Source organism: Arsenicibacter sp. R0_47 (assembly GCF_057652235.1).
Genome location: NZ_JBYFCJ010000004.1, coordinates 171,669 through 265,406, shown reverse-complemented (window position 1 = coordinate 265,406; position 93,738 = coordinate 171,669). Strand labels below are relative to the sequence as shown.

Sequence of the window (93,738 nt, the reverse complement as noted above, 5' to 3'; positions counted from 1 at the left end):
TTGCCTCCATAGCTCAGCTGGTAGAGCAACTGACTTGTAATCAGTAGGTCGTTGGTTCGATCCCGACTGGGGGCTCTCTTCAAAGCACGCAGCATAAGCTACGTGCTTTTTTGTTATTCTTCTCCCCCGCCCAGCGGCTTCAGTTTTCCCAGATCCAGCGATTTGGTTAGTTTAGCTTTAAATACCAGTTTCCGGAACGTTAGTTTATCGACGGTCTCCTCCCGCCTGAACGTCTCATTCATGTCGCCAACCAATGTCATTCTGATCACGCCTTCAATCTCGCGGTTAACGGCATCATAGCGCGTAATCCTTATCCAGTTGTTTCGTCTGGCTTCTCTGTAATAAGCCCGCACTACGCCACTATTTGTTCTAGGCAGCAAATATGCGAAATAGGAATGCTTACGCTTACCGGTGTAGCAAACATCCAGTTTGTGAAACTTATGTTTCCCTTTCTTCAGCGGAATAAAATCAATGAGTAGTGACTGCGTTTTTGAACAGTCCCCCAGGCAGCCCGTTGGCTTTTCGAAACGATTACGGTATACATCGGAACGATACGGTAAATCGGTATAGGCATAGAGCAAAAACTTGTCTTGCGTACAGGGGTCAGCCGGATCGGACCGGATCTGAACCGCCTGCACGTTGCCATACCATCGCTCCTTATTCACTTCAGCAATAATCGGATAGAGTGATGAGGCAGGCAGGCGTGGGCTGGAACAACCCGTTAATACAGCAAACCCTGCCACAACAAACAGCCGGGCAGCACAGAAATCGGGTGTGTTGATCATGAATGTGGGGATTAATCGTTCAGGCCAGAATATAAGCGATTCAGGTCAGAAATTGCCGGGAAACGGCTTTTTTGTTTTTAAATCCCGCAATTGGAATGAATCAATGGTTCCGACACCGGCAAACTGAACCTTAACCCCATAAAGCTCATGAAGCGGTTTAGTATACCGCACCTGATAAACCTGCCGGCCATTGATCGACAAACGGGCAGTTTTATCGGCTACCCGCAATGTCAGCCGCCCGCCATTCCGCAGGTCAGCCCCAAGAAAACTAAGATCATCGTGCTGGCCGCTCTTTTGCAGCTCAGATAACTGCAGGTCAATCCAGTGAACACAGCCGGGGCGCATCACATCAAATGCATGAAACGATGATTCGCCGAAAACGGTAATGCCAACCTCCGAACACCGTACTCCTGCCCGTTCCGGAGATGTTTTCACCGTGGCTGTCAGTCCCCTATCTGATTGGTTTTTATGATAAACGGAGTCTGGAATTATCACACTCATCCGGCGAACCGGTAACGTTTACCCTGGAGGCGGACCCTGTAGGAACCGGTGTCTGGATGCCTTACCGAACACTGACGGTTGCTCCGGGACAAACCAGCCAATTTACCTTTCCGGCTGATTTTCAAGCTCGTTGGATCCGGTTTAAAGCCGGCAAGCCTTGTCAGGCGACAGCCAGGTTAATTTATCAGTAGCGTTGATTTAGTCCGGAACGATCTTCCGGACTAAATTTTTATGGTGCATTTATAGGTATTTCTTCAATCACGCGATGCGTGGATAATTAAGAATAAATTACCTGACCATTCCACGGTAAATTCATTCTTTCGGATGCTTTTGATAATGTATGTTGATGGCTTGTCCTTTTTACAACCGGCACTAACACATAGTTTAACTGTCCTAATTACCTTACACGGATGACCCAGTTTTCGTTAACCCCGTCGCAGATCCGGCAATACCATCAGGATGGGTACCTCATCGTCCCCGGCTTTTTAACCGCTGACGAAACGGCCCGGTTGTATTCAGTCGCTATTGATGATCAAGCAGCCAGCAGACATGCCATTAACGTCAATGACAGTACCGGTAAGCGCAGCAAACTGTCGCTGTGGTACAAGCCCGGCAACGACATTTACGGGCTGCTCACCCGTAGCCGCCGGTTGGTTGAATCGGTTGATGCCTTGCTGGACGGAGAAGCGCCTGTGTGTCATTTTCACTCGAAACTAATGCAGAAGGAACCGCGTGTCGGCGGGGCCTGGGAATGGCATCAGGACTATGGTTACTGGTATAAAAACGAGTTCCTGTTTCCCAACCAGATGATGTCGGTCATGATTGCCATTACCGATGCTAACCGCGAAAACGGTTGTTTGCAGGTAATACCGGGCACACACAACATGGGTCGGGTTGAGCATGGGTTTGCCGGTGAACAGGTGGGTGCCTCGCAACGGTACGTTGATCTGGCGCTGCAAACAACGCCGCTTGTCTATGTGGAGCTGAAGGCCGGCGATGCCTTGTTTTTTCACAGCAACATCCTGCACCGGTCAGAGGCCAATCTGTCGGACCGCCCCCGCTGGTCACTGATCTCCTGCTACAATCGTCAGTCAAACCCGGGCTACAATGAAGTTGCCTCCGCAGGGGCTTGCATTACCCCGATTGAGGTTGTCCCTGACGATGCTTTATTATCCCGCGAAGCAACCGGTCTGACTGAAGCAGAGGCTAATTTTCTGGCCAAAGAAGATGATTTAGCGCTGAAATAGGCGGATCAGCCTATTGACCGGTATTTCTTATACGTTACCAGCCACCTTTACGTACATACCTTATGAAACTCCTTTTTTTCTGTCCCAGATGGGGTCAGGAGCACATCCCGTGGCCTGTTTTTGCCCAACGGGTAGCCGATGCCGGTTATCACGGTGTAGAAGTAGGCATTCCGGCATCGGCCCAGGAACTGGACACGATGCTGAATGCCCTGGAAGCCTGCAACCTGCAGCTGATCGGCCAGCACTGGGAAACAAAAGCACCGGATTTTGACCGCCACTACGCGGAGTATGACCGGCGGATCCGGGCCCTGGCGGCGGTAAAACCCTTGTTTATCAATACCCAGACAGGTAAGGATTACTATACTTTTGAGCAAAATGCCCGGTTGATTTCCCTGGCCGACAGCATTGCCGCTGAGACCGGTATTCCGGTTATTCATGAAACGCACCGCGGCAAATTCAGCTTTGCGGCCCATATAACCCGTACGTACCTCGAGCGGCTGCCATCACTCAGAATCACCCTCGACATATCACACTGGTTTACCACGGCCGAAACTTACCTGGACGATCAGCAGGAAGCGGTTTCGCTGGCCATCAGCCGTACCGATCACATTCACAGCCGGGTTGGCTATATTGAGGGACCCCAGATTGTCGATCCCCGGGCCCCCGAGTGGCAGGAGGTCGTCGGCCATCATCTCGCGTGCTGGGATCAGGTGATAGCACAGCGCGCGGCGGCCGGTCACACGGTTACGACCATTACGCCGGAATTCGGTGCCCCCCCCTACTTGTTTTTGTTGCCCTACACCCGGCAGCCCGTTGTCGATCAGTGGGAAGTCAATCACTACATGATGACGATGTTGCAGGAGCGGTATCAGTAACAAGACCAACCTTACTTAAAAGGCCCTGTCAATCGCGGCAGGGCCTTTTAAGTATTTTCACTTTATGCCTATACGTTTCTGATATACCACGCGCGCGGTGCACCTATATGCAGTAAAAATAAATCTTATGCGTTTTGATTAGCTGACGTCTTGCTGTTGCAGACCGTTTAATAACTTCCCGCCGTTTTTAATAAAAACCGGTCATGTATTTTTACCGGGCACACGCCATTAATTAATGGCATTCTGCTTTTTTATATTGGGTAGTTTTCTATATTTGCCGGTGAGGGGGTTCGCTTTGCTGATGCCATAAATCAGGCCTAAAGCCTTTTTTTCAGCAATAACACACTGGTTGTCAGAGAGTGGTGTAAAATAAAAAAAGAGTCATCAGTTGATGACTCTTTAGTAGCGGGGAGCAGGATCGAACTGCCGACCTTAGGGTTATGAATCCTACGCTCTAACCAGCTGAGCTACCCCGCCTTGTTTCGTAGTGCAAAAGTACACAAAATATTTATTCGCGCAACTTATATCATTGAGTTTCGCATTAAAATTCTTTTACCTTTGCTTACAGGCGTTTGCCGATTCAGGTTCCTTAACCGGTTATTCCGGCTGGTTATTAACAAGATAGGCAGATAGCCCGTGTAGCAAGCTGGTACATAAAAAATTATTCAGGTATGGAAAAATTTAAATTTGTAACCGAATACGAGTTCCGGGCATCCCCGAAAATGCTCTTCCCCTACATCAGTACTGCTTCCGGCTTGTCTCAATGGTTTGCTTCGAAAGTAAATACCCTTTCCGACCATAAATACGATTTTCAGTGGGACAACGAAAGCCATATTGCCCGGCAGGTTTCCCTCCGGCAGAATAAAAGTGTCCGCTTTGAGTTTCTGGACACCAGTGAGTCCGGACATGATAACAACTATGTGGATTTCCGCATCGATCAAAGTGAGCTGACACAATCAACATTCCTGCGCATAACGGACTATTCAACGAATCTCGACGAAGAAGAACTCAATGACCTTTGGGATGGTTTACTGGATAAACTAAAGGAAATTGTCGGCAGTTAACCGACGTGAATAATGCATACTGTCTTTGTTAACGTTTTTTAAGCATGCTGCCCGTTACACTGTACACTATCCATTATACATTTACGCATGAAACGAATTGATAAGCTGATTTTAACCTCGTTCTGGGGGCCGTTTGTCCTGACCCTGTGTGTGGTCATCTTTATTTTCCTCACGCGGCTCCTGATGTTTTACATTGACGACTTTGTTTCTAAAGACATTACGCTGGCCACGTTTGGCCGCCTGTTATTTTTCTTCTCACTATTAACCATTCCAACTGCTCTCCCGCTGGCCACGCTGCTTTCTTCGCTGATGACCTATGGTAATCTGGGTGAGTTTTTTGAGCTGACTGCCATGAAAAGCGCGGGCATATCCCTGACCCGCGCCATGCGCCCCCTCCTGATTGTGGCGGTACTGATCAGCGTCTTCTCGTTCTGGTTTAACAACTATGTTTCGCCCTGGGCTAACCTGAAGGGTTACAGCCTGCTGTATGATATCCGGACGGCCAAAGCTACCCTCAACCTGAAGGAAGGTATTTTTTATAATGACCTGCCGGGCTATAGCATCAAGGTCGATAAGAAAGCAAAAGACGGCGTATCGCTTAAAGGGCTGGTTATCTACAAGCATTCTACATCCGGTATGGAGACCGGCAACCGTGAAGTGATCCTGGCCGATTCGGGCAAAATGTATACCGCACAGGATAACTCCTATCTTGTCTTCGAGCTATACCACGGCAATGATTATCAGGAATATACGGACGGAAGAAGCGTTTCGTATACGGGTACCGGAAATAAACCGACACAGTTTATCCGGAATGGTTTCAACCATTACAAACTGATTATCGGTCTTGAGTCTTTCGGCCTGAAACGTACTGACGAGCAGCAGTTTGAGTATCATGAGTTCATGAAAAACCTCGGTGAGCTTACGTACACAACTGATTCACTGAAAAAGGACCTGAAGAGCACAAGCCAAAGCGTATCAACGACCTCCCGACAGTATTATAATTATCAGTTTAAGCCTAATTCAGCCGTCATGCCTGGTAAAGAACCGCTGAAAGGCGGTAAATGGGTAGATTCACTGCTTGCCAGAAACAGGCCGGTTTCCTATGATCTGGCCCAGGCGGCGCTTACCCAGGCCCAGAGTGTGCTGGGGTATGCTACGTCGAACATCACGTATCTGAATGAAAAGCAAAAGACTGTTTATAAATACGAGCTGGAGAGTCACCATAAATTTACGCAGGCCCTCTCCTGTTTTGTGCTGTTTCTGATCGGAGCACCACTGGGTGCCATCATCAAAAAGGGCGGTTTTGGTTTGCCTGTACTGGTGTCCATTGTGTTTTTCGTACTGCTTTACGTGCTCACGATCAATGGCGATAAGCTGGCTAAAGACGGTGTAGTGTGGGTGCCCTTCGGTGCCTGGCTGCCAAACGCGCTGCTGCTCCCGGTAGGGCTTTACTTTATGCGGCAGGCCCGCCATGACTCGCGCATCTTTGATAAGGATGTCTATATTATCGCATGGGAACGGTTCAGGAAGCGTTTTGCAGCCTGGCGTACAAAAGATAAACCTCAAATAGCCTGACAGCCAGTACCTGTTAGCATAACCCTGTTAATTAATTAGCGGCTATTGTATCATTTTAATCATTTTTTCCTTACCTTTGCGTTTTCTAAATTTTTTCAGTAAACTTAACGCTGTCTGACGATGTATTTAACGAACGACAAAAAGCAGGAAATTTTTGCTAACCAGGGTTTCAAGAAAAGTCCGGAAGATACTGGTTCGGCGGAATCTCAGATCGCGCTGTTTACATACCGGATTGCTCACCTGACAGAACACCTGAAAGTGCACAAGCACGATTACGGTACTCGCCAGGGGCTGCTTAAACTGGTAGGTAAGCGTCGCCATCTGCTCGATTACCTCGCTAAAAAAGACATTACTCGCTACCGGGCTATTATTGCTCAACTGGGCATCCGGAAGTAAGTATACATAATCAGGGAATTTACCGATGGTAGATTCCCTGATTTTTTGCTTTTACATAAGTAAGTCAATACCAATCCGGTAGTACTTCACTTAGTTATTCCATTTAATAATATTTAAGCGGTAAAGCGGCCGGAGAAGTCATTTTAGAGGTTTTAAAGCTGTTGTAGCGCGTTTCTACGTATATGTTTCAAATCACCACCCAGTCTGTCCCGCTTCCCGACGGACGTGAAATTACCATCGAAACCGGCAAATTAGCCCGTCAAGCTGATGGCGCCGTTGTTGTCCGTCTGGGCGATACTATGCTGCTTGCCACCGTAGTATCCAGCAAAGAAGCTAAAGAGGGCGTTGACTTTCTGCCGTTATCGGTTGATTATCAGGAGAAATTTGCGTCGGCCGGCCGGATTCCGGGCAGCTTTCAGCGTCGCGAAGGTAAACTATCTGACCATGAAGTGCTGATCAGCCGTCTGGTAGACCGTGTGCTCCGCCCGATCTTCCCTGAGGACTATCACGCCGACACGCAGGTAATGATTACCCTGATCTCTGCGGATCCACAGGTGTTGCCTGATGCCCTGGCGGCACTGGCAGCCTCAGCGGCACTGGCCGTTTCTGACATTCCGTTCAACGGCCCGATCTCAGAAGTACGGGTTGCCAAAATTGACGGTGAATACAAAATCAACCCGCTGATTTCGGAACTGGAACGCGCTTCACTTGACCTGATTGTCGGCGCTACGGAGCAGGACATCTGTATGGTTGAGGGCGAAATGAATGAGTGCTCTGAAGCTGAGGTACTCGAAGCCCTGAAGGTAGCCCACGAGGTTATTAAATTACAGTGCCAGGCCCAGAAAGAGCTGGAAGCAAAAACAGGCAAAACAGAAAAACGTACCTACAGCCACGAAACGCATGATGAAGAGCTGCGTACGGCCGTTCGTGCTTACTGTTACGATAAAATTTACGACGCAGCCCGTCAGAAGCAGACGGTGAAAAAGATGCGCAGCGATGCGTTTAAAGCGATTCTGAACGAATACCTTGAAACGTTTGCGGACGATGCGGAAGTAAATAAAACACTGGTCAAAACGTATTTCAATGATCTGGTCTGGGAAGCGTCACGCCGCTTAGTGCTCGATGAGCGCTATCGCCTCGATGGCCGTGTGCTGGATCAGATCCGTCCGATTGTCTGCGAACCCGATATCCTTCCGCGTGCGCATGGTTCATCCCTGTTCACCCGTGGTGAAACCCAGTCGTTGACAACCGTTACGCTGGGTACGAAAATGGACGAGCAGATTGTGGATCAGGCTATGTTCCAGGGCTATTCTAAGTTCCTGTTACACTATAACTTCCCTGGTTTCTCAACCGGTGAGGTGAAGCCAAACCGCGGTCCGGGTCGTCGTGAAGTAGGTCACGGTAACCTGGCGCACCGTGCGCTGAAAAAGGTGTTACCTCCTGATGCAGACAACCCATACACAATCCGTATCGTATCTGACATTCTCGAATCAAACGGTTCGTCATCAATGGCGACAGTTTGTGCCGGAACGATGGCTCTGATGGATGCGGGTGTGAAAATTAAAGCACCGGTAGCCGGTATTGCCATGGGTCTGATTACCGACTCGGAAAAATATGCCGTTCTGTCGGACATCCTGGGTGACGAAGACCATTTAGGTGATATGGACTTCAAAGTAACCGGAACGGAGCAAGGCATTACCGCCTGCCAGATGGACATGAAGGTAAACGGTCTGTCGTATGAGGTGCTGGCACAGGCACTGGAACAGGCGCGTGCCGGTCGTCTCCACATTCTGGGCGAAATGAAGAAGGCCATCAGCGAAGTTCGTGACGACCTGAAGCCACATGCACCACGGGCGCACGTGATCAAGATTGAGCAAAGCCAGATTGGTGCCGTTATCGGGCCAGGCGGTAAAGTGGTACAGGAGATTCAGAAGGAATCAGGTACGACGATTGTTATTGAAGAAAAAGACAATGCCGGTTATGTAAGTATCTTCGCGACCAATAAAGAAGGTATGGACAAGGCCATTTCCCGCGTGAAAGGTATTGTGGCTATTCCGGAAATCGGTGAAATCTACGACGGTAAAGTGAAAACGATTATGCCGTTCGGAGCGTTTGTCGAATTCCTGCCGAACAAAGACGGTTTATTGCACATTTCCGAGATTAAGTGGGAACGTCTGGAAGCCATGGAAGGCGTACTGGAAGTTGGAGAAGAAGTACGGGTTAAGTTGATTGACATTGATAAAAAGACAGGTAAATACCGCCTATCACGTAAGGTCCTCTTACCGAAGCCGGCGAACAAAAATCCATAGGGATTTGTTACTTTTTCGTGTAATCAAACGTCTAAATTTAACGTTATCTACCCATAACACCCGAATTCTCGTACCATGAGGCAGCTAAAAATATCAAAGCAGATTACCAACCGTGAGAGCCAGTCGCTTGACAAGTACTTGCAGGAGATTGGTAAGGTAGATCTGCTCACTCCTGACGAGGAGGTGATTCTGGCACAGAAAATCCGTGAGGGAGACCAACTGTCACTTGAGCGGTTAACGAAAGCCAACCTTCGCTTCGTTGTCTCGGTGGCTAAACAATATCAAAACCAGGGTTTATCGCTGGGTGATTTGATCAACGAGGGCAACCTCGGTCTGATCAAGGCTGCACAGCGTTTTGATGAAACCCGTGGTTTTAAATTTATCTCATACGCCGTTTGGTGGATTCGTCAGTCCATTCTTCAGGCACTAGCCGAGCAGTCGCGTATTGTTCGTCTGCCGCTTAACCGTGTCGGTTCACTGAATAAGATCTCAAAGACCTTCTCTGATCTGGAGCAGAAATTTGAGCGAGAGCCTTCACCGGAAGAACTGGCTGCTGTACTGGACATTACCCCAGCGGAAGTGGTTGACACCCTGAAAATCTCAGGTCGTCACGTATCGATGGATGCTCCGTTTGTGCAGGGTGAAGAAAACAGCCTGCTCGACGTACTCGAAAACGACGGTGAAGACAAACCGGACTCCGGTCTGATCAATGACTCGCTGCGGAAAGAAGTACAGCGGGCCCTGTCGACGCTGACGCAGCGCGAAGCCGATGTGATTACGTTATACTTCGGTCTGAACGGTGAGCATGCGATGACACTGGAAGAGATTGGCGAGAAATTTAACCTGACCCGCGAGCGCGTTCGTCAGATTAAGGAGAAAGCTATCCGCCGCCTGCGTCATACGTCCCGCTCAAAAGCGTTGAAAACGTATCTGGGCTAGTTAGTACGCCTGACAAACAGAGAAGCCTCCGGCACGTTGCCGGAGGCTTTTTTTATCACGTATGAAGCTCAACTAGTTTACTTTCTGTGTGAGTTTATCTCAATCTGCTTTAATCGCTCTTCCCACTTTAACCGATCACTCTTAAATTTCCATGATGCCCAGACATCTACTACCATAATTGTCAGGACAAGCAGAACTATTGTATATTTCACAGCCGGCAAAGCAGGAGGATTATTTTTTTCTTTATCAGAAAAATATAAAAAAGTTGCTCCCCCCATTACCACTAAAATGAGCATATTAGGTAGTGACATTTTAAGAATTTCCCAAAGCATTGTGCTATTTATTAGTATGAGTATAGTAGCGCGTTAAAGTAGAGTTAATCAAAACTGTTTAAACGTCTTGTAGACGCTAGAGATATAACTCCCATAACCAAACCAGATACCCACCTCCCAAAAAGGCGCCGGCAATAATTCTGGCAGCTAAAGGCCTGATTGTACAAAGCGTTAACAGGTAAACCATATAATACCAGCCACATATAAAAATTGCTGTTTGCAATACAGATAAAACAATTAACATCACGTTAAGAGGTATAGCCCCCGATTTAGCTAACGGAGACATAAAGGCCATCATTAACATTAAGAGTACTAATAGTTTTAACGCTTTCATATCAATCATCTTTGGCGGCAGACAATCAATAGTATAAATATGAACATTTTATTTTTTCATTCCACACTCAACGCCTCAATAATCGCTGAAATCTCATCTACTACTTTTGTCGGGTTTCCTTCATAGCCTAGGGACCGGTAGCGGATATTACCTTGCTGGTCAATAATAAACTTCATCGGAATTCCCTGCACGCCAAACGCGGAAGACATTCGGTTGCCAGGGTCCAGTGGCACCGTAAAATTATAGGATTTATTCTGCATGAAGGCCTGTGCTTTCCGGGCCATCGTACCCGCATCGGCATTCCCTTCACGGCTATTCACAAACAGAAATTTCACATTTGGGTTCGCTTTCTGCGCAGCCTGTGCCCGGTTCATGGCCGGGAATAAGGCGACACACGGTCCACACCAGGTCGCCCAGAAATCAACGACCACAATTTTCCCTTTCAGGCTGGCCAGCGAAAACACATTGCCCCTCGCATCCCGAACGGAGAACGACGGTGCCGGTATGTTAATCAGCGTATTACGTAATAGCTCACGCTGTTTTTTCTTAAAAGGGGCTTCCAACTCGGTCCAGTAAGTGGCAAAGCCTGCCTCCGATTTATTGGTTTGCATGTAAAAATCACGCAGAGCCGTTTTGATCAGCGGGGTAGCAGTACCGGTCTGCACCGCAGACTCCCCTGCCTGACGGGCTTCATCCAGCCGGGCCGTTTTCAGCGCACAACGCACCAACACTTCATTGGCTACCGGATCGGTCTGAAACGGATTTTGCACATCAATAGCCTCCTTACTCAGTGCATACGCTTCGTCAAACCGCTGCTGATCAGCAACAATAGCGGCATATGTCGTTATGCACTGCCGGTAGAGCATCTGCCGGTTGGCTTCCCAGTCGCCGGTGAAACGGGTCGGTTTAGGTTGCGTCTTTGCCAGTTGGGTGGCCTGCTTTGCCAACCACTCAGCCGGTGGTAATCCATTGGGAAAAGCTTTAACCTGATTCGCCAGATCATCAAGTTCCGCCGGATCAGTGAATAATTTTGGGCGCTGACCTACAAAATCGGCAATCGCCTTGCCATCCCGTGCTTCCCGAAGACCGTCAATCACCACATCGGCCGCCCGCCGGAGCATGGCCGATGCCGGGAAATCCTTCTCAAACGCCAGATACTGTTGTTGTTTTTCGGCAAGCCCCTTCGTTTTCTGCAACGCATCCAGCCGCTGGACCTGTGCCGGAACGCCCTTGGTATCAGCAGCCAGCAACCGATCTTTGCATCGTTTGCTATCAGCAGCTACGCCCAGCTGATCGTACAGCTGGCAGGCTTTGGTAAGTTCATCAATCGATCCGCCGCCTGGCCGTGACGCCAGATACGACTCAATTCCAGTTTTTACCCGTTGGGCAAATCCCGGCTTTTTTTGTTTCAGAATCGCTGTCAACTGGTCCGCCCAGTAGACCGGACGGGTATCCGGATAGCAATCCATCTCCTGCTCATACAGCGCAATCGTATATACCGGATCGGCTTTGGCGCCGGCATCGTACAGGAAACCGGTACGGGTCTGCACTGTAGCCAGTCCACCGACAGCATGCCGTACCGGACTACCACTAACCGGATCATGGACCGGCACCGTAAAGAGCCTGTTCCGATTGTGATCGACAGCGGCCGTATTTTGCTTTCCCTTGAAAGCCAGCACAATACCAGTAGTAAGTACACTGTCCCGACCATGACTTGCCGGTATTTCGCCGACAAACACATCTCCCTGCCGAAGCATCGGAATTGTTTTTGCCCGGCTGGAATACATAAAATTTGGCTGACCATACCGCAAAAACGAAGCCGTAATGTCTGTTTCCTTTTCCAGTAAAGTGCCTTTAGGCGTGTAAGTTATTGAAACGGGTTGGCCGGCAACCGGCTTTTCAGGCGAAAACTGAACCTGCGCCTGTACAGGAACGGTTACCGATCCTGCCAGCAACGCCGCCAGCCACTGGCCGTATGGTTTCACCCGTAATTTATTAAATGGCATCATTGACGTAACTTAAGTCCTCCTGTCTGGTGTTATATATCAAGAATATGACCGACAGTTTATCACGACAAACTACTCAAACTTTTCCGTCTACCCAAGTTAATCCGACTGAACATGTGTTATCATTATGCCCTTGCCGTGCAGGCCGCTCAACTGGAAGAAAAGTATAAGGCAAAAATTAAAGAGCCCGATACGCAGAATGAGTTACCCCGTTATCATATCAACGCCTATCAGTTTACGCCTTGCCCGGTCATCACCCGTCAGCAGCCGGACCTGATCCGTTTTTTCCACTGGGGTTTGATCCCGAAGTGGGTAAAAAGCAAAACAGATGCGGAGTCCATCCGGGCGAAAACTATAAATGCCCGATCAGAAAGTATTTTTGAAAAACCATCCTTCCGCGGTGCTATCCAGTCAGGTAAGCGTTGCCTGATTCCGGCAACCGGTTTCTACGAATGGTATACGCTCGGTAAGCATAAATTTCCGTTTTATATCAGCTCAAAAGAGCAGCCGGTCTTTTCGTTTGCCGGAATCTGGGATGAGTGGGTTGATACTGAAACCGGTGAAGTGATTAACACCTACAGTATGCTGACAACAGCTGCCAATCCATTATTGGCGGCTATTCATAACTCAAAAGAACGGATGCCTTGTATCCTGACACCGGAAGAGGAACAAATCTGGATTCACGAAAACCTCACCGAATCAGACTGTCTTTCGTTGTTAGCAAGGCAGTACCCGGCTCAAAAAATGCATTCACATAGCATCAGCAAACGGATTACTTCGCGTAGCGAACCAACGGATGTTCCGGATATAATGACTCCTGCCAGCTATCCTGAGCTATCGGCAAAAACTGAACTTTTTCAGGAATAAACGAATCAGGCACCCTATTCGCCGGGACATTCCGGCAGTACGTCGATTATAGAGGCTACGGGGCCAACCTTCCTGCCGTAACTGCGTTAATAAGGTATACCATAATCAGACACATATAAAAATTCTGTAAGCAGCAGGCCTATGGTCGTCATGAAGAATACCTTATTTTTTTTACTGCTCAGTTCAGGTACTGTAGCTTTTGCGCAGTTTCCATCCGGTGGACAACCTCAACCCGTGCCCGTTATTCCGGGAACGTCGTCTGACAATGCGCCGAAGGGGAATGCTAAAATTTCCGGAATTGTCATTGATTCAACAACCAACAAACCCGTTGAGTTTGCAAGTATTGCCCTTATTGATCCGGCTACGAATCGTCCTATAGACGGAACGATCTGCGACGAGAAAGGGCAGTTCACAATGAACAAAGTTCCCACGGGAACCTTCCGTGTGTTGGTTTCATTTGTCGGATACAAAAACAAAGCTATTCCATCAGTTACGGTTGATGGCCGGCGTCAGGATATTAATCTGGGGAAAATTCTGGTATCACCGGAAGTACGTACTTTAAATGAGGTAACTGTTACCGGACAGGCCGCTCTGGTCGAAGAAAAAGTTGACCGGTTGGTTTATAACGCCGACAAAGACATTACCAGTAAGGGCGGCGACGCCACAGATGTCATGCGGAAAGTACCGATGCTCTCGGTTGATCTCGACGGCAACGTCAGCCTGCGGGGTAGTTCAAACGTACGGGTGCTGATCAACAACAAACCATCGACCATCGTGGCGAGCAGTGTCGCCGATGCCCTTAAGCAAATTCCAGCCGATATGATTAAAACGGTAGAGGTCATTACCAGTCCGTCGGCAAAATACGACGCTGAGGGCTCTGCCGGGATCATCAATATTGTGACCAAGAAAAACACCTTGCAGGGCTTTACCCTGAACACAGATGCAGGCGTTGGGAATCGCGGAGCTAACCTCGGCTTGAACGGAAACCTGCGTACCGGTAAGATGGGCTTCTCGCTCAGCGGCTATGGTCGCGGGAATTACAACGTTGTCGGCTCTTACCAAAATGATCAGACGGTCCGGAACAGCAGCGGCTCAACGTCGCGGACGGTGCAATCTGCCGACACACGCAGTAATGGGATGTTTGGTCAGTATCAGTTAGGCTGGGACTATGACCTGAATAAAAATACGGCTATCACGGCGAGTGTACGGTACGGACTCCGCAATAACAACTCATTTCAGGATAAATTAACGACTCGCACATTTCTGCCAGGCGGAGCCACAGGAACGTTGGGTATCCGTGATGTTAATGTGCAGGACTACTCAGGTACAGTTGACGTAAACGTAGATTTTACCAAGACATTCAGTAAGCCACAGCAGGAGTTCAGCATCCTCACCCAGTATAGCCGGAATAATCGGACTAACAACTTCATTGCCAACATTTTAAATAATGTGGATATGGAGACAATTACGAGCCGGGAAAAAAATGAGAACCTGAGCTATAATCAGGAGACAACCGTTCAGGCTGATTACCAGACGCCGGTCAAAGAAAACCAAATGCTCGAATTTGGCGGAAAAGGGATCTTTCGTCAGGTAAACAGTGATTTTAAGTACTATTCGGCGACCGGAGCTAACGGTGGATTCAATCCGATTAACAGCGACGTGCGTCCCGCGAACACGCTTAACTACGATCAGAACGTTGCAGCAACGTATCTCTCTTACACTTATTCAACAAAGAACAAATACACCATTAAAGCTGGCGCGCGTTATGAATACACATTCATTAACGCCGACTTCACGTCAAGGACTTCAACAAGTCAGCCGACGGTGAATGTGCCGGATTACGGGAACCTTGTTCCAAGCATTAATATTTCAAAAGCGTTGAAAGGTGGTAAGACGATCAAGCTGGCGTATAACCGCCGGTTGCAGCGTCCGGGTATTCAGTTTCTGAACCCGAACGTGAACGCCTCGAACCCGACTAATATTACTCAGGGGAACCCAAACCTGCGTCCGGAGTTAACCGACAATTTTGAATTCAGTACCAGCACCTACATCAAAAGTGTTTACCTGAATGGTTCCCTGTTTGCGCGGTTTACCGGCAACTCCATTGAAAGTGTCCGGACCACAGACAGTATCAGAACCGGCGATGTTGTTAATCCGGTATTGCAACAGGTTATCCGGACTACCTATTACAACATCGGGCAGCAGGAATCGTACGGCCTTAACCTGTTCGGAAATGCCACAATTTTATCGAAGTGGCAGATCGGCGGTGGCTTTGACGCCTACTACACATTCCTGACCAACAACAGCCCGAATCCATCGTTGAAATCAAGCAATTCCGGTTTTGTCATTTCAGGACGACTTTTCACGAACGTAACACTGAAAAATGGCTGGGGTATTCAGGGCTTTGGGTTCGCGCGTGGCCGGCAGGTTCAACTTCAGGGAACACAGGGTAGTTTTGCCTTCTACAGCCTGGGCGTCAAAAAAGAATTTGCCAACAAGCGGGGCAGCATCGGACTGGCAGGAGAGAACTTTTTCAACCATCCGTTCAAAGTACGCACGGAACTGGCGTCAGCAACATTTACCCAATCCAGCCTGACCAGTTTTTATAATGCCGGCGTTCGCGTCAACTTTAGCTACCGTTTTGGTAAGATGAGTATGGACGGACAAGGTTTCGGAGGCCGCAGAAAGAAATCGGTTAACAACGACGACGTCAAAGGAGATGGCGGCGGTGATAACAATGGCGGCGGTCAGCAACAAGGCCAGGGCAACACAGGTGGCCAGGGCAGCGGCCGGCCACGCAACCGATAATAGCTACGTATAAAAAAGGCCCGGACTGTTAGTCCGGGCCTTTTTTTATGGACCAGAATCTAGGCTACTTTACACGCCACACCATCCAGTGACTCCAGGCCACGGAGCAGGGAGTTGTTCGGGGCAACCTTCACCGTCCGCGAAAGCATACTCACCTCCATCCGCTCGTCGGGATCAGTAACGTTCAGTAACAGGGTGCAGTTTCCGGGATGCGCTGTAATCAAGGCATTGATCTCACTGATCAATTGAGCCGTAACTGCTTCTAGGGACAGCGAGACCCGGACTTCCTTGCACAGTTTGTCGCGGAGTTCAGAGAGCAAGCGTATGTTTGCCGGCTTGAATTCCAGCTGATCGGAGTTCCAGCGGTTCTGGGTTTTTCCCGTAATATGCAGGAACCGGCCCACTTCGATATACTGCCCCATTTTTACGTAGTCTTCACCGAACAGTGTCATTTCAACCGACCCGTTGTAATCTTCCAGCTTAAAAATCAGGAACGGGTTGCCGTTTCGGGCAATCTTGTTGATAACTGACGATACAATCCCGCCGATCTTAATCTCGGGCGTTTTAATTTCATATATCTGATCGGTCGTGCAGTTACAAAAGCCATCCAGCTCCAGTTTGAATTCGTCCAGCGGGTGACCGGTTATATAGAAACCAACGACATCTTTTTCAAATTTCAGTTTTTCAATCTGGTTCCACTCTGTCACGACCGGTGCTTTCGGCCGGGCAATCATCATATCATCCCCTCCCATCATGGCACCGAACAGCGAACTCTGCGCAGCGGCTTTATCGGCATGATAGTTATTGGCGTACTTGATAAGCTTTTCCAGAAAGGTACTGGTGTCGGTCGGCAGCATATCAAAATACTGTGCCCGGTGGTATTCATCCAGCGCGTCGAAGGCTCCGGCATAGGCGAGGGCTTCGAGCGTTTTCTTATTGACCGTCCGCAGGTTGACACGGGTAATGAAATCGAAAATGTCTTTGTACTCTCCGTTCTCCATCCGCTCGGCAATCAGGGCTTCAACGGCGGCATCACCCGCCCCTTTGATACCAGCCAGACCAAACCGGATTTCACCTTTGCCGTTCACCCCGAATACCCGCTCCGATTCATTTACATCAGGGCCCAATACAGGGATGCCCAGATTTTTACATTCTTCAAGGAAGAACGTAATCTTTTCAATGTTCCCCAGACAGGAGGTCAGAACGGCTGCCATGTATTCGGCCTGATAGTATGTTTTCAGGTAAGCCGTCTGATACGCAACAAATGCATAACAGGTTGAGTGTGACTTGTTAAAGGCATACGATGCGAAGGCTTCCCAGTCGGTCCAGACCTTATCGCAGGCTTTCAGGTTCAGGCCGTTCTTTTCACAACCATCCATGAATTTGCCCTTCATCTTATCGATAATGTCCTTCTGCTTTTTCCCCATCGCTTTCCGGAGCACATCGGCATCACCCTTCGTAAAGCCGGCCAGTTTCTGAGAGAGCAGCATTACCTGTTCCTGATACACGTTAATACCGTAGGTCTCAGCCAGGTACTCCTCCATTTCCGGAAGGTCATATTTTACCTCTTCACGGCCATGCTTCCGGTTAATAAATGTCGGGATGTACGCCAGCGGGCCCGGACGGTACAAAGCGTTCATCGCAATCAGGTCCTCAAATCGGTCAGGCTTGAGGTCCTTCATGTACTTCTTCATCCCGTCGGATTCAAACTGGAAGATCGCATTGGTCTCTCCACGCTGGAAAAGCTTATACGGTTCCGGGTCATCGAGCGGAATGTTATCAATCTCGATATCTTTATGGTAGTTCTGCCGGATCAGGCGGAGGCATTCCTTAATAATGGTCAGGTTCCGCAGCCCCAGAAAGTCCATTTTGATTACCCCCGCGTCCTCAATGACTTTCCCTTCGTACTGCGTGATAATCAGGTTAGTATCTTTTGAGGTTGAGACCGGCACAATATTTGACAGGTCATCGGGGGCAATGATAATTCCCGCCGCGTGCAGGCCGGTGTTACGGACGGTTCCCTCAAGTTTACGGGCCTGCCGCAAAACCTGTGAAATCTTTTCGGAGTCCGAAAGCAGTTTGAGTTCCCTTACCGTGCGGTCGTCCCCCTGTTCGAGTTGCCGCATCCGCTTAACATTCTCAACTTCCTCGGGGGCCACAACGTTAGTCAGACCACCGGGACCATCAATCGGATCTTCGAAAATCCGGCGCAGGTTCATGTTATAGGTCGGCTTGTCCGGCACCAGTTTTGCCAGGGCATTGGAATCGGAAAGCGGCAGCTCCATCACCCGCGCCACGTCCTTAATGGCAGATTTGGCCGCCATTGTACCATACGTAACAATCTGGGCAACCTGCTGTTTTCCATACTTCTGCACTACATAATCAATCACCCGCTGACGGCCTTCGTCGTCGAAATCGGTATCAATATCGGGCATTGATTTACGATCCGGATTCAGGAAACGCTCGAACAGCAAATTGTACTTTATCGGGTCGATGTTCGTAATGCCAACGCAGTAGGCCACTGCCGAACCGGCCGCCGAACCACGCCCTGGTCCCACCATTACGCCCAGATCACGGCCGGCCTGGATAAAGTCGGATACAATCAGAAAGTATCCGGCAAAACCCATCGTCTTAATCGTAAACAGCTCGAAATCGAGGCGTTCCTGCACGTGTGATTCAATCTCGCCGTACCGTTTGCGCGCCCCTTCAAAGGTCAGGTGTTTCAGGTACTCCCATTGGTTGAGCACATCATCCTCATGAACCTGAAACTCTTTGGGAATCGGGAAGTTAGGGAGCATAATATCCCGTTTCAGCTTCAGTGTATCCACCTTATCCACGATCTCATTGGTATTGTCAATGGCCTGTGGCATATCGCTGAAGAGGGTACTCATCTCCTGCGTATTCTTAAAGTAGAACTGGTCGCTGAAGAACGCAAAGCGTGTCCCTTTTTTAGGCCCCTCCTCGTCGTTGAATTCCTTCTCAGAGGGGGTACTCATCTTTTCGTTGGTATTGACACAAAGCAGGATATCGTGTGCCACCCAATCATCGCGGTCAACATAGTGGGAGTCGTTCGATGCGATGATCTTCACATTGTACTTTACCGCGAATTTGACGAGGATCTCATTTGCTTTAATCTGGTCCGGAATTTCGTGGCGCTGCAGCTCAACGTAATAGTCTTCACCAAAGCGGTCGAGCCACCATCTGAACTCTTTTTCGGCGGCTTCTTCGCCTTTTTTCAGAATGGTTTTCGGAACAATGGCACCAATGCAACAGGTTGTAGCGATCAGCCCTTCCTTGTATTTATCAATCAGTTCCTTCGTGATACGGGGGTACTTTCCGTAGAGCCCTTCCATGTAACCAAGGGAGCAGAGTTTAACCAGATTTTTATAGCCGGTCGCATTCTTAGCCAGCAGCAGCTGGTGATAGCGAACGTCTTTCTGCTCTTTCGTAAACTGCTTTTTGGTGTGATCCTCAACCACATAGAACTCGCATCCTACAATGGGTTTGATACCTTGTTTGGCTGCTTCCGCCACAAATTCAAAGACGCCGAACATATTACCGTGGTCGGTAATGGCTACCGCCGGCATATTGTCGGCTTTCGCTTTTTTGATCAGCTTCTTAATATCAGCCTGCCCGTCGAGCAAGGAATATTGGGTGTGACAGTGAAGGTGAGAAAACTGCATAATAATCTACGATTGGGCAATAGTAATTAACTATACCAAATTTAACAGGTTCCGGCATCAACCGGAAACGCTTTTTTGGTACGCGGCGCTAAACCGCTGACTCTAATCCGGATAGCCTCCTGAATTTTATGTTTAGTGTCCGGTTGCGTCCGGTTTTGTCTCACCGTGCGGGGTGTGCAGAAAACTTTTCCCTGCTGTTTTTACCTTCAGCAACGAACGGATCATGCGGAACACCAGCTTTGGAAACGTGGTCAGATCCCGTACAGACAGTTGCTTCCACAGGTAGCCGGGAATGGAGATAACCATCGCAAACACTAATACGCCCAGCATCCAGCCTGTCCATGACCAAAGCGGTTTAAAACCGGTCAGAATACCAAGGAGACAACTGGTAAACAGTAACGCCAGTAAAAGTGTGCGGGGAATGATGAGAAATTTTAAAACGGCGTTGGCTGCGTGGTAATTTCCCTTGAACAGTTCACGCATACCGAGGGAGAAGTAGGTTTTCACAAAATGCACCTGTGCAGCAATCCATCGGGTACGCTGGCGTTCAAAGACTTCCAGGTTCTGCACTTTTTCATCGTAGATGTAAGCATCATCCAGATACCCAATATGAATACCTTCAGCCAGCAAACTGATTTCCAGCTCTTTGTCATAGCCACCCATTGTTTTCAGCTGACTCATTCCGCGTTTCATGGCCGCTGGCTCAAATGCCATACCTGACCCGATTAACTGGGCAGATAGCCCTAAAGCCCGTTGCCCCATGCGGTAAATGTGGTTACTCACTTCCTCATTCATCGCATCAAAAATGGCCACGCTGGTGTTGGTATTTTTTGCCACGCGGTGCCCCTGAACGGCCCGCCAGCCACCGTCGAATGCCAGATTGATCCGGTGGAGAAAATCAGGTGCCATGTGGTTGTCGGCGTCCGAAATAACGACGATATCGTACTCATTTTCGCCGAGCGAAGCCAGTGCTGCATTCAGCGATTTCTGCACGGTTGACTGCTCGAAACTTACCTCCAGTACACGAACCGGTTCTTTACTCAGCGCTTGTATTGTCTCTGCCCTGAACGAATCGGCAATCACCAGCAGGTCGAAGCGGTCAGCAGGGTACTGTTGCTTCAGGTTAGCAGCCACTGAGTCCAGAATAACCTTGTCTTCCTTGTAGGCCGGAATCAGCACGACGATTTTCCGGAAAACCGCCGGTTGTTTCTGGACAGGCACATCATCGCTGTCACCGAACCAGCCTGCAACCGCCGACAGACATAAATATAAAACATTGGCCATCAGGTAGATAGCCACAGGAAAGGCGATGATTGAAAAAAAAGTTTCAAATGTCATGTTACAAATCCATGTTTAGGCTCATAAACGTATATAGACCACTAAGTTTAGTCACGCCCCTCCCTGTCAACTATCATAGCACCATTCTTTGATTAGTAGAAAATCAGTATAAAATTACCCTTTTGGCCGAATCCTGTACATTTTATTTCATAAATATTGAATTATGAAGCATTTTATACTCACTTTTTTGTCACTTGTAACTATTATAACAGTAAATGCCCAGACGTCACCACGCATTTATTTTTCTTCAATAACAGCAAGTGAAAATACCGGACAGGATTATACTTCATGGCTGACCGATGACCTGAACACCCTGGTGCCGAATGCATGGGAGAACAACTTCAAATACGTTGATGTTACCCTCAAACTTACAGGCAAATCCTATATCAACCGTATTTCACTGTATGATTATGAGGGAATTTTCACCGATAAGCCGGCACTAATTTATGCGCTGAACGGAAATGAAAAAATATTTCTGGGTAGTTTCGACGGCCCCGGCTACATGAGCTGGGTCAACTGGCAGTTGCCAACCCCTGTTCTGGCCGATGCCATCTGTATCCATAAGTACTCGAATAACATTCCTCAGAAGGTGCAGGTATTCGGTCAGCAGGCCGCTGCATTGACAAACCTGCAGCCTGTTCCCGGCAAAATCGAAGCCGAAAGTTACGTTACCATGCAAGGCGTTCAGACTGAGGCGACTTCCGATGAAGGCGGCGGACTGAATGTAGGCTGGATCAATGACGGCGACTGGATGGATTACAATGTGTCTGTAGCTCAGAGCGGCTTATATACTCTTACGTTCCGGACAGCCAACGGCTACGGAAACGGCATTATTCAGGTCCGTTCCGAAAACGGCACTGTACTGCAAAGCACGTCGGTCCCGCTTTCAGGCGGCTGGCAGGGCTGGACCAGTGTCCGGACGACAATTAAGCTGGCACAAGGCGATCAGACGCTACGTATTCATGCCATCAACGGTGATTTTAACTTTAACTGGTTTTCGTTTACCCCCGCCACCAACATCCCCGGGGTGATTCAGGCAGAAAACCATTCCGGCATGTACGGCATTCAGACAGAAACCACATCCGATGAAGGCGGCGGACTGAATGTAGGCTGGATTAACGACGGCGACTGGCTGGATTATGCCATAAACGTTCCTGCTGCCGGTTCTTATACCGCTTCGTTCCGGGTATCAAACTCGTGGGGGAGTGGTATGATTCAGGTAAAAAATGCCGCTGACAGTGTACTGGCAACCCTTGCTGTACCGCAAACCGGTGGCTGGCAAAGCTGGACAACCCTTACCACTAACGTTACGCTACCTGCCGGTGGTCAGAAATTACGGGTATATGCACAGGTTGGCGACTGGAACTTTAACTGGCTCAGCTTCAGCAGTAACGGCACCGTTACACCACCAACCCCGCCGGCATCGTCAACGGCCGTTAAAATCGCGGTGGACCCAAAACGCTGGTATCAGTTGAACAACGTCAGTAATGGACTGGAGGGGTTATTCGACGGAAATACGCAAACGCAGGTAAATACCGGCTGGGGGAAAGTACTGGCTAATTATGATGCTTACTACCCGCTGAAACCCGGCGAAACCATGCGCATCGAAAAGATAAAGTTCTTTGACGGTGAGGGCTCTATGAAGGATAATCCAATGACATTGTCGGTCATCACCGATCAGTGGCAGCGTATCCCGATTGCGACCTTTACCGGCGAAGAATACAATGGCTGGGTCGGTCCGTATCCTGATCGGCAGTTATCCGGCGAAGCTAAGTTCATGCTGGACGTGCCGATCACGAATGCCCGTTATCTGGTCATCAATGCGTGGTGGGGCTATCCGACGGAAATTGAACTGTATGGCAGTTATACCCCGCCTACGGCAACAACAACCGCCGTTCCTCGAAAATCACCGAAATTTAAGGACATGGTTGGCGTAAATGCATTTGAGTGGGACTTTGAGGACGGACAGAACCCAACCGTTATCAACGAAACAAAAATGCAGGCGGTAAAAACCTTCGCGGGTATCCGCCATTACATGGACTGGGAAAAGCTGGAATCTACCGAGGGAGGCTATACCTATAACCCGACCCACAGCGGTGGCTGGAATTACGATGTGATTTATGAGCGCTGCAAAGCGGATGGTATCGAGGTGCTGGCCTGCCTGAAAACGCTGCCAAACTGGATGCTGAACACCTATCCGTCTTCGGATCGCGATACGGAAAATGTGCCGGTACGCTATGGCAAGGATTTTGCTGATCCCCTCTCCTATCTTGAACAGGCCAAAGTAGCCTTCCAGTATATTGCCCGCTACGGTAGTAATACATCGGTCGATCCATTCCTGCTGCATGTTAACAGTTCACAACGCTGGACCGGTGATGGCATCAATACGGTTAAAATCGGCCTGGGCGTGATTAAATACATCGAATGCGATAACGAGCGTGATAAGTGGTGGAAAGGCCGTAAAGGCTACCAGACTGCCCGCGAATATGCCGCGAACCTATCGGCGTTCTACGATGGCCATAAAAACACAATGGGCGCCGGTGTTGGCGTTAAAAATGCGGATCCCTCAGTTCAGGTGGTTATTGGCGGGATGGCATCGGTATATGCCGGTGACGATTACCTGCGGGGTATGATCGACTGGTGCCGCCAATACCGTGGCTACCGGCCGGACGGCTCCGTTAATGTCTGCTGGGATGTTATCAATTATCACCTTTACCCCGACAATGCCAATTCATCACAGAGCGGGCAGAGCACGCGCGGGGCAGCGCCTGAGAAATCATCTGCGGGCCTTGTTGCCAGCCAGATTCTGCAAACAGCTCACGACCAGTTAAATGACATGCCGGTCTGGATTACCGAAACCGGCTACGACGTTAATCAGGGTAGCCCGCTGAAAGCCATTGCGATTGGCGCTAAATCGGTTCTGCAAACCCAGGCAGACTGGATTCTGCGCACCTCGCTGTTTTACGCACGCAACGGTATCGACAAGGTATTTTTCTATCAACTCTACGACGATAATATCAACAATCCGATTCAGTTTGGCTCATCTGGCCTCGTTAATCCGGATCAGAGCCGTAAACCAGCCGCCGACTTCCTGTTACAGACTAAAAACCTGCTTGGCGACTATCAGTATAAACAAACACTGCATGCCGACCCGATTGTTGACCGGTACGAAAAAAACGGTAAATCAATCTATGCCCTGGTTGTTCCGGATGAAGTTGGCCGTACGGCCAATTATTCGCTGAATCTGGGCAATACTAATATTGCCAAAGCTCTGATATTCACGCCGCAGGCTGGTGCTTCGGCTATGCACATCGACACTGTTGCCGTGAATCAGGGCGTTCTTACACTGACCGTCACCGAAACCCCGGTATTTGTAAAGGCCCTGGAGATTTCCGGCGCCCGTGTAGCCATTACGCCGGAAGCAGTTGAAACGCTGGCAACTACGATAAAGGTCTTTCCTAATCCGACCAGTGATTATGTACAGGTGAGTCTGCCTAATCCGTCATTGCAGCCGGTTAGTATTGTCCTGTTCGATGCACAGGCGGGTACGCTGCACCGGCAGATTGAGGTGTCGCAGGCCGGCAACGCCGTCAACGAGCGTATTGACCTCAGCCGGTTAGCGCCGGGCGCCTATGTGATCGACGTAAAACGTGGTAATGAGCGTGCTTTCCGGAAGGTCATCAAAGTAAACTAGGACACATGATTTGTGTGATTCAATGATTGGCGTGATTTTTTAGCTGACGCATATCCTTCTTTTGGTAGCTTTTATGGTGGCACGACTCGAAGTCGTGCCACCACTTTTCTAGGTTAATCGCCCAATCATTTAATCCTTCAATCATTATAATCATAGTAGGTCGTAGTTGTATTTGAGTTGCCGGTAGACATAGCGGGCAACGGCAATAAAGGGGTTCCGGCTCTGCTGACGCCAGTTATCGCGTGTTACGGTACTTGGCTCGTCAGATGAATTTACCTGATCAAATAACCCCTTGAAGTCCTCATAAAACAAGGCTTTGGGCTTGTGCTGTAGTACGGATACACACATCAGATACTCAGCTTTGTCGGACTTGATACCTTCTGCATACTTGCCAAACCGCTCGTTAAAACTGCTCCGGCGCAGGTGCGGATGATCGCTGTAGAGGTAAATCTTGTGGTAGTCGGTATACCAGAGCTTATAAAGCATTTCCGAAAATCCGGCGCGGTAAGGCTTCAGGTACGGATAGCGCAGATACGCGTAAAAACGAACAAAGTCCCAGACCGGCTCTGCTTCCATCATCGAAACCGCTTCCTTACACTTCTCAATGAAAGCCGGCTTCGGAATAAAATCCTCCTGCACATACAAGGTCAGCGGCGTTTTCACCGCTTCCTGCCCTTTATTCAGATTATTCGCCAGCCCTTTGTTCACCGGCGTAGTCACCAGCCGGAAATTATACACGTTCTGAAGGGTGGCCAGCACCTGCTGATGTTCCGGTTTACTGGCATCGTCTGACACCACAATCTCGCCAAACACAAACCCAAGCATCCGAAACGATTCCAGCAACCGCTCCAGTGAACGGCTTCGGTTGTAGTGGGTAATCAGCAGGGTAACAGAAGGAAAATAATGAGGCATATGGAATTAGTTTGTACGTGCCAGTTCAATCTGATTTTTCATTAACCGCAGAACGAGGTACATCCGCCGTACCGCCAGGAACACGGGCGATTTATTTTGCCGCCAGTCAGCCCGGCCGATCGTACTCGGTTCGTCAGACGAATTCACCTGATCAAAAACCGCCGTAAAGTCATTGAAAAATAACCCCTTAGCGCCTCGCTTCAGAAACGACAGGCACATCTGAAATTCCGTTTTGTCGGATTTAATTCCCTCTGCATACCGGCCGAACTTCGAAAAGAAATTACTCCGCCGTAGGTGCGGGTGGTCGCTGTAAAAATAAAACTTCAGGTGATCGGGTGTCCAGAAACTATACATCATCTCTGAAAAGCCTTTGCCGAATGGCTTTAGTTTCGGATAAGGGAAATAGGCATAAAACCGGATAATGTCCCAGGCCGGGTCCTGATTCATGATCGCCAGGGCGTCCGTAAAATGGGAAACAAAGGCCGGCTTCGGCACAAAATCTTCCTGAACATACAACGTCAGCGGCGTTTCAACAGCATCCTGTCCTTTATTGATGTTGTTGCCCAGGCCACGGTTTTGCGGGGTTGTTATCAGCCGGAACGAATGGGTCTGCGCCAGTTGCCGGATAGCATCAAGGTGTTCGGGCTTACTGCCGTCATCCGAAACCACAATAGCATCAAACCGGCAATTGAGGGCATCAAACGCCTTCAGCAGCCGTTCCAGCGATGAACTACGGTTATAATGGGTGATCAGCAGGGTTACACCCGGAAAGTTGTAGGTCGGGGTAGTCATAGTCAACGTAATAGTAGTACACGTCCTGTGCGCTTAAACCGGCTTTGCGCCGATAAGCCTTCGTATGTTAATAGCCAGGTATAGGCCCCTTCTGCGCAGGGTTCTCCTTTATAGGTACCGTCCCAGCGCATGAGTGGCTCTTGTGAGGAAAATACCACACTGCCCCAGCGGTCATAAATAGTCATCAGAAATGTGCCGGTTTTGCCGCTGTAGACCTCAAGCACGTCATTCAGACCGTCGCCGTTCGGGGTAAAAGCATCCGGCACAAACACCGACGAAAAAAAACAGTCGCTGCACTGGGTCAGGGTCAGATCGTCCATGACAAAATCATTGCCGCATCCTCCTTTTTCTTTGTCAACCAGCCGGATAACCACCGAGCTGCTGTCTGAGGTTGCGCCGGGGATCGTAAACGAAAAACCGAATTGCCGCCATTGCAGGCTGGTGGTCCGGTCGATCACGCCGGTACTGACCGAATCAATCAGACTCCCATCGGGCCGTTGCGCAATGATGGTTATATCCGGGTTATGCGGAATCAGAATATCACAGGTCATCGGCGGCACAATGATGTTCAGGTTAGCAATCCAGAACGAATAGACGTACGTCGTACCGTTACAGAGCCCGTTGACGGTTTGCCGGTAAAACTCGCCCGGATAAGGGGCATTCACGACCAGCATATTACCGTTTCCGGAACGATCTGATGGCGCGCCATGCCAGGTAGCGGTATAACAGGTATCGCTGACTGACCGGGCAATGGTATACTGGCCATCGTTCGGGCATTTAACGGTCACGTATGTAAACGGTATCCGTCCGGCCGGCAACGGTTCAGACGGCCCTGTCCCGAATGTTTCCTGTGTAACGATCAATCCTTTACCTGACGGGCATTGCGCAAACAGCAACCGGCTCATTAACAGGCATATCCAACAAAGGCCGGGCTGCCGCAGGGCCTTCATATCAGGACGGGGTCGTTTTTGACGAAGACAGGTAAAAACCCATCTCCTGCAGACTTTTGCGCACCCGCCGCGTAAATGCCTGTGCCAGACTGCCATCGGCAACCAGCCGCCGGTCACTGGTCCAGACCCGTACAGCCGGTCGGGCAATCCGCAGGATACGTCCTTTCTTTTGTTCTTCCAGGGCCATAGCCATTAAGCCATCTTCACATCGCCCCGAATCAGGCGGTGCTTCCCCTCCGGCAATCAGTTCGGCCACCGAGCCTTCGCGTCCGGAATTCAGCTCAAAGCCGCCCACTGCCAGGGCATCGGCACGGCGGAAGGCAAAATTAAACCCGTATACATTCAGATATGCCCGGTTGCGGTTCCGGATGGCATTCACCAGATGGGCCGCCTTTTCGTAAGCCATCAAAGCCAGACGCGATGAATGACCGCTTGGCAGAAATGAATAAAGCCCGTACGTACAGGCAACATCCGGCTTTTCGAGCGGTCGGATCATGGCCTCCACCCAACCGGCGGGATAAATACAGTCTGCATCCGCGTTAGCCATAAACCGGCCCCTTGCTGCTTCCAGGCCCGCCTGACGGGCATAGGCCACGCCAGGGCGCTTTTCCAGTACAGACCGTACGCCGCAGCGGTCAAGAATCTCCTGTGTCCGGTCAACGGAGTTGTTATTGACAACCAGCAGTTCAACCGAATACGTCGTTTGCTGACTTGCCAGCGACGAGAGCGTATGTAACAGATTAGCCTCTTCGTTGTAAGCCGGCACCACAATCGATACATCGGGCTGGCCGGTCTGCTGTTCCGTTATTTTTTTGCGTATGGCCTCGATCCGGTCCTGCGGCAGATTGGCAGGATTATACGGATACAGGTGCTTCCTGAGCCAGTCGGGTAGTCCTTTAAACGTCATTTCAATATGGTGATAGGTCCACTCTGAAACTTTGTAAATCAGGTAGTAATTCAAAAATACTAAATAAACATACGCCGATGGCGGCAATTTCAGGATACGGATAAAGACAATATTAAACAGGCTCAGAATAAGCGTGTGGGTCATGTAAATCGAGTAGCTGTACATCCCGACTTTCGACAAAATAACCGGCTTTTTCAGCAATGCCGATACAAACCCTTTTTCAAAGGAGAAGATATAAATCGCCGCGACAAATACCAGATCATAGACCAGTCCGGTTTCTTTTAACTGCTCCCCGTTTACAATCATGTAGAGAATAACAGCGAGTATAACCGGTTCCAGTAAATCAAACAAATAGCGGGATAGCTTGTGTATATTCCCGTACGTAATCTGAAAAATAATCAGACTGAAGGCGCCGGAAAAGAAACCGGCAATACCGCGCAGAAAACCATAATCAAAGCTATAATTCAAGCGGTAGGTTCCGGTAAGGCTTATTAAACTAAACGCAGCCAGACCGGCCACTGCGAGAAAGATAAACCCTTTGGCTTTTTGCAGCTTCAGCGTATATATAAGCATCAGAACACCTGCAAATACAATGTAGGCTACCATCTCGGCACTGATCGACCAGCTGGGGATATTCCAGCTTACATCCTGAATGCCGGGCAGCTTAATTGAATTAATTAACAGGAGTGATGAGATAAATGAAGATACATCATTACTCTTCACCGAATTATTAACATGAATGTAGGCCGCTAATGAGTTTTTGGAAAGCTCTACAACCAGAAACGCCAGCAGCATAATCAGGTGCAGCGGATAAATCCGCCAGAGCCGTTTTGACAGAAAGTTTTTTGCTTCGCCCGACGACCGTATTTCACCATAATTATAGGCAATAACAAAGCCGCTCAGCACGAAAAAAAAGTCTACAAACATGTCGCCGTTGTCAACCAGCGGATTGTTCAGCAGCGGTGTATCGGCAAAAGGCGACAGGTGAAACAAGACCACCATCGACGCAAAGATGCCCCTGAAAATGTCGAGAACCTCAAAACGATGCTTCGTTTTCATATTACATCTGTTGTCTGAACGCTTTTATCTCAGCAAGCGACAATTTAAAGCGGAGTGTCAGAGCGCCGAAAATGAGTCCGCCGATGGCAATTTCCACCAATGTGTGTACCGGACCGGCATACCCTACGCCCACTTTATATAGATATATGCCGGCGATCATTAGTAACGCGAACAAGAGCGGTTTTTGAATATTTCGCAGGAATTTGCCGAAAAACGACCCGATCAGTGAATGGGCAATGCCAAAATTGACAACCAGATTAAAGAAGGTTGCCGACACAAACGCCATGGCAATGCCAGTCACGCCCCAGTATTTGCCTAAAAGCAGCAAGAGCGGAATTTTGACGACCAATGTAGCCAGGTTGAGGTAAAAGAGCAGATTCGGTTTCCCCTTCGTAAACGCAAGCGTAAACAGCGGATGCGCCAGACAGCTGAAAAAGCTCTGCAAGACAAAAATCTGAATGAGCGGAATGGTCTCCTCCCACCCATCGCCATACAGGAGCGGCACCACGCTTTCGGCCGTGATAAACAGCCCGGCCAGGAGAGGAATATTGAGGTAACTGATCAGGTCGAGAATTTTGATGTAGGATTGTTTTAATTCATCGGCGTTTTCTTTCATTTTCGCCAGAATCGGATAGGCTACCTGCAGAATAATCGGATTTAGTTTATTGATCGGAAAGACCGCCAGCTGATAGGCAATTGTGTAAAACCCTAACGCTTTTACGCCCAGTAAACCACCGACAATGATGTTATCGGAATTACCCTGAACAAAGCCCAGAAGCCCGTCCCCGACATTAAAAATGCCAAATTTAATGTGCTCTTTTACCAGACCGATATTGAAATAAAACGAAGGAAAAAACAGCTTGATTCCGAACATTATCTGAATGGCAGTCCGGACAACGTGCATCGCCAGCTGCCCGTAGATCAGGGATAATTCTTCAAAACCGCTATACGCCAGTCCGATGGCTACGCCGGTGCCGACAAAAGCTCCCAGAATTTCCATAATGGCAATGGATTTAAACCGGAGTTCTTTCTGGAGAATAAAGAGGTATAACTGCCCGAAATAGATAATCAGAAAATAGAGGGAAGCCAGCCGGATCACCCGGTCCAGTTTAGGCTCTTTATAATACGCAACTACCAGCGGAGCACTGAAATAAACAACTATAAAGATCAGCACGCCCATCAGCAGGCTTACGTAATAAAGCGTTGATAACACCCGTTGGTCGCTTTCCTGTTTGTAAATGATGGAATTGGAAAATCCTAAATTGCTGAAAATGTAGAAAAAGTTGATAATGAGCGTACTGACACTGACTACCCCGAACACCGCAGGGTCTAAGAGCCGCGCCAGAATCGACACCTGGGCAAATTGAAACACAGTGGATATGACCGTAGAAATGGTAATCCATTTCCCGCCGTCAATCGCATTCCGGGTAGTACTCATACGTTATTTATGGGTCAGTATTTCGGCATTAACGCCCTTCATTCAGGTGGTCGGGCTGAATCCGGACCATGCGGGCTTCTTCCACGCTCGGCGCTTCGGTATATTCGCCGTCTACCTTATTCAGGACAAGCAACATGTGATGATTCGCCACCTTCAGGTACAGATCAAGCAGGTTTTTTTCTACCCGCCCCCATACACTGTTGGCATCCGCCACCATCACCGCGACCGTGGTTTGATTTACCAAATAAACCGGAATCGGACTGTTAATAAAAGCCGGAAGCTCCAGAATTATTTTGTCGAAATCTGTCGGATTGAACGGGTAATCGCGGCGAATGAGTTCATCAACCGACATGGTATTCATAAAGCCCGGCAACACGCGGTACGGGAAAAACGTCACATTCTCCTGCTCAAAGCCGTGGTCTTCGTCGCTTTGGCGCGGGAAACAGTACGCAATCCGCTGATCCGATTCGGCATACAGCCGGGCCAGCCCGTGAGCAACCCAGGTCTTGCCCTGTTTCGCCCGCATGCTGATGAGGGTTATGACCGGCGGGTGTATTTTACTGGTCGAGCGCGCAATGTCAACGTTTATCGCATTACACAGCTGTTCATACATACTGAGGGCGATGCGGCTCTTGCGGGCATCCAGGGAGAAACGTTTGATAACCGGAAAAATAGCCGAAACAGGCCGGCCGATCAGCGACTCTGCCTGATCCGGTGAGCTGATGCGGCGGTCGAGCAGGAAGCGCATTACAACCACCAGCAACGCGAGGAATAACCCTACGCCGATACCACCGCCAATAAACACAATCCGGCTTGTTTTTTTCTGCGATGCCGGATAATTCGGCTGGTCCAGAATTTTCAGTTCTCCGTCAATCGAAACATCCTGCCGGTGAATCCGTGCCTCGTTGAGGCTTTGGAGTAACGTCAGGTATTCCTTCTCTGCTACGCTCAGATCGCGGTTCAGTTCGCGGAGATCGGACCCGAGGGGACTGTATTCCTTTGTTTTGGCCTGATACTCGCCAAGGCGTTTTTTATAGACGCCGATCCGGGCGGCCGACTCTTCAAATTCGATAACTTTTGCCAGCCACTCATCAATCAGTTTTTCCTGCGGAATCGACTCCGGCGAGTCACCGGCGGCATAATACCGGCGGGCAATCGTGCGGAGCTCTTCCGAAATCCGGGCCACTGTTTCCTGCAGTTTGGTTTTATCCTGGTTGTTGGCCATCGCCGTCACCAGTTGCAGCTCAGCATCAGAAAGCTCTTGTTGCTTTTTGACCATATCGCTGTTGATGGCCAGCAAATTACCACGCTGGCCCATCCGGCGTATCAGAGCATCCATGGCAGCTTTAGCGGCATTATTCCGCATCAGTTCCAGATTGTACTGATTCTCAAACGTCTCCCGCGAAAAGGCCATATTTTTGGCTTCTTCGTCGAAGTTCAGGACTTCATGCTGCACGTTGAACGACCGCAGCCGGGCTTCGGCTTCATCCAGCCTCCGTTTGGCTTCTTTCGATTTGTCTTCGTAATAGGTAACTACCGGATTGCTGTCCGCACTTTTCAGGGCAGTATAACGGGCGTTCAGAATACCGATGGCGTATTGCAGGGTTTGCTGAGCCACTGCCGCATCGTCGGCTTCATAGCTCATTTCCAGCATATCACTGGAGCTTTTCCGGTTAGCAATCAGCTTTTTGGCAATCTGATTTACCGAATAATATGTCTCCGAACGAAATAGCAGTGCCTTAACAGGGTTCTCTTTTTCGGAGCGTGACAGGCTATCTATCCGGGCATAGATCAGGGCCGGCGAACCGGCCGACAGCATCTCACGGCGTAACGGATCCGGTATCGCCTGTTTTAGTTTATCGAAGCCCGGCACGGCCAGTACGAGTGTATCCGGCTGCGAAACCTGCAGATGTTTTGCCAGCAGGCTAACGGCAATCTGGTGTAGTGTTTCCTTGGAGTTTAAGGCAGTCAGGAGATTATCAAACGCATTACTGACGCCGGAATAGTCGAACGACGCGTTGTTTTTGTTGGCATTCAGTGAGTAGCCGGATGCCAGACCGGTATAGATCGTTGCCTGAGATAAGTACGTTTTCTTTTGATTTTGAGTCAATAAAGCCACTGTCCCTGCCGTAATCAACGGTAACAGCACGAACAAATAAGCATATTGTTTCAGTATCCGCAGAAATAGTTTTGAAATCATATCGTATCATAAACCGGTCAGACCGGTATAGCTGCCTATAAATCCTTGATCTGCCTTCCGGCAAATTTACTTCCGCCTCAACTGCTGCATCGGTGCGCCGACCAACGCTTCCAGCTGATAAAAGCTCTTTAATAACTGGCCTTTTACCTCCTCCGTCGACGATTTAACGATCGAGTAGCGGTTACTCACATTGGCCAGCGTATTGGGATCCAGCTTGCGCTGCTGCATTTCTATTTCAGCAATCCGCAGCGCAGTCAGTGAGTTTTCTTCATCCAGCATCTTCACCAGTAAAATCCGCTGGGCCGTCAGCAAGTCCTGATACAGGTTAATCAGCTCACGGCGGATTTGCTGCTCAATTGCCTCGCGGCGGTAAACGGCTGCCTGCTGGTTCGACTGCGCCATCCGGACTTCATGTTTCCGGCCGAACAACTCAAACAAACTTAGCTGCAAGGTCACCCCCGCACGGTACCCGTTGGCGATCTGCCCGATGGCATCGTTGCCGGTAGGCGTTGTCGACAGGATCGCCTGATTACCGGTTGAGTAATTGACAAAGCCGGACGCATTCGTAAATTTCTGTGATTTAGCCAGTCTCACAGCTTCCCCCTGACTGATGGTCACCTGATGCTCATATTTCACCAGAGGGGAAGCAGCCACAGCCATATCACTCAATTCTTTTAGCGGCAATAATTGGGCCGAAATGTCTTTCCGGAAATCAAAATAGAGCGTATCGTTGATTACGATGCCCACTCCGGCGGGAGGCGCAGCCGCTACCGGTGGAGCCGACTGCCCGGCGACCGGTGATAATCCGGTCATTACAATCCCACATACAAGGGCATATGGCTTAATTTGTCGTTTTATCCTTTGTATATACCTGCGTGTCCCCATAGCGTGTTGCGATCCGGATTTACCTGCGAAAACCCGTTTTCAGCTGCATTAATCACCAGCAAAAGTTGTACGGGAATCGCTCTTTTTTTAAAATTAATGACAATATTTGGCTTTTCAGGTCAATATGATCGCTTTACGATTTGAGTTAACAATGAAACTTATTTCGTTTGTTAATATCGCTCAAATTAAAAAAGTAACACATATTCGCCCAAAGCGGTAACTTTTTTTTCATTCAACCCATCCCACGGGCATGAACTTCGTTATCACCTCCCGGCAACCCTGGGAAGAAAAAAATCTGGGCAGCAACATCCGTGACATGGCCCGCTGTTTAGCCCGGAATCATTCCGTTCTGTTTGTCAACGATCCGATGGACTGGACCACCGTTTATAAAGATCCGGCCGGTCGCGGTAAGGCCCGTCAACAGTTTCTGGACCAGCACCAGGGTCAGCGCCTGTTCGAAGACGAGCCAAACCTGTGGGTACTGAATCCGGCCTCCGTCCTCGCCTCCATCAATTTTCTGCCCGACGGTCCGTTGTTCGACTGGCTGAACCGCCGCAACGGTCAGGCTGTGGCGCATGAAATCGCGGCGTCTATCAAAAAACTTGGCTGGCCATCGTTTGTCCTGATCAATGATAATGACATGATCCAGGGGTTTTACCACAAAGAACTCCTCCGGCCGGCGGCCTCCGTTTATTACCTGCGCGACAATTTTCTGGCGGTCGATTACTGGAAAAAACATGGTCTCCGGCTTGAACCGCTGCTCATGGCGAACGCAGATCTGGTAGCGAGTAATTCGCTCTACCTTGCCAACCAGGCCGCCCGGTATAATCCGAACGCTATTGACATCGGTCAGGGCTGCGATTTAACGCTCTTTGATCCGACCGCTGCACCACCCGTTCCTGCCGATCTGGCGGCATTACCCGGACCGCGTATCGGCTATGCCGGAGCACTGACCGGCCTCCGCCTTGACGTTGACCTGATTGAGGCCGTTGCCCGTCAGCGCCCGGACTGGCAGGTTGTGCTGATTGGCCACACCGACGATTCGATCCGGAAAGACCGGCTCAGTGCCCAGCCCAATATCACGTTTCTCGGTTCTAAACCGGCTCATGAAATTCCGGCTTACCTCGCCCACCTCGACGTCCTGATTAATCCCCAGATCGTCAACGAGGTTACGATCGGTAACTACCCGCGTAAGATCGACGAGTACCTGGCAATGGGAAAACCGGTCGTGGCCGTCAAAACCGAGACGATGGGTATTTTCACCGACCACGTTTACCTTGCCCGCGATGCCGGTGAATTTGTCCGGTACGTTGACGAGGCACTTCAGGGTCACTTCCCGTCATCGGCCGAAGCCGGTATTGCCTTTGCCCGCGAGCACACCTGGGAAAACTCCATGCAAAAACTCATTGATGCTGTCAGCAAACTGACTGTCATTTAATCTGTTATGTCTCTTAAATCATATCTCGACAGCCGCCCTGCGGTAAAAAAACTGGTCCACTGGATGCTGATACCGACAGGGCAGGCACGGCCCCGATTATGGGTTAAATGGTTTGTCAATCCGTTTATGCACCAGCGCCACCGCCGCTCGTCCGTCCGGTCATCGGCCCGCATGGATGTCCTGCCGTTTAATGGGTTTTCGATGGGTGCCAACAGCGCCATCGAAGATTTCTGCGTCGTCAACAACGGGGTCGGTGACGTTTCCATCGGCGACAATTCACTGGTGGGCATCGGTTCAGTAGTGATCGGCCCCGTGGTGATCGGCGCCGATGTGATCATTGCCCAGCATGTAGTCATGTCCGGCCTGAATCACGAATATGAAGACATCCATACCCCCATTCATCGCCAACCCGTTACGACCAGACGCATCACCATCGAACCCGAATGCTGGATCGGTGCCAATGCTGTTATCACGGCCGGGGTCACCGTTGGCCACCACTCCGTCGTGGCAGGCGGTAGTGTGGTCACCAAAGACGTACCGCCCTACTCCGTTGTCGGTGGTAATCCGGCCCGCCTGCTGAAACAGTACGACGCTGCGCAAAAAGCCTGGATCAGGCCGGTCTCTTAGCCGGTGTATCCCAGCGGTTGCAGGTCGTAAAGGCCAGTGAAGTCAGGTACAGCATGGTGCTGGTCGGGAACTGACCTAACACGGGATTCGAATACCCCATGACGGCGATTCCGACGAATTCGGCAATGAACATGCCCATGATCTTGCTCAGCCAGGGATCATTGAGATGCCAGATGCGATAAACCCCGACCCCAACGATAGCCAGCAACATGGCCACGTATAAATACACGCCGACGACACCGGTTTCGATCCATAGTTCAACATACCAGCTATCAGGCGGAATCTGGGCTGCAAAATGCCCGGGCGAAAACCGCGCTCCTGCGTCGGCCGCCGTACCGATACCTGCTCCGAATGGCAGATAGCGCAGGTAGTTAGCGAGTTTAGCCTGATTTTCCAGTCGCACCAGAAACGAGGGGTCTTCCATCGGTTTCAGGGCCGTGCGGATCCGGTACACCTGATAGTTCTGATTACCAATGTCGGTGTATAACAACATCAGTAACACCGGTATTGCTACACTCAGCCCAAGAGCGATCTTCGTAAAATCACGTTTCAGCAATAGATAAAAGCCGTAGCCTGCAATAAAGACAAACAAGGCACTCCGCGTACCGGAAACGGCATATCCCCAGAAATAGACAAAGGCCAAACCCAGATAGCTTAGCCGGACAAGCCACTTATCCTCCTCAAAAAAGAAAATCAGACAGATCAGGGCCAAACCCGCCATTTCAGCCCCGAACTGAGAGGCATCGGTATAGTACGACCAGCTCCGGAGGTGCCCGAAAAGCAGGTGCGTTTTCCCGCCCGCCGAGTTAAGCCATTCCAGTTCCGACTGTGTTAATCCGAGATACTGCTGCTTGAAAGCCCAGATAGCCGCAAAAACCGACCAGATCAGCCACGTACGCAACAGCAACAGGATGTCTGATCGCTTGATGGGCGTTACCAGCACAATGATCGTGACAAAAAACCAGTGCATCGAAAACGCGCGCACATGGAAAAACCAGGCCGGTTTATACGGAGCCTCCGGATTAGCCAGCTCCATTACGTTATACAAAAACCAGGTTCCGACCAGAAAAAACGTCGGATTCTTCAGATTAGCCCAGTTTAACCGGCGGCCGTTGAACAGCAGGCTCAGCAGAATCAGAGCCAGTAAGCCATCCACTACCAGCCCGAACGGTGCACTAACCGGTAGAAAGCGGGCGAGAATATTCACCAGAAAGCTATACTGCAAATACACCAGTAGCCCGAAACGCGGCGACATCAGGATGCCCGTTACGAGCCCGATACCAACCGGAGCAACCACGCACAGGCCAATACCGGCAATGCCTAACGTAGCAATCAGAATGCCACACACGAACGCAGCGGCAGTACCTGCTACACTGTAAAGCCAGTTTTTATTTTCCAGATGGGAACGACTTAACACGCTATTGATTTGCATGGACAATCCGTTGGCCGGGGAGCCCTTTCACGAAACTGCCACCCGCTACTTTTGAATGACAGCCTCGTTTGCCCGGCGAACTTTCTCCCAGGCCCCTGACTGGTTCCCCCGCAAGTATCGGACCAGACCTTTCAGCGCAGACACATTCATGAAGGTAAAATAAAAAGGGACAAAGGCGGCTTTCCAGCGTAGCTGCCGTTTTTCGAGCAAATAGCCCAGCCAGGCGACGGCATAAAAGAAAACCTGCCCCGCCATCAGCACTACCCAGACCAGAAACAACGGGGACAGTTCCGCTTCCGGCTGGACAATAAGCAGGGCATTCAGCAACAGAATAGCGACCAGACAAACCGGTGCTACGGCCCAGCGGGAGACACGGTGCGACACATATTCAAACGTCAGTATGCCATATCTGAACGGATTCAGCAGGTACGCAAGCCGGACAATAGACTGAAAACCACCGGCTGAGATTCGTATTTTACGCTTTTCTTCGTCCAGAATTGAAAACGATGGATGTTCGAGCGCATAGGCATCCGGTTCATACCCGACCCGGTAACCACGGCCGGCAATGCGCAGGGAGATCATGAAGTCATCGAGGATCGTATCCGTTTCAACAGGCTCGTACAGTTCAGTCCGGACAGCAAACAACTCGCCGGCAGCACCGACAATGCTGTACAGTTCGGCATCCCATTTTTTCAGCTGTGATTCATATTTCCAGTAAAGCCCTTCTCCCGCTCCGGCTGCCGATTCACTATCGGCGGTAAGAATCCGTTTTTCGCCCGCTACCGCACCGGTTTTGGGATCGCGGAACTGCTCGACAATCAGCCGTACGGCCTGTTTGTTGAGTTGGGTATTCGCATCGGTGAAGATGGCAATCGGGGTCTTTACCAGCAGCATGGCCTCGTTCATAGCCGCCACTTTGCCCCGCCGCCGGCTCCCCCCCAATACAGCAATCCGGTCACCATGGGTTGCGTGCAGGTATTCCTCCGAACCGTCGGTGGAACCTTCTGTGACAAATAAAATCCGCAGCTTATCGGCCGGATATTCCTGCGCCAGTGAGTTGGCAACCTTTTCCGGCAGACAGGCCATTTCATTGTATGCCGGAACAATAAGGGTAACTTCCGGATCAAACGGACCGGCTATACGATCCGTTGCTTTGTAGGGGCCGCGGATTTTGATGAGCAGCCAGACTACGAGTCCGTACCCGACATAGGTATACAGCACCAGTAGTATGGCAATAACCAGTAGTATTTCTAGCATAAACGTCAGGATTTTCAGTAAGTATGGTATAGACTAGGCAGGCCTGTGCGTCAGGTTCCAGCCGATGGCCCGGCCTACTGCTTTCAGTGATGTCCATTCACCACGGAGCAGGTAACCGAATGCCGCTTTCGGAACGGCTAACAGAAAGTAATATACACAGAATATCCATAACGGTACCCCCGTTACATTGCGGCGCATAAACCAAAGCCGGTTCCGGATGTGATAGTAGACTTTCAGGGCGCTCTGTTTGCCGACACTCATTGACTCGCGGTGATAAATCAGGGCCGATGGTTCGTAGTAGATCACAAAGCCGGCTTTCCGGATCCGCGCCGACCAGTCCAGCTCTTCGTAATACAGAAAAAAGCTGTCGTCCAGTGAACCCGCCGCTTCAAGTACCTTCCGGCTGACCATCATGGCCGCCCCGTGCGCAAAAAACGTTGGGCCACCCTGATTATACTGTCCTTTATCCTCTTCCATAAGCCCAACGGCCCAGGTCCGGCCGGTAAAACGGCTTAACGGATGATAACCGGCATACTGCAGTATCCCGGGCTGATCGTAAAACCGGATTTTAGGACAGGTCACGCCCACTGAGGGATTCTTCAGAAACGGCCCCAGCAGGTTGGTAATCAGGTCCGGTGTTACAATGGTATCGTTGTTCAGCAGAAAAAGATACTCTCCCTTTGCATGGCTGATTCCCAGATTATTACCCCCTGAAAACCCAAGGTTCTCCGGACTCATAATAACCGTCACGTTCGGATAGTTGCCCTGTTCGATCAATGGCCGCGGATCGTCACGGGAACCGTTATCGACCACAATTACTTCAAACGCCGGATAGGTCAGAACGCGGGTAGAGGCCAGCATATCGCAGGTCACCTGCGCCTGATTATAATTGATCGTAATCAGCGAAACGATTGGTGTTGCCATCAGACGTTTTCTTTCTGGAATAAGGCTTTCACCGTCCGGATCATGATAATCAGGTCCGTTTTAAAGGAGTATTTTTTGGCATAGAGCACATCCAGCTGTATCCGTTCCAGATCCGATACGCCTGCCTTACCGCGTTTGGTTACCTGCCAGAGCCCTGTCAGGCCAGCCGGCGCAGCAAACCGCCGGGCATATCCCGCCACGGTGAGTTTTTCGGCTTCGTAAGGCGGTAACGGCCGGTTGCCGACAAACGACATATCGCCCTTGAAAATATTAATCAGCTGCGGCAGTTCGTCAATACTGGAGTTACGGAGAAATTTACCCAACCCCGTAATCCGCGGATCTTCCTTAAATTTCATAAACGTAGCCTTTGCCTTCTGCTTCCGGTGATAGAGTTTTTCACAAACCTGCTCATTATCCAGGAACAGCGGCCGCTGACACGATGTACCGGCCAGCACACACTCGTCACACAAATCCATTTCCGGCTCTTCGATTACCTTGTTGTACATATTCTGGGAAGCCATGCCCGAAATGAGCTTATCCGCTCCGGTTTTCATGGTCCGGAATTTATACATGTCGAAAATTTTGTAGCCCGTACCAACCCGCTTCGATTTGTAGAAAATCGGTCCTTTGGAATCCAGCCGGATCAGGATGGCCACCACAATCAGCAGCGGAGACAGCATAAGCAGCATCACCGAAGAAACCAGAATATCGAACGCCCGCTTTCCGGCCGGCATCCGGATCGGGGCCGGCTTATACTGTGGCTTGTCTGCCTCCTGATACTGCTTTTTCTGGATGAAATACTGAATCCGCCGGCCGAGCGTTTCGCTTTTATAGGCTTTCGGAAACACATCTACAATATACTTCCGGTAAGGTGCTGCTTCCTGCTTAACACCGGTATCGGAGCTCAGCAGAATAACACGGGTATCGTCAAAAAAGTGACTGTCGGCGATGCCGCGCAGGAATGTCAGGTACCCAAGTTCATCATTGAAAATAACCAGATCAACCGGATTTCCTAACTCAACATACAACAAGGCATCGGCTCCGTCGGGCTCAGCCGAGACCTGTACCATGTCGCCGAAACTGGTTTTAAACGCCTGAATACGCGAGGGATCAGCTTCTACCAGAAGAAGCCGGAATGTAACTTTCTTTTCTTCCTGTTGTTCCATGGGGCAATGCTGATTGCAGATGGTCCGGTAACGATCGTTATGACGGTACTTTTGTTGTCGGATAGGGCTTAATCAGCAGCACCGGCAGACGATGGCTTTACCCGGTGTTCAGTCCGGCGTAATACGGCCATGATTTTGGCTTTCACCTCCATTGGGTTAAACGGCTTGATCATGTAGTCATCAGCTCCCTCTTCCAGACAGGCAATCCGGGTCGCACTATCATCAAAAGTTGATAAAATGATAATCGGCGTCTTTCCGAACAATGCGCTGGCACGAATTGTGCGGATGAACTCCTGGCCATTCATAAACGGCATTTTCAGGTCTGTCAGAATGATGTCAACAGGATTTCCCTTCTCCAGCCAGTCCATGGCTTCAAACGCATTAATATGCGAAATCACCTCAAAATCCTGATGTAAACTTTGCCGGAGCACTTTGCGGATAAACGCATCGTCTTCAACAATCATCACATTGTATCTTTTTTCCATAATCCGGATAACTATTTTAATAAATATGTAGCTTTATTCAAGAATTAATGCACATTTTTGCTCCTCTCCTGCCCGTTATTCCCTTAATATCGGCAGACACAAAAAAGTAACCGATACTTAAAAATTTTATCACTTTAAGTTACGATTACAATTTTGAGAAAACAATCATATCCCCATTCTTACCAATTGGTACTGGCAATTTTCACCTTTTTTAATGAAAAAAAAATGGCTGTTCATTTTCGCCAGTCAAATGAAAACAGGCTTCCTGTATCCGGGCTGGACTTGAGTTTAATCTGCCCGCCCTGCTCCTCGACAATCAGTTTCAGAATCGACAGGCCGACTCCCGTACTTGAATCGGTCCCCGATTGATTTACCGACGTCTGAAACAACCGGAAAATAGTCTGCTGATCTTCCATAGGGATACCAGGCCCGTTATCCTGCACATAATAGGTCACAAATTCACCGTTATCCCGGCAGCTTACCTCCACAAAACCATCCTGTTTATCATGGTATTTTACGGCATTGCTCAGCAGGTTCTGAAAGACCTGCTGCAGCTTCATCCGGTTTGCTTTCACAACCGGCAGTGTACCTTTGATCTCGATCCGGATACCGCGCGGCGGGAACAGCAGTTTCGCAATCTGCCCGACCAGTTCCTGGGTATCAACGTCTTCGATAGTCTGCTGGGTGATGCTTTTCCGTGAATAATCCAGTAAGGCGTTAATCATATCTGATAGATAAGTCGACGCTTCTTTCGAATGTTTAATGTACTCGTTCACATCTTCCTGATCCAGACCGAACGCTTCGCGCTGTTCGAGCAGGGTAAGGGCACCGATCATTCCGGTCAGCGGTGATTTCAGATCATGGGCAACGATGTAAACAAATTTTTCGAGCTGTTTATTGATTTTCTCTACTTCGCTGACCGTTTCCTTCAGGCCACGCTGGTATTGATACAGCCGCTCAAAGACATTTACCTTAGCCTTGGTTACATTAATGTCCAGCGGTTTCTGGAGATAGTCAACCGCTCCTTCGTCAAATCCTTTCAGAATATACTGCTCTTCCTTGCTGATGGCAGTAACGAAAATAATGGAAATATCCCTTGTTTTCGGGTTTGTTTTAAGCAGCCTGGCTACCTCAAAGCCATCCATACCGGGCATCTGCACATCCAGCATAATCAACCCGATCCGGTCGTTTTTCAGTGCATGGCGTAATGCCTCATTTCCGGACGTAGCTTTGATAAATTCACGCCCTTCCTGCTCCAGCATGTCTTCCAGAGCCAGTAAATTTTCCTCCCGGTCATCAACCAATAAGATGGTGAACGGTCTTTTTAGTAACGTTGATGTCATAAACGAGTGTTTACCCCATTGAGCTCTTCAGAAACTCAATCAGTTCATCTGGTTGCAATACAATTGCATCATCATTATGCCGGATTGCGGCCTGTGGCATGGATTGATAGGCAGCGGTGTGGGGTGCCTGAATCAGGGCTGTCCCGCCCCTATCCAGTATTCTTCTGATCCCTTTTGAACCGTCTTCGTTGGCGCCGCTCAGTAAAATAGCCACGGCGCCCGGACCAAATACCTGTGCAACGCTGTCGAATGTCACGTCAATAGACGGGCGGCTGAACAGCACGGGTTCCGAATAATCGAGACAGAACGTCAGATCGGTCTCGATCAGCAGGTGGTAGTTCTGGGGGGCCAGATACACGCCCTGTGGTGACAGCGGCATCTTATCATCCGGCTCAATTACCTGCAGGGTACCTAACCCTTCCGAAAGTAATAAAGAAAGTTCGCTATGAACGTTTTTTAATCTGTGAATGACAATAAGTATAGTATACGGGATCGGGGGCGATAAGGATTTAAGCAAACTGATTAAAACCGGTATACTGCCGGCGGATCCGCCGATTGCCAGTATCTCGACCTGTTTCCCTGTCATCAAGCTCATTTTCTGCGGCGATAAATGCGTAACCCTGCGCTTATTTCCTCAAAATTCGGACTAACGTTCGTAAAAAGGAGCGACTCCTTCATTCCGGTCATCAGATACCCCAGCGGGGACAGACTATCATAGAACAATGTAGTAACCCGGTTTTGCAGCACTTTGTCAAAATAAATCATCACATTCCGGCAAATAATCAGCTGAAATTCGTTAAAAACCTGATCACTAACCAGATTGTGCTGGGCAAAAATTATGTCTTTCCGCAATTCAGGTTTAAACTCAGCGCCTTCGTTAAAGAACGAAAAGTAACCGGCAAATTCCCGTTTCCCGCCCGACTGCCGGTAATTATGGGCATATTCCTTCATCGGGTGCACGGGGATGACCCCTTTGCGGGCCTGCTCAAGATTCGCCGGGTTGATATCGGTGGCATAGAGCCGGGCACGGTTCAGCAGGCCGGCCTCGTGCAGCAGAATAGCCATCGAAAATACTTCTTCCCCTGTAGCACAGCCCGCATGCCACACCTTAATAACCGGATAGGATGCCAGTTTAGGCAGCACCTTTTCCCGCAGCTCACGGTACACCATCGGATCGCGGAACATTTCCGTCACGTTCACCGTCAGTGTCTGCAGAAACCAGTAAAAAAAATTCGGGTCGTTGGTCAGGTGGTATCTAAGCTCGTACCCGTTCCGGAATCCGGCATTCAGCATACACCGTGTCACCCGCCGCATCAGCGATGCGCGCGCATAGTGGCTGAAATCATAGCCATATTGCCGCCAGATGAGATCAATGATTTCATCCAGTTCGTCGGTGGTCAGCTGAGCATGGGGTGGTTGCGACATACGTTACCGGGACAGCCAGATCCGCATCAGCGAAAACAGCCTTGAACTATCAACTGGTTTGGTTATATAATCGGATGCACCGGCCTCAATAACCTTTTCACGGTCGCCGGGCATGGCTTTCGCGGTCAGGGCAATAACCGGCAGGCCGGTCATACCTAACTCCTGCCGAATCCGGCGGGTTGCTTCATACCCGTCCATTTCCGGCATCATAATATCCATGAGCACAATGTCAATGTCGGTGTGTTCTTCCAGCATTTCCAGTGCTTCCCGCCCGTTATCAGCCGTTATCACGTCCATGTGCTGCTCATCGAGTAAGGTACTCAGGGCAAATACATTCCGCATGTCATCATCGACGAGCAGTACTTTTTTCCCTTTCAGGGAAGCCGTTGCCGCCGGTTGTTCAGCCGTAGGCAGCTTTTCCGGCTGCTCTTCCCGTACTTTATACAGGAACAGTTCGAGCTCATCCATAAGTCGCTCAGACGACTGGGCAGACTCCCGGATAACGGCATTGGTCACCCGCTTCAGCCGGCGTTCATCGGCCGTTGTCAGGTCTTCGTTAATATAACAGATTACGGGCAGATTTGATGCTTTTACCGGTTCATTTATCTGCTCCAGTTCCGTCATACCGGTCCGGAGCTTACCACGGATGTCCACCAGGAGGCAATCATAATGATTTTCTGCCAGACGATGCAGCATCTCCTCCGGTGTGGCCGCGTACTCACAGATCAGGTCACCATAGCGCTGCCGGATAAAGGCAGAGAGTGAGCCGGGTACCGTTTCCTGTCCGGAAAGCACCATTACTTTTTTAGGTTGCCCGCCCAGCTGTGTATCCAGCAACGCAAATACATTGTCGAGATCCTGTTTCGTTACCGGTTTCTGGAGATAAGCCTGTAGTCCGTTATCCGAGAGCCTGACCTCATCGGCGCCGGAAATCACATGCACCGGTATCGACTTCAGGCGTGCATCGTTCTTCAGCCAGCTCAGGATGCTCCAGCCATCAACCACGGGCAGCTTCATGTCCAGAATGATGGCCGACGGTTTATAGTGACGGGCCAGTTCCATGCCTTCATCGCCCTGCAGCGCAATGACGGTCTTATACTGCTTTGCCCTTGCCACATCGCGTACAATCCGGGCAAACACAGGATCATCCTCAATAATCAGTACGATCCGGTCGCCCTCCCGGATATCCTCCCGGTCGTCTTCCGCCATACCGGTACCACCTGTCGCTACCTCACCGGGCAAGTCTGTTTTCGGCAGCCCGGCCATCGCCGGTACAGCGACCAGCTCAGGCTCCTGATCGGTTTCGACTGCCATACCGCCGGATTGCGGGAGGTAAATGGTAAAAATGCTCCCTTTTCCTGCCTCACTCTGGAGCCTGATTTCTCCGCCCAACCGCCGGACCAGCTCCTTAACAATCGACAGTCCAAGCCCTGTTCCGCCAAACTTACGGTTGGTCGATCCGTCTGCCTGCTGGAAGGCCTCAAAGATAAGCTGCTGTTTATCAAGCGGAATGCCAATGCCGGTATCGGCAACCGAAATACGCAGCACATGGCTGGCTAATGACAAGGATTCATTGGTGAAACCGCTGAACTGATTGCTTACGTCGAATGTCAGGCTCACCGTGCCCCCTTTCGGCGTAAATTTCAGCGCATTCGACAACAGGTTCTGAATAACCTGTTCCAGCCGCTGTTTATCCGTATGCAGCGTTTCGGGCACTGACTTTCTGATATCCGTCACCAGCGAAACGCCTTTTTCTTCGGCCACAACCTTGAACAGCTGGTTCAGGTCGCGGAGAATACTGTCGGTTGCCACATCCTCAAACTGGAAGTCAATTTTACCGGCCTCGATTTTTGACAGGTCCAGAATATCATTGATCAGTTTGAGTAAATCAGACCCTGACTTCTGAATGACATGGGCATATTCGACCTGTTTATCGGTCAGGTTTTTATTCTTGTTTTCGGAAAGAAGGCCGGCCAGAATTAACACGCTGTTGAGCGGCGTGCGGAGTTCGTGCGACATATTGGCCAGAAACTCGGACTTATATTTACTGGTGATTTCCAGCTCTTTTGCTTTCAGAGCCAGCGCCTGCCGGGTAACCTCCATGGCCGCATTCCGTTCTTCAAGCTCCGTATTGATCTGGCGCAGTTCTTCTTCCTGCACCCGTAATTCCTCTTCGGACGCCTGCAGGCTTTCGGTTTGCCGGGTCAGTTCTTCGTTGGTCTGCCGGAGTTCGTCCTGCTGATTTTCCAGAATGCCTTTCTGCTGCTGCACCTGTTCAAGCAGGCTCATGATTTTAGCCCGTGACTGTACCGCGTTGATAGCCACAGCAATATCTTTAGCAATACCCTTCAGCAGTGTCATCGCCTGTGAAGATAATCCATCGAATGTTCCGAACTCGATGACGCCTTTGAGCTCCTTACCGTTCCAGAGCGGGATACATACGACCTGCTTCGGTACGTGCTGTCCGCTTGCCGACTGAATGTGCCAGAACGTTGCCGGTATCTGGTCCGTGATCTGAATCTCCCTGCTTTTGGCGGCCTGTCCGATCAGCCCCTCGCCGGGTTTGAACACTTTCGGAGCTGAATCCGGCAACGCCACCGATGCAATCAGTTCCAGCTGCTGGTTATGGTCATCAAAGCAATAAAAAGCCGCTACCGGTACTTTCAGATACTGAACCAGTACATTCAGCGCCTCCTTGCTGACCGATCCTACTTCGTTCAGGTTCTGTAGCGCATCATTCAGCGTGGCAACCCCGGTCAGGTACCAGTTCCGTTCGCGGGTCTGCTCGTTAAAGGTTTCAAGTTCAGCAAACGAATGCTGTAATTTATCCTCAACATCTTTTTGCTTTTTGAATTCAAGGAAGTAGAAGTATGTAATGATTGCAGCCACTAAAAACAGAAGTGCCGTTCCCAGCACACTGTTGAAGGTCATGGAATCAACCCAGGATGCCGTTTCTTTTTCATGATCATCCAGTTCCTGCTGTTCTACCCGGATCAGCTGCGACAGCCCAAGCCGGACCTCATCCATCTGTTTTTTTTCCTGGACAGTGAGTTGCAGGGCGTTACCGGCATCGTTGTCCTGGCTGTGTTCGGACAGTTCGCTCCAGAACTGTATCAGATGTCCGGTCTGTAACCGGACCCGTTCAAACCGGTCAAGCTGCCGGGGATCGTCTTTCGTAAGATCACCGGTTTTTTTAAGGGCAATTTCAACCTGCGGTAAGGCCTGCGTAAATGGTATCAGAAAGCGTTTCTGACTGGTGAGCCGGAACGCGCGCTGTCCGGTTTCCATATCCACCAGTAATTTTTCCACGGTGAGCAACTGGTTGATGGTCTGGTGTTTTTCCCGGACCCATGCTGCTTCATCAATCTGGCGGCTAATGGTTCTGAAAAACATGGTTCCCAGCATAACACCCACGCCAATAATCAGCGCTGACCCCAGATGAAGCCAGTTAGACGATGAAAGTCTCATAAACGTTTATCAATAAGAGCAGGAAATATACGAACTTTATATGGCTCAACGCCTGTTTATTTGCCGGCAATCCGCCGAAGTGACGCAGCCTTATGTTTAAAATATATAGTTCATCAGCCGGTTCCGGAAAAACGTACACCCTGACGCGGGAGTACCTGAAATTAGCCCTGAAACCGGAAAACAGTGAACGCTATTTCAGCCAGATTCTGGCCATTACCTTTACCAATGCCGCCGCCAACGAGATGAAAAACCGGATTCTGGAACGGCTCGAAGACATGGCAGAAGGAAAGGAATTACCCCTGATTGATGACCTGACCACGGAACTGTTCGGGGTTGAGACAGGTTCTGATGCCTTCGACGTGGCCAAAAAAAGGCTTCGGACGCGGGCGCACAATGTCTACCGCACCATCCTGCACGACTATTCCAATTTCTCGGTAACGACCATCGACAGCTTTACCCAGCGCATTGTCACGGCCTTTACCGACGAACTGGGTCTGCCCTATTCATTTGAGGTGGAAATGGATACCGACGAGGTGCTGGCCCTGGCGGTCGATAACCTGATCGAAAAGGCGGGGGCCGATGAAATGCATGAGGTCACCGATATACTGACGCAGTATTACCGCGAAACCGCCGCTGAAGGGGAAAACTGGAACCAGCTGCCTGTGCTGTTGCAGGAGTTTGGCCGCAACCTGACCTCCGATCAGCTCTATGAGGCAATTCTGGCCATTCAGGAACTGACGCCGGCCGCCATAAAGGCCATGCGCCGGAAAATGCTGGATTTCCGGCAGAAAATGGAAGACGATATTGTTGTACACGGCCGCCGCGCCTGGACGATCATTTGCGACCAGCATCTGTCGGAAGCTGATTTTTCGCAGGGCAGCAAGGGGATCGGCGGCTATTTCAGGGCGATTGCCGAAGGAGACGCGTACAAATCCGTGAACTCCTATCACACCAAGGCCATCCAGGAAGGTGCATGGTATACTAAAAAAGCCCCGAAGCATGTGCAGGCGATGATTGATGGCATGGCTGACCAGTTGTGTGACTGCTTTGCGGCTATCGAAACCATCCGCGAGGAACGTATGAGCCTGGCGATGCTCTACGACGGCATTATGCCGCACCTCTACAAAATTGCCTTACTGAAACAACTCCGTACGGAATTTGACGAACTGCTCCGCAAAGACGGACGGGTGCATATTTCGGAGTTTAACAAAAAGATTCTCAACATTGTCGCGACCGAGCCGGTACCGTTTCTTTACGAACGACTGGGAGCGAAATACAACCATATCCTGATCGACGAGTTTCAGGACACCTCTAAACTTCAGTTTGCGAACCTGCTTCCGCTCATCGATAATGCGCTGGGCTTCGGGCATTTCAATCTGGCGGTAGGCGACGGGAAACAGGCTATCTATCGCTTCCGGGGCGGGGATATGGATCAGATCGTGGCGCTGCACCGCAACGACCTGGATACCCTGAAACAGGCCCATTCACCAACCTCGTTCACTGCCGAACGCATTGATAGTCTGCACGGTAATCTGCACAGCGAGATTCTGGGGACCAACTGGCGGAGTGCCAAACCCATTGTTACCTTCAACAATCAGCTCTTTGAGTATGTCGCACGCCGTTTTGAAGGGGATCACCTCAAAATTGCCGATGTCTTCGACCGGGAACAGTTGTTTCACCAGCTGCATTCGCCAAAGGCGCGGGAAGAGGGCCATGTTCAGATTGATTTCGTCAGTAAGGAAGACGGTGATGAGTCGGCCGACCTGACCAGTGTGATGCTGGCCAAAACGCTCGAACACCTCAATCAGGCGCTGGCAGATGGGTATCAGTACGGCGATATCGCGATCCTGTGCCGCAAAAAAGACCAGGCAAAAGCACTGGCCAACGAGCTGAACGCCCTGAAGATTCCGCTGGTTTCGGCCGATTCACTGTCCCTTCAGTATGCCGACAGTGTCCGGCTGATTGTCACGCTGATGCAGGTGCTGATCCGTCCCGACCTGAAACTGCTCCGGTACGAACTGCTGTATCTGTACTGCCGGGTGGTGCGGGCCATTCAACCCGACGATACCCAAACGGCAGAACTGCGCACGCTCGCCGAATCTCACGACGACACGCTGGTTTACAACTACTTCCGCGAATATGGTCACTCGCTGAATCCGCATGCGCTCCGGCAGCTGAATGCCTATGAACTGGCCGAAAAGCTGATTTACCTGTTTGGCCTGTACGACCGCGAATCGGAAGCGCCGTTCCTGTTCCGGTTTCTGGATGAAGTGCTGACCTTTGGCCATAAACAAAGCGGGCATCTCGCTGACTTTCTCCTCTACTGGGAGTCGGTGCAGCACAAGGTTTCAGTGGGTGAAGGGGCGCAGACGAATGCCGTTAGCATCCAGACCATTCATAAGTCTAAAGGGCTGGAATATCCGGTGGTCATCATTCCGTTTGCTAACTGGGAAGTGGCCCCTCGCGGTGATTTATGGCTGACCCTGAGCTCGTTAAAAGCGGATCCGCTGCGGCACAGCCTGCCAACGGGGGAAACGATCCGGCTCCGGCACGCCCCTGCCCGGCTTCGTAGTGAAGCCCTGGCAAAATTACCGCAATCTATTCGTTCTCAGCACGAAGAAGAAACCACACGGGTATTTCTCGAAAACATGAACCTGTTGTATGTGGCGTTTACCCGGCCAACTGACCGGCTGTATATTATTGCCCAGCAAAAGGATTTTAGCAAACAGATGGCCCAGAAGTCGGTGAGTTACTGGCTCCATGCTTTTTTGCTAAGCGACGAAGCCAAAGCCTGTGGTTGTGGCTGGTCCGAAGGACGGTCAACGTACATTTTATCGGCATGTCCGGACGCTTACCCGAAAAAACAAACAACTAAAGATGAGTCGGTTATCTGGATTGAAGCCGTAACCAGCGGCGACCGGGCACAGAACATGCAGCTGCGCCGGCAGGCTGAGCGGTTATTTGATACCCGTACGTTTGAACGCACGCACGACCGTGACCGGAAGTTAGTAGCCGCACTGAGTTTGCTAAAAAGTGCAGCCGGCATCGACCCGATTCTACGGCAGCTGATCAGTGAAGGGCTTATCCGGACGGCCGAGTCGAACGACATCCGTCAGCGGCTGACGGCCATTGTCAGCCATCCCGACCTCGCTCCGCTCTTTGATCCTGCCCTGCGCGTCGATACCGACCGTAGCATCCTGAACCGAAAACGCTTACACAGCGCGCCTCACCGCGTAGTGCATCGTCCTGACGGCAGCCTTGTGCTGGTACAGTTTCAGAGTGCCCCGCACATGGCGGCTCAGGACTCCCAAAGCCTGCGGTATTTCACGAATTTGTACCGTGAAATGGGCTACAACGAAGTTGAAGGCCGGCTCGTTTACCTCACCGAGCAACCCAAAGTCGTTCCGGTCTAAGTTTTTATCAGCGCACGTTGTCGTTTGGCAGTTTTTTTATGTAAATGTGGGCTGATATTCAGCATAAAATTCAGGCCACGCGTTGCGTGGAGTATTAAATATTATGCTGAATGCCTGAATGCGTCTTAACCATCCCTGGTCAGTGATGGCTTCATCCACTTCGCATCCTCAAAACTTATAGTCAACTCCGGCAGGTAGCTCTTCAACTTTGAGCTTCATCCACTTTCCGTCGACTTTGATGACCACGATTTTGTTGTCTTTATCGTAGAACATGGTCCCGTCGCCGCTGTTTTTCAGCTCTTTATAGTTTACATACTTTGCATCTTCCCGATAATTCTGTTCGTCATCACCCTGCGGTTTTTCACTGGAAAGGTTATCTTTTCCGAGTGATCCTAAGGTAAGCACATTTGTCAGCCTGAGCGAACCGTAAAACACGGCCTGATCACGACCGAACAGGAAGGAATGCTGCCGGACGTCTGAACCGATTCGAAACCAGTTGTATGCCTGTTCAGAATGGTTGTAGGTGGTTCCGTAATAATACAACTCAGCGACGGGCCGCTCCAGCTCAACATGTTTATTGACCAGCATCGTTATCCGCGATTTATCATCGCGGGCATATCCTTCAAATACATGATAGCCCCATCGTTTTTTATTGCGTTCTTCGGCATTCCCCCGCACCTGAATCATGTAGGGAGTCGACAATATTCCGTTTATTGACGTGTACATAGGCGTCAGCGATGGATTGAAGCCAAAGCTATATCCCCTTTCTTTCCAGCGCGACCAGCTTGTATCAATATCGGAAGTTAGTTCGACCCGCTTCAAGGCCTTGTCAGTGCCGCCCGGCACGACATGAACATAGCGATTAAGCTCTTTCAAATCAGGCAGTTGTTGCCCTTTTGAAACCTGAACAATGCCGCTGAACAGCATTAGTGTTACCAGTATTCTCATATAGATTCGTGTGTTAACAGCAGACTGCAACTGCCAATAGTCCATAAATTTATGCTGATACGAAATAAAAAAGCCCCAACTGTTTCCTGACAATCGGAGCTTTTAGTTTTAGTAATTCCTGCTTACATCCTGTTCACCTCAAACCGTAATTCCTCAACCAGCTGGCGGAGACGCTCCTGATTCGGAGGTGGTTCGGGGAGCTGCTGGCTGAAAAATGCCCTGATTTCCCAGACTTCCAGTACATCCTTAAGGGGTACCTCCCGGCTGGCGACCGTGGCCTTATCGGCCGTCAGCAATAACGTACCCTTTACTTTCACCTGATTAAATATCCGCCGGCAGACAAGCCCCTGGTGATGCAGCATCAGCACATACAGACGGCCATCCACAATGTCAAACCAGTTGCGGATAAACTGACCGACCAGCAGTGCGCCCGGCATCACAAAATCGGCATCCGCTTCAAATGCCCTGTAGTTACCCGTTGGCAACGTCGGCAACCGCATGGTTGGCAGACGGTTAATAAAGTCGGCCTGCTGATGGCGCTGCTGATACTCGCTGAACTGATATTGCATAATCAGCGGTACCGGCTGCGCGGCGGGCTGTTCGCTGACGACGGGCACACCCGCTGCCTGCTCATAGCTGTTATTAAACACCAGCGGCATATCCTGACTGACGGACGGCTTAGTCACCGGCACCGGCTCCATCCGGGGCATTCCCCCACCTATCGCCTGTTCACGTGAGACCGGGTCACGGATGACCGGGTCACGAACGACCGGGTCGCGGATGACCGGTGGCTCAGGTACGGGAGCGCTGTAGGGATTTGCCACCTGATTTTGCCCGGCAATGTGCGGTCCGGCGGGTGGCTGCACAGCCGTCGGGTTCCGGTAATACTTTTCCAGAACCGATGCTAACGGTTTGGGCACATCGGCCAGATCCGGGCGATGTGTCTGTGGCGGGTCGCCGAACGGGTCATCATCAGCAAACATCGACCGGGGCGGAGCCGTTGTATCGACCCGCGACTGGGCGGCCTGCCGGTCAAAAGACATGGTCAGGCTCGGTGTCTCCCGCAGCTTTCGCAGATCGTGCCGTTGAATATTTTCGACACTGACATTGAACGCCTTAGCAATAGCAATCAGGTTGTTCGGGTTCGGATTGGCGCGCGCTTCCTCGTACGCTCCCAGCAACGACCGTTTAATGCCGATGCGACGGGCGAACTGCTCCTGGGTTAATCCGTTCAGTTTGCGGAGGTACTTTATATTTTCGCTGACGAGACTCATAGGCGTCGGTGTCTGCTCTTTTTTTAGTAAAAATATGGTTTTTGCTAAAAAAATCCAGAAAACCGGCATTTTCTGCTAAAACGGACTTTTTTGTTTTTTTGTTGCTGATGTGTTTTTTGTTGCTGGTAGTTCTGGTTGTTGCTGATGGTTCTGAGTTAAACCCCATCAGAACCCAGTAACCACCAGAACCACCAGTAACCATCAGAACCCCCAGCAACCATCATAACCACCAGTAACTATCAGAACCATCAGCAACAACACCCTAACCCAAAAACTTCCCGCTATCTGCATCGATAAACAATGTGGCATCCGGGTGTTGCCGGAGGATGGTCGAGGGGTAGGTTTCGGAAACTGCATCCTGCAAAGTGTGGGCGATGGCTTCGGCCTTATGCGCTGCCGGAACCATGCAATAGACTGTGGGTGCTTTTACCAGGGCCGGAATCGTCAGCGTCAGGGCATATTCCGGAACCTCATCTAGGGTGGGGAAGCAGCCGTCGTGCACCTGCTGCCAGCGACTGGTCAGGTCAAGACCGACTTTTTTCACCAGCACCGGATCATTGAACAGGGCCACATGCGGATCGTTGAAGGCAATGTGGCAGTTCTCGCCGATACCCATGCAGACGATATCCGTCGGATACGCCCGTAGCAAGGCCTCGTAGCGCGCGCATTCAGCGTCAGGATCAGAGACGTTGCCGTTGATGTAGAAGACAGTTTTCAGCGGTACTTTGGCAAAAAAGCGGTCTTTCAGGAAATTGCCGAACCGCTGGGGTGCTTCATCGGCCAGGCCAATGTATTCGTCCATATGGAAGGCATTCACCCGCTGCCAGTCGATGTCGGGTTGGAGGGCAAGGGCGTCCAGAAACTCGTTCTGCGAAGGAGCCGCAGCGAAAATGACATTTACCGTTTCCTGCGCTGCCAGTAGCCCGCGGATTTTATCGCCTGCCTGCCGGGCGGCGTCGGCACCCAGCTCCTGCCGTGTTGCAAACTGTCTTACCTGTAAAGTGTCTACGGTTGTTTCAAAAATCAATGGCATATATACTGTCTCTTTTTTACCACATAGCCACATTAGAAAACATAGTTTCTCTTATATGTCCTATGTGGCTATGTGGTCAATCAATATTCCTTCGCGTCCGGATTTTCCCGGAATACTACCCGCCCGCCGACCATCGTCAGGCTGACGTGTATGCTGTCATCAAACAAAATGATGTCGGCATCCTTTCCTGCGGCCAGGGCTCCTTTCTGCTGCCCGACCCCCATGATGCGGGCCGGTGTTGTGCTGGCCATGCGTACGGCATCAGGCAACGGCACATCGGCCATAGTCACCATATTTCGCACCAGCCGGTCGAAGGTAGCCACGCTACCGGCAAACGAACTGCGGTCGGGCAGTTTGGCGACCCCGTCTTCTATGATCACGTTCAGCCCGTTTTTCAGGGAGCCGAGGATGCTCTCACCTTCAGGCATAGCCGCCCCGCGCATCGCATCGGTGATCAGGGCCGTACGGTCCGGACCTTTAATTTTGTAGACCAGTTTGAGCAGCGGCGCGGGCAGGTGAATGCCATCGCCGATGATTTCAACATCAAGGTCAAGCAGGTAGGCGCTTTCAATCACTCCTGCATACCGGAACGCCTGTTTACGCGTCACCCCCGACATAGCCGAATACAGGTGTGTTACCAGCGAATAACCGTTTTCGAAGGCCTCTACTACATCGTCGTAAACGGCATCGGTATGGGCAATGGCGGCCAGAATGCCTTTTTCACGCAGCCGCCGGCCAAACGGAATAGCTCCCGCCAGCTCCGGCGCCGCACTCCAGCGCCTAATTGACGATGAGTTGGCCAGTATTTCCTCATATTCCGCCGGATCAGGATTGCGGATATAGCGCGGATCCTGCGCACCCCGCTGCGACAGGGCGAAATACGGTCCTTCGAGGTGTATGCCCAGAAAAGCCGCCCCTTCGGTATTGTTCCGGTTTGCCCGCTCGTAAATAGCCAGCGTGTGCAGCAAATCCTCCTTTTCGGCGGTCAGGGTGGTAGGCACTAACGCCGTCGTACCGTAGCGGGCATGGGTTTTGGCGATGGCTAAAAATGCCTCTTCAGTTCCATCCATGAAATCATGCCCGCCGCCGCCATGTACGTGAATGTCGATAAAGCCCGGAGCGATGTACTGCCCGCCCGCATCAATCACAGTAGCGTCGGGTACGTCAACCGGTCCGGCATGGACGCCGGTAATTTTGCCCGCCTCGATAACCACCGACCCGTTTTTGATGGTCCGGTAAGGGGTCAGGACAGTGCCGTTGGTAATAACTGTTCTCATGCCAGCCCCCACCGCTTTACTTTATGGCCATAAGCCGCGTAATAAACCAGATACAGGTAGCACGGGAAGAGCACCCAGTAGGCCGTCCGGACATCGTAGGCATCGGCGAAATAACCGTAGAACAGCGGCATAATGGCGTTCCCGCACAGGCCCATGATCAGAATAGAGGCACCAAGTTTGGTATATCGGCCCAGTCCGTCGAGGGCGAGCGGCCAGATACCGGCCCACACCAGCGAATTTGCCAGGCCGAGCAGCACCACAAACCAGATTGATATGTCAGCGGTATGCCCCAGGAACGTTATGGTCCCTTTCGTATTAATGATCAGCAGGGTAAAGATTGTACCCAGCACCGTACAAAACCGCAGCGCATTTACCTGACTCACATACCGCGGGATAATGATAATGCCGATCAGGTAGCCGCAGATGGTGCAGGTCAGCGTATACGACGGAAACGTTTTAGCTTTCAGCAGGTCAATGCCCATCGAATTGGCATAGCCGATCACGGTATCAATGGCAATGACCTGCGTACCCACATGCAGGAAAATCGCCACCGCACCCAGAATCAGGTGTGGAAAATCAAAAATGCTTTTTTTGCCCGCATTGGCCGAAGCAACCTCCGGCGTCTCGTGTTCGGTATTGATTTCGGGCAACGGCGAGCGGTACACCACATACCCCAGCACAAACAGAAACGTGCCCAGCACCGTGTACGGCGGAATCACCCGGCGAACGAGCTCATCCAGCGCGGCAGCTTTTTCGGTCGCGTTCATGGTGCCCAGCTGCGCAAACAGATCGGTATCGGTCGGCCGCAGGATAACGGCCGCAAAAATCAGGGGCGACAGTATCCCGGCGGCCTTGTTGCAGATACCCATCATGCTGATCCGCTGCGCCCCGCGTTCTTTCGGGCCCAGAATGGTGATGTAGGGGTTAGCCGCCGTTTGCAGAATCGCCAGTCCGATGCCGATCGTAAATAGCCCGGCCAGAAAAATGCCGTAGGTTCGGGTCATGGCCGCCGGTATAAAAATAAACGCACCCAGAGCCATGAACCAGAATCCAAACATCATCCCCTTTTTAAACCCCTGTGTCCGGAGCATGTATGAGGCCGGTACCGACATGATGAAGTAGGCAATGTAGAACGCGAAGGCGACCAGATAAGCCTGAAAGCTTGTCAGTTCGCAGGCGATTTTGAAATAGGGGATCAGAATGGAGTTGACCCATGAAATGAAACCAAAAATGAAAAACATCACCCCGATCAGAAAGATCGACATATTGGTTTCGCGCCTCGACAGGCTGCTCACGTCAATTGCGACTGCACTCATTTTCATTGCGTTGATTTACTGGCTGAGACGTAATAAAATTGTGATTTACCACATAGCCACATAGGAAAACAAAGTTTTTTTAAAACACTTTAGTAATCAGATCAGCGTTTACCGCAAAACAAACTACCATATTGCAGCAGCTTATTCACTCAATCGCACATTCACTAATTCACTCAATTATTTATGTGGCTATGTGGCATACAAAAGCTATACCGTTGGCTCCCAGCCTTTTTCGTATTCGCGGCTCCAGAACTTCTGGGCAGCCTTGTTGTTTTTGATGCGGCCGGTTTTAGGGTCAATGTCCAGAATGCTTTCGGAGCGCAGGGCGATATTGCCCAGCTGGCAGAGGAGCGTACTCTGGTGGCCACTCATGATGTCTGAAGCCAGAGCCGTTCCGTTTTTGATAGCCGAAATAAAGTTCTGGAAGTGGGTCGCGTCGAGTGCCTGAGACGGGTCCATTTTGTTGCGCGGGTCAATCGGCAGGTCATTTTTCACGTCCTTAACCAGCTTGTTATCCAGGTCGTAGATTTTGTAGGCGTTGCCGCCACCGTACTCCAGCGTACCTTTTTCACCGTAGAACGATACCCCGACGCTGCTGCCTTCCACGTTCCGGCTGTTGCAGCTGCGGCCCTCCCAGGTCATGAATTTGTTGTCCGGAAATTCGAGGTTAATCACCTGCGTATCCGGCGCCTCCCAGTCGTCCTGGTAGCGGTAGCGGCCGCCGGACGAACTGACGCGGGTCGGGTATTCGGCCTGCATCCCCCAGCGCATCAGGTCGAGCATGTGGGTGCCGTTGTTCAGCGCCTCACCCGTACCCCAGTGCCAGAACCAGTGCCAGTTGTAGTGAATGACATTGTCTTTATAGCCACGGCGCGGTGCCGGTCCCTGCCACAGATCATAATTCAGCCACGACGGAACCGCCATCTGCTTACCGACCCCGATGGACGCCCGGTTGTTGGTATACCAGCCTTTGGCGAAATACGGCCGGCCAATTACGCCGTCGTGAATCTCCTTGATAGCTTGCTTCACGTTCGGCCACGACCGGCGCTGGTTGCCCATCTGGATTACATTTTTGTATTTCTTCTGGACAGCCACCAGCAGTTCCCCCTCATTCGGGTTGTGTGAGCAGGGTTTTTCGAGGTAAACGTGTTTGCCGGCTTTTGAGGCCAGAATCGCCGCCGGGGCATGCCAGTGATCGGGTGCCGCCACGACGAGCCCATCCATATCCTTATCGTCCAGCGCTTTACGGAAGTCAGGCGTATTTTTTGGTTTGGCCCCCGAGATTTTCGACACGGCATTAATGCATTTTTCCGCCGCCCGCGTATCCACATCCGAAATCGTCACGACATCGCAGTTGGGTTGCAGAGCAAAATTACCGGCCAGCGCCAGACCACGGCTGTTGACGCCCATAAAGCCCAGCCGGACTTTTTCGTTAGCCCCGAGAATACGGGCATAGCTCTTTGGGGTAAAGCCGGGTAACACCCCGCCAATAGTCAGTGCGGCAGAACCTGCCAGTGTTTTTTTAATGAAGTCACGCCGTGAATTGTCAGCGGAACGGATAAGGTCGTTTGCCATGTAACGGTTGAGAAAAAGGCTGAGTTAGTGTTCTGATTTATGTTTGCTGCGGTGCCCAGTAGGTACAGTACCCCTCCGTCCGGACCGGCCCCTTGAAGAGCAGACATCCTCCGCACGGCTTTCCGTCTTTGGGCGGCAACCAGAGATTGCAGTTACCGCATTTTGACTCTGCCATAGGCGATTTCTCGACGTAACCCAGTTTTTTCCGGGTTTTCAGGTCGTTTTCCGGAACCTCCGAAAAGTCGGAGCAGTAATCTGTTTCTTTCTGTGCGCCGCTTGCCTCAGAAGTCGTTTTTGACTGACAGCTACTCACCAAAAGCCCCGTCAGAGGCATTGAAATGGCCGTCAGGATAAAGTTTCGTCGTTTCATGATACGGAAATACAGGTCATAAACACCGTGCAAGGCAACCGCCCGTTTTACTGTTTAGGATCAGGCTCTTTCGTCAGCACAGCCTTGATATTCTCTTTAGTTACAGAATCTGCCTGTTCCATCAGGGCAGACAGGCGGGCTTTCAGCGCAACATCCGGCATCAGTTCAGCTTTTTTCAACCCCGCCGTGACGCCTTTCAGCAAAGCGGCATATACCGGCTTGTTACCTTCCCATTGTGTCAGCAACTGAACGGCCTCTCCCCCCTGATTCCGTGCGCCGGTCACATGCCCGTATTCCTTCAGAAACGTCTGCTTTTCCGCTGACAACCGGTTCAGAAAACCATCCTGCTGCAGTTGCCTGATAAAGGCAGATGATGATCCGGCTGGTGAGCTTAACACAGCCATTCTGAACCATTTATCACCGGCATGTTTCGCCAGCACACGCGCCATTGGCTGGCGGGTTACGGCTTCCGGAAATTCACCCAGACTCAGGCACGCCTGATAAGCCACATGCACGGAAGGATCATCGGTTAACGCAATAATCTGCGGCAGAAACGCCGGTCTGCTTTCCGCCTGCTGTAGGCCATACCGACGGATATCCGGCTGTTTATCCTGCATAGCCTTGCCGATAATACGGTCATCCAGGGCATTCAGGCCCTCCAGCACAAAAAAAGCATGTAGTCTGGCGCGGGCATCCGAATGGGTCAGGAATACCGTTTTGACCGCCGGAATCACGCTTTTATCACCCTTTTCGAGCAGCAGGCGCTGGGCCTGCAACCGCCACCATTGCTCCGGATGCCCCAGAAGTGCCACCAGTCCGGCCGGTGTTTTGGCCCGAAGATCCGGCCGGGCGGTTTCGATCCGGGTGTTTTTCGGAATGATGCGGTAAATACGGCCCAGCTTGTTGCCATTGAAAAAATCCATGTCTTTTTTCAGGTCTTCCGGAATGGCCGTCGGCGTTTCGATATGCTGGCGATACATGTCAATCACATACAGCACGCCGTTTGGCCCCACCGATAACTGAGCAGGCCGGAACCACGGGTCTTTTGCATACAGAAATTCCTGTGCCTTCTCGTTTTCACCACGTTGCGCGATAAATGTCGGGCTGTCTTTGGCCGGCACCAGCACATCGCGGTGGATCAGGTTGCCGGCTACTTCACCCGTGAAAAGGGCGCCCCGGTATTCTTTTGGCAGCAGGGTTCCACCGTAGTAGGTACCGCCCGAGGCACCCGTAAAATGGTCTTCGGCGTATTCGTGGCGATCAAGACCAGCGTCCTCGAATTGCTGGTTCCGGCGGATTGTCCGCTCCTTGCGCCAGTATGGCGGCCGGGTTTCCTGAAACACCTCCGGATCATGGTCCGAGATATTCTGAGCAACATCGTAGGAAGGCAGAAATCCGTGCCGGAACAGGTAGCGGGCCGGAATCGGTGCATACTGGGCATGCAGGGAGTTTTCGGTAAAAAACCGGTTTCCCCAATCGTCGATGGCCATGCCGAACTGCCCCGAACTTGATTCGATTTCGAACTGCCCCCGATCCAGCCGGAACCGGAAATCGCCCCCTTTTACTGACACCGGTTTAGCCTTCGGATCGCGGGTATAGGTAATTTCACCGGCCTGGCCACAGTTCGAGGCATAAATCCAGTTGTCGATGCCATAGTGCAGGTTGGTAATCTGGGCCTCGGAGTTGTTGGCAAAAAAGCCCGAAAAAAGAATTTCCCGTACATCGGCCCGATGGTCGCCGGTGGTGTCTTTCATGAAATAGATGTGCGGTGCCGCCGCCACGAGCACCCCCCCCTCCCAGGGCAAAATACTGGTGGCTTCCGAGAGCTTGTCGGCAAAGACGGTCATGGCGTCGATGCGGCCATCGTTGTCCGTATCCCGCAACAGCCGGATAGCCCCGTTCAGGGTGCCGCCTTCGGGTTTCGACGGGTAGTCCGGCATTTCCACAACGTAGGCATCGCCGTTTTCATCAAACACCATGTCCACAGGGTCGAGCACCTGTGGCTCCGTCGCGAAAATATCCACCGTCAGCCGGTCATCACGCAGGGTAAAGCGTTTTAATGCTTCGTCGGGCGTCAGCGGGTCGGTATAGGTCGCGCATGACAAGCTGATGCCCGTCAGCAATGACAAAAGCAGGACTTTTTTCATTTACGATTCAGGTTATAAGCTACGTTGTTGTATTGGTTTCAGACTAATCGAAGTACGGATGTCCCTGTGGGTGATAGTGGTGGCACCACTCTAACAGGGCCGCCTGGCGGTCGGGGACGCCCAGTCGGGGACGCCTAGTCGTGCCACCACTATTCATTGCCTCACACCATCGGCCGGTCAATCCGGATAAGATCCTGAATTTCATGCCCCTCGTGCACAAATCGGGCGAGGGTATACACGGTACCATCGTTGCCGATGGCAATGGAGTTTACGTAGGTAGGCCGGCTGCCATCCGGATAAAAGACCGGCCCGTGATCGATATAGCGACGGGTCGGGATATGGAACGTGATCAGATGCAGGTTCTCCAGCCCTTTCGCCGCACCTTTGGCAATCTGATCCGCGCCTTTCAGCCGTTTACCATCGACATAAACGGGGCCGCCGGTCAGGTAGTAAATGGTTTCGCCGTCCGGCCCTGGCTGAAACCCGAGATAACCATAGCTGAACTGGTCAAACATCCCGCTCCTCCGCGAGGGCTCCGAGGTCAGCCGCTCCACCAGTTCGATGGTTTGTTTCGCCGGATCGAACCGGAACAGATACCCTGAATTACCATGAATCCCATAAGCCACCTGTTCGGGCGCATACCAGAAAATTTTCCGCCAGTTGTAGCCCATGCTCCCCGGATGCGTCGGGTCGTATTTCCCGAAATAATCAAGCCGTAAATCAACGCTCTCCAGCTTATTAAGCCCTTCCCTGTCAGGGTGATACGTAAATACATCGCCCTCTGCCGTGGAGAAATACACCGAACCGTCACGCGGGTCAACGAGCATCGACCGGCATAATACCCGGTAATCATCACCCGGTATTCCGGCTTCGCCTCTGGCCGAAACCAGCCCTACGGTTTTCAGTACCCGCGTGTTCAGATCCAGATGAATGAAATAGCCGAGCGGCCACGTAATCCCGTACAGATGGCCCCGTTCGCGGTCGATGGTCATGGTCAGAATTCCTTCCCCTTCCGGTGCAATGGCCAGGTCTTCCACCGTTCTGGTATCCAGGTCATAAGCCAGAAAATGCCCGCCCGGATACAGTTGTTTGCCGTCCGGCGCCGTAACGGGCAAGCGCTCCATGCCGTCGATCATCTCGTACACCCCGATATGGGTGGCAAAATACAGCTTACCGGCATGTTCATAGAATCGCACATGGCTTTTCCCCTGCGGGATGGCATTGGCCTCCTTTTCTCCGCAGATGTCGGTCAGATCAGCAAGCCATTCCGTCTGATCAGTGACCGGATTGTAGGCATACATCTGCCCGCCGGTATCATACGATTCCGAGCAGAGGACGTAATAAATCCGGCCGTCGCTGGCTGCCGTGATGGCATTATAGGTATCGTGCGCCAGCGGAAACCCCGAATAACAGGGCGTGGCCGTTAATGAGGAAGCAAGTATGTCAGTAGCGTTGATCAGGGTCATTTTCGTTTAAGGGTATAACGGCATCACTTCCCCTCCAGACCAACCTGCGCGGCCAGACGGGTGATTTCCTGTTGAATAAGATCGGGTACGCGGGCATCCCAGATGGATGGCAGGCCGTAAACCATTTGTGAGGAAGCGCCTTCGTAGCCCCCCTCTTTCAGAATGGTTGCCGACGGGATATAACCCATCACATCGTTGCAATAGCCCATCACAAACACGTCCTGTCCGAAGCGCTGTTTGCAGGTAAGGGTATACTCAATTACCAGTTCACCGCCGAAGCTGAAAATCGGCTGATCGCCCAGTTTCCAGAGCTGCATCGGGTACGGGTATGAGGACCGGAACGGCTTTCCCTGCTGTTTTTCACTAAGCAGGCGGGTGGCCCACCGCCGCATGTAGGGCGCTTCATCCTGCTGCGTTTTTTTCAGATCGGCTTCCGTTGGGGGTGCTGATAACGGCAGGTCGATTTCAATATAGGCCGTTCTGGCTTGGGCTGCCAGCGGGCGCATCGGCTCTTCGAGTACGCGCTCCACGGCCGCGGCCAGCTCACGGCCATACTGCCTGGCCAGCGGAACCGTCCGGCGCGGCAAGGGATTCTGGTCACCGGCTCCCCCCTGAAAAAACAGAGCGATTGTGCCCGGAAACGTTTTTTCGAGCTCAAGCTGGGCAAACCCCGGATAATCGCCCGACAGCTGATACAGGTCCAGCACGGTCGGGTGACAGGCATAACCGAACGTAATGGCCTTCAGCTTGCCGGTAGCCGTTACAACCTTGATTACCGGAACGGCATAATCGTTGGGACCTTTCAGTTCGGTTTGTTCCCGCAACGCCCCCTCCTTGTTATTCCGGCGGTTCACCTGAAACCGCGTGACACCGTTCTGCGCAAAGATGTCAGCCGGTTCGAGGTCGGCAATGGCGTTGGCAACCAGCCTCACAATCGTCGTTTCCAGCTTACGGGAGTAGGCATCAATCGTTTTCTGGCCGGCTTCGCTGAGCGGATAAATGTCCTGCAAGGCATCGTACAGCACCGGTCCTGAATGCGTGTGTGAGCTGTTCAGGATAATCTGGCTTTTGTCGAGACCGGTTTGTTTTTTCAGCTGCTCCCGAATCCGGTCCGACATTGCTTTCGGGAAGCCCAGCATATCGGTGGTCACCAAAACTACCCGCCTGCCGTTTTCATCTTCAAGGGCCAGTGCCTTTGCCCATAAATCGTGCAGTTTGCCTTCCGAGGCATGGGTACGCGACGCATAGCCCGCCTGCCAGATGGGGCTGTCAGGGGTAATCACCACCCTGGCCACACCCGCCTTCCAGCCTTTGGCCATGACCGGTGAACAAGCCAGTACGACGACAAGCCAAAGCAGTTTTTTCATTTGAGACCGGCGAGTTTATCCGCGTGATTGTAGATCTTTTCGATGGCATTGGCAATTTCGTCCATGTCGGCGCGTGTGCCCAGCAGCATGTTCTGGGTAAACCAGACAGCTTCTTCGTTGCAGATACGGTCGTTTTCCGGGCAATGATTCTGCGCAACATACCGGTTAAAATCCAGCGTGTTTTTCGGGTACATTTTCCGGTAGTTTTTCGACTGGAAAGCGTCGTTGAGATACGGCATGTTGTTCAGCGTAGCGTATCCTTTTGAGCAGGGAATGCCCTCAGCGGTCAGTGCTTTGAGGAATGTGTCCCGCGACAACCCTTTAAAGGCTTCCTTTTTGTACCGGAACGGGAACAGGTGAAACGCCGCCCGGGTCACATGATCGTACAGCTTGTAGGGTACGACGCCCGGGATTTTCTCAATCTTTGCTTTGAGGTAAGCCGCGTTCTCATTCCGCAGCGTCGTTTCGGCATCCAGGCGTTTCAGCTGGGCCAGCCCGATAGCGGCCTGATATTCGGTGATCCGCTGTTTGTTACCCTGCATAATCGTTCCCGCGCCGATCACTCCCGAAGCCATGCCATAGGGATTGCCGTAGTTGTGGTACGAAAAGCAGCGGTCCATAAAGAGGTCGTTGTTGCTGACAATGGCCCCGGCCTCACCGATGGCCAGATTTTTCGAATTCTGAAAGCTGAAACACCCCGCATCCCCGAACGTACCGACTTTCTGGTGGTTGATTTCGGCCATGTGTGCCTGACAGGCATCTTCGATAACGGCCAGTTTATGCTTTTTGGCGATGGCCAGGATGGCCGGCATGTCAGCGGGCAAACCGAGGATATGAACCGGAATAATCGCCTTTGTCCGGGGCGTTATTTTCGCCTCAATGTTGGCCGGATCAATTTGAAACGTGGCCGGATCAATATCGACAAACACCGGCATGGCCCCGTTGGCAAGAATCGGCGCCACGGTACCGATAAAGGTATACGGCGGCACCAGCACCTCGTCGCCGCCCCGGATATCCAGTTGCGCCAGGGCCGTAATCAGGGCGTTTGTACCGTTCACGACTGCCAGCGAGCGCTTCGCCCCGACGGTTTTGGCCCATTCATTTTCAAACTCCGTAACCACACTGGCCCGCGACCAGACACCGCTGCGGATAACCTCCAGCAACCGTTTCTCATCGGTTTCGGGCTTCCAGACGGGCCATGCGGGCCATTCTTTACTCCGGATTGGCTTACCGCCCAGCAAAGCCGGTGGCTCAGCCAGCGAATGTGAGACAGCAACCGTCGGCCGGTCAGGGGCCGCCGGTGCCGCATGGGTCAGCAGGGACGGGGCTAGCACAGCCCCCAGTCCTGAGAGGGAGTTCCGCTTAATGAACTCACGGCGGGAAACAGGTTGAGCAGGCATATTTTAATGAGTGATAGCTATTTTAAAGAGTGAAAGAGCGATAGAGTAAAAGAGTGGCAGGAGGCTTCGCTCTTTCACACTTTCACTCTATCGCTCTTTATTTTTTCATAACACTGGCAAGGGTGACCGGAGCGCCGCCGCGGCGTTTGCTTTCGTCGGCGGCTTCCATAAAGGCAAAAATTTCGAGGGTTTCTTCGGGGGTAACCGGCACTTCACCGGTTTCGAAGTAATGGACAATATCTTTCAGCAGGGGTTCGTAGCCGCCGTACGGGCCGAGCACAATGTTGCCGTTCTGCGTGTATACCGTGCCGCCGTAATCGTGCTTGCCTGTGCGGGTGCCGCGGAATGTGCCGACGCGGCCGTCAGCCCACGTCCCGATCACGATGTCGGTCCCGTCGTTGTGCACCCGGACAACCTGTTTGCAGCCTGTACCCATGACGGTGTACAGCGTTTCGACGCCATGAATACCGTACCAGAACAAATCAGGGTGCGTTTTTTCCAGCACTGCCGGACTGAACGTGTCCGCGCCGACCACCGTTTTCCGGTCTACTTTTTCAATACCTTTTATATGGCGGAGCGACGATGCCGAGAAGATCGGAATATTGTATTTACGCGAGGCCTCAAAAATGGCAATGGTGTCCGGCAACGAAGCGGCAATTGGTTTGTCGATAAACAACCGCTTACCGGCTTTCAACACCAGCAAAGCCTGTTCGAGGTGCAGCCGCCCATCGTTGGTTTCGAGCATCACCACGTCAACTTTTTTCAGCAGGTCACTGATGGAGTCAACGATTTCGACGTTCAGCTTTTTTACTTCGTCCGTATACCCCGGAATCCGTTTGGTACTGCTTTCAATATCTTTGCTTCCGTAAGGGTACGCAGCCACAATTTTGTAGCCCATAAAGTCAGGGCTGGCATCAGGGCTGTTTAAGGCTTTGGTGAAGGCGGTACTGTGTGAGGTATCGAGGCCGATGATCCCGACCCGTTTGCCGGTAGCTGTTGTTTTTTGGGCGGCCATCGCCGGTAAAGCAGCCCCGAGCACCAGACTGCCCATCGCTGCACGTTTAACAAAATTCCGTCGGTTATACACGAAATGCGTCATTCCGGATGATTAGATTGAACGTTGATAAAAACTTTAGAATTTATAGTAGTATAAGCAGCTATGATGTGTTTTTTTATGTAATTAATTTTACCTTTACAAAGATAGCTAAAAATTGTTTACATTTTCACACATTTTTTGACTACAAAATGAAGGTTGATTCACTGGCAAATAAAGTTTATATAGAACTTCGTCGCAAAATACTGTCAAACCAGCTTGGAGCAGGTACCCGCCTGAAGGAAGACATCTGGGCTAAACGGCTGGAAGTAAACCGTATGGCCGTCCGTGAGGCCCTGACCCGCCTGCTGGGTGAACAACTGATTGTAACCGGTGAAAAAGGCGGCTACTTTGTAAAGTCCATGTCCGCAGATGATATCCGGCAGATCAGGGAGTTACGGGAAGTACTGGAACTCGGCGCAATCAGGCTAGCCATTCAGAAAATTGACGAAAAAGGACTGGAACGGCTGGAAGAGATCTGTAATGATTTCTCATCAATGGTCGAACGGGGTTACTTCGGCGGTGCCTGTGAGGCAGATGTCAAGTTTCACGAAACAATCATTGATTGCGCTCAGAACGACAAGCTTAAGGATTTATACGAGCTCAGCAACATTCCGTTGTTTCACCAGAAACTCGGTAAAACGCAGATCCACATGGATGACTACGAACTCACGGACCAGGAACACCGGCAATTACTGAAAGCCCTACAAAACCGTGACCTTAAACTGGCTGAAGAAACACTGTCACGCCATCTGATCCGTGGCGAAGTCGCCGTACTTGAGCTCGAAGACCAATGAGCCCTGTATTTACAACTGTTTCATAATCAATAACCTGTCCATTTTTCCAGTTACCACATATACATATAAGTAATTGAGCGAATTAGTGACTGTGCGATTGAGTGAATAAGTCATTGACATACAACCCTTTGCTCTCTGGCTAAATCTAATCTGATTCTGCTTACTTAGGTCATAATAGCGGAAATTAACGCCACTGTTTTATCTGGCTTTCCGGCACATACTAACTCCCGCCCTGACACAAAGCCCTAAGCTGTGTCAGGGTTTTTGTTTATCTGTCTGTACCAGCACGCTGCCTTCTGACACTTTTTTGACCTTTTCTGAAAAAAATATTGCTGCGCATTTGACTTTGTTTACATAATAACCTTTTCTTTGTAAACATATTCAACGGCAATAATTTGTTGCCCTCTGAAAAACTCAATACTTTATGAAAGATTTGATGACTGCTGACCGCATGCACTTCTAAGCCGGTCTGTTCAGAAGTAAAAATGCCTTTCGGCGTATTCTGAATCTGCGTGTACTATATGAATGGTAAACGCTTTTTTCCGGAGTCTTTTTCCGGCAAATGAAAAGCTTTTTCCGTCCGATTCCGGACCGGTATTTATACCGGTTAACGGGTGATTTATGGCTGCACAATTCCGATAGATTTCTTTTTTCCGGTTGATCGAGGAGGTAGGTATTTAGTACCAGTACAGACAAAGCGTAACTGTTTTTTTTCAACTTAATAGATCATGATTCGCTCTTTACTCCTTCCAAAAGAAAAGGTCTGCATGCTGCTCCTTTGCATGCTTACGTCCGTCATGGTATGGGCGCAGACACCCGTCAAAGGGAAAGTCACTGCTGCCGACGATCAGCAACCGATTGCCGGAGCCTCGATCCTGCTGAAAGGCAATACGACAAACGGCACGTCAACCAACGCAGACGGAACGTTTACGATCAACGCCGCGCCCGGCGCAACCCTGATTGTGTCCTACATCGGGTATGTAACACAGGAAATTCCCGTTGGTAATCAGACAACTATCTCCGTTGTTCTGACACCTTCCGTTACGTCTCTCAGTGAAGTGGTCATTACCGGCTACTCATCCGAGCGTAAGAAAGATATTACCGGTTCCGTGTCAATTGTCGACATGAAAGCCCTTAAATCCATTCCGGCCGGTTCGGCAGTACAGGCCCTTCAGGGGCAGGCCGCAGGGGTAAACGTTATCAGTTCTGGGGCTCCCGGCAGCCCGAGCAACATCTTTATCCGTGGTATCAGCTCGTTTGGTAATGCCCAGCCACTGGTGCTGGTGGATGGTGTACAGGCCGAACTGAACGATGTCAGCGCCGACGATATTGAATCGATGCAGGTCCTGAAAGATGCCGGTGCCGCCTCCATTTACGGGGTTCGGGGCTCTAACGGCGTAATTATCGTAACGACGAAAAAAGGCAAGTCAGGGGCACCGGTTATCACCTACGATGCTTATTATGGCAGTCAGCAGCCGCTGAAAGGCAATGTGTTCAACCTGCTGAACTCGCAGAACTTTGCGACACTGACAAAACAGGCTTATCCTAACACGAGTCTGTTCCAGAACGGTATTCCTGATTTCTCCTACCGTGGTCCCGGAGCAACCGGTGTCGGCAATGCCGGCAGCGCAGCTGTTGACCCGTCAAAATACAATTTCGATGCCGCCAATCCGGCCAGTAACTACCTGATTCAGGCCCTGAATAAATCCGGTACCGACTGGTTCCATGAGCTCTTTAAAACGGCCCCGATGACCAACCATAACCTGACAGCCAGCGGCGGTACGGATAAGTCGAACTACCTGGTTTCGCTGGGTTATTTCAACCAGCAGGGGACAATGATTGAATCCTACCTGAAACGCTACTCAGCCCGCGTCAATACCCAGTTTAAGGTGAAAAACAATGTCCGGGTGGGTGAAAACATGTATGTTTTCTACAAGCAGAATCCGGGTTTCGATAACCTTAGCAGCGGTAACCCGATTGCGTGGACGTACCGGAACATGCCGGTTATTCCGGTGTACGACATCAAGGGCAACTACGGCGGAACATTTACAGGCCCTGAGCTGGGTAGTTCCTCTAACCCGGTTGCCGTGCAGAAAAATACGGTAAACAATAAGAGCAATACATGGGATATTGTGGGGAATATCTTTGCGGAAGTTGATTTCCTGAAGCACTTTACGGCCCGTACGAGCATTGGCGGAACCATTGATAACCAATATTATACAAACTTCACCTTCACGCCGTATAACAACTCGGAAGGCAACACAAACCCGAACTCGTTTGCCGAATCAGCCCTGTATAACAGTACCACGATGTGGACAAATACGCTGACGTATCTGAATACCTTCGGCAAGCATAATCTGAAAGTCATTGCCGGTTCGGAAGCTATCCGCAACTACGGCCGCTTTCTGACAGGATCATCCAGCGGCTTGTTCTCAACCAGTTTCGATTACCTGAGTCTGTCAAACGGTACGACCAATATTACCAACGCCAGCAGCGCCTATAACAACACGCTGTTCTCGGTGTTCGGCCGTGCCGACTACTCATTCGACGACAAATACCTGCTGGGCGTAACCGTCCGCCGTGATGGTTCATCCCGCTTCGGTGCCAATCGCCGGTATGGTGTTTTTCCTTCATTCTCAGCGGGCTGGCGCGTAACGGGCGAAGAGTTCATGAAAAACGTTACCTGGCTGAACGACCTGAAAATCCGGGGTAGCTACGGGGTACTGGGTTCACAGAACAACGTGAGTCCGGCCAACGCCTTCACGCTCTTCGGCGGTAACTTTGCCAATGCCTATTACGACATTACCGGCGCGGCCAAATTATCGCAGGGTTTTGCGCAGATCAGCATCGGTAACCCGAACACAGGCTGGGAAGAAAACATTGTTACCAACATCGGGTTCGACGCCAGCATCCTGAACAACAAACTCGACATCTCCCTGGAATATTACAAGAAGTCGATCAACGGGCTGCTCTTCACCCAACCATTGCCGGCATCGGCGGGCGGCGCCACGGCCCCAACCGTAAACATCGGCGATATTCAGAACAAAGGGGTTGACCTGGCAGCTACGTATAGAGGCACCGTTAATAACGATCTGAAATTCACAATCGGCGCTAACATCACGACCTATAAAAACGAAGTTGTGAATATTCCGAACCCGGGCTATTTCGACGCGGCTAATACGCAGAACCTCGGTACGGTTATCCGCAATCAGGTTGGTCAGCCGGTGAGTTCGTTCTTTGGCTACAAAGTGCTTGGCCTGTTCCAGAGCGATGCCGATGTTTCTACCTCACCAACACAGAGCGGTGCCGCTCCAGGCCGCTTTAAATACCAGGACGTGAACGGCGACGGCCAGATCTCAGCGGCTGACCGGACGTTCCTCGGCAACCCGAACCCCGATTTCACCTACGGTCTGAACCTTGGCGTGACGTACCGGAACTTTGACTTTTCGACAACGCTGTTTGGTTCGCAGGGCAACGAAATCTACAACACGATTAAATCGTTTACGCACTTCTTCAGTACTTACGTAGGTGCTAAAAGTAACGATCTCCTGAACGCGTGGAGCCCGACCAACACCGGTTCGTCAATTCCGAAAATTGAGTCAACCGGCTCATTCAGCTCGTCGGGGGTATCGAACTCCTTCTATGTCGAAGACGGCTCATTCCTGAAAATGCGTTCGCTGGTGATCGGCTACACCGTAAGCCCGTCGACGCTGAAACGATTGGGCATAAACAAGCTGCGGGTCTACGCACAGGGCGCAAACCTGTTCACCCTGACAAAATACAGCGGTCTTGACCCTGAAATCAGCGGTAACAGTTCAGCGTTCGGTGTTGATTACGCCAACTACCCGAACAACCAGAAAAACTTCATCCTCGGCTTAAATCTTTCATTCTAACAATACCTAACACATTGCCAATCATGAAAAGACTCTCTCTTCGACTCCTGGCAAGTTGCCTGGTATTAATCACGGCAACCAACGCCTGCAACAAGGAATACCTCGAAATCGGTGCCCTCGGTTCGACCAGCGAAAGTACGCTGGCCAACAAAGCCGGTGTGAAAGGCCTGCTGACCGGTGCCTACTCCCTCCTCGACGGCTGGGGCGTTCCGAACACCACTTACTATTTTGTCGGCGTCAGCAACTGGATTTTCGGTGGGGTAACGTCTGATGACGCCCATACCGGCACCCAGGCGTCGGCCCTGCCACCGATGGAAGCCGTTGAAAGCTACAACTACGATGCCTCAATGGCACCGTTCAACAACAAGTGGATGGTACTGTATGCCGGTGTGCAGCGGGCGAATGACGTTCTGCGCGTACTGGCACAGACGGCTGACCCGTCCCTGACCGCCGATGAAGCCAAACAGATTAAGGCTGAAGCGACATTCCTGCGGGCGGTGTACCACTTCGAAGCCGCAAAAATGTGGGAAAATATCCCGTATCTGGACGAGACCGTGAGTTATGCCAACGGCAATTACAACGTGGCTAATTCGACTTCGCCGTGGGCTAAGCTCGAAGCCGATTTTAAATTTGCGGCCGATAACCTGAGCGCTACTAAAACTGAAGTCGGCAGGGCAAACAGCTGGGCAGCCAAGGCATTCCTCGCCAAAACGTATATGTTTCAGGACAAATACACGGAAGCAAAGGCGGTGCTGACCGATATCATCGCCAATGGGGTTACGGCTTCGGGTGCTAAATATGCACTGACCAACTACGCCGATAACTTCAACCCGTCGAAGAAAAACGGACCGGAATCCGTGTTTGCGGTGCAGATGTCGGTGGCCGATTCATACCAGAACGGCAACTACGGCGATGCGCTGAACTTCCCGATGGGCGGTCCGGCTACCTGCTGCGGAGCCTACCAGCCGTCGTTCAGCCTTGTGAACTCGTATAAAACCGACCCGGCAACCGGCCTGCCGCTTATTGACACCTTCAACGATTCGGACATCGCGAACGACCAGAATATCGAAAGCAGCGCACCGTTTACCCCGTATCAGGGCACACTTGATGCACGGCTTGACTGGACTGTCGGCCGCCGTGGTATCCCGTATCTGGACTGGGGCGTTCATCCGGGTAAGGCATGGATTCGTGTACAACCGGTAGCCGGCCCGTATAGCCCGATTAAAACCATCTATTATCAGGCACAGGCTGCTACGACATCGGCCTTCTCACGCTGGACGTCAAACAATTACACCATGATCCGCTTTGCCGACGTGTTGTTGTGGGCCGCCGAGTGTGAAGTTGAAATCGGGAGTCTGGCACAGGCGCAGACGTATGTTAACCAGGTACGGGCCCGGGCGGCCAACCAGACTGGCTGGGTTAAAAAGTACGTGGACAACACGGCGCCGCTGAAAGGATTTACCAACGAACCGGCCGCCAATTACAAGGTTGGTCTTTATACGACCGAGTTCACAACAAAAGGCAAAGATTTTGCCCGTGAAGCCGTGCGGTTCGAACGCAAACTGGAGCTGGCTATGGAAGGCCACCGCTTCTTTGACCTCCGCCGCTGGGACAATGGTACCGGCTACATGGCCAACACCCTGAATGCGTATGTAAAACACGAAACCTCGATTCCGGGCTACGACTTTACATACATGAAGGGCGCTACGTTCAAAAAGGGCAAAAACGAAATTTACCCTATTCCACAGGCTCAGATTGATTTGAGCGTCGTAAATGGTACGTCAGTCCTGAAACAGAATACAGGTTATTGATGATTGTCGTCGTCGTCGTCGTAGAGCCGCAATATTTTGCGGCTCATTTTTCCAAAACCTGTAAACACGGCTCATTTTTCCTAAAACCTGTAACCACGGCTCTTTTTTCCTAAAACCTGTAAACACGGCTCATTTTTCCTAAAACCTGTAGCCAGGGCTCATTTTTCCTAAAACCTGTAACCACGGCTCATTGTCAAATGCCCCTTTTTCAATAAAATACAGCAACTAGTATGTACTTATTTTTAGTGTATCTTTTTCGGATTATCTTACAAATTAATTATTGATGTTTAGTTTAATATATCAAAAATGAGACGCAAAATTTTGCGTCTCTACAAGTCAATTAAATTATGCTATTTTTTGCCTCTACATATTCTGATAATAATCACTATGTAAAAGACCATGTTGTCTTGCTGCCATTAGGGGCAATTGAACAGCACGGGCCACATTTATCGGTGTCAACAGACACGGATATTGTCACCAAAATTGCGCAGAAAGCAGAGGCTGTTTTACCTGATAAAATCCTGCTTTGCCCTACCCTGCCGTTCGGATCAAGTGATCATCACCTGTATTTTGGCGGTACCCTGAGTATAGCACCGGATTTGTATACAAAAGTGATAGTTGATCTGGTACAGTCGCTGGTGCTGAGCGGAGCGAAACGCATCGTTCTGCTGAACGGACACGGCGGAAACATAACGCCGGTGAAGCAGGCACTGGCCCTTTTGAGTAAACGCTTTGACGAAAGCCACCAGCCAACTATTGCGCTGGCAACCTATTGGGAACTGGCCGGAAACGTGTTTGCCGGTACACCACCCATGGAAAGTCCGGCATTAAGCCATGCGTGTGAATACGAAACCAGCCTGATGCTGCACCTCTATCCCGAAAAAGTATGGATGGAGCGGGTGGAACGGGCCCGGCGACCGGCCAGTAATGGCTATATCGCGTGGGAAGATGACGAACCCTACCGGGGCGTGACGGTATTTAAACAGACTGCGTTTATTTCCGGTAACGGGAGCAGCGGTGAACCACAGCTTGGTACTGCCGAAAAAGGTAAACATTTACTTGACCATGCTGTAAACAATTTAGTTAACTTCCTGACTTCATTCAGTACATGGCCATTGTCTGATAAACTGGCTCACTAAGCATGCAGAAAACCGAAATAAAACATCCCGCTAAAGCCGTTAATACCGGTGCCTACTCATCCGGTGTCCGGGTCGGTAACTTACTGTTCGTCAGCGGTCAGGGCCCGCTTGACCTTGAAACCGGTGAGGTTATACACGGAACCATTGAAGAAGAAACCCTGCTCACCCTCTCCCACGTGCAGAAAATTGTGGAAGCGGCAGGCGGTACGATTGATAACATTGTGAAGTGCACGGTTCACCTCGAAAACATTCAGGATTTTGACCGGTATAACGCGGCATATGCCTCGTTTTTCAGCGGCATACTGCCCGCCCGTACAACCGTGCAGTCGGTGCTTTCGGATGGCATTAAGGTCGAAATCGACGCCATCGCCGTACTTCCTGATAACGCTTAATTTACTCAACGTTATGATTACTCCCATGCGCATCGGTACTGTCGGACTTGGCCTGATGGGCAGCAGCATTGCTACCTGTATTCTGGCCGCCGGTCATCCGGTTACGTCGCTGATTAAGGAAATGAGCACGGCCGGAGAAGCCCGCGAACGTATACGTGGCTTTCTGAACCAGCTGAACGAAGAAGGCTTATTAACGGATGCGCCCGAAACGATGCTGGACCGGTTAACGATCACCGACGATGTAGGCCAGCTGGCGGGCATTGATGTAGTGATTGAGTCGATCATTGAGAGTGTAGAGGAGAAAAAATCGGTTTACCAGCGACTGGAAACGGTTCTTTCGCCAACAGCCATCATCGGCAGCAATACCTCGGCCATTCCGGTAACCATCCTCCAGCAGGGGCTAAAGCATCCGGAGCGCGTGCTCGGCATCCACTGGGCCGAACCGGCACACATTACCCGATTCATGGAGATCATCTGCGGCAATGAATCCGACGTGCAGTATGCCTACAAGATGGTAGCCATTGCCGAACGATGGGGCAAAGAGCCCTCGGTACTCAAAAAGGACATCCGCGGGTTCATTACCAACCGAATCATGTATGCCATGCTGCGCGAAGCGTTCAACCTCGTCGAAAACGGTTACGCGACCATTGAAGACGTTGACCGCTCACTCCGCAACGACCTCGGCTACTGGATCACCTTTGCCGGCCCGTTCCGGTTTATGGACCTCACGGGCATTCCGGCCTACCTGACCGTGATGAAAGACCTGTTTCCCGATCTCAGTAACGCCACGGAAACGCCGGCGATGATGGAGAAACTGGTAGCGGCCGGTGCCAGAGGCGTTCAGAATGCGCATGGCTTTTACCCATACACCGCCGAATCGGCCGCCCATTGGGAAGAGCAGTTCATTGCGTTCAGTTACGACATCCGCAAACTGGCCCAAACCTATTCGTTAGACGCTATTGAACCGAAACCATGACCCGAATTCAATCCATTAAAGCCACGCAGGTCATTGTGCCCGCCAAACCGAACAGCCTCAACTCGGAAGAGGTGATCGATAAGGACGCGGCCTTTGCCCAAAAGTTTCTGACCGGCGAACGCTGGACGGAATTTGCCAACCAACCGAAGTGGATCATTGAACTGACGCTTCAGAACGGACTGACCGGCATCGGCGAAACCTACCGCAGTGCCTCGGGTGAGTTGCTCCATCAGGCCATGCAGCAGCTTGTCGGGCAGGATGTCCTGAAACTAAACTGGCGCCGGTTGCCCGTTGAAGACCAGCGGATCTACGAAGCGTTTGAAACGGCGGTTCTGGACGTTGTCGGTAAACTGTTGCAGGCACCGGTGCACCAGCTCCTGGGCGGAGCCTACCGCGACCGCATCGACTGCTTTGGCTGGACCGGTCGCCGGACACCGGAAGATGCCGCGCAGAAAGCGTACGAAGCCATGCAGAAAGGCCACAAAGCGTTCAAATTCAAGTGCTCGGATGAAGATCCGGTACGCCTGTGGACCGAAGAAATCAAGAAAAAATGCGGCGACGGCATCAAAATCCTCCTCGACCCGAACCAGCGCTGGACTGACGTAGAAACGACGCTCCGGCTCATGGACGGGGTTGAACAGGACATTATGCTCGGCCTCGAAGACCCGATCCTCCACGCCGACGTGGCCGGTTTCAAATACCTCCGCGAAACCCTCGGTATCCCCATGTTCCGGCATATTTCGCTGCCGTATACGCAGGATATCCGCGACATGATTGCCTTTGTGCGGGCCGATGCGGTCGATGGCTATAACTTCAACGGATCGGCCTATAACTGCGTTCTGCTGGCCGAAATCGCTCACCTGGAAGACAAAGCCTGCTGGCGGGGATCGGAGGTAGACCTTGGCATTTCGGAAACCATGGGCCTGCACATTGCTGCCGCCAGCATCAACTGCACGATTCCGTCAGATCTCTTCGGCGAGCTCGTCCGGACCGACGACCTGCTTGTGCAACCCATTGAATTTGTGGATGGAGCGGCGCTGGTGCCGCAGGGGCATGGCCTCGGTGTTGAACTGGATTACGACGCACTTGCCCGATTCTCAACCGGTCAGACCTTACTCAGCCAATTATGAAAAAATCCATCGTTTCGTGGTCGATCCTGTTCTTCTGTAACCTGATCTGGGCCTTCCATTTTACCAGCATCAAGCTGACGCAGGACCAGGTCGGGCCGTACTTCACGGTCTGGGCACCGATGTTGCTGGCTACCATTTTTCTGGGGCCGTTTGTGGTCCGCGATTTCCGGAAAGGGGGTAAAAAACTAAGCGATGCCCTGATTTTTGTGCAGCTGGCCGCACTGGGGGCCTTTCCGTCGCAGGTGCTGATGACCTGGGGAACGCAGTTTTCACTGGCGAGTAATGCGGCGATTATGGTCATGATTCTGCCGGTTGTGACGGCGGTATTTGCCTTTCTGCTGCTAAAAGAGAAAATGAACACCGCCCGCTGGATCAGCTTTGCGATTGCGATCATCGGTGTGGCGCTATGCTCCACCGACGACATCAAACGCGTTGACCTGAGTTCGCGCTACGCGCTGGGAAACGTGCTGATTTTTCTGGCTATCCTGGGCAATGCCTACTACAATGTTGGCTGTAAAAAAGTAGCCGACCGCTTTACCGAGATCGAAATGGTGTTTTACACCTATCTGGTGATGTCGATACTGCTGACGCCCTTAGTGCTTTACTACGAACCCGAGATGTTTGGCCGTATCCCTGACTTTACGACCAATACATGGATTGGCATGATTTCCCTCACGCTCTTTCACAATTTCCTGTCCATGCTCCTGTTTTTCAAAGCTCTGAAGAATCTGGATGCTACCCAGGTCGCGATTTCAAATTATCTGATTACGTTCATGGGGTTACCTATTGCAGCCATCTGGCTGGGCGAAACCCTGAACCAGCAAGCCATCATCGGTGGCATTCTGGTTTTAGCCTCGACATTGATCCTGTCGATTGTCGACAATAAAGTACAACAAAAGAAAGTGGTTACCAAAAATCAAGAACCAGCCAGGTTATGACAACTGTAGAAAACGAACTGTTCGGCGTAGTGCCTATCGTTCCGACGCCCTTTACTGAAAACGAAGAAATCGACGAAGCCGCGCTCCGCGATCTGATTGACTTTGCCATTGACGGTGGTATAAAGGCGGTGTGCCTGCCGGCCTACGCCAGTGAGTTTTACAAACTGACCGACGAAGAAAAACTACAGGTGGTACGGGTTGCCGTTGAGCACGCTGCGGGCCGTCTGAAAATCGTCGCCCAGTCGAACCATCCGTCGCTGAAAGTGGCGATCAAGCTCGCACAGGCCAACGTGGCAGCGGGTGCCGATGTCATTTCGCTGGCCGTACCCCGTATTTTCAGCCTGCCGGAGGCCTCGCTGAAGGTCTATCTGTCCGAGTTTTTACAATCCATTCCGGACACACCGGTCCTGATTCAGGACTTCAATCCGGGCGGTTCATCGATCAGTGTCGGGTTCATTAAAGAGCTGATGGACGAAAATCCGAACTTTAAGTACCTGAAACTGGAGGAACCGCTTTGTGCGCCGAAGTTTGAAAGCATTATCCATGAAACAAAAAACCGGATCGGTCTCTTTGAGGGATGGGGTGGTTTGTACATGCTCGAACTGGTGCCGGTGGGTATCCGCGGGGTGATGCCGGGGCTTGCCGTTGCCGATATTTTGCAAAAAATCTTTACGCTGCGGACCTCCGGCGAAGATGCCAAAGCCTTTGAGTTATTCGAACGGGTGATGCCGCAGATTTTCTTCTCGCTGCAGAACATGGAATTGTTCCACTATGCAGAAAAAGAACTGCTGATGGCCCGGGGTGTCCTGCGAAACAGCATTGCCCGCAAAGCTGCCTACATCCCTGACCCGTCGTCCATCAGTTATATCCGTGAACTAAACCAGCGTGTACTCGATATCGTTAACGACGAAAAATACGGTATCCGTGCAGTAGAAAAAGCGGTTTACTGATTAATAAATAAATGTATAATTATTAATGAACAATGTGTAATGAGCGTACGCCAGCCGGTACGTTACTGACTATATAAACGTATCAGCCAGTCACAGCTCCACATTATCCATTCTACATTTTACATTATTCATTCAAGAAAACATCACTTTTCAATGGGAGATTTTAGCGGACAGGTTGCTCTGATTACGGGAGCAGCTTCGGGCATCGGCTTGGCTGTAGCGAAGAAATTTCTGGCCGATGGCGCACAGGTAGCGCTCCTGGATTTCAATGGAGCAGCCCTCGAAGAGCACTTTGGCAGCTACGGTGAACACGCTTTCCGGGTAGCCATCGACATCACCGATGAGGCGCGGGTTACGGAAGCGATTCAGGCCGCACATGCCCACTTCGGCCAGATTGACAGCCTGATCAACTGTGTTGGCATTACGGGTGTCACGAACATAAAAAGCCATGAGGTAACGAGCGAAAATCTGCATAAGGTGTTCGAAGTCAACTTCATGAGTAGTTTCTATACGTCAAAAGCCGTACTACCGTTTATGATCGAACGCCGCTACGGCCGGATTCTGCACATCGCCTCTATTGCCGGTAAGGAGGGCAATGCGGGTATGCTGGCGTACTCCGCTTCGAAGGCTGCGGTGATCGGTATGGCGAAGGTACAGGGTAAGGAATATGCCGAATTTGGCATTACCGTCAACGCCCTGGCCCCTGCCGTGATCCGGACGCCGCTTGTCGATGCGATGCCGGAGCAACAGGTGACGTATATGACCGATAAAATTCCGATGAAACGCTGCGGAACACTGGAGGAAGCCGCAAATCTGGTCGCCTACATTGTATCGCCTCAGAACAGCTTTACAACCGGCTTTACGTTCGATCTGTCGGGCGGCCGGGCAACGTATTAATGTTTTTTTTTGACCACATAGACACATAGTAAACATAGAATATTGCGGTGCTGTATAAAGGCAATAGTTTACCCGTTCAAACAGCTACTTCACAGACACATAGTGTACATTTTTCTAATGTGCTCTATGTGTCTTATGTGGTAAAACAGCTCTTTTCTTCCATGACGAAGGGTCTTTTTTTTATAGCACTTTGGCTGTGTTGGCTCGGTGTCCGGGCACAGCAACCCGTTTTGCTGCCGAAACCACAGACGGTGCAGTTTGGTCAGGGCAGTGTGCCAGTCAGTCAGCTGACTGTGTATGCACCGGCCAACGCTCCCAAAGATATTCAGTTTGCCATCGGCGAACTAAAACAGTTTCTCTCCGCCCGGAGCGGCACAGCTATAAAATCAACTACGGCCGGCGTAACGGCGGCCGGCGTTACGGCAGCCACCATCCGGTATACCGTCCGCTCGGCCGGACAGGAGCTACCGGGTACCGATGAAGCGACCAACGGCAATGCCCGCGAAACATACAGCCTGACTATCAACCGCAAAGGCATTACGATCGACGCCCAAACGTCGGCCGGACTTTATTACGCCGTTCAGACCATCCGGCAGCTGATTCAGGGGCAGGGCGCTTCGGCCTCGCTTCCTTTCGTCTCCATTCAGGACAGCCCTAAACTAGCCTATCGGGGTGTTATGATGGACTTCGCCCACGGTGGTCTGCTTACTGTCGATGAAATCAAACGCCAGATTGATTTTCTGGCCCGCTTCAAAACAAACCAGTACTATTTTTACAACGAAGTCAGCATTGAGCTTGACGATTTTCCGACCCTTAACTACGGGGCGAACTATACAAAGGCCCAGATCCGCGACATTATCGCCTATGCCCGTCAACGGCACATGGACGTTATCCCGTTTGTGAATTTCTACGGTCACCTGCACGAGCTGATCCGGAACGAAAAATTTGCGTCAATGGCCATCGGTCAGTACGGCCATGAGCTTGACCCGCGCGACCCCGCCGTTAAGGCCCTGCTCACGAACTGGATCAAGCAGTACACCGACCTGTTCTCCAGCCCGTTTATCCACGTTGGCTTTGATGAAACGTGGGAAACCAAGCGGCTCGCGGCCGACCCTGCCAACAAAATAGATCCGGAAGCATATTATGTCGATCAGCTGGCGTTTGTCAGCGAGGCGTTTAAACCATATGGCAAAACGCTTATGGCCTGGACCGACATGAACCTTTTTTACCCCAATATCCTGCCCAAATTTCCGGCCGATGTTATTCCGGTCATCTGGGAGTATACACCCGATACAACAGCCATTTATACCTACCTGAACCCCGTTTTACAGGCTAAGAAACCGTTTTTTATCCAGCCGGCCGTGTCGGGCTGGGGGCATATCTACCCGTCGTCAGATTACACGTATACCAACATTGATCTGTGCCTGAAAACCGGTATAAAACACAATACCAGAGGCTTTATTACGTCGGTCTGGACTGACTCCGTCGAACCGTTAGTCAGCGCATCATGGCTTTTTATGGCGTATGGCTGTATCGGGGCCTGGCAGGGCACCGCTCCCGACAAACAGACCTTCACCGGACAGTATTCGCAGGTCGTTTATCCGTCGGTTGCCACTGAACTTCGGTCAGCCTTTGATCATCTGGCTACGGCCGGCAGCTATCTGGAAAAATGTCTGGGCAAGAATACCGGCAGCCTGCCCCGCGGAACACTGGTCGAAAGCTGGTCGAATCCCTTCCAGCCGTATTATCTCACCAACACTGCTGCTCACCTGGCTGATTTTGAAGCCGTCCGCCGGCATACCGAAGAAGCGCAGGGCGACCTGATCAACGCCCTGAAAAAAGCCCGGCCTACAGACAGCAGCTTTGTGTTTTCCATGCTCGTAACGGCGCGGCTGATCAACTATTCAGCCATGCGCTTTTTGTGGGCCAAAGCCATTTGCGACCGCTGGAACGACGCCATGGTGACTAAAAAGAAGGAAGATTACGTCTTTTACGACCTGACCTACCCCTGTCACAGCCTGCTGGTGGATGCGATGGACGAAACCGGTGAGCTCAAAAGCCTGTATGCTAAAGCGTGGCTTTCCGAAAATATGCCGTACCGGCTCAATACCATGCTCGGCCGGTTTGATCTTGATTTCAGCCTCTGGCGCAAGCTGCACCTGAACGTACTGGACTTCAAAATCCAGAAAAAGACCGACCCGGTGAAGCCGTTTGACGTTATGTTTACCCCTGACTTTTAAGCTTATGCCTACCGAATTAGCCTTTGTTTTTCCGATAGACGGTGATATGCTGCACGCCCGCGATGGCCTACAAACCGCAGACGCGCTGCAAATCACCGTGCAGCTAACCGCTCCCGCATCGCATTACCTGACCGTCAATGGCATTAGTGCCAGTTATGAAGCAGGTATTTTTTCAGCGACTGTGCCGCTGACCGGTTACCTGAATAAACTGGTTGCCCATGATTACACAACCGGTCAGGAGCAGACCATTACCGTGTACAGACTACCCAACTTCGCAGGCCATTACCGGCTGTCTATCGACGATAACATCTGGTTTCTGCGCGATATTTACCAGCAGGGCGATCGCTACCTGTCCCTGTTCGATAACCCGTATCTGGGTTTTCTGAAACAGGTACATCAAATGTTCCGGACGAAAATTCACCTCAACCTGTTTTACGAAACCGACAACTTTAACCTGTCCCAGTTTCCCGACCGGTTCAAAGCCGAGTGGGAAGCCAACGCGGATTGGCTCCGCCTGAGTTTCCACGCACGGGGCGAGTTCCCTGATATGCCATACCGAACCGCCGGTTACGAACAGGTCGCCCGTGACTGCGCCGTTGTTCAGGAAGAAATACGCCGGTTTGCCGGTGAGGCACTGATGGGGCCGGTCACTACCCTGCACTGGGGCGAATCGACGGTCGAAGGCTCACGGGCGCTGCGTGACGCGGGCTACACGGGCCAGCTCGGCTATTTCAACGTTGACGACGAACTTCCGGCGGTGTCCTATTACCTGACACCCGAACAGCGTCGCCACATGAAGCAGCGGTTTATCTGGCACGATAATGCGGAAGGGATCACCTTTATCCGTAGCAGTATCGTTATTGACAAAACCGACCTGCCCGATATTGTGCCGGCACTCGACCGCTATGCAGCACTGCCCTCCGGTCTGCCGCCGTTTGTTGACCTGCTGGTCCATGAGCAGTATTTCTACCCGTTCTACGAAGCTTACCAGCCCGATTTCCGGGACCGCATACTGACGGCCGTAAAATGGGCGACCGACAAGGGGTACACCCCTGCGTTTCTGAGTGAATGTATTTTTTGAGCGTACTTACCTCCAACGTAAATCAATATGGAAAACAACCGGAGAAACTTTTTAAAGACGGCGGGCTTAAGTGGTCTGGGCCTGGTAGCGGCCAGTCCGTTTGCGGCGTTTGCCCGTAATCAGGATGAACTGGATGCCATCGGCGAACAGGCAAAACGGGATGCCCCGCGCATGTTTAACATGAGCGGTTATGCGGCCCCGAAACTTGATGTTGTCCGGGTTGGCATTATTGGCATCGGCAACCGTGGAATGGGTGCCGTCGAGCGTCTGAACAAACTCGAAGGTGTCGATATCAAAGCACTGTGTGACCTCAGGGAATCACAGGTAAATAAGGCGAAAAAACTGGTTGAGGCCTCGGGACATAAACCGGAGGTCTATTCCGGCAGTACTGACATCTGGAAAAAGCTGGCCGAACGGACTGACCTCGATTTGGTGTATATCCTGACCCCTTGGGCTTACCATACACCGATGGCCGTTTTCTCCATGACGCATGGCAAGCATGTGTGTGTAGAAGTTCCGGCGGCTAAAACCATTGAGGAAGCCTGGCAGCTGGTCGAAACGTCGGAGAAGACGAAAAAACACTGCATGATGGTGGAAAACTGCTGCTACGATTTCACCGAGCTGCTGAACCTGAATCTGGCCCGTCAGGGCTTTTTCGGCGAAGTGGTCCATTGCGAAGCGGCTTATATCCATAATCTGCAGGAGTACATGTTCTCCAAAAACCATTTTTACCAGATGTGGGAGCTGGAAGAGATGTCGAAGCGGGCCGGTAATCTCTACCCGACCCACGGGCTAGGACCGGTTTGCCAGGTATTGAATATTAACCGCGGCGATCAGTTTGACTACCTTAATTCGATGTCAAGCAATGACTTTGTGCTGGGCAATATGGCGAAAGACCTCGCCGCGAAGGATGATTTCTATACCCCTTATGCCGGCCGGAACTTTAACGGCAACATGAGCACGTCGGTTATTAAAACCAAGAAAGGCAAAACCATTATGGTGCAGTACGATGTGTCTTCGCCACGGCCCTATTCGCGGATTCAGCTGGTGAGCGGCACCAAAGCGGTGGCCCTGAAATACCCCGAACCGGCCCGTTACTCGACCGGCCATGAGTGGATGAGTGATAAAGAAGTGAAGGCGCTGGAAGAAAAGTATATGCCCCCGATTGTCAAACGGATGGGCGAAATCGCCAAAAAGGTGGGTGGTCACGGCGGCATGGATTTCCTGATGGACTGGCGCACGATTGACTGCCTGCGCAACGGCCTGCCCCTCGATCAGGATGTGTACGATGCGGCACTCTGGAGTTCGGTCGGTCCGCTCAGCGCGTGGTCGATCGGTCATAAATCCAATTCCATTGATGTGCCGGACTTTACCGGTGGCGCCTGGCAGCAGAATAAGCCGGTTGATATCTCCATGACCAAAGGCGGTACTACCCAGGCTAAAGTTTAGGAAACTAACAGTTCACTCTAGGTTAAACAGAATAAAAAAGGCTTTAGACGGTTGTCCAAAGCCTTTTTCGTTTTAGATTTTATCAGGATTAAACCTGTGGCAATGTTTCCGGTTCGGTCGGCGACGGCGATGTTTCTGAGCCAGCCACTTCTTCCCCGCGTTTTTTGTACGCCTGATAAGCGGTGTCACGCTCAAACGGACGACGTCCAATCAAACGCTCCAGATCGCTTTGATAAAGGATTTCTTTTTCGAGCAGCTTCTGAGCAATTGTTTCCAGTGCCTCACGCTTATCCGACAACAGTCTGATCGTACGCTGATAGGCTTCGTCTACGATTTTACGCACCTCTTCGTCAATATGCTTCGCTGTTTCTTCCGAGTATGGCTTGTTGAACGAGTAATCCGATTGCTTCGAATCATAGAAAGACACGTTGCCAATCTTATCGTTCATACCATACATGGTTACCATACTGTAGGCAAGTTTCGTGATGCGCTCCAGATCGCTCAGAGCACCCGTTGAGACTTTGCCGAATACGATATCTTCAGCCGCACGACCACCAAGGGCCATACACATTTCGTCCATCAGCTGCTCTGTACGGTACAGATACTGCTCCCGTGGCAGATACTGGGCGTAACCCAAAGCAGCGACACCGCGTGGTACGATAGTTACCTTAACGAGGGGATCAGCGTGCTCCAGATACCAGCCAGCCACCGCGTGACCTGCTTCGTGGTAAGCAACGATCTCCTTTTCTTCCGGAGAGATAATCTTGTTCTTTTTCTCAAGACCACCGATTACCCGGTCCATTGCATCCTGAAAGTCCTGCATACCGATTGACTCGCGGTCACGACGGGCAGCAATCAGGGCCGCTTCGTTACACACGTTGGCGATTTCGGCACCGGCAAAGCCAGGCGTTTGTGCGGCCAGTTCTTTCGGGTCCACATCAGCTGATAATTTCAGCGGCTTCAGGTGGACTTTAAAAATAGCTTCACGGCCAACGATATCCGGTTTATCAATGCTAACCTGACGGTCGAAACGGCCGGGACGTAGCAAGGCAGAATCCAGTACATCCGGACGGTTGGTGGCGGCCAGGATAATGATGCCTGAATCCGTTGCGAAACCATCCATTTCCACGAGGAGTGAGTTCAGCGTATTTTCGCGTTCGTCGTTGGCGCCCGGCATTGAACCACGGCCCCGTGAACGCCCTACGGCATCAATCTCATCAATGAAAATAATACAAGGCGCTTTTTCCTTTGCTTGTTTGAACAGGTCACGCACCCGTGCGGCACCCACACCGACAAACATTTCCACGAAGTCAGAACCTGACAGGGAGAAGAAAGGCACACCGGCTTCACCGGCAACGGCTTTGGCCAATAACGTCTTACCTGTACCCGGAGGGCCTACCAGCAAGGCGCCTTTCGGAATCTTGGCACCCAGTTTGGTAAACTTCGACGGATTTTTCAGGTAATCAACAATTTCCTTAATCTCTTCTTTCGCTTCATCCAGACCAGCCACATCGTTAAAGGTGATTTTAACCCGGTTCTCGGCATCAAAGAGGGCTGCTTTAGACTTACCAATATTGAAAATCTGACCGCCCGGGCCACCTGCACCCGACATCCGGCCCAGCAGAAAATACATGGCCAGAATCATGACGATCAGGATACCCCACGAACCGAAGAAAGCACTCCAGTCGCTGCGGGTTTCAAATTTCAGTTCAACTTTTTCATTATCAGGCATTCCCTGCTGAACACGGTCAAGATCTTGTTTGAACGACTCCGCAGAAGCAACCTGAAATACGTAGTGAGGACCAGAACCGGTTCCGAAGTACGGCTTATCAGAAGACAGATTTTTGTACTTAGGACTTTGTAAAGCCTGGTCGGTGAGCGTTACTTCGGCTATCTTGTCATTGACCAGCACGACTTCGGCCACTTCATGTTCCTTAACCATGCGTTCAAACCGCTTAAACGTTGTTTCGCGGACTGAACCGGAACGGCTCATGAATGTAATACCGAGGATAGCGGCAATCAAAAACGCGACAATCCATCCCTGAATATTCGGCCGGCGAGGCCCCCGAGGTGATAACGGGTTTCTATTGTTATTTTCTGGCATTTCGACAGGTTGTACAAAGAGGTTTGACTTGGTAACACCGATTGTCAGGCTAATGTTTCCGCTACTTTTACCAATTGACTAGTGGAAACCCGTCCTGATAAACGGTTGGGATCAGGCCATTGACGGTAATGTCAGCGGTTCTTCAATATGGTGGATTTCGGCATCACCCCACAACTGTTCCAGATCATAGAACGTCCGGCGGTCTTTCCGGAAAACGTGTGCGATTACATCCACATAATCGATCAGGATCCACTCACGGTTTGTGCGGCCTTCCTGATGCCACGGATTCTGGCCTGTGTTTTTATGCACCTCTTCGTCGACTGACGAGGCGATCGCATCAATCTGGGTATCTGAGTTACCCGAGCAGATTACGAAGTAGTCGCATATGGCATTTTTTACCTGACGCAGGTCCATTACTACGATATCCATAGCTTTTTTCTCCTGCATACCCTTCACGACTAAATCCCGAAGAGTCTCTGAACTTACTTGTTGTTCTTCCGTTGTTCTAATGATTTTATTAATTCTCATGTAATCCGTTTAAAATTGCAATGAATCCGATAATCAGGTCTAGTCAGGTGTGGCCGCGCCCATATCGGATGGTGAGATCAGGGTACGAACTAACGTCTATGATTCACTCTAATATCATAACCTTTACTAAACTAAACAAACTTTTGTACAAAATCCATCCCAAAACGCTATTTGTCGGCCAAAAAATTCATTACCTGCCAAGCTGTCAGTCTACGAACGATGAGGCGGCCCAAATCATCGCTGCTGAGGAACCGGCCGAAGGACTGATTGTCATTACGGACGCACAATTGGCCGGTCGGGGGCAGCGTGGCAATGTCTGGCAGGCCGAAAGCGGTCAGAACCTGACAATGTCGCTTGTTCTGAGACCGTCCTTTCTGACTGCCACCGAACAGTTCTGGCTGAATATTGCCGTTTCACTCGGTATCTCTGATGCACTCGATCCGCTTACCGAAGGCCTGCTGCGTATTAAATGGCCGAATGACATCTACGTTGAGAATACCAAAATGGGTGGCATCCTGATCGAAAATACCCTGCATGGCACGGCTATTGCTTGGTCAGTGATCGGTATCGGACTTAACGTAAATCAGGTACAGTTTAGTTACCAAACCGCCACCTCGCTGCAAAAACGGTTCCCGCTGGCCGACGGCTATTCGCTGCCTTCCCTGCTGACGACCATTGCCGAACGGATCGAACAACGGTACCTGCAACTGCGAGCCGGTAAACGCTCCGACCTTAAAACGGCATATCTGCAGCGTTTGTTCCGTTATCAGGAAGCTCATTGGTTTGAACGGGAAGATGAGCAAGGGCATTGGCAGCGTTTTGAGGGCTACATCGTTGGTATCGACGAATCCGGCCGCCTCGCCGTCGCCACCGGCAACCGGATCCAGTATTTCGGCTTCAAAGAAGTGAGCTTCGTTATTTGACTTAGTGAGTGATTGGGTGAATGAGTGATTTAGTGAAACTCCACATAGCCTTTATCTTGCGATACACACTCAATCGCTCATTTGCTCAATCACTCATTGTCACAGCTCACCGCCCGTTTTAAGCGCTTCATCCGGCGTTCCTGACCGCTTGTGTAGAATGATGATTCATGTTTCGTATCCGCTGTGCACCTTTGTCATGTCGAACGACAATAACAACAAAGAACAACAACAAATACGAACAGTCATGAAAACATTTGCCACTTCCCTGATGATTGCCCTGAGTCTGGGCTTTGTAACATTCGCCTCTGCTGACGATAACCGCTCAACAGCCAACACAACAACTGCAGGCAACTATCGTACAGCCATTTACACATCAGTCAACACGCCGTCTACCCTGCGGGTCAACGTAGAAAAACAGGCCGGTAAAGCGCTGGTGATTAACATTAAAGACGAAAAAAATAATATCCTGGCAACGCAGTACCTGACTAAAAAATCCGGAACGTTCTCGGCAAAATTTGACCTGAGCGAACTGGAAGACGGCACCTACAACGTTGAGATCGCCGGTGAAAATGAGGTAACCTCGAAAAGCATTACCCTGAAAACAACAAACGTTGCCGTGCAACGGTCAGTGTCAGTAAATATCTAATTTAAAGAGTGAAAGAGCGAAAGAGATAAAGAGCGGACAGAACACTCTTTATCTCTTTCGCTCTTTCACTCTTTAACTCTCTACACCTGCCCGCCCTGCGCCGGCGGGTTGCGGTCATCGGCGATTCTTTTTTTCAGGTCATACGTTCCGATCGGAAACATCAGGAGTATACCTTCTTCATCAAAAGCCCGTTTCAGGGTTTTAATGACTTCACTCATGGCAAATGTGGTATTGGTATCTGTATGGTCCAGCCAGAAAAGCAGCTTAAACTGAATCGAGTCACCGGCAAAGGCTTTGTAAAACAAATCAACGGGCTTATCTTTCAGCACAAAAGGCAGTGCACTGATAGCCTCCTTCGCCACCTGCTGGGCTTTATCGAGATCATCGAGGTACGAAATACCCGCCGACAGCTCCAGACGCCGCTGCCCTGTCCGGGTATAATTCACAATCGGCTTCTGAAAAACATCCTTGCTTGGGATTTCTATTTTCTGTCCGGCAAAATTGTCGAGTACGACTGAGCGCAGCTTCACGGCCACAACCCGGCCCTGAAAGCCGTTGGTTTCCACCATATCCCCTACCTGAATTGGTCGCTGAATAGCAATCATGGTACCGGAAATAAAGTTGGCGGTCAGGTCCTGAAAGGCAAAACCGATTGCCAGCGCCACAACCCCGGCACCGGCCAGTAAGGAAGTCACGGTTTTATCGAGACCCAGCGTCCCGAGTGCGACAAAAAAACCTAATGCTTTAATGGCCGTACTGGCAACCAGGGACGTCAGATCTACCAGCGCCGGATTATGACTGACACGGGTTAAGCTTTTCGAAAGAATCTGACGGACATAGCCCGCAATGGTATAGGCCAGAAAAATAACGACTATTGCCACGAACAGATCCGGTAAATGTGATATACCGAGCTTTGTCCAGTTCTGTAATCTCAGATAAACAAGGCGAAGCGCCTGATTTAAATCGATCATGGTAAATTGAGTTGGTGATTATCTGTTTAACCGTTTATCCCCCTGTTTCTGTTTTCACAAAAACGAAACCGGTCATTGATCAGCGTATTTTCTGACCAATGACCGGCTATTGATAGCTGTGTCTCTATTTCAGCACTTCTTCAATCGGCGCTCCAATCGTACCGCTTGGTTCAAGGATACCCAGCAGGGCGGCAACTGTCGGTGCGATATCGGCAATGGCCGTACGGCGAACCGTCTGGCCCGGTTTGATACCCCACCCGTAGAACAACAGCGGCACATGCGTGTCATAGGCATACATTGTACCGTGTGTTGTACCACGCGTACGGCCTTCAAACCAGCCGGCATTGAAGACGATATAAACATCCCCGCTGCGGTTAGGCTGGTAAACGTTCCGGATCATTTCCATCTGGATCGACGGCATCAGCTGCCCTCCCGGATTGTTCAGGTTGACAACGTTCAGCACACCGCGCTGTTTCAGCAAAGCCCGATTAATGACATCACAGGCATCGTTTACCGCAATTTTCTTTTCCTGCAGCAAAGCATGATTCAGGTAAACCTGCTGGTTTATGTAGGACAGTACCCACTGCCCCGGTCCATAGGCTTCCTGCAACGCGGCTTTTGCCGCATCACTTATTTCTCCACCCGATTTCACGTCAGCCGGAATATGGTATGTTTTCAGGAAGCCCGGGACATCCGCTACTCCGTGATCGGCCGACAGAAACGCCACCCATTCGCCCTTGCCAACGCTGGCATCCAGCTGATTGAACAGATCGGCCAGCTGGATGTCGAGCCGGATGTAGTTATCTTCGGTTTCAACCGCGTGTGTCCCGAACGCGTGCCCGATATAATCCGGAGACGAGAAGCTCACGCACAGGAAATCGGTAATGGCATCTTTACCCAGTTCCTCGCCTTTGATGGCCGCCAGCGCAAATTCTTTCGTCAGGGCATCGCCATACGGACTCGTCCGTAAACCTTCATACTTACTGCCGCCGGACATAGTAACGAACTCATGCGGGAATACCGCCTTCTGTTCGCCCGGCATCAGGGCTTCATACGGCTGATCATCTTCTGCACTTTCCAGATACTGGTTCAGGGGCAAAAGCGGTTCCCATTTCTTGCTCAGGTACTGATCCGGCAAGCGTTTGCCGTTATGCTCCTGCACCCATTTCGGCAGCTCTTTCATGTAATACGTACTGCTGATCCAGTTCCCGTCTTTCGAATCGAACCAGAAAGCGCCGTTCGCCGCATGACCGGCCGGCAGAATAGCGCCACGATCTTTCAGCGCCACGCCGAAAACCTTCGCCCGGCCATCGGTTGCCAGCTTCAGCTGATCACAAATAGTGGTTACCAGCAGGTTTTTGGGCGACATTTTGCCCGCCGACCCTGTATTACCAACCGTCTGTACCGCCGTATCTTCAGCACAGTACATAATCCGGCCAGCCGTCCGGTCATAAAAATCATTTCCGACAATACCACTCAGCGCCGGAGCAGAGCCGGTGTAAATGTGCGTATGGCCGGGACCTGTATACGTGGCCGCGTAATGATAATGGTTATTGCGGCAGTTAAACCCCTGATCCATCATGCGACGGAATCCACCCTTAGAAAACCGGTCGTAATACCGGTAGAGGTAATCATACCGCATCTGGTCGACAACAATGCCAACCACAAGTTTAGGTCGTTTCGGGAAAACGGGAGCTTCAGGAACTGCGCCTCTTTTAACAGGTTGAGCAATCGCAGCGGTCGAAAGACATGCGAAGAAGAATAGCTTTTTTACGGAAAACATACCGCAGGTTTATTGACGTTTCCGGCAAAGGTAACCAAACCAATCCATTCCCTCATCCATTAAACCTTTTCCTCAGTTAAAGAGTCCATACATAAACAGGCCGTAAAAGCCGCTTTAACCGGTCGTTTTGGCGAGCCTGTTCATTAATTCTGAAAAATCTATGAAAACGATAAAGATGTTTTTTATACTGCTGACCGGGTTGACACTTTCCGCACAGGCCCAGCAGCCAAGCCTCATGCAGGCGGGTGTTGATGCCCTGAATTCGGCCCTGTTGTCAGATGCGCAGGTAGTCCAGCTCTCCCGTCAGGCCGTACAGCAAATGGACGCCCAGAATCCTGTTGCCGGTCCGAACGATCCTTATTCACAACGCCTGAACCGGATTGTGCGCCGGCATAAAACAGTAAGCGGTATTCCGATCAATTACAAAGTGTATATGGTGAAAGACGTAAATGCGTTTGCCACCGCCGACGGAAGCGTACGGGTCTTTAAAGGCTTAATGGATGTCATGACCGACAATGAGCTGCTGGCAATTATGGGCCACGAAATCGGCCACGTTATTAACCATGACACCCGCGATGGGATGAAAAAAGCCCTGCAACGGTCGGCCGTCCGGAATGTGCTGGCCTCTCAGTCGGGGGCAATCGGCCGGCTGTCCCGCTCAGAGTTGGGTGGTGTGGCTGATTACATCATCGGTTCTTCGTTCAGCCGGAAGCAGGAAACCGAGGCCGACGACTATAGCTATCAGTTTATGAAAAAGAACGGCTACAGTGTCATGGCGCTGGCCACGTCGTTTGAAAAGCTGGCCAAACAAAGTGGCGGCGCCGGTGTCCCGACGTTTCTGTCAACCCACCCCGACAGCAAGGCACGGGCGCAGCGGGTCCGTGACCGGGCGCGGCGCGATGGATTGAGCCGTTAAAAAAAGGCCTGACCTTCCTGGAAGTTTAGAACTTCCAGGAAGGTCAGGCCTTTTTTTTAACGCTAACGTTACTTACTCCGCTCAATAGTATATTGAACCAGCTGTTCCAGCGAAGTCCGGTAGGCCGATGCCGGAAAGGCGTGCAGGAGCGCTTTGGCCTCTTCAACAAACCGCTGCATGGCGGCCGTTGCGTATTCAATACCGCCGGACCCTTTCACAAAAGCGATCACCTCGTTCACCTTTTTGGGATCGTCGCTCTTATTTTTTACAATATTAATCACCCGGCGCTTATCGCCTGAACTGGCCCTGTTGAGGGCATAGATCAGCGGAAGCGTCATTTTTTTCTCTTTGATATCGATGCCCAGCGGTTTGCCGACTTCGGCCGTTCCGTAGTCAAACAGGTCGTCTTTGATCTGAAAGGCAATACCCACTTTTTCCCCGAATAGCCGGGCCTGCTCGATTTGTTCAGCCGCCGCGTTGGCCGAACGTGCCCCCATGGCGCAGCATGCCGAAATCAGCGAAGCTGTTTTTTGCCGGATAATCTCATAATACACATCTTCGGTAATGTCGAGCCGGCGGGCCTTTTCAATCTGGAGCAATTCGCCCTCACTCAGTTCACGGACAGCCCGTGAGCCGATCTGCAACAGGTCGTATTCATTATTATCCACCGACAGCAGCAACCCCCGCGATAGCAGATAATCGCCGACTAGCACCGCAATTTTATTTTTCCAGAGGGCATTGATGGAGAAGAAGCCACGGCGGTAGTTGGAGTCATCAACCACATCATCGTGAACCAGCGAAGCCGTATGCAGGAGTTCGATCAGGGCTGCCCCCCGATACGTCGATTCGGTAATCTGGCCGCAGACGCCCGCCGTCAGAAATACGAACATGGGGCGTAGCTGCTTTCCTTTGCGCTTGACGATGTAATTCATGATCTGATCAAGCAGCATTACCTCGCTTTTCATCAAGTCCCTGAATTTGCGCTCAAACTCGCGCATCTCGTGTTCGATCGGGGCTTGTATGTCGGCAACAGATAGTGGCATTTCCGGTAATTTTCCGGCAAGTATACCACCAAAAATTTGATTATTGCCCAAAATCCGGCAAATTACCGGACTGACTTTCGCAACCCTATGATCGATAATCCCAACCCGCCGGTACCCCACCGGTCCCATATTCAGCATAACTCCCCCGAAAACAGAGCGTTGGTACTGGGTGGCGGTTCGCTGAAAGGTGCTTTCCAGACCGGCGCTGTCATGGCTATTCTGGAATCAGGTTTTGAACCGGATGCCATTTACGGCATTTCAGTTGGCAGTCTTAACGCCACTTTCCTGACCCACGAAGCAACCCGTCAGTTCGAGGAAAACGGTGCCATCGACTGGCCTAAAGCCGGGCGGGCCCTGCTGGAATTCTGGATCCGGAACATCACCGGCCCCTATGCCATTGCGGAGGAGCGATCTAAGTTTATGATGGGCTATAATACGCTTTTCAGCCGGTTTGACGGGCTGCTGGACAATAACCCGCTCCGGCAGCTGGTTACCTCCCATCTCGATGCAGAGCGGCTGAAACGGTCACCGGTTAAGCTGAAAGTCGGGGCGGTTGATATCATTGAAGGCGATATGGTGTATGCCAGTCCACAGGATGACCACTTTCTGGATTATGTGGTGGCCAGCAGCTCGCTGCCGTTTATTATGCCTGCCACCCAGATCGGCGGCGACCACCGCAAAGCGTTCCTCGACGGCGGTTTGCGCGAAGTAGCCCCCTTGCGGGTAGCCATTGAAGACGGCCTTACCGACATCATGTGCGTGGCCTGTCATGCGAAGAAAATCTTTACCGAAAAGTTCAATTACCGCAACCTGCTGAACCTGATCGACCGCGTTAAGGACATTACCGTTAATCAGCTGGTCAACAACGACATTGCCTGGGCTGAGCGGTTTGCCGAGCGCGAGAAACTGCGGCAACAGGATTTTCGTCTGACGATTATCCGCCCTCATGAGCCGCTCCACCTCGACCTCCAGCGTTTCGATTCAGAGGACA

General features: G+C 51.1%; 70 protein-coding genes and 2 tRNA genes (1 of these 72 cut by a window edge). 32 read left to right on the top strand and 40 right to left on the bottom strand.

The window, feature by feature from the left end; translation table 11 throughout:
* The first annotated feature begins 2 nt into the window (after nucleotides 1-2).
* Nucleotides 3-75 (top strand) — tRNA-Thr (locus AC23NW_RS09820).
* A gap of 38 nt (nucleotides 76-113) precedes the next feature.
* Here the strand turns inward: AC23NW_RS09820 and AC23NW_RS09815 are convergent.
* Both AC23NW_RS09815 and AC23NW_RS09810 read right to left on the bottom strand, forming a co-directional pair.
* Nucleotides 114-785, bottom strand: coding sequence for a hypothetical protein (locus AC23NW_RS09815; RefSeq protein ID WP_487449182.1), 672 nt, complete (start codon nucleotides 783-785; stop codon nucleotides 114-116).
* A gap of 45 nt (nucleotides 786-830) precedes the next feature.
* Nucleotides 831-1,220 carry a hypothetical protein gene (locus tag AC23NW_RS09810; RefSeq protein WP_487449181.1) on the bottom strand — a complete coding sequence of 130 codons (390 nt, stop codon included), beginning with the start codon at nucleotides 1,218-1,220 and terminating at the stop codon, nucleotides 831-833.
* On the opposite strand from AC23NW_RS09810, the gene AC23NW_RS09805 reads away from it, so the two are divergent.
* The 3 genes from AC23NW_RS09805 to AC23NW_RS09795 all read left to right on the top strand — a co-directional run bounded on the left by AC23NW_RS09805 (nucleotide 1,211) and on the right by AC23NW_RS09795 (nucleotide 3,408).
* Nucleotides 1,211-1,477, top strand: a complete 267-nt coding sequence (locus tag AC23NW_RS09805) for a hypothetical protein (RefSeq protein WP_487449180.1) — start codon at nucleotides 1,211-1,213, stop codon at nucleotides 1,475-1,477. The genes AC23NW_RS09810 and AC23NW_RS09805 overlap by 10 nt on opposite strands.
* A 219-nt stretch (nucleotides 1,478-1,696) precedes the next feature.
* Nucleotides 1,697-2,533, top strand: coding sequence for a phytanoyl-CoA dioxygenase family protein (locus tag AC23NW_RS09800; RefSeq protein WP_487449179.1), 837 nt, complete (start codon nucleotides 1,697-1,699; stop codon nucleotides 2,531-2,533).
* A gap of 62 nt (nucleotides 2,534-2,595) precedes the next feature.
* A complete protein-coding gene (locus AC23NW_RS09795; protein WP_487449177.1) occupies nucleotides 2,596-3,408 on the top strand; it encodes a sugar phosphate isomerase/epimerase family protein in 813 nt (270 codons plus the stop codon).
* 403 nt (nucleotides 3,409-3,811) lie between these two features.
* Here AC23NW_RS09795 and AC23NW_RS09790 read toward each other — a convergent pair.
* A tRNA-Met gene (locus tag AC23NW_RS09790) sits at nucleotides 3,812-3,885 on the bottom strand.
* A 194-nt stretch (nucleotides 3,886-4,079) separates the two neighbouring features.
* Between AC23NW_RS09790 and AC23NW_RS09785 the strand changes: the two genes are divergently transcribed.
* The 5 genes from AC23NW_RS09785 to AC23NW_RS09765 all read left to right on the top strand — a co-directional run bounded on the left by AC23NW_RS09785 (nucleotide 4,080) and on the right by AC23NW_RS09765 (nucleotide 9,691).
* The gene (locus tag AC23NW_RS09785) at nucleotides 4,080-4,472 is read left to right on the top strand and encodes an START-like domain-containing protein (RefSeq protein ID WP_487449176.1); all 393 of its coding nucleotides are present in this window, start codon (nucleotides 4,080-4,082) and stop codon (nucleotides 4,470-4,472) included.
* Between the two features lie 87 nt (nucleotides 4,473-4,559).
* Entirely contained in the window at nucleotides 4,560-6,047 is a 1,488-nt protein-coding gene (locus tag AC23NW_RS09780; RefSeq protein WP_487449175.1) for an LptF/LptG family permease, read from the top strand.
* A gap of 120 nt (nucleotides 6,048-6,167) precedes the next feature.
* On the top strand, nucleotides 6,168-6,443 hold the full coding sequence (rpsO, locus tag AC23NW_RS09775) for a 30S ribosomal protein S15 (RefSeq protein ID WP_071501397.1): 276 nt from the start codon (nucleotides 6,168-6,170) through the stop codon (nucleotides 6,441-6,443).
* A gap of 182 nt (nucleotides 6,444-6,625) precedes the next feature.
* The gene (gene pnp, locus AC23NW_RS09770) at nucleotides 6,626-8,752 is read left to right on the top strand and encodes a polyribonucleotide nucleotidyltransferase (protein ID WP_487449172.1); all 2,127 of its coding nucleotides are present in this window, start codon (nucleotides 6,626-6,628) and stop codon (nucleotides 8,750-8,752) included.
* A gap of 75 nt (nucleotides 8,753-8,827) precedes the next feature.
* Nucleotides 8,828-9,691: a sigma-70 family RNA polymerase sigma factor gene (locus AC23NW_RS09765; RefSeq protein ID WP_019986912.1), complete on the top strand. Its 864-nt coding sequence runs from the start codon at nucleotides 8,828-8,830 to the stop codon at nucleotides 9,689-9,691.
* Between the two features lie 77 nt (nucleotides 9,692-9,768).
* Here AC23NW_RS09765 and AC23NW_RS09760 read toward each other — a convergent pair whose 3' ends face one another.
* Entirely contained in the window at nucleotides 9,769-10,023 is a 255-nt protein-coding gene (locus AC23NW_RS09760; protein WP_487449170.1) for a hypothetical protein, read from the bottom strand.
* A gap of 390 nt (nucleotides 10,024-10,413) precedes the next feature.
* On the bottom strand, nucleotides 10,414-12,366 hold the full coding sequence (locus AC23NW_RS09755) for a TlpA family protein disulfide reductase (protein WP_487449168.1): 1,953 nt from the start codon (nucleotides 12,364-12,366) through the stop codon (nucleotides 10,414-10,416).
* A gap of 111 nt (nucleotides 12,367-12,477) precedes the next feature.
* On the opposite strand from AC23NW_RS09755, the gene AC23NW_RS09750 reads away from it, so the two are divergent.
* Nucleotides 12,478-13,230: an SOS response-associated peptidase gene (locus tag AC23NW_RS09750; RefSeq protein ID WP_487449167.1), complete on the top strand. Its 753-nt coding sequence runs from the start codon at nucleotides 12,478-12,480 to the stop codon at nucleotides 13,228-13,230.
* A 150-nt stretch (nucleotides 13,231-13,380) separates the two neighbouring features.
* On the top strand, nucleotides 13,381-16,038 hold the full coding sequence (locus AC23NW_RS09745) for a TonB-dependent receptor (RefSeq protein WP_487449165.1): 2,658 nt from the start codon (nucleotides 13,381-13,383) through the stop codon (nucleotides 16,036-16,038).
* Nucleotides 16,039-16,097: 59 nt separating this feature from the next.
* Here AC23NW_RS09745 and dnaE read toward each other — a convergent pair whose 3' ends face one another.
* Together dnaE and AC23NW_RS09735 are read right to left on the bottom strand one after the other, a co-directional pair.
* Nucleotides 16,098-19,721 (bottom strand): DNA polymerase III subunit alpha, encoded by a 3,624-nt coding sequence (gene dnaE, locus AC23NW_RS09740; protein WP_487449163.1) that lies wholly within the window; start codon nucleotides 19,719-19,721, stop codon nucleotides 16,098-16,100.
* Between the two features lie 132 nt (nucleotides 19,722-19,853).
* Nucleotides 19,854-21,059, bottom strand: coding sequence for a glycosyltransferase family 2 protein (locus tag AC23NW_RS09735; protein ID WP_487449161.1), 1,206 nt, complete (start codon nucleotides 21,057-21,059; stop codon nucleotides 19,854-19,856).
* Between the two features lie 187 nt (nucleotides 21,060-21,246).
* Between AC23NW_RS09735 and AC23NW_RS09730 the strand changes: the two genes are divergently transcribed.
* A complete protein-coding gene (locus tag AC23NW_RS09730) occupies nucleotides 21,247-24,753 on the top strand; it encodes a carbohydrate-binding protein (RefSeq protein ID WP_487449159.1) in 3,507 nt (1,168 codons plus the stop codon).
* A 150-nt stretch (nucleotides 24,754-24,903) separates the two neighbouring features.
* Here AC23NW_RS09730 and AC23NW_RS09725 read toward each other — a convergent pair whose 3' ends face one another.
* From AC23NW_RS09725 to AC23NW_RS09695, 7 genes are all read right to left on the bottom strand, one after another.
* Entirely contained in the window at nucleotides 24,904-25,665 is a 762-nt protein-coding gene (locus AC23NW_RS09725; RefSeq protein ID WP_487449157.1) for a glycosyltransferase family 2 protein, read from the bottom strand.
* A gap of 6 nt (nucleotides 25,666-25,671) precedes the next feature.
* Complete coding sequence (locus AC23NW_RS09720; RefSeq protein WP_487449154.1) at nucleotides 25,672-26,457, bottom strand: glycosyltransferase family 2 protein; 786 nt, start codon at nucleotides 26,455-26,457, stop codon at nucleotides 25,672-25,674.
* Nucleotides 26,458-26,459: 2 nt separating this feature from the next.
* Nucleotides 26,460-27,407 (bottom strand): T9SS type B sorting domain-containing protein, encoded by a 948-nt coding sequence (locus AC23NW_RS09715; protein WP_487449153.1) that lies wholly within the window; start codon nucleotides 27,405-27,407, stop codon nucleotides 26,460-26,462.
* A 1-nt stretch (nucleotide 27,408) separates the two neighbouring features.
* Nucleotides 27,409-29,373, bottom strand: coding sequence for a glycosyltransferase (locus tag AC23NW_RS09710; RefSeq protein ID WP_487449151.1), 1,965 nt, complete (start codon nucleotides 29,371-29,373; stop codon nucleotides 27,409-27,411).
* A gap of 1 nt (nucleotide 29,374) precedes the next feature.
* On the bottom strand, nucleotides 29,375-30,811 hold the full coding sequence (locus AC23NW_RS09705; RefSeq protein WP_487449150.1) for an MOP flippase family protein: 1,437 nt from the start codon (nucleotides 30,809-30,811) through the stop codon (nucleotides 29,375-29,377).
* Nucleotides 30,812-30,839: 28 nt separating this feature from the next.
* Nucleotides 30,840-33,011, bottom strand: a complete 2,172-nt coding sequence (locus tag AC23NW_RS09700) for a GumC family protein (RefSeq protein ID WP_487449149.1) — start codon at nucleotides 33,009-33,011, stop codon at nucleotides 30,840-30,842.
* A 66-nt stretch (nucleotides 33,012-33,077) separates the two neighbouring features.
* Nucleotides 33,078-33,824: a TolC family protein gene (locus tag AC23NW_RS09695; RefSeq protein ID WP_487449148.1), complete on the bottom strand. Its 747-nt coding sequence runs from the start codon at nucleotides 33,822-33,824 to the stop codon at nucleotides 33,078-33,080.
* A 322-nt stretch (nucleotides 33,825-34,146) separates the two neighbouring features.
* Between AC23NW_RS09695 and AC23NW_RS09690 the strand changes: the two genes are divergently transcribed.
* Together AC23NW_RS09690 and AC23NW_RS09685 are read left to right on the top strand one after the other, a co-directional pair.
* Entirely contained in the window at nucleotides 34,147-35,334 is a 1,188-nt protein-coding gene (locus AC23NW_RS09690) for a glycosyltransferase (RefSeq protein ID WP_487449147.1), read from the top strand.
* A gap of 6 nt (nucleotides 35,335-35,340) precedes the next feature.
* Nucleotides 35,341-35,961, top strand: coding sequence for an acyltransferase (locus tag AC23NW_RS09685; protein WP_487449145.1), 621 nt, complete (start codon nucleotides 35,341-35,343; stop codon nucleotides 35,959-35,961).
* Here AC23NW_RS09685 and AC23NW_RS09680 read toward each other — a convergent pair.
* The 9 genes from AC23NW_RS09680 to AC23NW_RS09640 form a co-directional block, all read right to left on the bottom strand.
* A complete protein-coding gene (locus AC23NW_RS09680; protein ID WP_487449143.1) occupies nucleotides 35,945-37,393 on the bottom strand; it encodes an O-antigen ligase family protein in 1,449 nt (482 codons plus the stop codon). The two genes, AC23NW_RS09685 and AC23NW_RS09680, sit on opposite strands and share 17 nt — an antisense overlap.
* Before the next feature lie 45 nt (nucleotides 37,394-37,438).
* Nucleotides 37,439-38,650, bottom strand: coding sequence for a glycosyltransferase family 2 protein (locus tag AC23NW_RS09675; protein WP_487449141.1), 1,212 nt, complete (start codon nucleotides 38,648-38,650; stop codon nucleotides 37,439-37,441).
* Between the two features lie 33 nt (nucleotides 38,651-38,683).
* A complete protein-coding gene (locus AC23NW_RS09670) occupies nucleotides 38,684-39,574 on the bottom strand; it encodes a glycosyltransferase family 2 protein (protein ID WP_487449139.1) in 891 nt (296 codons plus the stop codon).
* Nucleotides 39,574-40,740: a sugar transferase gene (locus tag AC23NW_RS09665; RefSeq protein WP_487449137.1), complete on the bottom strand. Its 1,167-nt coding sequence runs from the start codon at nucleotides 40,738-40,740 to the stop codon at nucleotides 39,574-39,576. The genes AC23NW_RS09670 and AC23NW_RS09665 overlap by 1 nt, the downstream gene beginning before the upstream one ends.
* A 68-nt stretch (nucleotides 40,741-40,808) precedes the next feature.
* A complete protein-coding gene (locus tag AC23NW_RS09660) occupies nucleotides 40,809-41,225 on the bottom strand; it encodes a response regulator transcription factor (protein WP_293835744.1) in 417 nt (138 codons plus the stop codon).
* Between the two features lie 233 nt (nucleotides 41,226-41,458).
* A complete protein-coding gene (locus tag AC23NW_RS09655; protein ID WP_293835747.1) occupies nucleotides 41,459-42,568 on the bottom strand; it encodes a sensor histidine kinase in 1,110 nt (369 codons plus the stop codon).
* Nucleotides 42,569-42,578: 10 nt separating this feature from the next.
* Nucleotides 42,579-43,163, bottom strand: coding sequence for a chemotaxis protein CheB (locus tag AC23NW_RS09650; protein WP_310587068.1), 585 nt, complete (start codon nucleotides 43,161-43,163; stop codon nucleotides 42,579-42,581).
* A complete protein-coding gene (locus AC23NW_RS09645) occupies nucleotides 43,160-43,993 on the bottom strand; it encodes a CheR family methyltransferase (protein ID WP_487449135.1) in 834 nt (277 codons plus the stop codon). Before AC23NW_RS09645 ends, AC23NW_RS09650 begins: the two co-directional genes overlap by 4 nt.
* Nucleotides 43,994-43,996: 3 nt before the next feature.
* Nucleotides 43,997-47,461, bottom strand: coding sequence for a response regulator (locus AC23NW_RS09640; RefSeq protein ID WP_487449133.1), 3,465 nt, complete (start codon nucleotides 47,459-47,461; stop codon nucleotides 43,997-43,999).
* Nucleotides 47,462-47,553: 92 nt separating this feature from the next.
* Here AC23NW_RS09640 and AC23NW_RS09635 point away from each other — a divergent pair, with 92 nt between their 5' ends.
* Nucleotides 47,554-50,874, top strand: coding sequence for a UvrD-helicase domain-containing protein (locus AC23NW_RS09635; RefSeq protein ID WP_487449132.1), 3,321 nt, complete (start codon nucleotides 47,554-47,556; stop codon nucleotides 50,872-50,874).
* A gap of 168 nt (nucleotides 50,875-51,042) precedes the next feature.
* Here the strand turns inward: AC23NW_RS09635 and AC23NW_RS09630 are convergent, their stop codons facing one another.
* The 12 genes from AC23NW_RS09630 to AC23NW_RS09575 form a co-directional block, all read right to left on the bottom strand.
* On the bottom strand, nucleotides 51,043-51,822 hold the full coding sequence (locus AC23NW_RS09630) for a hypothetical protein (RefSeq protein ID WP_293835752.1): 780 nt from the start codon (nucleotides 51,820-51,822) through the stop codon (nucleotides 51,043-51,045).
* Between the two features lie 122 nt (nucleotides 51,823-51,944).
* On the bottom strand, nucleotides 51,945-53,096 hold the full coding sequence (locus AC23NW_RS09625; protein ID WP_487449131.1) for a helix-turn-helix domain-containing protein: 1,152 nt from the start codon (nucleotides 53,094-53,096) through the stop codon (nucleotides 51,945-51,947).
* Between the two features lie 262 nt (nucleotides 53,097-53,358).
* Nucleotides 53,359-54,129, bottom strand: coding sequence for a glucosamine-6-phosphate deaminase (locus AC23NW_RS09620; protein WP_487449130.1), 771 nt, complete (start codon nucleotides 54,127-54,129; stop codon nucleotides 53,359-53,361).
* Nucleotides 54,130-54,209: 80 nt separating this feature from the next.
* On the bottom strand, nucleotides 54,210-55,406 hold the full coding sequence (gene nagA / locus AC23NW_RS09615; protein ID WP_487449129.1) for an N-acetylglucosamine-6-phosphate deacetylase: 1,197 nt from the start codon (nucleotides 55,404-55,406) through the stop codon (nucleotides 54,210-54,212).
* The gene (locus AC23NW_RS09610; RefSeq protein ID WP_487449127.1) at nucleotides 55,403-56,728 is read right to left on the bottom strand and encodes a sugar MFS transporter; all 1,326 of its coding nucleotides are present in this window, start codon (nucleotides 56,726-56,728) and stop codon (nucleotides 55,403-55,405) included. Before AC23NW_RS09610 ends, nagA begins: the two co-directional genes overlap by 4 nt.
* Nucleotides 56,729-56,929: 201 nt before the next feature.
* The gene (locus tag AC23NW_RS09605) at nucleotides 56,930-58,297 is read right to left on the bottom strand and encodes a Gfo/Idh/MocA family oxidoreductase (protein WP_293845874.1); all 1,368 of its coding nucleotides are present in this window, start codon (nucleotides 58,295-58,297) and stop codon (nucleotides 56,930-56,932) included.
* Between the two features lie 37 nt (nucleotides 58,298-58,334).
* Nucleotides 58,335-58,667, bottom strand: a complete 333-nt coding sequence (locus AC23NW_RS09600) for a high-potential iron-sulfur protein (RefSeq protein WP_487449126.1) — start codon at nucleotides 58,665-58,667, stop codon at nucleotides 58,335-58,337.
* A 47-nt stretch (nucleotides 58,668-58,714) separates the two neighbouring features.
* Complete coding sequence (locus AC23NW_RS09595) at nucleotides 58,715-60,814, bottom strand: PVC-type heme-binding CxxCH protein (protein WP_487449124.1); 2,100 nt, start codon at nucleotides 60,812-60,814, stop codon at nucleotides 58,715-58,717.
* Nucleotides 60,815-60,975: 161 nt separating this feature from the next.
* Nucleotides 60,976-62,280, bottom strand: coding sequence for a hypothetical protein (locus AC23NW_RS09590; RefSeq protein ID WP_487449123.1), 1,305 nt, complete (start codon nucleotides 62,278-62,280; stop codon nucleotides 60,976-60,978).
* Nucleotides 62,281-62,303: 23 nt separating this feature from the next.
* On the bottom strand, nucleotides 62,304-63,647 hold the full coding sequence (locus AC23NW_RS09585; protein ID WP_487449122.1) for a neutral/alkaline non-lysosomal ceramidase N-terminal domain-containing protein: 1,344 nt from the start codon (nucleotides 63,645-63,647) through the stop codon (nucleotides 62,304-62,306).
* Nucleotides 63,644-65,047 carry a DegT/DnrJ/EryC1/StrS family aminotransferase gene (locus AC23NW_RS09580; RefSeq protein WP_487449121.1) on the bottom strand — a complete coding sequence of 468 codons (1,404 nt, stop codon included), beginning with the start codon at nucleotides 65,045-65,047 and terminating at the stop codon, nucleotides 63,644-63,646. The genes AC23NW_RS09585 and AC23NW_RS09580 overlap by 4 nt, the downstream gene beginning before the upstream one ends.
* Before the next feature lie 97 nt (nucleotides 65,048-65,144).
* On the bottom strand, nucleotides 65,145-66,146 hold the full coding sequence (locus AC23NW_RS09575; RefSeq protein WP_487449119.1) for a Gfo/Idh/MocA family protein: 1,002 nt from the start codon (nucleotides 66,144-66,146) through the stop codon (nucleotides 65,145-65,147).
* Nucleotides 66,147-66,292: 146 nt separating this feature from the next.
* Here AC23NW_RS09575 and AC23NW_RS09570 point away from each other — a divergent pair, with 146 nt between their 5' ends.
* From AC23NW_RS09570 to AC23NW_RS09510, 13 genes are all read left to right on the top strand, one after another.
* Nucleotides 66,293-66,937: a GntR family transcriptional regulator gene (locus tag AC23NW_RS09570; RefSeq protein ID WP_293840625.1), complete on the top strand. Its 645-nt coding sequence runs from the start codon at nucleotides 66,293-66,295 to the stop codon at nucleotides 66,935-66,937.
* Nucleotides 66,938-67,665: 728 nt separating this feature from the next.
* Nucleotides 67,666-70,830, top strand: coding sequence for a SusC/RagA family TonB-linked outer membrane protein (locus AC23NW_RS09565; RefSeq protein ID WP_487449118.1), 3,165 nt, complete (start codon nucleotides 67,666-67,668; stop codon nucleotides 70,828-70,830).
* Nucleotides 70,831-70,853: 23 nt separating this feature from the next.
* The gene (locus tag AC23NW_RS09560) at nucleotides 70,854-72,641 is read left to right on the top strand and encodes a RagB/SusD family nutrient uptake outer membrane protein (RefSeq protein WP_487449116.1); all 1,788 of its coding nucleotides are present in this window, start codon (nucleotides 70,854-70,856) and stop codon (nucleotides 72,639-72,641) included.
* A gap of 347 nt (nucleotides 72,642-72,988) precedes the next feature.
* Entirely contained in the window at nucleotides 72,989-73,780 is a 792-nt protein-coding gene (locus tag AC23NW_RS09555; RefSeq protein ID WP_487449115.1) for a creatininase family protein, read from the top strand.
* Nucleotides 73,781-73,782: 2 nt separating this feature from the next.
* Complete coding sequence (locus tag AC23NW_RS09550; protein ID WP_293840613.1) at nucleotides 73,783-74,172, top strand: RidA family protein; 390 nt, start codon at nucleotides 73,783-73,785, stop codon at nucleotides 74,170-74,172.
* 13 nt (nucleotides 74,173-74,185) lie between these two features.
* Nucleotides 74,186-75,148, top strand: coding sequence for a 3-hydroxyacyl-CoA dehydrogenase family protein (locus AC23NW_RS09545; RefSeq protein ID WP_487449112.1), 963 nt, complete (start codon nucleotides 74,186-74,188; stop codon nucleotides 75,146-75,148).
* Nucleotides 75,145-76,278 carry a mandelate racemase/muconate lactonizing enzyme family protein gene (locus AC23NW_RS09540; RefSeq protein WP_487449111.1) on the top strand — a complete coding sequence of 378 codons (1,134 nt, stop codon included), beginning with the start codon at nucleotides 75,145-75,147 and terminating at the stop codon, nucleotides 76,276-76,278. Before AC23NW_RS09545 ends, AC23NW_RS09540 begins: the two co-directional genes overlap by 4 nt.
* On the top strand, nucleotides 76,275-77,216 hold the full coding sequence (locus AC23NW_RS09535; protein WP_293840605.1) for a DMT family transporter: 942 nt from the start codon (nucleotides 76,275-76,277) through the stop codon (nucleotides 77,214-77,216). Before AC23NW_RS09540 ends, AC23NW_RS09535 begins: the two co-directional genes overlap by 4 nt.
* Complete coding sequence (locus AC23NW_RS09530; RefSeq protein ID WP_487449110.1) at nucleotides 77,213-78,166, top strand: dihydrodipicolinate synthase family protein; 954 nt, start codon at nucleotides 77,213-77,215, stop codon at nucleotides 78,164-78,166. Before AC23NW_RS09535 ends, AC23NW_RS09530 begins: the two co-directional genes overlap by 4 nt.
* Nucleotides 78,167-78,319: 153 nt before the next feature.
* Complete coding sequence (locus AC23NW_RS09525; RefSeq protein WP_487449108.1) at nucleotides 78,320-79,063, top strand: SDR family NAD(P)-dependent oxidoreductase; 744 nt, start codon at nucleotides 78,320-78,322, stop codon at nucleotides 79,061-79,063.
* Nucleotides 79,064-79,224: 161 nt separating this feature from the next.
* Nucleotides 79,225-81,303, top strand: a complete 2,079-nt coding sequence (locus AC23NW_RS09520) for a glycoside hydrolase family 20 zincin-like fold domain-containing protein (protein WP_487449107.1) — start codon at nucleotides 79,225-79,227, stop codon at nucleotides 81,301-81,303.
* 4 nt (nucleotides 81,304-81,307) lie between these two features.
* Nucleotides 81,308-82,384 carry a hypothetical protein gene (locus AC23NW_RS09515; protein WP_487449106.1) on the top strand — a complete coding sequence of 359 codons (1,077 nt, stop codon included), beginning with the start codon at nucleotides 81,308-81,310 and terminating at the stop codon, nucleotides 82,382-82,384.
* Between the two features lie 27 nt (nucleotides 82,385-82,411).
* A complete protein-coding gene (locus AC23NW_RS09510; protein ID WP_487449105.1) occupies nucleotides 82,412-83,833 on the top strand; it encodes a Gfo/Idh/MocA family protein in 1,422 nt (473 codons plus the stop codon).
* An 88-nt stretch (nucleotides 83,834-83,921) separates the two neighbouring features.
* Here the strand turns inward: AC23NW_RS09510 and ftsH are convergent, their stop codons facing one another.
* Both ftsH and rsfS read right to left on the bottom strand, forming a co-directional pair.
* On the bottom strand, nucleotides 83,922-85,937 hold the full coding sequence (ftsH, locus tag AC23NW_RS09505) for an ATP-dependent zinc metalloprotease FtsH (protein ID WP_293837842.1): 2,016 nt from the start codon (nucleotides 85,935-85,937) through the stop codon (nucleotides 83,922-83,924).
* Nucleotides 85,938-86,048: 111 nt separating this feature from the next.
* Nucleotides 86,049-86,465, bottom strand: a complete 417-nt coding sequence (rsfS, locus tag AC23NW_RS09500) for a ribosome silencing factor (protein WP_293837844.1) — start codon at nucleotides 86,463-86,465, stop codon at nucleotides 86,049-86,051.
* A gap of 143 nt (nucleotides 86,466-86,608) precedes the next feature.
* Here rsfS and AC23NW_RS09495 point away from each other — a divergent pair, with 143 nt between their 5' ends.
* Together AC23NW_RS09495 and AC23NW_RS09490 are read left to right on the top strand one after the other, a co-directional pair.
* On the top strand, nucleotides 86,609-87,388 hold the full coding sequence (locus tag AC23NW_RS09495) for a biotin--[acetyl-CoA-carboxylase] ligase (RefSeq protein ID WP_487449103.1): 780 nt from the start codon (nucleotides 86,609-86,611) through the stop codon (nucleotides 87,386-87,388).
* 244 nt (nucleotides 87,389-87,632) lie between these two features.
* Nucleotides 87,633-88,034, top strand: a complete 402-nt coding sequence (locus tag AC23NW_RS09490; RefSeq protein WP_487449101.1) for a T9SS type A sorting domain-containing protein — start codon at nucleotides 87,633-87,635, stop codon at nucleotides 88,032-88,034.
* 80 nt (nucleotides 88,035-88,114) lie between these two features.
* On the opposite strand, the gene AC23NW_RS09485 is transcribed toward AC23NW_RS09490, so the two are convergent.
* Together AC23NW_RS09485 and pafA are read right to left on the bottom strand one after the other, a co-directional pair.
* Complete coding sequence (locus AC23NW_RS09485; protein WP_487449099.1) at nucleotides 88,115-89,005, bottom strand: mechanosensitive ion channel family protein; 891 nt, start codon at nucleotides 89,003-89,005, stop codon at nucleotides 88,115-88,117.
* Between the two features lie 124 nt (nucleotides 89,006-89,129).
* The gene (gene pafA, locus AC23NW_RS09480) at nucleotides 89,130-90,788 is read right to left on the bottom strand and encodes an alkaline phosphatase PafA (protein WP_487449097.1); all 1,659 of its coding nucleotides are present in this window, start codon (nucleotides 90,786-90,788) and stop codon (nucleotides 89,130-89,132) included.
* A gap of 160 nt (nucleotides 90,789-90,948) precedes the next feature.
* Here pafA and AC23NW_RS09475 point away from each other — a divergent pair, with 160 nt between their 5' ends.
* Nucleotides 90,949-91,704, top strand: coding sequence for a M48 family metallopeptidase (locus AC23NW_RS09475; protein WP_487449096.1), 756 nt, complete (start codon nucleotides 90,949-90,951; stop codon nucleotides 91,702-91,704).
* Nucleotides 91,705-91,772: 68 nt separating this feature from the next.
* On the opposite strand, the gene AC23NW_RS09470 is transcribed toward AC23NW_RS09475, so the two are convergent.
* Nucleotides 91,773-92,747, bottom strand: a complete 975-nt coding sequence (locus tag AC23NW_RS09470) for a polyprenyl synthetase family protein (protein ID WP_293837856.1) — start codon at nucleotides 92,745-92,747, stop codon at nucleotides 91,773-91,775.
* An 87-nt stretch (nucleotides 92,748-92,834) separates the two neighbouring features.
* Between AC23NW_RS09470 and AC23NW_RS09465 the strand changes: the two genes are divergently transcribed.
* Nucleotides 92,835-93,738 carry the 5' portion of a patatin-like phospholipase family protein gene (locus AC23NW_RS09465; protein ID WP_293837858.1) on the top strand. The gene runs 104 nt beyond the window's last position, so 904 of the gene's 1,008 nt are visible here — the first part of the coding sequence; the start codon lies at nucleotides 92,835-92,837; its stop codon lies beyond the right edge, outside the window.

Coding starts and splice junctions, on each gene's coding strand:
- AC23NW_RS09520 (WP_487449107.1), top strand. CDS start 79,225: ATGACGAAGGGTCTTTTTTTTATAGCACTTTGGCTGTGTTGGCTCGGT.
- AC23NW_RS09655 (WP_293835747.1), bottom strand. CDS start 42,568: ATGACATCAACGTTACTAAAAAGACCGTTCACCATCTTATTGGTTGAT.
- AC23NW_RS09800 (WP_487449179.1), top strand. CDS start 1,697: ATGACCCAGTTTTCGTTAACCCCGTCGCAGATCCGGCAATACCATCAG.
- AC23NW_RS09805 (WP_487449180.1), top strand. CDS start 1,211: ATGTTTTCACCGTGGCTGTCAGTCCCCTATCTGATTGGTTTTTATGAT.
- AC23NW_RS09490 (WP_487449101.1), top strand. CDS start 87,633: ATGAAAACATTTGCCACTTCCCTGATGATTGCCCTGAGTCTGGGCTTT.
- AC23NW_RS09540 (WP_487449111.1), top strand. CDS start 75,145: ATGACCCGAATTCAATCCATTAAAGCCACGCAGGTCATTGTGCCCGCC.
- AC23NW_RS09705 (WP_487449150.1), bottom strand. CDS start 30,811: ATGAGTACTACCCGGAATGCGATTGACGGCGGGAAATGGATTACCATT.
- AC23NW_RS09755 (WP_487449168.1), bottom strand. CDS start 12,366: ATGATGCCATTTAATAAATTACGGGTGAAACCATACGGCCAGTGGCTG.
- AC23NW_RS09590 (WP_487449123.1), bottom strand. CDS start 62,280: ATGACCCTGATCAACGCTACTGACATACTTGCTTCCTCATTAACGGCC.
- AC23NW_RS09535 (WP_293840605.1), top strand. CDS start 76,275: ATGAAAAAATCCATCGTTTCGTGGTCGATCCTGTTCTTCTGTAACCTG.
- AC23NW_RS09555 (WP_487449115.1), top strand. CDS start 72,989: ATGCTATTTTTTGCCTCTACATATTCTGATAATAATCACTATGTAAAA.
- AC23NW_RS09745 (WP_487449165.1), top strand. CDS start 13,381: ATGAAGAATACCTTATTTTTTTTACTGCTCAGTTCAGGTACTGTAGCT.
- AC23NW_RS09780 (WP_487449175.1), top strand. CDS start 4,560: ATGAAACGAATTGATAAGCTGATTTTAACCTCGTTCTGGGGGCCGTTT.
- ftsH (WP_293837842.1), bottom strand. CDS start 85,937: ATGCCAGAAAATAACAATAGAAACCCGTTATCACCTCGGGGGCCTCGC.
- AC23NW_RS09735 (WP_487449161.1), bottom strand. CDS start 21,059: ATGACATTTGAAACTTTTTTTTCAATCATCGCCTTTCCTGTGGCTATC.
- AC23NW_RS09600 (WP_487449126.1), bottom strand. CDS start 58,667: ATGAAACGACGAAACTTTATCCTGACGGCCATTTCAATGCCTCTGACG.
- AC23NW_RS09620 (WP_487449130.1), bottom strand. CDS start 54,129: ATGCCATTGATTTTTGAAACAACCGTAGACACTTTACAGGTAAGACAG.
- AC23NW_RS09565 (WP_487449118.1), top strand. CDS start 67,666: ATGATTCGCTCTTTACTCCTTCCAAAAGAAAAGGTCTGCATGCTGCTC.
- AC23NW_RS09765 (WP_019986912.1), top strand. CDS start 8,828: ATGAGGCAGCTAAAAATATCAAAGCAGATTACCAACCGTGAGAGCCAG.
- AC23NW_RS09475 (WP_487449096.1), top strand. CDS start 90,949: ATGAAAACGATAAAGATGTTTTTTATACTGCTGACCGGGTTGACACTT.
- AC23NW_RS09575 (WP_487449119.1), bottom strand. CDS start 66,146: ATGACGCATTTCGTGTATAACCGACGGAATTTTGTTAAACGTGCAGCG.
- AC23NW_RS09695 (WP_487449148.1), bottom strand. CDS start 33,824: ATGACCGGATTATCACCGGTCGCCGGGCAGTCGGCTCCACCGGTAGCG.
- AC23NW_RS09485 (WP_487449099.1), bottom strand. CDS start 89,005: ATGATCGATTTAAATCAGGCGCTTCGCCTTGTTTATCTGAGATTACAG.
- AC23NW_RS09530 (WP_487449110.1), top strand. CDS start 77,213: ATGACAACTGTAGAAAACGAACTGTTCGGCGTAGTGCCTATCGTTCCG.
- AC23NW_RS09525 (WP_487449108.1), top strand. CDS start 78,320: ATGGGAGATTTTAGCGGACAGGTTGCTCTGATTACGGGAGCAGCTTCG.
- AC23NW_RS09640 (WP_487449133.1), bottom strand. CDS start 47,461: ATGAGACTTTCATCGTCTAACTGGCTTCATCTGGGGTCAGCGCTGATT.
- AC23NW_RS09685 (WP_487449145.1), top strand. CDS start 35,341: ATGTCTCTTAAATCATATCTCGACAGCCGCCCTGCGGTAAAAAAACTG.
- AC23NW_RS09750 (WP_487449167.1), top strand. CDS start 12,478: ATGTGTTATCATTATGCCCTTGCCGTGCAGGCCGCTCAACTGGAAGAA.
- AC23NW_RS09665 (WP_487449137.1), bottom strand. CDS start 40,740: ATGGAACAACAGGAAGAAAAGAAAGTTACATTCCGGCTTCTTCTGGTA.
- nagA (WP_487449129.1), bottom strand. CDS start 55,406: ATGAGAACAGTTATTACCAACGGCACTGTCCTGACCCCTTACCGGACC.
- rpsO (WP_071501397.1), top strand. CDS start 6,168: ATGTATTTAACGAACGACAAAAAGCAGGAAATTTTTGCTAACCAGGGT.
- AC23NW_RS09625 (WP_487449131.1), bottom strand. CDS start 53,096: ATGAGTCTCGTCAGCGAAAATATAAAGTACCTCCGCAAACTGAACGGA.
- AC23NW_RS09680 (WP_487449143.1), bottom strand. CDS start 37,393: ATGCAAATCAATAGCGTGTTAAGTCGTTCCCATCTGGAAAATAAAAAC.
- rsfS (WP_293837844.1), bottom strand. CDS start 86,465: ATGAGAATTAATAAAATCATTAGAACAACGGAAGAACAACAAGTAAGT.
- AC23NW_RS09595 (WP_487449124.1), bottom strand. CDS start 60,814: ATGAAAAAAGTCCTGCTTTTGTCATTGCTGACGGGCATCAGCTTGTCA.
- AC23NW_RS09715 (WP_487449153.1), bottom strand. CDS start 27,407: ATGAAGGCCCTGCGGCAGCCCGGCCTTTGTTGGATATGCCTGTTAATG.
- AC23NW_RS09815 (WP_487449182.1), bottom strand. CDS start 785: ATGATCAACACACCCGATTTCTGTGCTGCCCGGCTGTTTGTTGTGGCA.
- AC23NW_RS09510 (WP_487449105.1), top strand. CDS start 82,412: ATGGAAAACAACCGGAGAAACTTTTTAAAGACGGCGGGCTTAAGTGGT.
- AC23NW_RS09545 (WP_487449112.1), top strand. CDS start 74,186: ATGATTACTCCCATGCGCATCGGTACTGTCGGACTTGGCCTGATGGGC.
- AC23NW_RS09675 (WP_487449141.1), bottom strand. CDS start 38,650: ATGCTAGAAATACTACTGGTTATTGCCATACTACTGGTGCTGTATACC.
- AC23NW_RS09760 (WP_487449170.1), bottom strand. CDS start 10,023: ATGCTTTGGGAAATTCTTAAAATGTCACTACCTAATATGCTCATTTTA.
- AC23NW_RS09725 (WP_487449157.1), bottom strand. CDS start 25,665: ATGCCTCATTATTTTCCTTCTGTTACCCTGCTGATTACCCACTACAAC.
- AC23NW_RS09630 (WP_293835752.1), bottom strand. CDS start 51,822: ATGAGAATACTGGTAACACTAATGCTGTTCAGCGGCATTGTTCAGGTT.
- pafA (WP_487449097.1), bottom strand. CDS start 90,788: ATGTTTTCCGTAAAAAAGCTATTCTTCTTCGCATGTCTTTCGACCGCT.
- AC23NW_RS09570 (WP_293840625.1), top strand. CDS start 66,293: ATGAAGGTTGATTCACTGGCAAATAAAGTTTATATAGAACTTCGTCGC.
- AC23NW_RS09635 (WP_487449132.1), top strand. CDS start 47,554: ATGTTTAAAATATATAGTTCATCAGCCGGTTCCGGAAAAACGTACACC.
- AC23NW_RS09650 (WP_310587068.1), bottom strand. CDS start 43,163: ATGAGCTTGATGACAGGGAAACAGGTCGAGATACTGGCAATCGGCGGA.
- AC23NW_RS09690 (WP_487449147.1), top strand. CDS start 34,147: ATGAACTTCGTTATCACCTCCCGGCAACCCTGGGAAGAAAAAAATCTG.
- AC23NW_RS09795 (WP_487449177.1), top strand. CDS start 2,596: ATGAAACTCCTTTTTTTCTGTCCCAGATGGGGTCAGGAGCACATCCCG.
- dnaE (WP_487449163.1), bottom strand. CDS start 19,721: ATGCAGTTTTCTCACCTTCACTGTCACACCCAATATTCCTTGCTCGAC.
- AC23NW_RS09660 (WP_293835744.1), bottom strand. CDS start 41,225: ATGGAAAAAAGATACAATGTGATGATTGTTGAAGACGATGCGTTTATC.
- AC23NW_RS09515 (WP_487449106.1), top strand. CDS start 81,308: ATGCCTACCGAATTAGCCTTTGTTTTTCCGATAGACGGTGATATGCTG.
- AC23NW_RS09550 (WP_293840613.1), top strand. CDS start 73,783: ATGCAGAAAACCGAAATAAAACATCCCGCTAAAGCCGTTAATACCGGT.
- pnp (WP_487449172.1), top strand. CDS start 6,626: ATGTTTCAAATCACCACCCAGTCTGTCCCGCTTCCCGACGGACGTGAA.
- AC23NW_RS09470 (WP_293837856.1), bottom strand. CDS start 92,747: ATGCCACTATCTGTTGCCGACATACAAGCCCCGATCGAACACGAGATG.
- AC23NW_RS09585 (WP_487449122.1), bottom strand. CDS start 63,647: ATGAAAAAACTGCTTTGGCTTGTCGTCGTACTGGCTTGTTCACCGGTC.
- AC23NW_RS09720 (WP_487449154.1), bottom strand. CDS start 26,457: ATGACTACCCCGACCTACAACTTTCCGGGTGTAACCCTGCTGATCACC.
- AC23NW_RS09710 (WP_487449151.1), bottom strand. CDS start 29,373: ATGAAAACGAAGCATCGTTTTGAGGTTCTCGACATTTTCAGGGGCATC.
- AC23NW_RS09560 (WP_487449116.1), top strand. CDS start 70,854: ATGAAAAGACTCTCTCTTCGACTCCTGGCAAGTTGCCTGGTATTAATC.
- AC23NW_RS09610 (WP_487449127.1), bottom strand. CDS start 56,728: ATGAAAATGAGTGCAGTCGCAATTGACGTGAGCAGCCTGTCGAGGCGC.
- AC23NW_RS09605 (WP_293845874.1), bottom strand. CDS start 58,297: ATGGCAAACGACCTTATCCGTTCCGCTGACAATTCACGGCGTGACTTC.
- AC23NW_RS09580 (WP_487449121.1), bottom strand. CDS start 65,047: ATGCCTGCTCAACCTGTTTCCCGCCGTGAGTTCATTAAGCGGAACTCC.
- AC23NW_RS09670 (WP_487449139.1), bottom strand. CDS start 39,574: ATGGCAACACCAATCGTTTCGCTGATTACGATCAATTATAATCAGGCG.
- AC23NW_RS09785 (WP_487449176.1), top strand. CDS start 4,080: ATGGAAAAATTTAAATTTGTAACCGAATACGAGTTCCGGGCATCCCCG.
- AC23NW_RS09645 (WP_487449135.1), bottom strand. CDS start 43,993: ATGTCGCAACCACCCCATGCTCAGCTGACCACCGACGAACTGGATGAA.
- AC23NW_RS09700 (WP_487449149.1), bottom strand. CDS start 33,011: ATGATTTCAAAACTATTTCTGCGGATACTGAAACAATATGCTTATTTG.